The following is a 104,246-nucleotide window of genomic DNA, read 5'->3' as shown; positions in this document are numbered from 1 at the left end:
GCCCTGGCGGGTCGCGATCGTCGGCGGCCTGGACACGATCGTCGAGTCCACGCTCGTGGACGACCTCGCGACACCGAACCAGCTCGCCGGCGAGAATGCCTCGTGGATCAAGCCGGGCATCTCCAGCTGGAGCTGGCTCACGGAACCGGGCAGCCCGCGCGACGAGGCCCGTCAGCGCGACTTCATCGACCTTGCCGCGGAGCAGGGATGGGAGTACGTCCTGCTCGACGAGGGCTGGAACGCGACGTGGGTGCCGCGCACGGTCCGGTACGCGCACACCAAGGGCGTCGATGTCATCGCCTGGTTCCACAGCAACGACCTGCAGACGCAGGCGCAGCGCGACGAGTGGCTCCCGAGGCTCAAGTCCTGGGGCGTCAGCGGGATCAAGGTCGACTTCATGGACTCCGACAGTCAGGCGATCCACCGCTGGTACGACGCCGTCGCCGTCGACACGGCGGAGCACGAGCTGATGATCAACTTCCACGGCTCCTCGCTGCCCACGGGCATGCAGCGAACCTGGCCGCACATCATGTCCTACGAGTCCGTGCGCGGCGAGGAGAACTACCCCACCGCTCCGCACAACCTGATCCTCCCGTTCACGCGCAACGTGGTGGGTTCGATGGACTTCACGCCCACCGTCTTCTCACGCGGCAGTGCGAACCACTCCAGAGCACACGAGGTGGCCAAGGGGATCGCCTACGAGTCCGGATGGCAGCACTTCGCGGACAAGCCGGAGTCGTACGCGACCGAGCCGAACGCGCTCCCGTTCCTGCAGAACATCCCGGCGCACTGGGAAGAGACCAGGCTGCTGAGCGGCACGCCGGCGCAGTCCGTGGTGCTCGGGCGTCAGGCCGGTGACCGTTGGTTCGCCGCCGGCATGCGTGCTGGATCGGGAGAGTCGCTGGCACTCCCGCTCGCCGGACTCTCCGAGAGCCACGACGTCATCGTGGATCTCCTGGTCGACGGCAGCACCGGCGACGCGACGGTGACGCGGACAGTCCGCTCCACGACCGACGACACGCTGACCATCCCCACGGTGGCCAACGGCGGGTTCGCCGCGGTGGTGTGTGCCGCGGAGCCCGGGAGAGAGACGTGCCTCGAGCCGGTCGACCTCATGCCGGCCGCAAGCCTGGTGGTCGACCCGGCGGAGGTGGACGAGGTCCAGGCCGGAACGCCTCTGAAGATCAGTGCCCAGTTCTCGGTCGCTGACCACGACGTGACTCACGTGTCGGTCGTTCCGGACGTCCCGGAGGAATGGGAGGTGACGGGTTCGCTGGTGACCGCGGACGAGCTCGGTGCTGGCGATGTCGTCAACGGCACCTGGACCGTCACCATCCCGGCCGGTAGCGCCTCGGGCACCATCGACATCCCTGTCCGCGCGACGTACCAGGTCGGCGACCAGGAGTACACGGCGTGGAGCCAGTCGACGGTGTGGATGCGACCCGATTCGTTGACCGAGGCGGCCTACGTCTCCGACCTCGAGTGGCTGGAGACCACCAACGGCTACGGCGCGGTCGAACGAGACATGTCGAACGGCGAGAACGGCAATTCTGACGGTCAGCCGATCACGATCGCGGGCGTCACGTACGAGAAGGGTCTCGGTATGCATGCGACCGGCTCGGTGACTGCGTGGCTCGGCGGGACGTGCACCACGTTCGAGGCGATCGTCGGTATCGACGACGAGGTACTCGAGGGGACATCGACCGGGGTCGGCTCGGTGCGCTTCCAGGTCTACGGGGACGGCGTGCTCCTCGGCGAGACAGACGTCATCACGAACGACGACGGCGGGGTGCCGTTCTCCGTGGACGTGACCGGAGTGACGCGCTTGCAGCTGGTCGCGGACGAGGCGACGAACGGCAAGAACTTCGATCACGCGGACTGGGCGGAGGCCCGGGTCGAGTGTGGTGGGGATGCGCCGGTGGTCGACGTGACTGCGGCCGTCGATGTGCGTTGCATCGCGAACAGGGCGGTGCTCGCGGTTCAGGCCCGGAACGACGAGGACGTGCCGGTGGATGTCGTGGTCGAGTCGGCATTCGGCTCGAAGAGCGTGGCCGGGGTCGGCGCGGGCAAGCGCGTCACGCTCGCGTTCTCCACACGCGCCGGCGAGCTCTCTGCCGGGCAGGTCACGGTGACGGCTTCGCTCAGTGGCGCGGAGGAGTCGTCGGTGGTCGAGGTGCGGTACGGGCCTGAGTCATGCGCGTGAGGCCCGCGAGAGGTCTCCGGCTGGCGGTCCCCGCCGGCCGGGGTGGGATGTCGTCGGGCGGGGGCCCGGCTGAGGAACGGAGAGTCGACGTGAGCACAGGCAGGTTCAGGGCGGTCCAGGTGCTGGCCGGGGGGGTGTGTTGCGTACTGATGACGGGTGTCGTCAGCTCGACCGTCGCCCAAGGGGCCGAGCCCGATGACGCCGAGGTCGGGGTCAGCGTCGAGATCGCAGAGATCGATGAGCCGGGTGTGCTCGCATTGAGCGTCGCGAACGAGGCGGTCGAGCTGACCGAGGAGGGCTCGTCTGCGGCGGTGCGTCAGTTCACCGGAGCTCTGCCCGCGGTGACGGTGACCGACACACGTGCGCCGGACGAGATCGCGGAGGGTGCGTACTGGTACGTGCTCGGTACGGCTTCCGGGTTCATCGGTGATGCCGGTCAGCCGGAGATCTCGGCCGACCACCTGGGCTGGGCGCCGCAGCTCGTCGACGGTGGAGAGTCGGGTGGAGTGGCCGAGGGCGACATGGTCGGCACCGCGCTGGACGAAGGGCCCGGCCTGGTGGACCAGGAGCTGTTGGCGCTTGCCTGGGACTCCGGTGAGATCGCCCAGGAGGGGCAGTGGACCGCGACGGCGGACCTGTTCCTGCGTACGGCCCCGAACACCGTGCCTGGCCACTACACCTCGACGATCACGCTCTCGCTGTTCGAGTGATCCACAGGGTCGGGTCTAGGACGGGAGCGCACGCGCCTGACCTCTCCCGCGAGGGATGCTCTCCGCTGGCCGCGCACATCTGAGACTGGCACGCCGCCTCGTGCCGGCGGGGCGGCGTGTCGTACGGCCGAGGCTCTGGACCGTCGACCCGAGGAGTCGTCATGCCCCGAACCCCGCTGCCCGCCCGCGCCGTCGAGCTGCTGCGCACCGAACTCTGCCGTGATGGCGACCTTGCGGCCCGCGCGCACGCGGGCCCGCGACCTGTCGGGAGGTGAAGCGCAGCGCACAGCCCTGGCCAGGGCGTTGATCAACTCACCGACGATCCTCCTCGCCGACGAACCGACCGGTGGACTCGACACCGAGCTGCGCGACGAGGCTGCCGAACTCCTCTTCGACGTCGCCAGCCGCCGCAGCCGCTGCGCACTCGTCCTGGTCACTCACGATCCCACCCTGGCGGGCCGCGCAAATCATGTCTACAGGCTTGAGAGCGGCAGGTTGCACGAGCACGTGGAGCGCGGTTGACAGCCGCCGGTCTCGGAATGTTTCGCTGGTTTCACACCTGTCGCCAAATTCCTCTGGACGGCCGCAGTCAGCACTACCTCAAAGGCGAGCCCCCCGCGAAGCCGGTCTGGCGCCACGCCTCGTACACGGCGACCGACGCCGCGTTCGTCAGGTTGAGCGAGCGTCGTCCCGGGAGAATCGGGATGATCAGCTGGTCCGTGATGCGCGGGTGCGCAAGGACGTCGTCGGGCAGGCCGGTGGGCTCGGGGCCGGATAGCAGGACGTCGTCAGGCCGGTACGTCACGCCGGTGAACGATGTCGTCCCGTCCATCTCGAACCCCAGCGGCTCGACGAGGTGCAGGCGCTCCTCGTGAGCGCCGCCAGCCGGATCGCGTTGCCCGTGTTGCCGGGGAAGCGGGGCTCGTAGAACACGACGTGCGGGATGGTCGACGGCGCCACGGAGTGTGCCCGTGCCACGGGTGTGGGCCAGCAGGGTCGCGTGGTGGATCGAGGTCGTGCCGGAGTAGTCGAGGACCTCGACGGAGTCCAGGATCGAGTCCACCGTCGCTCGCCGCGTCGCAGCCGTGGCGGCGTCGGGTGCGAGCTCGACGCCCACGAGGAGCTCGGCCCGGGTGGCGGCGGCGATGGCGAGCTCGTCGTCGTCGGCGAGCAGGCCGAGCACGTCCGGGCGGCCGCGCTCGATCCCGATGAGGACGTTCGTGTCGACGATCAGGCGTCGGCCCACGGGTCGGCGCCCTCCTCGGTGGTCACCATCGCGAGGGCGCCGGCCACGTCGGTCTCGTACGACTCGTCCAGGGGCGGCGTCTCGGCAAGGCGGTCGCGCAGCTCGCGGACGGTGTGCCGGCGCACCGGTCGGATCTCGGCGACCGGGTGGCCGCCTCGCAACGGCGCCTCGCGTCGTCGGCACCCGGCCCGACGGGACGAAAAAACCCGGGGCCGCGACCACCGTCGTGGTCGCGACCCCGGGTCAGGGAACCCCAGGTGTCACGGGCAGGTGACGTTGACGCCTTCGTAGACGACCGTCTCGCCGGACGGCACGCCGGAGCATGCCTCGTTGACGATCTGGATGCCCTCCCAGAAGAGCCAGCCACCGATGATGGTGCCGATGAGCACCAGGACGCCGATGATGATGCCGGCGATCGCCAGGCCGTTGCTGTAGCCGGCCTTCTTGGACTTGTTGAGCGCGACGATGCTCAGGATGATGCCGACGATCGACAGGCAGCCGAGGAACGACAGGACGAAGCCGACGATGCCCATGGTCTTGCCCGGGTTCTGCGCGGGCGCGTTGTAGCCCGGCGTCGACTCGCCGTACTGCGGGGCCTGGGGTGCGCCGTACTGGGGAGACTGCGGCGCCCCGTACTGCGGCGCTCCGCTCTGCGGCGTCGACGCCCCGTACTGCGGGGAGCCGCCCTGCTGCGGTCCGCCGAAGGACGGCGGTCCGGACGGGTTCGGCTCCTGCGGCTGCTGGGGCTGGTCGGGGGTGGACATCGAAGTCGCTCCTCGGTTCGTGGGCACGGCGCGGCCAGTATGCCCTGGTACGACATGCCGCCGCCAGGTCCTGGCCGGGTGTGTCACGGTCCGCTCTTCACCACTCCGTCACGTGCCGGGTCGATCGGCTCCCGGGTGTACGCGATGATGGGGGCGTGAACCCACGGAAGGTCCGATTCGTCACGCTCGCCGCGTCTGCCACGTTGACCGTGGCGGTCGTCCCGGTGCTGTCCGGGTGCGCCGCGGAGCCTGCGGGTGCCGAGGGCGCCTCGCGCGGCCCCACGCAGGTCGCGCGTGCGGCGGAGCCGGCGGACAGCGTGCTCGTGCTGGGCTCCGCCGACCCGGCGGAGCTCGCGCTCACGTCCAGCCAGACCTTCTTCGACGCGGCACCGGTCGTGGTGCTCGCGGCGGCGGACGACGTCGCGGCCCAGGCGACCGCGGCGGCCGTCGCCGGACCGCTCACGGCGCCGGTGCTGCTCGTGGGTGGCGGGATCTCGGACGGCGGCGTCCGGACGGAGCTCGACCGCCTCGGGGCGGTCGCCGTCGTCGAGGTCGACGAGGACCCGGTGCCCCCGGGTGGCGCGGAGGCCGGCGGGGCCGCCGGTGACGGGTCCGACGCCGGTGACCGTTCCGAGGCCGTGGAGGGGCTCGACGACGTGACGAGCGTGCGCCTCGACGTCGACGCCCTGACGCCCTCGGGGGAGATCGACCCCCGCGACCTCGAGGAGCTGCGGGACGCGCTGCCTTCCCTGGGCGAGGCCGACGTGCTCACGGAGGTGCTGGTCCTCGCGCAGCCCGGCGAGGCGCAGGTCGCCGCTGTGGCCACCGCGCGCGCAGCCGGTGCGCTCCCCGTGGAGGTCGCCGGTGGTGACCCGCGCGCCGACGCGTCCGTCGTGGAGACGATCTCCGAGGCGAAGGCGCTCAGCGTCGTCGGGATCGGTGAGGAGTTCGGCACGTCCCAGGAGCTCGGCTGGCGCGTGCGGTCCGCGGAGTCCGGGACCCTGCTGCCGTCAGGGACGCAGCTCGTGCTCTCCCGGGACGCGCGGTACGTCGCGGTCGGGGCGGACGCGGTCACCTCGCGGCTCGAGGCGGTCGACGCCGAGGCTGCCGCCGAGGCGCTCGCGGACGCGCGCACGGCGGCGGACGCCTTCGCGGCGGAGGGCGGCAGCCCGGCGGTCCCGGTCGTCGAGGTCCGGACGACCCGGTCGTCGTCGAACGCCGGGGTGGACGGCGACTACTCGACCGAGGTGCCGGCAGACGAGCTGCGCCCGTTCGTCGACGCGGCCGCTGCCGCCGGCGTGCACGTCGTCCTGTCCTTCGAGCCGGGGCGCGCGACGTTCGACGAGCAGGTCGCGGAGTACGCCGGCCTGCTGGCGCTCCCGGGCGTCGGGGTCGCGCTCGACGTGTCCGCGCGCCGGGGGTCGGTCCGGTCCGGCACGGTCGACGCGGCCGAGGTCGAGGCGGTGGCGGTGCTGCTGGGCGAGACGGTGCGTGCGAACGCCCTCCCGCAGAAGCTGCTCGTGGTGCAGGCGCCGGCGGCCGACGCCGTGCGCGGCCTCACGGACCTCGACGCCGGAGCGGGGGAGGTCGCGGTCGTCGTCCAGTCGATCGCCTCGGGCGGCTACGAGCGACGGGTCGACGCGTGGGGCGGCGTGGTCGCCGGTTCGCCGACGGGTGCGGTCCCCGGGTGGACGACGGGATCGTCCGACCCGGCCCTCGACGTCGCGGGTGTGCTGGCGCTCGAGCCCGCGCCGCGGTATGTCGCGGCGGCCCCGTAGGTCTCGCACGGGGCGCCTTGGCCCGGCACCGGCTCGCGGGTTACGGTGTGTTCCTCACAAATGCCGAATCGATTCGATCGGCCGCCGTACGACCAGCCCACGACAACGAGGTTCCGATGGTCTCGCTCATCCCGCTGCCCCTGGACGTCCGCCCCGGTGACGGTCACGTCTCCCTGACCGGCGTCGCCGTCCGCACGCACGGCCTCGACGAGCACACGGCCGCCGGGCTCGAGGACCTCGTCACCCGGCTCCTGCGGGCGACCCTTCCCACGGGCGCCGGGCAGGTCCCGGTCGGCCCGGGTGTCAGCCCGCGCGTCGACCTGCGCCTCGACCTCCGTGTCGACCCCGAGGCGGGGCCGGACGCCTCCACGAGCGACGAGCGCTACTCGCTCGTCGTCGACGCCGACGGCGCGACGCTCTCCGCCCCGACCGCCGCCGGGCTGCTGCACGCCGCACAGACCCTGCGCCAGCTCGTCGAGCCCGACCCGGACGCGGCGGCCGGCGAGCCGACCGCGCGGCTGCCGCTCGTCGTCGTGCACGACGCGCCCCGCTACCCGTGGCGCGGGCTGTCCGTGGACGTGGCGCGCCACTTCTCCGGCCCGGAGGCGCTGCGCGCGGTGGTCGACGTGCTGAGCGCGTACAAGCTCAACGTGCTGCACCTGCACCTCACCGACGACCAGGGCTGGCGGATCGAGACGCCGTCGCGCCCCGAGCTCGCGAAGCTCTCCTCCGACGGCGACTGCTCGGGCGGGAAGGGCGGTCACCTGTCGCTCGCCGACTTCCGGGCGCTGCAGGACTACGCGGCGGAGCGCTTCGTGCGGGTCGTGCCGGAGATCGACGTGCCGGGGCACATCAACGCCGCGACGCACGTGTACGGGGAGCTGCGGCCCGACGGCGTGCCCACCGACGCGTACACCGGCATCGAGGTGGGCTTCTCCCGGCTCACGTTCGACCTCCCGGCGACCGTGCCCTTCCTGCGGGACGTCTTCACCGACCTGGCGCACGCGACCGACGGCGAGCACGTGCACTTCGGCGGCGACGAGGTGCTGACGATGGAGCCGGACGAGTACGCACGGTTCGTCGAGCTGTGCGAGCGCATCATCCGCGAGACCGGCAAGACGCCCGTCGCGTGGCAGGAGGCGGCGAAGGCCCCGCTGCGGCCGGGGACGATCGTCCAGTACTGGGACACGCACAAGGCCGACCTGACCTACCTGGCCGACGCCGCGCGGGCCGGCGCGCGCGTCCTGATGTCCCCGGCGAACAAGGTCTACCTCGACATGAAGTACACCGCCGACTTCCCGCTCGGCCAGCAGTGGGCCGGGCTCGTCGAGCTGCGCGACTCCTACGAGTGGGAGCCGGAGGACGTCGTCGAGGGCCTGCCGCCGTCGTCGATCGAGGGCGTCGAGGGAGCGGTCTGGACGGAGCGGATCGTCACGACCGACGACCTGTTCACGATGCTCCTGCCGCGCCTGTCCGCGGTGGCCGAGGTCGCCTGGACGACGCCCGAGCGCAAGGACTGGGAGGACTTCCGCCGCCGTGTCGCCGTCGAGGCGGGCACGTGGCGGCGCGACGGCCGCGCGTTCCACCCCACGCCGCAGGTCGACTGGTGAGCCGACTTCACGGCGTGACGGACGACACCGCCGCGATCCCTCGCTGAGGTCGCGCGGCGTCCGGCACGTTGCGACCATCGACCGGATGGTCGTTCTCCGCTCTCACCCCGTCCGGGACCCTGCCGGGTCCGCCCGCACCCGTGCCCGACGGCGCGTGCTCGGCCCCGCTGCCGTCCTCGCGGTGGCGACGGGGCTGGCGGCCTGCACGGGCGGCTCGTCCCCGGGGCCCAGCCCGAGCGGCAGCGGCAGTACGACGACGGAGGCGCCGCCGGCACCGTCGGCGCGGGCCGCGGCGGTCGAGGGCGTGGCGACGCTGCCGGAGGAGGACCCCGCCGGGCTGACCCTCTCCGCGAGCCGCACGTTCTTCGAGGACTCGCCGCTCGCGGTGCTCGTGCCGGCCGCGTCGGCCGCCGACGCGGCGACGCTCGCCGCGGCCGGTGCCGCCGCCGAGTCCGTCGCGGGCCCGGTGCTCGTCGTGCAGGAAGCGGACGGCGGGGACGGTGTGGCTGAGGAGCTGCGCCGCCTGGGCGTCGAGGGGGCCGTGGTCGTCGAGGCCGCTGCGCAAGCCGCGCCCACGCCGTCGAGCACGGCCGGCGTCCCCGGCCTGGACCACCTGGTGACGGTCGTGGTGGATCCCGCGGACGTGGCGCCCGGGGGCGAGCCGGACGCCGCGGCGCTCGACGCGGCGCTGGACGACCTGCCTGCCACGGGCGATCCCGAGACGTCGGCGGGCATCCTCGCGCTGACGGACCTGACCACCACGCCGGCGAGCGGCGTCGCCGGGGCGACCGCCCGCGCGTCGGGCGCCACGGTGCTCGACGTCCCAGGCGGCGACCCGCGCGCGACGTCCGCCACGGTCCAGGGCGTGCACGACGCCCGGGCCGACGGCGCGACGTCGGGCACCGTGGGGCTCGGCCCGTCGTTCGGCACCCCCGAGGACCTCACGTGGCGCGTCGAGACGGCCGCGACGGGCGTCGAGCTGCCGGGCGGGGGCCAGATCGCGCTGCCCGGCAAGCGGTACGTCGCGCTGTACGGGTCGCCCGGTGCACCCGTGCTCGGCGTGCTCGGCGAGCAGGACGTGCCCGCGACGATCGCCCGCGCGCAGGAGCACGCGGCGCGCTACGAGGCGCTGACGGGGGAGCCCGTGGTGCCGACGCTCGAGATCATCACGACGGTGGCGTCCGGCTCGGCGGGCGGCGACGGGAACTACTCGAACGAGCGGTCGGCCGACCTCGCGCGGCCCTACGTGGACGCGGCCCGCGACGCCGGCGTCTACGTGGTGCTGGACTTCCAGCCCGGGCGCACGGACTTCCTCACGCAGGTCCGGGCGTACGAGGACCTGGTCGTCGAGCCGCACGTCGGCGTCGCGCTCGACCCGGAGTGGCGGCTCGGCCCCGACGAGGTGCACCTCGAGCAGATCGGCTCGGTGGGCGTCGACGAGGTGAACGCCGTGGGCGACTACCTCGCCGGGCTGGTCCGCGAGCGCCGTCTGCCGCAGAAGATCTTCCTGCTGCACCAGTTCCGGACCTCGATGATCGCCGACCGCGCGCGGCTCGACACCGCGCACCCGGAGCTCGCCGTCGTGATCCACGCCGACGGCCAGGGTGGTCAGGAGGCGAAGGCCGCGACGTGGGCGAACCTGCACCGGGACGCGCCGACGGGGGTGTTCTGGGGCTGGAAGAACTTCTACGACGAGGACGCGCCGATGCTCACGCCCGAGCAGACGTGGGCGATCCGCCCGATCCCGGACTTCGTCAGCTACCAGTGACTCAGATCCAGCTCGGCAGCCACATGTGCAGGTGCCAGAACCAGTACGGCACCTGCATCCCCGTCCAGACCGGGTAGAAGAACACGGTGACGGCGGCGATCGTCGTGAGGAGCACGGTGATGCCGACCCGGACGCGGGAGCGGCCGACGCGTGAGTGCTCCGTCCGTTCGAGCGCGACGGTCAGCACGTACACGAGCGTCAGGACGACCCACGGCGTGAAGACGATCGAGTAGAAGGTGAAGATCGTCCGCTCCGGGTACGCGAACCACGGCACCCAGCCGGCGACGAGCCCGCTGAGCACGGCGAGCGCGCGCCAGTCCTTGAGCCGCAGCAGCAGGACGACGGTGACGACCACGGCGAGCGCCGCCGCCCACCACAGCACGGGGTTGCCGAGCGAGGTGATCGCCCGCGCGCAGCGCTCGACCTCGCACCCCGCCTCGCCCGCGTCCTGGGACCGCCAGTAGAACGACGTCGGACGCCACTGCACGATCCAGCCGAGCGGGTGGGACTCGTACGGGTGCTCGGACGAGAGCCCGGTGTGGAAGTCCCACATCTTCAGGTGGTACTCCCACAGGGAGCGCAGCGCGGGCGGGAGCCACGGCACGCCCTCGCCGGGGTTCTCGACGGCCCACTGCCGCATGTACGACGTGGGCGTGCGGAACCACGAGGCCCACGTCGCGAGGTAGGCGAGGGCGGCCGTCGGGAGCATGACGAGCGCCGCAGGGATCGCGTCGACGAGGAGCGCGTCCTCCCACCACCGCTTGATGCCGACCGTGCGGCGCGCCGTGGCGTCCCACAGCACCGAGAGCACGGCGAACACGGCGAGGAAGTACAGGCCCGACCACTTGACGCCGCACGCGAGACCCAGCGACACGGCGGCCGCGAAGCGCCACCAGCGCCAGCCGAGGCCGCTGATCCCACCTGGCCCGTACCGGCCGATGCTGCCCCCGGCGTCGAGGATCGCGCCGCACCGGTCCGCGAGCCGCCGCCGTGCCTGCTCGCGGTCGAGCAGCAGGCACCCGAACGCGACGAGCACCCAGAACATCAGCATGTTGTCGAGCAGGCCCGTGCGGGCGTGGACGATCGCCGCACCGTCGACGGCCATCAGCCCGCCCGCGACGATCCCCATCGCCGTCGACGCGAAGAGGCGGCGGGCGATGCGCGCCACGAGCACCACCGCGAGCACGCCCACGACCGCCGACGCGATGCGCCACGACCACGGGTTCTCCGCGCCGCCGAACGCCTTCATGCCGAGCGCGATCATCCACTTGCCGAGCGGCGGGTGGACCACGTAGTCGGCCGTCGGGAGGAAGGTGTCGACGTCGCCCGCCTCGAACGCCGGGTTCGGCTCCTCGGGCCAGTCCGCCTCGAACCCGACACGCAGCAGCGTGTACGCCTGCTTGACGTAGTACGTCTCGTCGAAGACCAGGGTGCCCGGTCGGCCCAGGTTCCACAGGCGCAGCACCGCAGCCACGGCCGCGACGATCGCCACGCCGAGCCAGCCCCACAGCCGGTCGTGCGCCGTCGCGCCGAGCGCCAGACGACGCGGGCCGAGCAGTGCGAGCAGGAGGCGCTCGCGGTGCGTCAGCTCCGGGGCGTCGTCGGCGCCGTCGGCCTCGCCGACGGCGGCCGCGACGGCCCCGGGAGATCCGTCGTCTTCGTGTCGCGGGGCGTCGTCGGGCACGGGTGCGGGGGACGTCGACCCGGGGTGCGCGTCGACGGGCGGCTGGGACACGCAGGCCATCGTAGGGGGTCGCCCGTGTGGAACCCTGGGCAGCATGAGCCCCGCGACCGACCTGCCCGACGCCGCAGCCGCACCTCGCGAGGCGGGTCACCTCGTGCTCGCGGGCACGCCGATCGGCAACGCCGAGGACGCGAGCCCGCGCCTGCGTCGTCTGCTCGCCGAGGCCGACGTCGTCGCGGCCGAGGACACGCGCCGGCTGCACGGTCTCGCGGGCCGGCTCGGCGTCCAGGTCGGCGGGCGCGTCATGAGCTTCCACGAGCACAACGAGTCGGAGCGCGCCGACGACCTGCTCGACGTGGTCGAGGGCGGGGGGACCGTGCTCGTCGTGTCCGACGCCGGGATGCCGAGCGTGTCCGACCCGGGCTTCCGCGTCGTGGCGCGCGCGGTCGAGCGCGGCGTCCCGGTGACCACCGCGCCCGGGCCGAGCGCCGTGCTCACCGCGCTCGCGCTCTCCGGGCTGCCGACCGACCGCTTCTGCTTCGAGGGGTTCCTGCCGCGCAAGGCGGGAGACCGGTCGCGCACCCTGGCCGCGCTCGTCGACGAGGCCCGCACGCTCGTGTTCTTCGAGGCGCCCCATCGCGTCGCGGAGGCGCTCGCGGCGATGGCCGACGCGTTCGGCGTGGACCGGCCCGCGGCCGTCGCGCGCGAGCTGACGAAGACCTACGAGGAGGTCCTGCGGGGGACGCTCGGCGAGCTTGCGGAACGGGCCGCGGCCGAGCAGCTGCGGGGGGAGATCTGCGTCGTCGTCGGCGGTGCGCCCGCGCGGGGCCCGGTCCCGGTCGCCGAGCTCGTCCCGGCCGTGCTCGCGCGCGTCGACGGCGGGGAGCGGCTCAAGGACGTCGTCGCGGACGTCGCGACGGGCTCCGGGGTGCCCAAGCGTGACCTCTACGCCGCGGCGCTCGAGGCCCGCAAGGGGTGAGCGCCGCGGAGTCGGTGCTGCCGGGAGCGGCGTGACCGCCCGGTGATCAGCCGGCGATGCCCTCGAGGGTGCCGGTGACCGGCTCCAGCTCTCCGTGGTAGACGAGGCAGAGCACCTCGCGGTCGCCCTGCGACCAGCTCGCCGCGGTGGGGTACATCGGCCAGAAGTCGTAGACCGAGTCCTCGTAGGCCATGCCCACGAAGCCCGCGAACGCGTCGTAGCAGTGCGCGTCGGCGGACTCGAGCACGGCGTCCTCGCCGGGGTAGTCGCCGTCGGGGAGCATCGTGGAGGCGTAGACCTCGTTGTCGTGCGGCTCGGCGCAGGGCACCACGGGCACGGTCGAGACCTCCTCGGCCTCGGCGCTCACGTCCTCGGGGTCCGTGGTGCAGTCGCCGATCGTGAGGCTGAAGACGTCCGCGTCGGTGTCGGCCTCGGTGATCGCGCCGGCGTCGTCGCGCACGGGCTCCGAACCGGGAAGGAGCCCGCACGCGCTCGTGCCGAGCAGGGCGACACCGAGGAGGAGGGCGGCGGGGGTGCGCAGGGTCAAGCGCGGCATGAGGTCGCTCCGGAGATCAGGGGCGTCGGCACGGCGCCGACGGCAGCACGCCGAAGAGTAGCGCTCGGCACCGACGTGCCGGGAGGGCATTTCGACGCCGCCCGGGCGGGTGCGCTCAGGCCGCGCCGCTCTCCTCGAGCGTGACGCCCGCCGCCGCGAGCTCCTCGCGCGCCGCCGCGCCGAGCTCGGGCGTGACCGGCACGGTGAGGTCGGTGAGGACCCGGGTGCCCAGGCCGAGCGCATGGGCGTCGAGCGCCGTCGCGCGCACGCAGTGCGACTCGGCGATGCCCACGACGTCGACCGCGCCGATCTCGGCGTCGCGCAGCACGTCCGCGAGCGCGCGACCCGCGTCGTCGACCCCCTCGAAGCCGGAGTACGCGGCCTGGTACTCACCCTTCTTCACGGACGCGTCGGGCGCGAGGTCCGCGAGCGCCGGGTGGAGCTCGGCGTTCGCGGAGCCCGCGATGCCGTGCGGCGGCCACGTGTCGACGAAGTCCGGCGCCGCGCTCCAGTGCTCGCCCGGGTCGACGTGCCAGTCCTGGGTCGTGACGACGAGGTCGTAGCGGTCGCGGTGCTCGCGCGCGTGGTCGGCGATGCGCTGCGCGACGGCGTTCCCGCCCTCGACCCCCAGCTCGCCGCCCTCGCAGAACGTGGGCTGGACGTCGACGACGATCAGGGCGCGGCGCGGCGCCCGCGTGCTCTCGCTCATACCGCCCACTCTGCCACCGTCCGCACCGCTGCGGGACGCCGGGCGCACCGTGCGCCGAGGTGCCACAGTGGGAGGACGCCCGAGCACCGCGTGGAGGACCGCATGACGACCGACCGCCCGATCGGCTACTGGCTCAAGCTCGTGGACCGGCTCATCGACGAGAGCTTCGACGAGGTGTTCCAGCACACCGGTCTCACGCGTCGGCACTGGCAGGTCCTCAACACGATCCGCGACGGCGTGAGCGAGGAGACCGCGGTCGACGGGGTGCTCTCCCCGTTCACGGGCGCTGGCGGCGGCGGGCACGCGGCGTCGGTCAGCGCCGAGGTCGAGGACCTCGTGCGCCGGGGGTGGGTCGCGCGGTCCGACGCCGGGCTGTCGGTCACGCTCGCCGGGAACCACGCGTACCACGACCTGCTCGACGCGGTGTCACGCTCGCGCGAGCGGGTCGCCGAGGGGATCCCGCCCGAGCGGTACGCGACGACGGTCGCGACGCTCCAGCAGATGGCCCGCAACCTCGGGTGGTCGTCGGGGGCGTGAGCCGCCTGACCCGAGCGCGCGCGGACTGCTGCCCCGAGCGCGCGCGGACTCGCGGGGCGCCGTCGCGTCAGCGGACCGGTGACTCGAGCGCCCACCGGTGGCCGAACGGGTCGACGAGCCAGCCGCGGCGCTCGGTGCCCTGGTCGCTCGGCGCGCGGTCGGGTGTCGCGCCGGCAGCGACGGCGGCCGCGTACGTCGTGTCGACGTCGGCCACCCCGAGGACGACGGCGACGGTCGAGTGCCCGACCGTCGCGGGAGCGTACGCGCCCACCTCGCGGTACTCGTCGGAGACGAAGAACGCGTCGCCGCCGACCTCGAGCGCGGCGAAGCCGACCCGGCCGTCGTCCTCGACGTAGCGCTCGCCGGTCTCCCGGGCGCCGAACGCGCGACTGTAGAAGTCGATCGCGGCGGCCGCGTCGTGCACGGTCAGGTAGGGCACCAGCATGGGAGCTCCTCGGTCGGGTCGTAGGCCGGGCGTCCTCGACGACGTCGCCGTCGCGACTCCTGTCCACGGTAGGGGCCCGCGCGACGCGCGCGACAGGGCATCCGGCGGTGCGGAAACGGAGGCAGGCTCGTGGCTCACGGGCGTACGCTGCCGGGACCCGAGTCCCGCGAGCCCGCGCGGGCACGCCCGAACGAGCAGGAGCACTGCGATGGAGTTCCGCCGGATCCCCGGTCTGCCGCCCTACGTCTTCACGATCATCGACGGGCTCAAGATCGAGGCACGCCGAGCAGGGCGCGACGTCGTGGACCTCGGCTTCGGCAACCCGGACCTCCCGAGCCCGCAGATCGCCGTCGACAAGCTGGCCGAGGCCGCGCACAACGCGCGCAACCACCGCTACTCCGCGTCGCGCGGCATCCCCAAGCTGCGCGAGGCCGTCGCGGGGCTCTACCAGCGCCGGTTCGGCGTGAACCTCGACCCCGAGACCGAGATCATCTCGACGATCGGCGCGAAGGAGGGCTTCAGCCACCTCATGTGGGTGCTGCTGCAGCCGGGCGACGTCGCGCTCGTCCCCACGCCGAGCTACCCCATCCACATCTGGGGCCCCTACTTCGCGGGCGCCGACGCGCGCCAGGTCCCCATCGGCGACGGGACCGACGCCGCGGGGTACATCGACCGCATCATCGAAGCCTGGGAGCTGGGCTGGCCCAAGCCGCGCGTCGTCGTGCTGTCGTTCCCGCACAACCCCACGACGACGGTCGCGACCAAGGAGGACCTCCAGCGCCTCGTGGACTGGGCACGGGACAAGGACGTCGTCCTCGTCCACGACCTGGCCTACGCCGACATGACGTTCGACGGGTTCCGGCCGCCGTCGATCATGGAGTGCGACGGCGCGCGCGAGGTCGCGGTCGAGCTCTACTCGATGACGAAGTCCTTCTCCATGGCGGGTTGGCGCGTCGCGTTCCTCGTGGGCCGCCGCGACGTCGTGGGCGCGCTCGCGAAGCTCAAGAGCTACCTCGACTACGGCACCTTCCAGCCCATCCAGATCGCGGCGACCGTGACGCTCAACGAGGCGACCGAGTTCCCGCAGGAGATCTCGTCCGTCTACGAGTCGCGCCGCGACGCCCTGTACGACGGCCTGCAGCGCATCGGCTGGGACATCCACAAGCCCGGCGGCACGATGTTCGCCTGGGCGCGCATCCCCGAGCCCTATCGCGACATGGGCTCGATCGAGTTCGCGACCCACCTGGTCGAGGAGTGCGACGTCGCCGTCTCGCCCGGTGTCGGCTTCGGCCCGGGCGGCGACGAGTTCGTCCGGTTCGCCCTCATCGAGAACGAGCACCGCATCGGCCAGGCCATCCGCGGCCTCAAGCGAGGCCTCACCCGCCTCCAGTAGCCGCACCCGCGCAGGCGACGTCCGCGCCCGACCGCCGCCCGTCGACGTGCACGACCACGCGCACAGGTGGCATCCGCCCCCACCCGGACCCTCACGCCAGGTGAGCGACGCAGGTCATTCAGGCGGGCGCTGCGGTCGGCGGCGTCTGGCCGCGGCGACCCTGCTGGTACCGCTCCACGCGGCGACCCGCGGCGGCGACGGCACGGTCGTCGACCAGGTCGTACACGACCGTCCCGACCCACACGATGAGCGTCGCCCACACCCACGTCCAGATCCCGTCGATGTCGAAGCCGCTCGACGGCGAGAGCAGGGTCGTGACGATCAGCGACCCGAGCACCGTCACGAGGCCGAGCGTCCAGGTCCAGCCGTGCACGTGCTTGCCGAGGAGCCGGACGACGAGCGGGCGGAGCAGCGTGATGGTCACGGTGAAGAGCGCGACGGCGACGATCCCCCACAACCAGCTCATGTGCATCCCGCTGAGCACGAGGTTCGCGACGAGGAGAGTCACACCGTAAGCGATCGCGGCGACGACGAAGCTGAGCACCTTCGGGTGCATGGCGGCCTCCTTCAGGCCCGGGCGTGCGGATCACACCCCTGTGGTTCCAGTGTGACGTGCATCACTGGATCCGCGCGTCGAGCGTGTGCGGCTCCGTGACGTCCGGGTCACGATGGAGCCATGCCAGCTCGACCGGGGACGACGGCGCACGGGCGCCTCGCCGCGACCGGCGCGGTCCTCGCGGCCCTCCTCGCGGCGTGCACGGGCGACGGGTCGGGAGGGGCGACGCCTGCGCCGTCGGGCACGACGACGACCCCTGCCGAGACGTCGGCGGCACCGGAGCCCTCCGAGACCCCCGCGCCGTCCGCGGAGCCCGGGCTCGTCGTCGTGCCGGAGGTCCGGGTGGAGGTTGCCGAGGTCGCGACGGGCCTCGACGCGCCGTGGGGTCTCGCGCCGCTGCCGGACGGGACGCTGCTCGTGTCGCTGCGGGACGAGCGTGCGCTCGTCGTCGTCGATCCGGCGACGGGTGGGGTCGTGCCCGTCGGTGGGCCGGGTGCGGACGAGCTGCGGGACGGCACGGTGACCGGGGGAGAGGCGGGCCTGCTCGGCGTCGCGATCGGTCCCGCGGACGGCGACGCGCCGGGCGAGGTGTTCGTCCACCGCACGGCCCAGGGCGGGAACGAGGTGCTGCGCGGCACGCTCTCCGGCGGTCAGCTGTCCGCGCTGACGCCCGTCGTCCAAGGGATCCCCGCCGCGTCGACGCACGACGGCGGCCGGCTCGCCTTCGGTCCGGACGGCTTCCTCTACGTCGCGACGGGCGACGCCCAGCAGCGTGGCGCGTCCCAGGACCCCGCCTCGCTCGCCGGCAAGATCCTGCGCGTGACCGTGGACGGCGCTCCCGCTCCCGGCAACCCCGACCCGGCGTCGCCCGTCTGGAGTCTCGGGCACCGCAACGTGCAGGGTCTGGCGTGGGACGCGACGGGACGGATGCTCGCGAGCGAGTTCGGTCAGGACACGTTCGACGAGCTGAACGTCGTCGAGGCGGGCGGTAACTACGGCTGGCCGGAGGTCGAGGGCACGGGTGGTGCCGGTGCCGGGTTCGTCGACCCGGTGACGACGTGGGCGACCAGCGACGCGTCGCCGAGCGGCCTCGCGGCCACGCGCGATGGTGCGTACCTCGCCGGCCTGCGGGGCGAGACGCTGTGGCGCGTCCCGTTCGCGTCGCCCGACGGCGGGGCCTCGCCCGACGCGTTCGGCGCGCCCCAGGCCGTGCTCACCGACCTCGGGCGGCTGCGGACGGTGGTCGTGGGCCCCGCGACCCCGCCCGGGGAGGACGGGAGCGCCGTGCTCTACGTGCTGACGAACAACACCGACGGGCGGGGCGAGCCGCGCGACGGCGACGACCGCCTGCTCCGCGTGAGCATCGCGCCGGCGAGCTGACCGCGAGATCGACCCGGGCGTCGCGAGATCGACCCTCGGAAGGTCGACCTCACGACCGACGGGTCGATCTCGCGCGTCGCAGTCCGATCTTGTGCGTCGCTGTCCGGCGACGGCTTCGCGGTCGACGCGGTGGCCTGCCGGTTTGGCCCTCGATAACGAATCGGTTACGGTCGGGTGTCCCATTGTGCGGTCGACCCCTCTTGGGTGTTTGCGGCCAGGCTGGGACATGGCGGTCGCTCGCCAGTGCGTGAGCGGCGACGCCGGAGGACCGCCGGATCGGCGGGTCGACCTCGGTGACGCCCGTGCCACGGCACGCCGGTGCTCGAGAATGCGCTGCCAGCGTGCCGTCGACCGCCCGTGCCCGGGACCCCTGACGACTGGACCAGAGTGCAGAACCTCTTCCGCCTGCGCACGAGCGCGCCCGCGAACCCGACCGACCCGACCGAGACCCCGAGCGCGTCGCCCTCGCCCGACGCCCCCCGTCCGTCCCGCACGGCCGCCCGCGCCGCCCGCACCCTGCGTGCCACGCGCCGCCGCCGCTGGACCACCATCTCCGCCGTGACCGCCGTGACCCTCGTCGGGTCCGGTGCCGTCGCCTACGGCGAAGCCCAGAAGACCGTGACGCTCGACGTCGACGGCGAGATCCGGACCGTCACGACCGTCGCCGGGTCCGTGCAGGGAGCGCTCGACGCCGCCGGCGTCGACGTCGACTCCCGCGACCTCGTCGCCCCCGAGGCCGACGCGTCCCTCGAGGACGGCGCCGAGGTGGTCGTCCGCCTCGGCAAGCAGGTGACGGTCCAGACCGACGGCGAGCAGTCCGACGTCTGGCTCACGGCGCTCGACGCCGACGAGGCGCTCCAGAGCCTCTCCGAGCGCGGCGGCGACGTGCGGCTCGTCGCGTCCCGCTCCGGCGACCGCGCCTCGCTCGACCTCGACCTCGACACCGACGGACCGGTGAACGTCGTGGCCGACGGGAAGACCACGGTCGCGCCCGACGGCGGCGCCGGCGTCGACGCCCTGCTCGCCGACCGGGGCATCGAGCTCGGCGAGCTCGACCGCGTGAGCGTGCGGCGCGTGGCCGCGGAGAGCGCGGACGCCTCGGCGGCACGCGACGCCGCCGCCGACACGCCCGCCGCCGCCGAGGCGCCCACTGTGTCGCTCGTCGTGCAGCGCGTCGTCGTCGAGCGCCAGGAGAAGACCACGCCCGTCCCGCACAAGACCGTCGAGAAGACGGACGCCGCGCGCTACAGCGACGACCCCGTCGTGGTCGAGCAGGAAGGCCGCGACGGCGTCACGACCACGGTCACCGACGTCACGCTCGTCGACGGTGCCGAGTGGCTGCGCGAGCCGGTGTCGGAGGAGGTCACCACGGCCCCCGTCGACGCCGTCGTGGTCCGCGGCACCAAGGAGCGTCCGAAGGACCCGCGCACGATCGGCCAGCTCATGGCGGCCGAGCGCGGCTGGACCGGCTCGCAGTGGCAGTGCCTCGAGCAGCTGTGGACCAAGGAGTCCAACTGGAACCCGTCGGCGGACAACCCGACGTCGAGCGCCTACGGCATCCCGCAGTCCCTCCCCGGCTCGAAGATGGCGAGCAAGGGCGCCGACTGGGCCACCAACCCGGCGACCCAGATCGCGTGGGGCCTCGACTACATCGCCGGCTCGTACGGCACCCCGTGCGGCGCCTGGTCGCACTCGCAGGCCGTCAACTGGTACTGAGCCGACGCTCGGCTCTCGACGGGCCCGTGACCTCTCCGGAGGTCGCGGGCCCGCCGTCGTCTGCGCGCCGGGTCCGCGCGGTCGTGGTCGGGCGGTCGTGGTCGCGTCCGCGGTCCTGCACCGAGGGGGCGCGGGTCTACCATCCGCCGCTCGTCCCTCGCGGCTCCCGCCAGACCCGCCACGACCCGCGCCCCCTCGGCTCCGGCCCGCTCGTCCCGCACCTCGCCGAGGCGACCCGGCCGCACGGGCCGGCATACGGCGTCGGGCACCACGGACCGCGCGGGGTGACCCGACCGCCGAGGTCGGGACAGGGGATGAGGCGGCGGGCCGTGGTGGGCCTGGCGGGAGCCCGCGAGGAACGAGCGGGCGGATGGTAGGCCCGCCGCCTCATCCCCTGGCGCGACCGGACGCGACCGGACGCGACCGGACGCGACGACGGACGCCTGACCGGCAGCGCGGGGCGGCCGACTAGGATCGGGCCCCATGACCCACATCCTCTCGGCCGTGGCGTGGCCGTATGCGAACGGCCCGCGCCACATCGGTCACGTCGCAGGCTTCGGTGTCCCGTCGGACGTCTTCAGCCGGCACATGCGGATGGCGGGTCACGACGTCCTCATGGTGTCGGGCACCGACGAGCACGGCACACCGATCCTCGTCCAGGCGGACAAGGAGGGCGTCAGCGCGCAGGAGCTCGCGGACCGGTACAACCGGGTGATCGTCGAGGACCTGCAGCAGCTCGGGCTGACCTACGACCTGTTCACGCGCACCACGACGCGCAACCACTACGCCGTCGTGCAGGAGATGTTCCGCACGGTGCACAAGAACGGCTACATGGTCGAGCAGACGACGATGGGCGCGATCTCGCCGTCGACGGGCCGCACGCTGCCGGACCGCTACATCGAGGGCACGTGCCCCATCTGCGGGTACGACGGCGCGCGCGGCGACCAGTGCGACAACTGCGGCAACCAGCTGGACGCGATCGACCTCATCAACCCGAAGAGCAAGATCAACGGCGAGACGCCGAAGTTCGTCGAGTCGAACCACTTCTTCCTGGACCTGCCGGCGTTCGTCGACGCGCTGGGCGACTGGCTGCGCACGCGCACGGCGTGGCGCCCGAACGTCCTGAAGTTCTCCCTCAACCTGCTCGACGACGTGCGGCCGCGGGCCATGACGCGCGACATCGACTGGGGCATCCCCGTCCCGCTCGAGGGCTGGGAGGACAACCCGAGCAAGCGTCTGTACGTGTGGTTCGACGCGGTCATCGGGTATCTGTCGGCGTCGATCGAGTGGGCGCGCCGCACGGGTGACCCCGACGCGTGGCGCGCCTACTGGAACGACCCCGAGGCGCGGTCGTACTACTTCATGGGCAAGGACAACATCACGTTCCACTCCCAGATCTGGCCGGCCGAGCTGCTGGCCTACGACGGGCGCGGGAACAAGGGCGGGGCGCCGGGCCCGTACGGGAACCTGCAGCTGCCGACCGAGGTGGTCTCGAGCGAGTTCCTCAACGTCGAGGGGCAGAAGTTCTCGTCGTCGCGCGGCGTCGTCATCTACGTGCGCGACATGCTCGCGCGCTACCAGCCGGACGCGTTCCGCTACTACGTGGCGTCGGCCGGCCCGGAGACGCAGGACGTCGACTTCACGTGGGCGGACTTCCAGCGCCGCACGAACGACGAGCTCGTCGCGGGCTGGGGCAACCTCGTGAACCGCACGGCGAGCATGGTGCACAAGAACTTCGGCGAGATCCCGACGCCGGGCGAGCGCCACCCGATCGACGAGGGTGTGCTCGCGACGACGACCACGGCGTTCGGCCGGGTCGGCGACCTCATCGCGTCGCACCGTCAGCGCGCGGCCGTGGCCGAGGCAATGAAGACGGTCGGCGAGGTGAACAAGTACGTGTCGGACACCGAGCCGTGGAAGCTCAAGACGGACCCGGAGCGGCTCGGGACCGTGCTGCACACGGTGACGCAGGCCGTGAGCGACCTCAACACGATCCTGTCGCCGTTCCTGCCGCACTCGGCGCAGCAGGTGCACGAGGCGTTCGGCGGCACCGGCACGTTCGCTCCGCAGCCGCGCATCGAGGAGGTCACCGACCTCGACGACGACTCGCGGCACTACCCGGTGATCACCGGGGACTACCGGAGCGGGCAGGGTGGCGAGGGCATCCCCTCGTGGCAGCCGCGCGCCGTCGTGCCCGGGACGCCGGTCGGCAAGCCGACGCCGGTCTTCACGAAGCTCGACGAGTCGATCGTCGAGGAGGAGCTCGACCGCCTGCGCGAGGACGCCTGACCCGTGGCGAAGAACCGAGAGCGCGGGTGGCCGCCGGACCCCGAGCCGCTGCCGGTCGCCGTGGTGGACAACCACACGCACCTCGACTCGATCGCACACGTGCTGCCCGACGACGTCGCGCCTCCGAGCGTGGCGGCGCACCTCGAGCGCGCGGCCGCCGTCGGCGTCGACCGCCTGGTGCAGGTCGGGTGCGACCTGCCCTCGGCACGCTGGACCGACGCGCTCCTGCGGGGGGACCATGCTGACGGCGAGGTGGTCGCGAGCCTGCTGGGTGCCGTCGCGATCCACCCGAACGAGGCGGTCCTCCACGGTGGCGTGCGAGAGGTCGGGCCGGACGGGCTCGAGCCCGACCCGCGGCCGCACCACGCGACGTCGCTCGACGGCGTGATCGAGGAGATCGCACGCATCGCCCGGGACAACGAGCGGGTGCGCGCGATCGGGGAGACCGGGATGGACCTGTTCCGCACAGGTCCGCAGGGGGAGCGCGTACAGCGGGAGTCGTTCCGCGCGCACGTCGCGCTCGCGAAGGAGCTCGGGCTCGCGCTGCAGATCCACGACCGCGACGCGCACGCCGAGGTCCTCGAGGTGCTCGCGCGCGACGGTGCCCCCGAGCGGACGGTCTTCCACTGCTACTCGGGCGACGCCGAGATGGCACGGTTCTGCGCGGCGCAGGGCTGGTACCTGTCGTTCGCCGGGCCGGTGACGTTTCGGGCCAACGACGAGCTGAGGGCGGCGCTGCGCGAGGTCCCGCTCGCCCAGGTCCTCGTCGAGACTGACGCGCCGTACCTCACGCCGCACCCCTACCGCGGTCGTCCGAACGCCCCGTACGTCCTGCCATCGACCGTCCGTACCGTCGCCGAGGTGACCGGCGTACCGCTCCCCGACGTGTGCATCCGGGTGGCCGCGACGTCGGTCGAGGTCTACGGGCCCTGGTGACCGGCCCGTGACGCGCCGATGACGGGCCGCTGACGGGCGTCCGCGGACGCCCGGCACGAACGGGAGGTTTCGCCCACGGTCACGTTTCGGCTACGGTCGGGTCCGTGCGTCGTCCGCGGTCCGCCGACGACGCCCCGAACCCCACGCCCGGCCCTCGCCGGACGCCCGGCCCGCCGAGAAGGGACCGCCCGCGTGCTCGCACCTGACGGAACGACGCGCCGCCGCGTGCAGCGGTTCGTCGCCCGGGGAGTGGTCGTCGTCGGGCTCGTCGGGGTGACCGGTGCGTTCGCGACGCTGCACAAGAGCGTGACCCTCGACGTCGACGGCACGCTCTACGACGTCTCCGCGTACGGGCGCACGGTCGGCGAGGTGCTCGACTACCAGGACGTCGGCGTCGCGTCGGAGGACCTCGTCGAGCCCGCGCTGGGTTCCTCCGCGCCGGACGGCGGCACGATCGTCGTCCGGACGAGCCACGACGTCGTGGTCGAGATCGACGGCCAGGAGCAGACGATCGCGACGACGGCACGGACGGTGGGCGAGCTGCTCGCGTTCCTCGGGCCGCGCGCCGAGGGGGCGGTGACGGACGTGTCGCGCTCGGCGTCGCTCGGGCGCCAGCCGGTGCGCGTGTCGACGCTCAAGACCGTGCACATCGCGGTCGACGGCGTGGTCATGCCCATCACGACGGCAGAGGCCACGGTCCGAGGCGTGCTGCAGACCGCGGGGATCGTGCTCGGCGAGGAGGACGACACGTCCGTCCCGCTCGACGCCGCCGCGGTGGACGGGATGCTCGTCCTCGTCAGCCGGGCGGCATCGACGTCGGACACCCTCACGGAGGTTCTGCCGTTCACGACCGAGGAGGTCGAGGACCCCAACCTGCCGAAGGGCCACCGGGTCGTCGTGCAGTCGGGACGCGTGGGCGAGGCGGTCACGACGTACGCGGTGCAGACGCTCGGCGGTGCAGAGGTCGCCCGCACCGTGCTGACGCGCACCGTGACGACCGAGCCGCGCAACGAGGTCATCAAGATCGGGACGATGGACGTCTCCGTCTCGGTGGACCCGGGCTCCGCGCGCGCGATCGGGCAGTCGCTCGCCGCGCAGCGCGGGTGGGGCGACGACCAGTTCGTGTGCCTCGACAAGCTGTGGACCAAGGAGAGCAACTGGCGCGTCGACGCCGACAACCCGAGCTCGTCGGCCTACGGGATCCCGCAGGCGCTGCCGGGCTCGAAGATGGCGACCGCCGGCGACGACTGGCGCACGAACCCCGCGACCCAGATCACCTGGGGCCTCGGCTACATCGAGGGCCGCTACGGCACGCCGTGCTCGGCCTGGTCGCACTCGGTGGCCAAGGGCTGGTACTGACCGGTCCCCGGAAGGTCACCGGCCGAGCATCTCCAGGTAGTGCGGGTTCTCCATGATCCCGAGGACGTTGCCGAACGGGTCGACGACGGACGCCGTCACGAACCCCTCGCCGGTCCCGCGCTCGACGACGCCCTCGTACTCGGTCGCGCCGAGCTCGAGGAGCCGGGCGAAGACCGCGCGGACGTCGTCGACGTGCCAGTTCACGATCGCGCCGCCCGGTGACGCGGGCTGGGGCCGCGGCGAGTACGAGCGCGCGATGATCCCCAGCTCGTCCTCGTGGTCACCGACGCGGAACTCCACGTAGCCGCCGGGGACCACGTAGTAGGGCTCGGTCCCGAGCACGGTGGTGTACCAGGCCGCGGCGGCCTCCAGGTCGTCGGCCCACAGGTTCAGCGTCGCCATCCCTCGCAGCATGATGGTCGTCCTCTCGATCAGCTGGGCGGTCGTCGGGCGGGCGCCCGTCGTCGCGTCGTGCCCGGTCCGGTCGGGACCGTCGAGGCCCTCGGCGGGCCGTCGAGGACGACGCTACGGCCCATCGAGGAACCTCCGGTTCCGCATTCGACGCCGACCGGGAAGACTGGGACGGTGCTCGACACCTCCGTCCGCCTCCTGCGGCTCCTCGCCCTCCTCCCGTCGCGCGCGACCTGGACCGGTCCAGAGCTCGCGGAGCGGCTCGGCGTGACGACGCGCACGGTGCGCAACGACGTCGAGCGGCTGCGCGTGCTCGAGTACGAGGTCCGCTCGACGCCGGGCGTCGCGGGCGGCTACCGCCTCGGTGCCGGGTCGGCCCTGCCGCCGCTCCTGCTCGACGACGAGGAGGCGACCGCCGTCGTGCTCTCGCTGCGCGCGGCGACGGGCGGGTCGGTGTCCGGGAGCGAGGAGGCCGCGCTGCGCGCGCTGGTCAAGCTCGACGCCGTCCTGCCCGCGCGCCTGCGCTCGCGTGCCGACGCGCTGCGCGCCGCGGTGGTGAGCGTCCCGGCGAGCGGGCCGACGGTCGACCCGCAGGTCCTCGCCGACGTCGCGACGGCCGTCCGCGACCGCGTCGGGCTGCGCCTGGAGTACCGCACGCACGACGGGTCGACGAGCCTGCGCGCCGTCGACCCGTACCGCCTCGTCCACGTCGGCCGGCGCTGGTACCTCCTCGCGTTCGACACCGACCGGGACGACTGGCGCACGTTCCGCGTGGACCGGCTCCGGCTCCGGACTCCCGGCGGTGCGCGCTTCGTGCCGCGCGAGGTCCCTGGTGGCGACGCCGTCGCCCACGTGCTGCGCGGCGTGGGTGCGACGGCCTGGCCCCACACCGCGCGCGTGCGCCTGCACGCCCCGGCGGCCGCGATGGCGCAGGTGCTCACGCCGGCCGCGGGGGTGCTGTCCGACGACGGCCCCGACGCGTGCGTGCTCGAGACCGGCGGCTCGTCGATGGCGCACCTCGTCGGGATGCTGCTGTCGCTCGAGGTCGACCTCACCGTGCTCGACCCGCCGGAGCTGCTCGTCGTGCTCGAGCGCGCGGGACAGCGGGCGGTGCGGGCGGCGGCGCGTGCGACTCCCGGGCGGCGTGACGCGCCGTCGAATCATGGAGTCATCGTGGAATCCACGAGTGAGGACCGCGTGGAGAGCGCCGCGACATTCACGGAGGAAAACGGACAGAACCTCCCATCCTAACTGCGGACCGCTTGGAGTTGGATAACAGATCGGTTACGGTCGAACGTCGCTCGTGCGTCAGTCGTGCCGTCGTCCGTCCCCTCGCGGGTCGTGCCGCCGGCACGGGGACACCCGGGCGGTGCGCCGCCGTCGGGCCCTGGGGAAGGGGTGTCGAGGAGGCGCAGGCAGCCGGATCGGCCGCTCGAGACCTGCGGGTCGCACCACGGTGCGTCCGCCGTGAGGTCGCACGCCTGCGTGCGCCCCGCGGTCCGTAGGTGGTGCACCCGCGCCGACGAGCCACCGTGCCCGGGACCCACGACGACTGGACCCGAGTGAACAACCCCTTCCACCGGACCGCGGACGCGGCCGGCGCGCCCGAGAGCGCCGACACCACCCAGCCCCTCGACCTCTCCGACACCACCGCCGCCGAGGGCTCCACGAGCCCCGCGGCCCCGACGGCCCGCCGCCGTCGCCGCTGGCCCCTCGTGGCCGGTGCGACCGCGACCGTCCTCCTCGCCACCGGTGCCGTCGCCTACGGCACCGCGCACAAGACCGTCGAGCTCGACGTCGACGGCAAGATCACCACGGTCAGCACCTTCGCCGGCTCCGTCGACGGCCTGCTCGAGGAGCAGGGCGTCACCGTCGGCGAGCGCGACCAGGTCGTCCCCGACGCCGACGCCTCGCTGCGCGGCGGGAGCGACGTCGTCGTCCGCTACGGGCGCGAGGTCCCCGTCCAGGTCGACGGAACCCAGTCCTCCGTCTGGCTCACCGCGCTCGACGCGGACGAGGCCCTGACGACCCTCGCCTCGCGCGGCAGCGACGTGCGCCTCGTGGCGTCCCGCTCCGGCGAGCGCGCCTCGCTGCCGATCCGCCTCGACGCGGACGGCCCCGTGGCCGTCGTGGCCGACGGCGAGACCAAGGTCGCGCCCGACGGCAGCATCGGCATCGACGCGATCCTCGACCAGCAGGGCGTCGTCCTCGGCGAGCTCGACCGCGTGCACGTCGCCCAGTCCGACGCCGTCGCAGCGACGGCCGACGAGAAGGCCGCCGACGAGAAGGCTGCCGACGAGAAGGCTGCCGACGAGAAGGCCGCCGACCAGAAGGCGACCGACGAGGCGGCGGCCGACGAGGCCGACGTCTCCCTCGTGGTCCAGCGTGTGAAGGTCGAGGAGGTGCCGACCACCAAGCCCGTGCCGTTCGAGACGACCACGGAGGAGGACCCGAACCGGTACGAGGACCTCGACCAGGTCGTCAAGCAGGAGGGCGTCGAGGGCGTGCACACGACCGTCCACCGCGTCACGACGGTCGACGGCACGGAGGAGTCCCGCGAGCTGGTCTCCGACGGCGTCACGACCCCGCCCGTGACGAAGATCCTCGTGCAGGGCACCAAGGAGCGCCCGGAGCCCGAGCCCGAGCCCGAGCCGGAGCCCGCGGCGACGCCGCGGTCCTCCGGGTCGGGGTCCTCGGGTGCGTCGGCCGCCCCGGCCCCTGCACCCGCCGCTGACCTCGGCTCCGCGCCCGCGGGCGTGTGGGCGTCGCTGGCCCAGTGCGAGTCCGGTGGCAACCCCGCGACGAACACGGGCAACGGCTACTACGGCCTCTACCAGTTCTCGCTGCCGACCTGGCAGGCGATGGGCGGCTCCGGCCTCCCGTCGGAGGCCTCGGCCGCCGAGCAGACGCAGCGCGCCCAGGCGCTCCAGGCCCAGTCGGGCTGGGGCCAGTGGCCCGCGTGCGCCCGCAAGCTCGGGCTGCTCTGACAGCAGCAGGTGAACGACGCCGGAGGGCGGGGTGCGCGAGCGCCCCGCCCTCCGGCGTGTCGGTAGGCTCTGGGCTCATGAACGACACCCGAGGCGCCCTGCTGGGTCCGGCCGAGATCCGTGACCTGGCGGGGCGTCTCGGCGTGCGTCCCACCAAGACGCTCGGCCAGAACTTCGTGCACGACGGCGGCACGGTCCGCAAGATCGTGCGGGTCGCCGACGTGCGGGCGGGGGAGCGCGTCGTCGAGATCGGGCCGGGCCTCGGGTCGTTGACGCTGGGCCTGCTCGAGGCGGGGGCGAGCGTCGTCGCCGTCGAGATCGACCCGGTGCTCGCCCGTCAGCTCCCGACCACCGTCGCCGCGCACGTGCCCGACCTCGGCGACCGGCTCGAGGTCGTGGGCGCCGACGCGCTCGACGTGACGTCGCTGCCCGGCGAGGCGCCGACGGCGCTCGTCGCGAATCTCCCGTACAACGTCGCGGTCCCCGTGCTCCTGACGTTCCTCGAGCGCTTCGACTCGCTCGAGCGCGTGCTCGTCATGGTCCAGGCCGAGGTCGCGGACCGCCTCGCCGCGCCGCCCGGGAGCCGGACCTACGGCGTGCCGTCGGTGAAGGCCGCGTGGTACGCGTCGGCGCGCCGCGCGGGCACCGTCGGGCGTGCGGTCTTCTGGCCGGTGCCCAACGTCGACTCGGCGCTCGTCGCGCTCGACCGGCGCGAGCCGCCCACGACGACGGCGACGCGCGAGCAGGTCTTCGCGGTCGTCGACGCCGCGTTCGCCCAGCGCCGCAAGATGCTGCGCTCCGCCCTGGCGGGGATCGCAGGCTCTGCGGCGGCCTCGGCGGCAGCGCTCGAGGCGGCCGGGGTCGACCCGCAGGCCCGCGGGGAGACGCTCGACGTCGTCGCGTTCGCGCGCATCGCCGAGCACCTGCCCACGGTCACCGGCGGCCGCACCTCGCCGCGCGCGGCCGGCGGGCGACCTGGCACAGTGGACGCGTGAGTCCCCCGCATCCCACGAGCATCGCGCTCGCGCCGCCACCTCGTGTCCGGGTGCGTGCGCCAGGGAAGGTGAACCTCTCGCTGCGCGTCGGCGCGCTGCAGGACGACGGCTACCACCCGCTCGTGACCATCTTCCAGGCGGTCGGGCTGAGCGAGGAGGTCGTCGCGCACGAGGCCCCGCGCGGCTCCGGGATCTCGCTGTCCGTCGAGGGCCTGCAGGCCGACGTCGTGCCCACCGACGCGACGAACCTCGCGTGGCGTGCGGCCGAGGCGCTCGCGCAGCACACCGGGGTGGACCCCGACGTCCGCCTCCAGGTCGTCAAGGGCGTGCCGGTCGCGGGCGGCATGGCGGGCGGGTCGGCGGACGCCGCCGCGACGCTGGTCGCGTGCGACGCGCTGTGGGAGACGGGCCTGTCGCGCGCGGAGCTGATGCGGCTCGCGTCGGGGCTCGGTGCCGACGTCGCGTTCGGGCTCGTGGGGCACACCGCCGTCGGGACCGGTCGGGGGGACGTGCTCACGCCGGCGATGACGCGCGGGGAGTTCCACTGGGTGTTCGCCGTACAGGCCGACGGGCTGTCGACGCCCGACGTCTACCGCGCGTTCGACGAGACGGTCGACGGGCCCGCCGAGCTCGACCACGCGGACGACACCACGCTCATGCAGGCGCTGCGGGCCGGGGACCCCGTGGGCCTCGGGCAGGCGCTGCGCAACGACCTCGAGGGTCCCGCGCTCACGCTGCGCCCCGAGCTCGAGCGCACGCTCGCCGTCGCGCGCGAGGCGGGTGCGCTCGGGGCGATCGTCTCCGGCTCGGGGCCGACCGTCGCGGCGCTCGCGCGCAGCCGTCAGCACGCGCTCGCGATCGGCGCGACGTGGACCGCGGCCGACGCGTGCGACAGCGTGTGGTGCACGACGGCGCCCGCGGGCGGCGCGCGCGTCGTCGCCCACTGACCTGTGGCGACACCGCGACGGGCAGGCCCTCGGGCGAGGGGCGCCGTCGGGCCGGCCGTCAGGCGCGGGCGTGCGTACGCAGCCAGGCGCGCTGGTGCGCGAACCGGTAGCCCTGGCCGCCCTCATGGTCGTTGTACCGGTAGACGTCGATCTGCCGCTCGACCGGACCGGCCTGCGCGTCGGCGGCCGCGGCCTTCGCGCCCCAGCCGTTGAACGCCGCGTACACGGTGGACGGCGGGCACGTCGCGTCCATGAGCGCGACGGAGAACAGCGCGGGCGCCGTCGCGCGGCGGGCCAGCAGCGCGACGTCGAGGTAGGACAGGGTGCGGAACACGGCGTCCTCCGCGTCGCGGTGCACGGCGAGGTACTGCCGGATCTCGCCGTACGGGTCGCGGTCGGTGATCTCGACGGCGCGGCGGAAGTGGGAGAGGAACGGGACGTCGGGCATCGCTGCGACAAGCCCTTCGGACAGCCCGGCGACGGCGATCGCGATGCCGCCGCCCTGGCTCGTCCCGGCCACCGAGACGCGTGCGGGATCGATGCCCGGGAGCGAGCGGAGTGCGTCGACGGCGCGGACGCCGTCGATGTAGACGCGCCGGTAGTAGTGGTCGTGCGGGTCCTCGATGCCGCGCGTCATGAACCCCGGTGTCGCGGGGCCGGAGCCGACCGGGTCCGGCGTCCCGCCGCCCGTGCCCCACCGGCTGCCCTGGCCGCGCGTGTCGACGACGAGGTGCGCGAAGCCGGCGTTGGCCCACGTGAGGTGCTCGTGCGCGAGGCCGCGACCGCCGCCGTACCCGATGAACTCCACGACGGCCGGGAGCGGCTCGTCGGCCCGGGCGGGCCGCACGAGCCACGCCTTGATCGGGTGACCGCCGAACCCGGGGAACGTGACGTCGTCGACGGTGACGAGGTCGAGCCCCGTGTCGACGCGCTCGAGGCGCACCGTCTCGGTCAGGTCGCCCCCGGCGGCGCGCGACCCGGCCAGCGTCGAGGTCCAGAAGTCGTCGAGGTCGTCGGGCTCGTCGAGGGTCGGCACGTAGGCCTCGAGCTCGGCGAGCGGCAGGTCGAAGAGCGACATGCGCGCACCCTACCGCCGTCTCGAGTCCAGGATGTCCGCTGTCTCGAAGCGCTTCGACAGTCCCTGTTTTCCCGGACCACCTGGCGGCGCCTACGCTCGGTGCGTGGCTCATCTCCTCGGGGCCGACGGCATCGCGCTGACCGTCGGCACCCGCACCCTCCTCGACGACGTCTCGCTCGGACTCGACGACGGCGACCGCGTCGGCATCGTCGGCCCCAACGGGGCCGGCAAGTCGACCCTCCTGCGGCTGCTCGCGGGCACGCAGCAGCCCGACGGCGGCCGCGTCACCCGGGTGGGCGGGCTGCGGGTCGGCCTCCTCGACCAGCGCGACGACGTCGGGACGGGCGCGACGATCCGGGACCTCGTGCACGGCGACGCCGCGACGCACGCGTGGGCGTCGGACGCGGCTGTCCGCGGCGTGCACGACGGCCTGCTCACGGACCTCGACCTCGACGAGCCCGCGGACACGCTGTCCGGCGGGCAGCGGCGGCGCGTGGCGCTCGCAGCCCTGCTCGTCGCCGACCACGACGTGCTGTTCCTCGACGAGCCCACCAACCACCTCGACGTCGAGGGCGTGGCGTGGCTCGCGGAGCACCTGCGCGAGCGGTTCGCGCGGCCGGGAGCCCGCGGCGCGCTGGTGGTCGTGACGCACGACCGGTGGTTCCTCGACGCCGTGTGCTCGCGCATGTGGGAGGTGCGCGGCGACGGCTCCGGCGAGGTCGAGGGCTACGAGGGCGGGTACGCCGCCTACGTGCTCGCGCGTGCCGAGCGGCAGCGGACCGCCGCCGTCACCGCGGAGAAGCGCGACAACCTGCTGCGCAAGGAGCTCGCGTGGCTGCGCCGCGGGGCGCCCGCGCGCACGAGCAAGCCCAAGTTCCGGCTCGACGCCGCGGCCGCGCTCATCGCCGACGTCCCGCCGCCGCGCGACTCGATGGAGCTCACGCGCACCGCGACGAAGCGGCTCGGCAAGGACGTGCTCGACCTCGAGGACGTCACGGTCAGCGTCCCGGCCCGACCGGGCACCGACGTGTCAGGGTCACAGGTCACCGGGGTGACCGCTGACCCTGACACGGGGCGGCGCGTGCTGCTCGACGACGTCACGTGGCGCCTCGGCCCGGGCGACCGGTACGGGGTCGTCGGGGTCAACGGCGCGGGCAAGACGACCCTCCTCGCCCTCCTCGCCGGGCGGCGCGAGCCCGACGCGGGTCGGGTCAAGCGCGGCAAGACGGTGGCCGTCGCGGAGCTCACCCAGGACGTGGAGGAGCTCGACGACATCGCCGGGCTGCGCGTGGTCCAGGTGATCGAGTCCGAGAAGCGGTCGGTCGTCGTCGACGGCAAGGAGCTCACGGCGTCCCAGCTCGTCGAGCGCCTCGGCTTCACGCGCGAGCGTTCGCAGACCCTCGTGCGCGACCTCTCCGGGGGCGAGCGGCGTCGGCTCCAGCTCCTGCGGCTGCTCGTCGCCGAGCCGAACGTGCTCCTGCTCGACGAGCCGACGAACGACCTCGACACCGACACGCTCGCCGCGCTGGAGGACCTGCTCGACGGCTGGCCCGGGACGCTGATCGTCGTCTCGCACGACCGCTACCTGCTCGAGCGCGTCGCCGACCGTCAGGTCGCGCTGCTCGGCGACGGCAGGATCCGAGACCTGCCGGGCGGGGTCGAGCAGTACCTCGAGCTGCGTCGGGCCGCGATCGCGAGCGGGGAGACCGGCTCGGCGCTGCGCGCGCCGGCCGTGCCCGCGGGCCCGGGTGGGGGGCCAGGAGGGGCGACGGGCGCGGCGTCGGGCACCGGGGACGACGGCGCGCCGGGCGGTCCCGCGGCCCCGAGCGCCGCAGAGCTGCGCGCGGCGAAGAAGGAGATCAACCGGATCGAGCGCCGGCTGAGCAAGATCGCGGAGCTGGAGGCGCGACTGCACGACAAGATCGCGGCCCAGGCGACGGACTACGCCGCCGTCGCCGGGCTCGACGCCGAGCTCCGCGTCCTCGCCGCCGAGAAGGACGAGCTCGAGGCGGCCTGGCTCGAGGCCGCGGAGGTCGCCGGCTGACGAGGCCGGCGGGCCGTCGGCGGGTGCCCGCGGGGCGCCCTGCGTCGGTGGGTACCTGCGGGGGCGCACTGCGCCGCCGGCCTCAGCGGCGGCGGAAGCCCATGCGGTCGTCGGGGTCGACGCGCTCGAGGATTGCGCTCGCGATGTCGTCGAGCTGGGTGACCTGCTCGTCCGAGAGTGCGTCGACGACGTGGTCGCGCACGGTCGCGACGTGCCCCGGGGCGGTCGCGACGACCTTCTTCCAGCCGTCGTCGGTGAGGTGCGCGTTGGTGGCACGACGGTCCTCGGGGCACGGGAGGCGCTCGACGAGCCCGCGCTTCTCGAGGCGCGCGACGACGTGCGAGAGGCGCGGGAGCGTCGCGTTGGTCGCGGACGCGAGGTGCGTCATGCGCAGCGTGCGGTCCGGTGCCTCCGAGAGCATCGCGAGCACGTAGTACTCGAAGTGGCTGAGGTCGGCGTCGCGCTGGAGCTGTGCGTCGAGGACCCCGGGCAGGAGCTCGACGACGGCGACGAGGCGCTTCCACGCGTCGAGCTGGGTCTCGTCGAGCCAGCGGGGCTCGCTCATCCTGTCCTCCTCCGGGATGTGACAGGGAGCACTCCGGGAACTGTTTACGCTACAAGTATACCGGGTCTAGGTTGCTACTTGTATCAACAACCAATTGACCGTCGGCCGGCGTGGGGTTCGCGCTCGCGGAGTGATCTCGTGGAAGGCCGCGTGCATGGAGTCAGCCGCGCGCCTTCTCCACGGCTGCGCGTGCGGCGTCACGCTCGCCGCGCTGAGCCTCGCGCAGCGCCTTCTCGAGCTCGCGCACCTTCTTCTGCGCCTCGCGGAGCCGTCGCTCGGCGTCGCGCCGCTTGAGCGTGGCCTTCTTGACCTTCGGGTCGCGGACGTGCACGGCCACCTCTGCCGGAACGGCGCCCGTGTCGCGGGCCAGGGCGTCCTCGACATCCCCCTCGGCGTCGGCCGTGTGCGCGGCGGTGCCGTCGGCCGCGGTGCCGTCGGGTGCGGTCCCGAAGGCGCGTCCCGCTCCCGGGGTGCCGGCGGCCCGCGCGTCGACGTAGACCTCGAGGCCGTCCAGGATGCGTTCCAGGCCCCACGCCGTGTCGTCGATCTGCCCCTCCCCGCCGTACGCCCCCGAGACGACGAGCGGGCGCAGGTACGGGAAGCGGACCTCGTCGACCAGCCCGCGCAGTGCCTCGGCGAAGGCCGAGCCGTCGACGGTGCCAGCCCCGACGCCCCCGCCGGCCTCGCCGACCGCCTGCGCGAGGTCGGACTCGAGCCGCGCCGCGTTCCGGGCGTACCCGCTGAGGAGCAGGATGACCGACATGCTCTCCTCCTCGTCGAGCGGCGTCGAGCGCAGCGCCCGGAGCCCGGCGTCGGCGCCGCGCAGGTTGTTCGGCGTGAGGGGCGCTCCCGTGATCGGGATGTCGAGGAACCACGGGTGCGAGAGGAACACCGCCGTCGTGAACTGGGCCCACTCGCGCAGCTCCGCGCGCCAGTCCGCGGGCTCGTGCGCCGGGGGGTACTCGACGTCGAGGACCGACTCCTGCATGAGGAGCAGGAGGTCGTCCTTGCTCGTCACGTACCGGTAGAGAGACATCGTCGTGAAGCCGAGGCTCTGCGCGACCTTCGCCATCGAGACGGCGGCGAGCCCTTCGGCGTCCGCGATCTCGATCGCCGCCTCGACGATGCGCTCGATGCTCAGCTCGCGCTTCGGCGCACGTTCGGGGCGCTCGGCGACACCCCACGCGAGCGCGATCCGGGCCGGGAGGTCGGGTGCGTCCGTCATGCCCTCATCCTCCCCGAGATTCCCGTCCGCCGAGCCATCGGGTCCGGCGCGCGCCGGCCACCCGCCGTCGGGCATGCCGACGTCGCCCGTCCCGATGCCGGGACGGGCGACGGCCGCACGGTCGACGCGGAGCGGATCAGCGGGCGGTCCGGCGGCGGTAGAGCACCGCGCCGGCGATGCAGCTCACCACGAGGAAGCCGACCAGCCAGGCGACCGCGGTGAGGATCGTCGTCGCGTCCGGCGCACCGCTCAGCAGGCCGCGGAACGACTCGATGATCGGCGTGAACGGCTGGTGCTCCGCGAAGCCGTGGAGCCAGGACGGCATCGTCTCGATCGGGACGAACCCCGAGCTGAGGTAGGGGACGAACAGGAAGATGAAGTTCACCGACTGCGAGGCCTCGACGCTCAGCACGAGGCCGAGGACCACGCTGAGCCACGTGAAGGTCAGCACGGAGAGCACCGCGAACGCCACGAGCCCGATCCAGTCGCCGAGGCCGGCGTCGGCCCGGAAGCCGAGGGCGTACGCGACCGCCACGACGACGACCGCGGACGCGAGGTTGCGGCCGATGCTCGCGACGACGTGCCCCCACAGGGCGGAGGGGCCGAAGATCGGCATCGTCTTGAACCGGTCGATCGTGCCCGACGTCATGTCCTGCGCGACACCGACGGCGGCCGTCGCCGACCCGAAGCCGAGGCACATGACGAGCACGCCCGGCACGACGTAGTCGATGTAGTCGTCGCCCGAGATGGCACCGCCGAAGATGACGACGAACACGAGCATGATCATCACCGGCAGGACGAACGCGGTGATGAGCCCGTCGATGCTGCGCAGCTGGCGCCGCGTCTCCCGGACGACCATCGTGCGCACGTCGCGCAGCGCGGTCGCGGGCGACTGGCCTGCGCGGGGTGCGGGAGCCCGCCGGGCCGGGTGCGCCGGCAGCGTGGTGGTGGCTGTCGTGGTCATCGTGCGGACTCCTTCGAGGTCAGGGCGAGGAAGACGTCATCGAGCGTGGGCTTGACGACGCTGACGCCGCTCACCGCGAGGCCGTTCGTGTCGGCCGCGGCCAGGACGTCGCGGATCGTGCGGACCGGGTCGTCGCTCGCTGCCGTGAGGGAGAGGTCCTTGTCGTCGGTCCCGGTGGTCGTGATCCCGAGTTGCGCCGCCAGCCCGACGGCGGTCGCGAGGCTCGCGTGGTCCTCGAACGCGACGCGGACGTGGTCGCCGGCGACGAGCGCCTTGAGCTCCGTGGCGGTCCCTCGCGCGGCGACGCGACCGTCGTTCAGGACGGCGATCGAGTCGGCGAGGCGGTCCGCCTCCTCGAGGTACTGCGTGGTAAGCAGGACCGTCGTGCCGTCGGCGGCGAGCCCGCGCACGACGTCCCAGAGCTGCGAGCGCGACGCCGGGTCGAGGCCCGTGGTCGGCTCGTCCAGCACGAGGACGGCCGGGTCCGCGACGAGGCTGATCGCGAGGTCGAGCCGACGGCGCATGCCGCCGGAGTAGGTCCCGACGCGGCGGTCGGCGGCGTCGGTGAGGTCGAAGCGCTCGAGGAGCTCGGCGGCGCGCCGCCGCACCGACCGGGGTGGCAGGTGCGCGAGGTTCCCCATCATGACGAGGTTCTCCGCGCCGGTCTGGAACTCGTCCACCGAGGCGTACTGGCCGGTCAGCGCGATGACCTCGCGCACGCGGCCGGGATCCCGCCCAACGTCGGCCCCCGCGATCGTCGCGCTGCCGGCGTCCGGCCGGACGAGCGTGGTGAGGATGTTGACGGTCGTCGTCTTGCCCGCGCCGTTGGGCCCGAGCAGCGCGAAGATCTCGCCGCGCCGCACGGTGAGGTCCACGCCGCGCAGCACGCGGTGGTCGCCGTAGGACTTCTCGAGCCCCCGGACGGCGATCATCGGTTCGTCCATCGCCTTCTCCTGTCGTCGGTGTGCGCCGCACACGAGGTGTAGACCGCACGCTGTGTGTATGAAGCAAACTATGTGTACACCATAAACACGTGCGAACGACGTCGTCAACGATTTGCCGTGAACTCGCTATCTCGGGGTGAGCGAGGGGCGGTGGCCCGTGAGCACGACGCCGATCGCGGCCATCACGAGCAGGCCACCGAGCACGACGGCGACCGGCGTCGTCCAGGTGCCGGTCGCGGTCTGCAGGGCTCCGGCCGCCGTCGGTGCGGCCGCGGCGAAGCAGTAGCCGACCGACTGCACGGTCGCCGACGCCTGGCGGCCCTGCCGGACCGTCGGGAACCGCTGCGCGACGAGCGTGAAGATCACGACGAAGTTCGCCGCCTGGGCGACGCCCGCCGCCGACGCCCACACGACCCACGCTCCGGGCGCGACCAGCAGGCCGACGGGCAGCGTGAGCCACAGGACGGCGACCACCACGAACGTCGTGCGCATCGACAGGCGGCGCGTCGCGAGCGGGACGGCGAGGCCGCCGAGGATCGCGAACCCCTGGAACAGCGAGGCGGCACCTCCGGAGGCGCTGCGCGGGATCCCCGCGAGGTCCTCGAGGATCAGGGGAAGCCACGCCGTGAGGGCGTAGAAGCTCGACGACTGCAGCGCGAACATCGCGCACAACCACCACGTGAACGGCGTGGCGAGCACGTGCCGCTCCCGGGCGGCCGTCGGGTCGGTCCCCGTGACGCCCTCGGCCGCCGCCGTCGCCAGAGCCGGGTCCTCCCTGGGCGCGCCGAGGTCCCGCGCGCCGAGGTCCTGCGCGCCGAGGTCCTGCCCGCCTGGGGGCGTCGTCGTGCCCGACGGCGGCCCGCCCCGCGAGCGGGCGGCCCGCCCCGCGGTCTCGCGGGGGACCGCACGGAGCCACCACACGAGCGCGACGACCGCGAGGACGCCCCACGACGCGAGCGCCCAGCGCCAGCCCACCGCGCCGGCGAGCGGCGCGGTGAGCGCCGTCGTGGCGACCGTCCCGACGTTGATCGCCGCGGTGTACAGGCCGGTCACCGTGCCCACGTGCCCGGGGAAGTCGCGCTGGGCGATCATCGGGACGGCGAGGTTCGCCGTCGTGATGCCGAGCCCGAGGAGCACGGTCCCTGCGAACGTCCCCGCCGCGACCGGTCCGGCGACGCCCGACAGGTCGGCCGAGCGCAGGAGCGTCCCCGCGAGGATCAGCACGAGCGCGACGGCGATCGCCGTGCGCAGCGACGAGCGGCCGAGGATCCCGGCCACGGCCGGCGTGGCGAGCGCGAAGCACAGGACCGGGATTCCGGTGAGGAGGCCCGCGGCGGCGGCCGTCAGGTGGAGGTCGGCCGCGACGTCGGACACCACGGGCGGGAGCGCGGTGAGCGGGGCCCGCAGGTTGACCGCGACGAGCAGGACGGCGACGAGCAGCACCCCGTCGATCCCGCCGCGGAACGCGCGAGCGGGCGTGGCCATGGGTCCTCCGGGTCCTGGGGCGGCTGCGCGCCAGGACGCGTCAGGGTCGCCCGGGCCCGCGGATCAGTCGTCGAACTGCCCCACGACTGTACGCAGGAGAGCGGCGAGGGCGGGTCGCTCGGCCGGCGCGAGCGTGTCGAGGATGCGTGCCTCGACGGTGAGCAGGTCGGTCATGGCGGTGTCGACCCGGTCGAGGCCGTCCGGCGTGAGCTCGACGAGGATCCCGCGACGGTCGTCGGGAGAGCGTCGGCGCTCCACGAGCCCGCGCGACTCGAGCCGGTCGATCCGGTTCGTCATCGTCCCGCTCGTCACCAGGGTCTGCGTGACGAGCGCGCCGGGGGACAGGCGGTAGGGGTCCCCGGCGCGGCGGAGCGCGGAGAGCACGTCGAACTCCCACGTCTCGAGGTGCGCGTGCGCGAACGCGGCGCGGCGGGCACGGTCGAGGTGGCGCGCGAGACGGTCCACGCGCGAGAACACCGTGAGCGGTTCGAGCTCGAGGTCCGGCCGCTCGCGCTGCCACGCCGCGACGATGCGGTCGACCTCGTCCGGTCGCCCGTCCGGCCGCCCGCCGTGCCGCTCGGGCGAGCGCGCGTCGTCGTGCTGCTGCTCCATGACGCGAGGGTACTCGACGTGTCTCGACGTCAAGACTCTTGACGGTGCGCAACCCTGCCGAACCCCGGGTTGTGCGCCGATCGCGCGGTCGATCGGACGACAACCCGGGGTTCGGCGGTGTCAGGAGGCGCGGAGGGCGTCCTTGAGCTTGACGCGGGCGCCCGTGCGCAGGACCGCGTTGGAGTAGATCTTCGCGGCGAGCCAGACGAGGATTGGGATGAGCGCGACCGACAGGCCGAGCGCGAGCAGCACCTCCCACGTCTCCGCGCTGCCGAGCGCGATGCGCACCGGCATGAGCAGCGGCGAGCACAGCGGCACGTACGACAGCCACACGACGAGCGGGTTGTCCGGGGCCCACGGGGCGACCGAGACGCCCACGATGTACGGCACGATCATGAGGAACGTGACCGGCGTGGTCACCGCGCCCACGTCCTCCTGCCGCGAGACCAGGGCGCCGAGCCCTGCCATGAGGAGCGCGTAGCTCACGAACCCGACGACGAACCACACGAGGGCCCACGCCGCGGCCGCGCCGAGGTCGATCGTCTCGGTGTCGACCAGCCCCAGGCCGAGCGCCGTCCCGACCCCGGCCACCACGACGAGCGCGACCTGGCCCAGCCCGACGAGGCCGATCCCGAGGACCTTGCCCGCCATGAGCTGCCACGGGCGCACCGTGGACAGCAGCAGCTCGACGACGCGGCTCGTCTTCTCCTCGACCACGCCCTGGGCGATGAGCTGGCCGCTGATCATGATGGCCATGAAGAGCAGGACGCCCGTGACGAGCCCGGTGACGTAGCGCGTCGGGTCGAACTCGCTCGGGTCGCCGATCGTGCGCACCGTCGGCGCGGCGGTCGCGACGTCGCCCGCGACCTGCGCGGGGTCGCCGCCCAGCGCGGTGACGGCGTCGGCGAGCGCGGACTGCTGCGCGAGGGTCGTGAAGACGGCGGTGAGACCGGTGGACAGCTCGGAGTCGACGACGACCGTGAGGTCGTCGGCGGAGCCGGTGACGAGCGCGTCGAGGTCGCCGTCGCGGACCTGCTGCTCGCCTGCCGCGTCGTCGGAGACCTCGACCGTCTCGATCTCGGTGCCGAGCGTCTGCCCCGTCGACGTGATCGCGTCCGTGAGCTCCGCGGTGGACGACGTCACGCCGACGCGCTCCGCGCTCGGTCCCGACGAGCTCGCCGCGTTGAGCACGAACCCGCCGAGCACGACCGCCCCGACGAGGATCACGGTCAGCCACACGAACGACTTCGACCGCAGGCGCGTCGTGATCTCGCGGCCCGCGACGAGGCGGATCGCACCCCACGGCGAGAGCGAGGCCCCGCCCTGGGCGGCGCGCTCGTCGACCGGCCTGTCGGTCTGTCGGGTGGGTCGGGTCGTGGTCATGCCGGCACCTCCACGGTGGTCGCCGCGGACGTCTCGTCCGCGGGGGAGCTCACGACGTCGCGGTAGAGCTCGGTGAGCGACGGGCGGACGAGGGAGAACTCGTGGACCGGGCCCGCCGCGAGCGCCGCGCGCAGCACGGCCTGCTCGCGCCCGGCGGCGCCGGCCGCGCCGTCGCTGCCGCCGGCCGTACCGGCCGAGCCGTCGGACGCGCCGGTGAGCTCCACCACGGTGCGCGAGCCCTCGAGGCTCACGGCCCGCGCGTCGGGCACCGCGCCGATCCACGTGGCGCCGGGTGGGCCGTCGACCACCCACCGCTGCGTCTCGGTCCGGCGCAGCTCGTCGATCGTGCCGACCTCGACCATCGTGCCGTCCTTGATGATCCCGACGCGGTCGCACAGCCGCTCGACGAGGTCGAGCTGGTGGGAGGAGAAGACGACGGGCACGCCCGCGGCGGCGCGGTCGCGCAGCACGCCGCTCATGACGTCGACCGCGACGGGGTCGAGGCCGGAGAACGGTTCGTCGAGCACGAGGAGGTCCGGGTCGTGGGTCAGCGCGGCGGCGAGCTGCACGCGCTGCTGGTTGCCGAGCGAGAGCTTCTGCACCTCGTCGCCGCGACGCCCCTCGACGCCGAGCGTCTCGGTCCACCGCTCCATCGCGTCGTGGGCGTCCCGGGCGGACAGCCCGTGCAGGCGCGCGAGGTAGGTGAGCTGGGCACCGACGGGCATGCGCGGGTACAGGCCGCGCTCCTCGGGCATGTACCCGATGCGGCGTCGCGCGGCCAGGTCGATCGGGCGGCCGTCCCAGCGGACCTCGCCGCCGTCCGCCGCCAGCACACCGAGCACGATCCGCATGGTCGTCGTCTTGCCGGCCCCGTTGGAGCCGACGAAGCCGAAGATCTCCCCGTCGCGCACGTCGAACGACGTACCGCGCAGGGCATGGACGGTGCCGTACGACTTGGTCAAGGAGTCGATCTCGAGAGTCGGCATGGCACCAGACAACCACCGGTACCGAGGGGCCACCCAGGACATTCGTCACGACCTGCCCGCGCGGGGCGTCACTCGTCGTGGGCGTGCAGGAAGGCCGCGACGCGGGGGAGCACCACCTCGGGGAGCTGCCACAGGACGCCGTGACCGCCGCCCGGGACGAGCTCCACGACGGCGTCGGGCAGGTTCTCGGTCACGCGCCGGCCGGCGGCGACCGGGTCGCCGAGCCGGGTCTGCGCCCCGAAGAGGGCGAGGGTGGGCGTGGTGATCGCGCGCAGCTCGGCATCGGTCAGAGGGCTCGGCCAGGGCGTCCGACGGCGGAAGCGCATCGCGGTGCGCGCGACGGCGCGGTCCTCTGCCGTCGACGCCGCACCGGGGCTCAGCCAGTCCTCGAGCCGCGCGAGGCGCCGGTCCGTCGGCACGACGGCGGTCGCCAGGATCCGTGCGAGCGCGCTCGCCGACGGTCTGGTCAGGGCGGTGATGCCCTCGCCGAGGGTGAGGCTCGCGAGCCGGTCCGGCGCTCGCGAGGCGACGAGCGCGGCAAACCACGCGCCCTCCGAGTAGCCGAGGACGTGGGCCCGTTCCAGGCCCAGGCCGTCGAGCAGCGCCTCGCCCCACGCCGCGTAGTCGGCAGGTCCGGTCAGCGGGGCGGTCTGCCTGCTCCGACCCGCCGTGCCGACGACGTCCGGCGCGACGACGACACGGTCGGCCGCGAGCTCCGCGACCACGGCGTGCCAGCTCAGGCTGTTGCCGTTGAGCCCGTGGAGCAGCACGAGCGGGGTCCGGTCCCCGGTGCCGGAGCGGCGGACTGCCGTCGGCCCGTACGGCGTCGCCACCTCGAGGACGGTCGACGGGAGCGGCCAGCGCGCCTCGAGCGCGCGGTAGGCGCGGTCGTACGCGGTCCGTGCCTCGTCGTCGGGAAAGTCGCCGGTCCTCGTCGCCATGATGCCCTCCTCGTTTTGATGGTATGACCGTACCATCAACGTGGTATGGACGTATCATCGTCCGACGGCGGACACCGCCGCGCCGTGCGGAGGAGGTGGCGCGTGCCACGACTGGTCGACCACGACGAGCGTCGGCGGCAGATCACCGGTGCGACCCGCCGCGTCGTCGCGCGCGACGGGCTCGAGGCCGCGACGTTCCAGGCCGTCGCCGCGGAGGCCGGAGTCTCGGTCCGGCTCGTCCAGTACTACTTCGGGAACAAGGAGGGTCTGCTCCTCGCGACCCATCGCGCGGTGATCGAGGACTCGGCGGCGCGCTTCGGCGATTCCGAGCACCGGCCCGGCAGCGGTTCCGAGCAGCGGCCCGACGGCGGGCCGCGCGACGTGCTCCGCGGGATCCTCCTCGCGCTCCTCCCGCTCGACGCGGCGCGCCGCGCGGACGCCGTCGTCCTGGCGGCCTTCCACGCCGCGGCGCTGACCGGCTCCACCGTGGAGGCCCGCGCGATGCTCGGGGCGCCGCGCGCGCTCGTCGAGGTCGTCGCCGCGCTCCTCCGGGGCGCTCGGACGCCGACCGGGAGCACGGCGGACCCCGCGGACGACGACCCCGCGCGGACCACGGCCGACGCCGAGCTCGTCCTCGCCACGACCGCGGGCCTGGTGCAGGGCATGCTCGCCGGTCACTACCTGCCGGACGACGCGCTCGGGCTCGTCGACCACCTGCTCGACCGGGTGCTGGGCCCGGTCAGTCGGTCTTCGTCAGCGCCGGCTTCTTGACCATGCCCGAGAGCCCGTTCCACGCGAGGTTCACGAGGTGCGCCGCGACGTCGGTCTTCTTCGGGCTGCGCGCGTCGAGCCAGTACTGGCCGGTGAGGGCCACCATCCCGACGAGCATCTGCGCGTAGAGGGGCGCCGTCCTCGGGTCCAGGCCGTTCGAGCGGAACTGGTCGGCGAGGAGGTGCTCGACCTGCGTCGCGACGTCGCCGATGAGGCTCGAGAACGTCCCGGTGGCCTGCGCGACGGGCGAGTCGCGCACGAGGATGCGGAAGCCGTCCTCGGACGCCTCGATGTAGGACAGGAGGGCGAGCGCGGTGTGCTCGAGCAGGACCTTCGGGTGCCCGCCACGGTCCAACGCGCCGGACAGCGCGGCGGTCAGCGCCTGCACCTCCCGGTCGACGACGACGGCGTAGATGCCTTCCTTGCCGCCGAAGTGCTCGTACACGACCGGCTTGGACACCTCGGCCCGGGCCGCGATCTCCTCGACGCTCGTCCCCTCGAAGCCCTTCTCCGCGAAGAGGCCGCGGCTCACGGCGAGCAGCTGCTCGCGTCGCTGGCTCGCGGTCATGCGGGAACGGGGGGTGCGTCTGGACTCGGCCACAGGGTCCATCATGCCGTGCCACGTCCTGCGGCCTGCGGCGCCGCGTCCCGGCCGGCCTGCGCCCGTGTGGCGCGGCCCACTGCCGGGGACGCGCGCGGAACGCCACGAGTCGGGCACGGGCGGCGTCGGGCACGACCGCCGACCTGGCAGACTGTTCCCGGACCGACCTGCCGCCGCGGCCCGGGCGCGATGCCCGGACCGGTACCCGACCGGCACGCGACCGGCAGGCGACCGGCACGCGACCGGCACGACGTCACGGTCCGTTCCGCCTTGGTGTAATCGGCAGCACAAGGGTTTTTGGTGCCCTTGGTCCAGGTTCGAGTCCTGGGGGCGGAGCTCGAGCCACCGATCCCGAGGGGTACATCCATGGAAGCTCAGCAGGGCACCGGCACCACCGTCGTCCCCGCTGCCGTGATCGTCCTCGCCGCCGGCGAGGGCACGCGGATGAAGTCGTCCACCCCGAAGATGCTGCACACGATCGCGGGCCGCAGCCTGCTCGGTCACGTGCTCGTCGCGGCCCGCTCGCTCGACCCGGAGCTGCTCGCCGTCGTCGTCCGGCACGAGCGCGACCGGGTCGCCGAGCACGCGCTGGGCGTCGACGCCGGGGTGCTGGTCGTCGACCAGGACGAGATCCCCGGGACCGGCCGCGCGGTGCAGTGCGCGCTCGCCGCGCTCGACGCGAAGGCGCACGCGCAGTTCCTCGTGCACGGCGTGCCCGACGGCGAGGAGGGCCGCGGGCTCGGGGACGGGCTCGAGGGCCCCGTCGTCGTCACCGCGGGCGACACCCCGCTGCTCGACGGCGGCACGCTCGCCCAGCTGCTCGCGGCGCACGTCGCGGACGGCAACGCGGTCACCATGCTCACGACCGAGCTCGCCGACGCGACCGGTTACGGCCGCGTCGTGCGCGACGCCTCGGGCGACGTCGCGCGGATCGTCGAGCACAAGGACGCGTCGGCCGACGAGCTGGGGATCCGCGAGATCAACGCGTCGATCTACGTGTTCGACGCGGCGGTGCTGCGTCGCGGCCTCGGCACGCTCGGTCGCGACAACGCGCAGGGCGAGGTCTACCTCACGGACGTCGTCGCGGCGGCACGGGGCGAGGGCGGTGTCGTGCGCGCTCTGCTCTCGGACGACCCGACGGTCGTCGAGGGCGTCAACGACCGCGTCCAGCTCTCGGTCCTGCGCGCCGAGCTGAACCGCCGGATCCTCGAGGACTGGATGCGCGAGGGCGTGACCGTCGTCGACCCGGCGACCATCTGGGTCGACGTCGACGTCGAGCTCGCGCGCGACGTGACGCTCCTGCCGGGGACGCAGCTCCACGGCGCGACCGTCGTCGCCGAGGGTGCGACGGTCGGCCCCGACACCACCCTCACGGACACCGAGGTCGGCGCGGGCGCGACGGTGACCCGCACGCACGGCACGCTCGCGGTGCTCGGCGCGGGCACGAGCGTCGGCCCGTTCGCGTACCTGCGCCCCGGCACGGTCCTCGGCGCGCAGGGCAAGATCGGCACGTTCGTCGAGACGAAGAACGCCGAGATCGGCGAGGGCTCGAAGATCCCGCACCTGTCCTACGTGGGCGACGCGACGATCGGCGACCACACGAACGTCGGCGCGGCGTCGGTCACCGTCAACTACGACGGCGTGCACAAGCACCGCACCGTCATCGGCTCGCACGCGCGCACCGGGGCGGACAACATGTTCGTCGCGCCCGTGACCGTGGGCGACGGCGCGTACACGGCTGCGGGCTCCGTGATCCGCCGCGACGTGCCCGCGGGCGCGCTCGGCGTCAGCGGGGGGCAGCAGCGCAACATCGACGGCTGGGTCGCGCGCCGCCGGCCGGGCACGGCCGCGGCGGAGGCCGCGGCGTCCGCTCGCGCGACCGACCCCGAGGCGCCGCCCGTCGGCGCCCAGGCGCAGGCGCAGCTCGCGGACCACTCCGCGGCCGCGGTCGCCGACCGCCCGACGCCGCCCGCGCCCGGACCCGACCTCGAGAGCACGCTCGACGCCCTGCGCAGCGCGCGCCCCACGGACTGACGCGGCAGACTCTGCCGCACGACGGTCCGCCCCCGCACCCCGACCGACCCACCCGGACACCGAAGGAACGCACCGTATGAGCAGCACGATCGCCGGAAACGGGGACAAGTCCCTCGTCCTCGCCTCGGGGCGCGCACACCCCGAGCTGGCCAACGACGTCGCGCGCGAGCTGGGCATCGACCTGCTGCCCACCACGGCGTACGACTTCGCCAACGGGGAGATCTACGTCCGGTTCGGGGAGTCGGTCCGCGGCGCGGACGTCTTCATCCTCCAGAGCCACACCGCGCCGATCAACCAGTGGATCATGGAGCAGCTGCTCATGGTCGACGCCGCGAAGCGCGCCTCGGCGCGCACGATCACGGTCGTGCAGCCCTTCTACGGGTACGCGCGCCAGGACAAGAAGCACCGTGGCCGCGAGCCAATCTCGGCCCGCCTCATGTCCGACCTGTTCTCCTCCGCCGGGGCCGACCGTCTCATGAGCGTCGACCTGCACGCCGCGCAGACGCAGGGCTTCTTCGACGGCCCGGTGGACCACCTGTGGGCCATGCCGATCCTCACGGACTACGTGCGCTCGCGCGTCGACACGTCGAACGTCACCGTCGTCTCGCCCGACGCCGGCCGCATCCGCGTCGCCGAGCAGTGGGCGGCGAAGCTGGGCGGCGGCCCGCTCGCGTTCGTCCACAAGACGCGCGACATCACGCGCCCGAACCAGGCCGTCGCCAACCGCGTGGTCGGCGAGGTCGAGGGTCGTGACTGCGTGCTCGTCGACGACCTCATCGACACCGGGGGCACGATCGCCGAGGCCGTGCGCGTGATCCTCGCGGCGGGCGCGAAGTCGGTCATCGTCGCCGCGACGCACGGCGTGCTGTCCGACCCGGCGGCGCAGCGCCTGTCCGAGAGCGGGGCGAGCGAGGTCGTCATCACCGACACGCTGCCCATCGTCGCGGAGAAGCGGTTCCCGCAGCTCACGGTCCTGTCCATCGCGCCGCTGATCGCGCGCGCCATCCGCGAGGTGTTCGACGACGGGTCCGTCACCTCGCTCTTCGACGGCAACAGCTGAGCGCTCTGCGGAGCGCGGGCGGGAGACGGGCATGGGCACCTCCGGCGTGACGACCACCGGTCAGGGCGCGGCGACGGCGGTGCCCGACGTCGCCGTCGTCGAGCTCGGCGCCGAGGCGTCCGCGCCAGGGGTCCAGGAGGCGCTGGACCGCGCGAACGCGGGCCTCGCGGCGGCGCGCGACGCGCTCCTCGCGGCGGGCGTCGCGGCCGCCGACCTGCGGACGTCGCAGACCTCGACGTGGACCGAGCAGCGCGAGGACGGACCGCGCACGACGGCGCGCCTCACCCTCCGCGCGACCGTGCGGGACGTCGCGGCGTCGGGTGAGGTCGTGCGCGCCGCGCTCGACGCGGCGGGCCCCGTGGCGCGGCTCGACTCGACGAGCCTCGCCGTCGGCGACCCCGGCCCGCTCGCCGCCGCCGCGCGCGAGGACGCGTTCGCCGACGCGCGCGCCCGCGCCGAGCAGTACGCGCGCCTCGCCGGACGCTCGCTCGGGCCGGTCGTCGAGATCCGCGAGGACCTGGGCGGGCCCGCACCCGTGCCGCGGCTGATGGCTGCGAAGGCGGCGGGGGACGCGCTCGTCGTCGAGCCGGGGACGCAGGAGGTCCAGGCGAGCGTCACGGTGCGCTGGGAGCTCGCGGACTGAGCTCGCGGACTGACGGAGGGGCCGGCGGGCCGCGACGGGCCCGGGCACACGTGCACGACGCACGGCCCGGCGGTGACATTCGGCACCTGTCACGCGCGCGGTGCCCCTCCTACCGTGGAGCCATGCTGATCCTCGAGGACTACCTCCTGCTGACGCTGGACGACGAGACGGGCAGGACCGTCGTCGACGCCTCCCACCGCGAGCAGGTCGCCGCAGGCGCGCTGCTCGTCGAGCTCGCGCTGCTCGGTCGCGCCGACCTCGCGGGCGACGGCGACGGCGGCCGCGTGGGGCGGATCGTCGTCCGGGACACCACGCCCACCGGGGACGACCTGCTCGACGAGGCGCTCGACGTCGTGCGGTCCAAGGAGGGGGCGAAGCCGAAGACGCTCGTCCCGCTCCTCGCGAAGCGCAGGCCCGCGGAACGGGCCGTCGCCGCGCTCGCCGGCCGGGGCGTGCTCCGGCGCGAGGCCGGCCGGATCTTCGGCATCTTCCCGACGACCCGGTGGCCCGCCGCGGACACCCGGCACGAGGACGCGGTCCGCCGCCTGCTGCGGCGCGTGCTCGTCGGCGGCGAACGGCCCGACGAGCGCACCGCGGCCCTCGTCGGCATCCTCGCCGCGAGCGGCCAGGCCGGGCAGGCGCTCGCCGCGGGTGGGGCGCTCGGTGCAGGTGCAGGTGCCGGTGAGGTCGACAGGCGGGCGAAGGAGGTCGCCGCGGGGAGCTGGGGGAGCGCGGCGCTCAAGGCGTACCTGGACGAAGTCGTCGCGGCGACGGTCGTCGGGGCCACCGTCGCCGCGACGACGGCCGCGGTGACGTCCGGCTGAGCGCGACCACGTGGCAGTCCGTGGCTCGGCGCGGGTTTCGTCGAGGCCGGAGACCCGGGTACAGTAGTCAGGTTGCCTCGGCGAGGGACGTCTGACGGCCGGCGAACGCGCACCACCCGCGAGGGGGAGCGCGAACCGGAGAGTCAGCCAGACCTGTTGGATCTCCGTAATCGACTGGGCGGTCGTCCTTCGCGCGCCCGTCACGTGTCCCGCGCCGACGCAGCCGCCCGTCCGGGAGGCCCTCTCACCGTCCGGACAGCCGACCGCTCCCCACTGGCGGCCGGCCCGCACAGTCTTCAGGAGTGATCCACGTGTCCGAGATCAAGCTCGCCGCCGAGACCCGCACCGAGTTCGGCAAGGGCGCCGCGCGCCGCGTCCGCCGTGCCGGCAAGATCCCTGCCGTCCTCTACGGGCACGGCAGCGACCCGCTCCACGTGACCCTCCCGGGCCACGAGACGATGCTCGCGCTCAAGCACTCGAACGCGCTCTTCTCGATCGAGCTCGAGGGCAAGGCCCAGCTCGCCATCACCAAGGACGTCCAGCGCGACCCGGTCCGCAACGTCATCGAGCACGTCGACCTCCTCATCGTGAAGAAGGGCGAGAAGGTCTACGTCGACATCCCCGTCCACGTCACGGGCGAGTCGGCCCCCGGCACGATCCACCTCGTGGACCTGCAGGAGCTGTCGGTCGAGGCCGAGGCCACGCACATCCCCGAGTCCGTCGAGGTCTCGATCGAGGGCCTGGTCGCCGGTGAGACCGTCTACGCCCGCGACGTGAAGCTGCCCCAGGGCACCACCCTGGCCTCCGAGGGCGACCTCGCCGTCGTCTCCATCTCCGTGCCGCAGGACAACTCCGCGGACCTCGACGCCTCCGAGGCCGAGGCCTCGGCCCAGGCGGCCGTCTCCGAGTCCGCTGCCGAGAGCACCGAGTCGGAGTGACCTGAGCCGTCGAGAGCCTCGACGGCGCGGCACCCGCCGCTCCACGCGACGGACGCCCGGTACCGTGACGGTGCCGGGCGTTCGCGTGCCCGCCCGCCGGCGCCGCGCACGGAGACCACTGGTGAAGGACGAGGTGACATGACCGACCAGCCCTGGCTCGTCGTCGGGCTCGGCAACCCCGGGGACCGCTACGCGGCCAACCGGCACAACCTGGGCCACATGGTCCTCGACGTGCTCGCGGGGCGGGCGGGCGTCCGCTTCGCGCGGCACCCGCGCGCGCAGGCCGCCGTCGCCGAGGGCCGGATCGGCATGCTCCCCGGCGGCCGACCCGGGCCGCGCGTCGTCCTCGCCAAGCCGTCGACGTACATGAACGTGTCCGGCGGGCCCGTGTCCGGCCTGGCGTCGTACTACGGCGTCGACCCGGACCACGTGCTCGTGGTGCACGACGAGGTCGACATCCCGTTCGGCGCCGTCAAGCTGAAGATCGGTGGCGGCGAGGGCGGGCACAACGGCCTGCGCGACATCACCAAGGCGCTCGGGACCAAGGACTACGTGCGCGTGCGCGGCGGCGTCGGCCGCCCGCCGGGCCGCATGGACACCGCCGACTACGTCCTGAAGAACTTCTCCGGCGTGGAGGCGAAGGAGCTCCCGTTCCTGCTCGACGACGCCGCCGACGCGGTCGAGATGATCCTCACCGACGGGCTGCTCGCCGCCCAGGGGAAGTTCCACTCGAAGGTCTGACGGGTACCGGCGCGCCTGTTTCACCCGGGTGATGTCCCGATTCGCCCCCGTTGTCCCTGGGGGTCCGACCTAGGCTGGTCGGGCCGGGCCGAGCCGAGCACGGCCAGGGCGGGGAGGTGCCATGACGGAGGGTGTCGCCCTCGCGCACGACTACGCGACCCAGCGTGGCGGCGCGGAGCGGGTCGCGCTGCTGCTCGCCGACGCGTTCCCCGGCTCACCGATGTACACCACGCTCTACGACCCGGCGGGGACCTTCCCGGAGTTCGCCGACGTCGACCTGCGCACGTCCGGGCTCGACCGCGTCGGACTGCTGCGCCGGCACCACCGGGTCGCGCTCCCGCTGCTCGCACCCGCGGTGGACCGGCAGCGCGTCGTCGACGCGGAGGTGCTGCTCGCGTCGTCCACCGGCTGGGCGCACGGCTACCGCGGCGCAGTGCGGACCGTCGTCTACTGCCACGCGCCCGCGCGGTGGCTCTACCAGCGGGACCGCTACCTCGGTCCGGACGGCGGGAGCGTCGCGGACCGGGCCCGACGCCGCGTCGCCGCCGCCGCGCTCGGCCTCGCCTCGCCGGCACTGCGCCGGTGGGACACCGCGGCAGCGGCGCGCGCCGACGTCTACCTCGCCAACTCGACCGTGACGCAGCGCGCGATCCGGGACGCCTACGGGATCGACGCCGAGATCCTGCCCCCGCCCCCCGCGATGCTTCCCGCCGGTCCGGAGAGCCCGGTGCGCGGCGTCGAGCCCGGGTTCCTGCTGTGCGTCGCGCGCCTGCTCCCGTACAAGAACGTCGACGTCGTCGTCGAGGCCGCCCAGGAGACGGGCCGCGAGCTCGTCGTCGTGGGCGACGGGCCGGACCGGGCGCGGCTCGAGGCGCTCGCCGCCCGCTCCGCGTCGTCCGGCGGGAGGGCCGCAGGACGTGTCCGCCTGCTCGGACGGGTCGACGACGCGACGCTGCGGTGGCTCTACCGGAACGCGGCCGCCCTCGTCGCGGCGTCGTACGAGGACTACGGGCTCTCGCCGCTCGAGGCCGGGGCCTTCGGCCGGCCGAGCGTCGTGCTGCGCGACGGCGGGTACCTCGACACGGTCGTGGACGGTGCGACCGGCGTGTTCTTCGACGCGCCGCGCGCCGATCTCGTCGCCTCGGCGGTCGAGGCCGCGACGGGACGTGCGTGGGATGATGACGCCGTGAGGCAGCATGTGTCGGGCTTCGGACGCGAGCGCTTCGTCGAGCGCCTCCGACGCGTCGTCGACGACCAGCGCGGCGTGGTCCGGAGCAGCTCGACCGCGAGCGGGACCGTCACGGAGAGGGGTGAGCGATGACGATCCGGGAGTTCCTGCGCACGGTGTGGGCCGGCAAGTACTACGTGCTCGCCGCCGTGCTCGTCGTGATGGCCGGGGCCGCGCTCTACGTCGAGCGCCAGGACCCCGTGTTCGAGGCGACGGCGACCGTGCAGATCGTCGCCGCCGAGTCCGTGCCCGGAGTGAACCAGCAGGCCGCGTCGGTGACGGTCGACACGGACCCGGAGGCGGTCCGCGCCCCCGACGTGGTCGAGCCGGCCGCGGCCGCGCTGGCCGACGGGACCGACCCCAGGACGCTGGCGGGTGCGGTCCAGGGCTTCTACAACGCGGAACTCCTGACCATGGACGTCATCGCGCAGGCCGGGGACGAGGCGAGCGCGGTCCGGCGCGCGAACGCCACGGCCCAGGCCTACATCGCCTACCTCCCCACGATCCTCGACACCCAGATCGCGGCGCTCGACGAACGCCGTGACGCGCTGCGCACGCAGCTCGACGCGATCCAGGGCGGCCTCGCGGCCAACCCGGACGACCCTCTCGCGCAGGCGGAGCGCGACACGATCGTGGGGCAGTACCAGGCGATCTCCGCGCTCCACAGCACGTACGAGTCCATCGTCACGCCCGGGGTCCTCATCGACCCCGCGACGTCCGCCGTCCCGCTCGGGATGCCGACCCCCCTCGTCCTGGCGATCGCCCTGCTCGCGGGTCTGGTCGCCGGGGTCGGCCTCGCGTTCGCGCGCCGGGGGCTCGACCTGCGGGTCCGCACGACCGCCGAGGCGGCGGCCCTCGCCGGCACGCCCGTGCTCGCCGAGCTGTTCGACGTGCGCGGCGCCGACAAGGAGTTCCGCCGGACCGGCAACCTTCCGGTGTCGAGCAGGCACGCGTCCCCGTTCACCGAGTCCGTCCGCGAGCTCCGGACCGCGGTGCGCGTCTCGCTCGGCGACGCCCCGCACGCGGTCGCCGTCGTCACGGCCGCGGACCCGCACGCGCCGCGCGCGTTCATCACCGCCAACCTCGCCGCCTCGTTCGCCCTCAGCGGTCGACCCACGATCGTGCTGTGCGGCGACCTGCGCAGACCGCAGCTGGCCGACCTCCTGCCGGCGCCCGACGGCTGGGACGGGTCGCCGAGGGAGCTGCGGCCGACCAGGATCCCCAACCTGCGCCTGATGCCCGTGCACGACGACGAGATGGACCCCGCCGACTTCCTCGCCACCGCGCGGGTCCGCGCGCTCGTGGAAGGGCTGCGCGAGAAGGCCGCGATCGTCGTCATCGACGCGCCCCCGGTGCTCGCCGCCGCCGACGCGACGATCCTCGGCGGGTACGCGAACGGCGTGGTGCTCATCGCCTCGGTCGAGAAGACCGACCGTGCCGTGCTCCAGGAGGCAGCGGAGCGGCTGCGGATCAACAACGTCCCGCTGTCGGGGATGGCGCTGTCGGGCGTCAAGGGCGACCGCCGGATGACGTACGCGTCGTCGTACGGGACCGACGCGCCGCTCGTCGCGGCCTCGTCGTCGGAGAGCGCGGACGAGTCCTCCGTGCAGGCCACGCCCGACGCGACGCCTGACGACCCCGCCCCCGAGAATGCCCCCGCCCCGGAGAACGCCGCCGAGCCCGTGACGGAGAACGCGGCCCCTGTGACGCGTGCGGCGGCGCGGACTCGCAAAGAAGGTGCGCGCGAGGCCGCCCGGCGCCTCGAGCCGCAGTGGGCGAAGGTCCCCGCCTCCGAGGCCGAGAGCATCGACGGCGAGGACGCCGAGGAGGCCGCACCGAACATCCGCCGCCGACCGTTCCGCTGGTGAGTCCTGGCGAGCGCCCGGTGCGCGTGCTCGTCCTCGACCACACCGCGAAGCACAGCGGCGCCGAGCTCGCGCTCCTCCGGCTCTGCGAGGCGCTCGACGCGTCCGTCGACGTGCGCTGCGTCCTCTTCGAGGACGGCCCGCTCGTCGGGGCGCTCCAGGAGCGCGGGGTCCCGACGACGGTGCTCCCGCTCGACCCGGCGGTCGGCGGCGCGTCGCGCGACGCCGTCGCCCGGCCGGTCGGCGGGCTCGTGCGGTCCGTCGTCCGCACCCTGCGCTTCGAGCGCGACCTCGCGCGCCTCGTGCGCCGGTCGGCGCCGGACGTCGTGCACACGACGTCGCTCAAGGCCGACCTCCTCGCGCTCGTGCCCGCGGCGCTCGCCCGACGACCGCTCGTCTGGCACGTGCACGACCGCGTCGCGGACGACTACCTCCCGCGACCGCTCGTGGTGCTCGTCCGGCTCGCCGCCCGGCTGCCGCGCGCCCTGATCGCGAACTCGCGCGCGACGGCGCAGACGCTTCCCGGCGCCGCGGTCGTCGCCTACCCGGGCCTCGCGCCCGGGCAGATCCTCACGACGCGCCGCGTCGCACCCTCCGGCCCGCCCGTCGTCGGGATGGTGGGCCGCATCGGCCCGACGAAGGGCCAGCGCGAGCTCGTGCGTGCCGCGCCGGAGATCCTCCGGTCGCACCCCGACGCCACGTTCGTCGTGGTCGGTGCGGCGACGTTCGGCGAGGACGCGTACGAGGCCGAGGTGCGCGCCGAGGCCGAGCGCCTCGGCGTCGGCGCGCGCGTCACGTGGACCGGCGCCGTGCCCGACCCGACGCCGCAGCTCGACCGCCTGAGCGTCGTCGTGCACGCCTCACCGGTGCCCGAGCCGTTCGGTCAGGTCGTCGCCGAGGCGATGGCACGCGGCGTGCCCGTCGTGGCGACGGACGCGGGCGGCGTCCCCGAGATCGTGGGGCGTGGTCCCGACGCGCTGGGCACGCTCGTGCCGCCGGGCGACGTGGCCGCGCTCGCCGCGGCGGTCGTCGGCGTGCTGGACGACCCTGCGGGTGCCGCCGAACGGGCCGAGCGCGCCCGCGTCGCCGTCGTGGACCGCTTCTCCGTGGCGCGGACGGCCGCGGTCGTCACCGGCGTGTGGCGACGTGCCGCGTGGTCCGGTCGACGACGGCGGCCATGAGCGCCGCCTGACCGCGCCAGGTCGGTACCGCCACCGACCCGTCCGTCGCGGGCGGGGGCTGTTCGAGGGCGTCGCGGACCGCCTGCGCGAACTCGCTTCCCTCGGCCACGACGACGCGGTCGTCTCCGACGTCCCGGAACCCGGCGACGGGCGTCGAGACCACGCGACGGCCCACCGCGCGGTACTCGTAGGCCTTGATGGGGTCGAGGCTGTCCGTGAACGCGTCGACCACGTGCGGGACGAGCAGCACGTCGGCGTGCTGGAGGTACGCCGGGACGTCCGACCACGGCCGGGCGCCGAGGACCACCACGCCGGCGTCGTCCAGGGCCTGCACGGACTCCGGCCCGACGTCGACGACCGGCCCGACCAGCACGACCGTGCCGGTCCCTGCCGCGGCGCGCGCCGTGTCGAGGAGGAGCGGCACGTCGAAGCGGTCCGGGTGGACCGTGCCGGCGTAGAGCGCGACGCGACCGTCCGGCAGGTCGACCGGTCGCGGGTGCGGCGTCCGGTAGCGCTCGAGGTCGACACCGTTCGTCACCAGCGTCACGTCCCGCCGGGCGCCCTTCGTGCGTTCGAGGCCGGCGGAGCACACCACCACCTCGGCGCAGCGGGACAGCAGCAGCTCTTCGTCGTCGACCAGGCGCCGGTGCTCGTGCGGGCCGCGGTCGGCGGACAGCCAGTCGTCCGTGACGTCGTAGAGCGACGGCCAGCCCGTCCGGTCGAGGACGCTCGCCGCCGAGGGGTCGTTGATCCACAGCACGGGCCGGGACATGCCCAGCCGCCGTGCCGTGCGCGCCGTCGCGCGCGCGAGGCGCCGGTCCGCCCACGGGTCGACCCGACGGGGGAGGGGTTTCGTCGGCTGGAACAGCCAGAGGCGCCCGTCCGGGACGCCCGGCAGCGAGAGGGCCGGACGCAGGCCACGCCCCACGCGGGGCACCGCGCGGCGGCTCAGCGTGTGCAGCGGGTCCGCGGCCGGCTCGACGAACAGCACCCGGAGCGTGTCGTCCGCGCGGAGCAGTTCGGTCACGAGGTACTGGTTGCGCCGCCAGACGGCGTCCCACGCCTCGAGCGACATCACGACGACGTCCGTCACGCTCCCTCCAGGACCCGGCGGTAGACGTCGCGGGTCGCGGCGACCTGCGCGGCAGGCGTGTAGAGCGTGCGCTGACGATCCTGCTCGCCCCGGGCGACGTCGTCCCGGCGCGCCGGGTCCGCGGCGAGCCCGGCGAGCGACCGCCCGGCCGTCGCGGCGTCGGCCGCCGGGTAGAGCTGGTCCGCGTCGAGCCCGCCGAGCAGCTCGGCGTGGCCGCCCGCGTCGGCGGCCACGACCGGCAGACCGGCGGCCATCGCCTCGAGCACGCTCAGGCCGAGCCCTTCGACGGGGCACGGCGCGAGCAGCATCGCCGCGGACGCCATGAGCTCCGGGACGTCGTCGCGGCGCCCGAGGAACCGCACCGAGCCGCCGAGGCCCAGGACCTCCACGAGCTCCGCGAGCTCGGTGCGCAGCGCGCCGTCGCCCGCGACGTCGAGACGCCACCCGGCCACCGCGAGGCCGGAGGCCTGGAACGCGCGGAGGGCGACGTCGGTGCGCTTCTCCGGTTCGAGGCGCTGCGCGACGAGGACGACCGGGTCGCGATCGGCGGCGGGCCGCGGTGCGCGGGGTCCGTCCGCGACGCCGGGAGGCACGACCACCGTCGGGCCGTCGACCGCCCCGGCGACGTACCTGCTGATCGCGATCTGTGCGGCGAGCGGGCGGCGCGCGAGAGCCGCCACGACCGGACCGAACCGGCCGGTGCCGCGACGCCGGGCGAAGTGACGGGTCGTGACCACCGGGCCGACGCCCGACCTCAGCACGGTGGCGGCGGACGCGGCGAGCTCCGCCGCCGTCATGTGCACGTGGACGACGTCGGCGCCCGGCCCGAGGCGCACGAGGGCGTCGAGCACGTCGCGGGTCGTCGCCGCGGGTACGTGGCGGACCGGTTCGGGCGTGAGGTCACGGCGCACCGGCCCGGCCGCTCCGCCGACCACGACGACGTCGTCGCCCGCCGCCGACTGCGCGCGCGCGAGGCGTGCGACGTGCCGCTCCACGCCGGCGAACCCGTCCGAGCGGACCGCGTGCAGCACCTTCATCGAGCCTCTTCTCCGTGACGTCCGCGCAGGATCTCGTCGAACAGGTCGAGGTACCGCGCCGCGACGACGTCCCAGTCGTGCGCCTCCGCGGTGGCGCGGGCGGCGGCGGACAGGCGCTCCCGCCCGGCGACCGGCTCCGCCGCGTACCTGTCGAGCGCCACGCCCACCGAGGTCGCGTCCGACCGGACGACGAACCCGTTCTCGCCGTCGACGACGATGTCGGGGACGTAGCCCACCGGGGTCGCGACGACGGGGAGCCCGCAGGCCAGGGCCTCGAGCACGACGAGGGCGTTCGCCTCGTACGCGCTCGGCAGGGCGAGAAGGTCCGCGGCGCGGAACCACGGCGTCGGGTCGTCCACCGTGCCGGCGAGGTGCAGCCGGCCGGACGCCGTCAGATCGACCGCCTCGCGTCGGAGGTCCGCCAGCATCTCCGGGCTCCCGCCGACGACGGCGACGTGCACGTCGGCACGCGAGCGCGCGGCCGTGACGAGGAACCGGAGGCCCTTGCGGTCGAACTCGTGGCCGACGAACAGCACGACGAGCGCGTCGTGGGGGATGTCCAGAGCGCCCCGTGCGTCCCGTCGCTCGGGCTCGCTCGCCGGACGGAAGCGCCGCGTGTCGACGCCGTTCGGGATGACGACCGTCCGGGGCCGCACCCGCCCGTACGCCCGGCGCAGGGTGTGCTCCTCGGCGCGGGTCAGGCTCGTCACGACCTCGTGGACGGGGCGCGAGTACCGGAACCGGTCGCGCGTCGCGGTGAAGAGATGGAGGGGGTTGCGCACCATCCGCCAGGCGTACCCGCCGCGAGCACGCATGGACTCGCTGAGGATCCCGTGGTTCACGTAGACGTCGCCGAAGAGGACGTCGTTGTGCGTCACGACGACCGTGTCCCGGGCGCCGCGCCGGTAGGCCGCCCTCGCACGCCACGTCCCGACGACCGAGAACCACACGACGCGCGCGGCGAGGACCACCTTGCCCCGGAGCCCTCCCGACGGCTGCGGCAGCCAGCCGCCGCCGGCCTCGACCATCGTGAAGCGGTCGGTCTCGACGCCGTCCGCCTGCCAGGCCTGCTCGAGCGCGTACGCGACACCCCCGACGCCGGAGCCGGGAGCGATCTCCGGCGCGATCTGGACGACCTTCATCGACGGGTCGCCTCCATCTCCCGGACCGACGGCAGACCGCCGTCGGGATCGATCGTCACCAGACCGGAGCGGAACGCCTCGCGCGAGCGCGCGTAGGCCTCCGCGCCCACGCACACCCCGACGAGCGCGAACGGGAGCGTCACGACGATCGCCGACCAGAAGAGGTCGAACTGACCCTGGACGAACCGCGCGAGCAGCACCGTGACGGCGAGGGTGCCGAAGCGGGGGTTCATCCGCCACAGCACGATGAAGCTCCCCAGGAAGAGCACGAGGAACCCGGCCAGCCCGACGGCGCCCGCGGAGGACAGCACCTCGAGCTCCGCGTTCGGCGGCTGGAAGCCGTACTGCGTGCGACCGGCGGTCCACCAGCGCAGGCCCACCCCGAACCACGGGCTCGTGCGCCAGACCTCGAGGGCCTGCTGGTACCAGGTGAGGCGCTGGTTCGCGGAGTTGAACTCGTTGCCGGACGAGAGCTGCTCCTGGACGGCGAGCCACACGAACCAGATGGCGGGGATCGCGCCGAGGAGCACGAGCTTCGACCGCTTGCGATCCGGGTCGGCGCGCAGCGTGATGATCATGACCCCGACGGCGAGCCCGACGAGGGCCTGGCGCGCCTGGGACGCGACGACGCCGATCGTGCAGAGGGCGAACGAGAGGTGCGCGAACCAGCGCGGCCAGCCGACCCACCACGGGCGCGCGTAGCCGACGAGGGCGGCGATGCCGAGCACGCACCCGACGAAGTTCTTGTGCATGCCGTAGGGCCACGTGAGGTAGACGGGGCCGTCGTACCCGGCGGCGAGGTTCTGGAGCGCCGCGACGCACGTGAGGACGGCGATGACGAGGCAGGGGACCATGAGCAGCGTCAGTCCGACGCGTGCGCGGCCCGCGCGGCCCACGGCCCAGCCCACGACGAGGGCTCCTCCCGTCGACATCCAGGCGTGGAACCACTCGACGGTGTTGGCGAGATACGGGTTCGCGATCACGGTGAAGAGCGTCGTGACCTGGTAGAAGGCGGTGAGCCACAGCAACGAGCGCAGGGCTGGCGAGAACGGCCGGGGCGCGAGGACGAGGGCCGCCCAGAACGCGGCGAACACGGCGACGTCGCTGAGGGTGAGGTCCACCCCGCCGCCGCCCACCCGCTGGACCACGATGATCGCGGGCATCGCGAGGACGGGCAGCGCGACCGGCTCGTACGCCGTGAGGCCGACGACCAGCACCGCGGCGGCGGCACCGACGGCATAGGGCGTGTACGCAGGGACCAGGAAGCCGATCAGCCCGAGGACGGCCGTGATCGCGACGGTCCCCACGAGCCATGCGGCGGAGCGCCGGATCACGGCGACCCCGTGGGGCGCAGGCGCCGCTCCGCTGCCGCAGGTCCGGCCAGGTAGAGCCGGAGGCGCGACCGGGCGGCCCGGCGCGTGTCACCGCGTGCCGCGACGGACCGCGCCGCGGCCCCCGCGACGGCGCCGGTCCGCGCGACCGCCCAGCCGAGCGTGCCGAAGTGCTTGCGCTGGAAGTGCTCCTGGGAGGCGTAGAAGTGGGTGTCGCGGCGGGTCGGGTCGGAGCTCGTCGCACCCCCGAGGTGGACGGCGACGACGTCGTGGTCGACCACGTGCCGCCAGCCCGCACGGTTCGCGCGGTAGGCCCAGTCGGTCTCCTCGGCGTAGAGGAAGAACCGCTCGTCGAACGGCCCGACGGCGTCGAGCGCGTCGGCGGACAGGAGGAGCACCGAGCCGACGACGAAGCTCTTGTCGGCGGGTGAGCGGCGCAGCCGTCCCAGACCGACCGCCTCGACCCACGCCGCGAGGGGCGACGGGTACGGCCAGACGACGCGTGCCGGGTGGCCGTCGCCGTCGACCTGGACCGGTCCGACGCTCGCCGTCCTGGGCCCGGCGTGGAGGGTGCGCTGGAGGTGGAGCACGTCCTCCGCGCTCACGACCGCGTCCGGGTTGAGGAGCAGGACGTCGCGGCCCGGCGCCTGCCGGTGCGCGAGAGCGTGGTTGACCCCGGCGGCGAAGCCGCCGTTGCGGCGCGGGTCGAGGTAGCGACCCCCGGCGAGCTCGACGATGTCGCGGATCTCGGCCAGGGAGGAGTTGTCGACGACCGTCAGCGGGAACTTGCCCACGAGCGGCTCGAGAGCCGCACGGACGAGCCCCGGGGAGCCGTACGCGACGAGGACGACCTCCGGCGCGGCCACGTCCTGCTCGGGCTCGGCGACGTGGTCGGACTCGGCGGCCGAGGCCGGCGCCGGGGTGTGCGGCCGGCCCGTGACGGCCGTGTAGATGTCCAGGTATCGACCGGCCACCTCGGACCACGAGCACTGCGCGGCGCGGCGCAGCCCTGCCTCGCGCAGGGACGCGGCCAGGCCGGCGTCCGACGTGACGCGCACGAGCGCCGCGTGCAGCGCCGCGGCGTCGTCGGGCGGGACGAGGAGACCCGCGTCCGCGACGACGTCCGGCAGCGCGCCCGTGCTGGTCGCGACGACGGGGACGCCGCACGCCATGGCCTCGACCGCGACCCGGCCGAACTGCTCGACCCATCCGGACGTCTCCCGGGAGGGCACCGCCAGGACGTCGAGCGTGCGGTAGAAGTCGGTCAGGGCGTCGCCGTCGACCGTCCCGACGAAGTGCACCCGGTCACCGAGCGGCTGGGCCCGCGCGCGCAGCTCCTCGCGCTGGGGGCCGTCACCGGCGACGTGCAGCTCCAGCCGGTCGTCGGTCGCGACCGCGTCGAGCAGGACGCTCACGCCCTTGTGCGGCGCGAGCCGCCCGACGTAGCCGACGACCGCGCGACCTGTGCGCGGCACGGCCGTCGCCGTCGGCAACGACTGGGCGGGACCGGGCGGGGAGGGCCGCCGGGCGGGCGAGAAGGCCTCGGGGTCGATCCCGAGCGGGATGGTCTCCACGAGCCCCCGTGCGCCCTTGCGGCGCACGATGCGACCCGCCTCGTCGTTGCACACGGAGACGGCCGCGGCGTGCCGCAGGGCGAGCGCCTCGAACCAGCGGAACGGCCAGGGGTAGCGCTTGTCCAGGTTCTGCGCGGAGTACAGGACGTACGGCGCGAGCGGCGCGGGCCTCCGGCCCCGGACGCGGTCGACCGCGCGGCGCAGCCGACGCAGGACGAGGATCTCCGCCGTCGCGAGCGCGAACGGTTCCTCGTGGAGGTCCAGGACGTCCCACGGCTCGCCGAGCGCGCGCCACAGGGGGCGCGGGTCGTAGAGGAACAGCGCGGGGTGGGTGCCGAGCGTCGCGACCCCGGCGACCGGCTCGCCGGGCCGGGGGTCCAGCCGGACCCGGGCGCCGCCCTCGTCCCACGCACGCGCCGAGAGGAGGCGGACGTCCACGCCGGCCCTGCGTAGGTGCCGCTCGCGCTCGCGCCACGCCGTCACGACGGCGCTGTGGGAGACACGGAGGACCTTCACGCTGCGATTCTTCCCCAGGGCACCCCCGCTGCGGTCGCCTGCGAGCGGATATCACCCGGTCGATCTGCGCCGGTCCGTGCGATTCCGGCGTGCTCGTGCGAATTCCACCCGCTCGGGGGCTTCCGTCGCGGGCGAGGCTGAGTAAGTTCGGTCCCGACCTGCCAGTGCGAGGCAGCAAGACTGCAGCGAGATGAGGGGGAGTGCCGTGCGCGTGCTCGTCGACGGTGACCGCGGGTATGTCGGGGCGGTGCTCGTGCCGTTCTTCCAGGCAGCGGGTCACGAGGTGGTGGGGCTGGACGTCGGCTGGTACGACGGCTGCGACTTTGGGGCGCCCGTCGCGGGCTACGAGCAGCGCACCGGGGACATCCGCGACGTCACGCCGCAGGACCTCGAGGGGTTCGACGCCGTGGTGCACCTCGCGGCGATCTCCAACGACCCGCTCGGCCACCTCAACCCCGACGCGACGTACGCGGTGAACGCGCACGGTGCGGTGCACATGGCGCGCACCGCCAAGGCCGCGGGCGTCGGGCGGTTCCTCTTCTCGTCGTCGTGCTCCCTGTACGGCGCGGGCGGCGACGCGCCCGTCGCCGAGGACGGCGCGTTCCACCCGGTCACGCCGTACGGCGAGAGCAAGGTCATGGCGGAGGAGGGCATCTCGGCGCTCGCCGACGACACGTTCTCGCCCAGCTACCTCCGCAACGCGACGGCGTACGGGTCGTCGCCGCGACTGCGGGCCGACATCGTCGTCAACAACCTCACCGGCACGGCGTTCACCCGCGGCGAGGTCCGGCTGCAGTCCGACGGGTCGCCGTGGCGGCCGCTCGTCCACGTCGAGGACATCGCCCGGGCGTTCCTCGCGGTGCTCGAGGCACCGGCGGACGCCGTCCACGACCAGGCGTTCAACGTGGGTCGCGACGAGGACGTCGTCCAGGTCCGGACCATCGCGGAGCAGGTCAGCGAGATCACGGGGGCGCCCGTGTCGTTCGCAGCGGGGGCCGGTCCCGACAAGCGCGACTACCGCGTCGACTTCACCAAGGTCCGCGAGACGCTCCCGGCCTTCGAGCCGCGGTGGACGGTGCCCGACGGCATCCGGGAGATCTGGGCGCACGCCGGCGAGCGTGGCCTGACGGTCGAGGACTTCGAGGGCCCGCGGTTCGTCCGGCTCCGGCGCATCGAGGAGCTGACGGCCTCAGGCCGGCTCGACCTGAGCACCTTGCGTCTGGGCGGCGAGACGGAGACGCCGGCGTGACCATCCGCCGGCGCCCTCGGTGCCGCCCTGCCGCCCGCGGAAGGTCTGTCCCATGACGCCGACCGCCCCCCGGGTGAGCGTCTGCGTCCCCGTCTACAACGGTGAGCGGTTCCTGGACCAGACCCTCGACTCGATACGCGAGCAGACGTACGGCGATCTCGAGATCGTCGTCTCCGACAACGCCTCGACCGACGCGACGTCCGAGATCTGCCGGCAGCACGCGGCCGACGACCCCAGGATCCGCTACGTCCGCCACGACGTGAACGGTGGTGGGCTGTGGAACTTCAACGAGTCGATCCGGCACGCCCGGGGCGAGATGGTCAAGCTCGCGGCCGCCGACGACCTCCTTCGACCGCGATTTCTCGAGACCTGCGTCGAGGCGCTGGACGCCGGTGGTCCCGAGGTGGTGCTCGCGTACCCGCGCACGCAGATCATCGACGAGCACGGCGAGATCACCGAGGACCTGGGCGATGCGGAGCTCCGCGGGGACCGCACGACGCCGCACGAGCGCATCACGGAGTTCCTCCGCGCCCAGGCGGCACACCTGGTGTTCGGGCTCTACCGCACCGAGGTCCTGCGGACGACGCGCGGCTTCCGCCCGACGATCGGCAACGACGTCGTCATCCTCACCGAGATGGCGTGCCGGGGCCGGTTCGCCCTCGTGCCGGAGCAGCTCTTCCTGCAGCGTCGCCACGCGACGCAGTTCTCGGCCCAGGGCGCGCGCCAGGTCCAGTTCCACGCGCCGGGCAAGGACGTGCGGTTCGACTTCCCGCACGCACGGCTCGCGGGCGAGCTGTGGTCGGCGGTGACGTCGTCGGGCCTCCCGGTCGGTGAGACGGCGCGGTCGCTCGCCGCGGTCACGACGAGCTGGGTCCTGCCGCGGTGGCGAGGTGTCGCGGGCGACGTGCGGCGCGCGGTCCTCGGCCGGTAGTCCCGCACCAGCGGCTCAGACGAGGGCCGGCACGGCCGGCCGTCGAGCCTGGGCGTCACGCAGGGTGTCGGCCAGGCGACCCGTGGGGACTGCGACGTCCGCGTACGTGATGACCCCGTCCCGGGCCACCGGTCGACGGAGCGTGCATCCCTCGGCGAGGCCGACGGGCAGCAGCGTGTCGCGCGCGGTGACGTCCGCGCGCTCGCACTCGCCGTAGTAGTGGTAGCCCCCCAGGGCGTCCAGGACCGTGCCGGCGGGCAGGTCCGTCTTGGCGACCGTGACCACCTCGACGGTCGGCGGGCCCGCGGGGTGGAGCGTCGTCTCGCCGAGCAGCGCGGCGCGCGCGATCGTGTCCGGCACCTCGAAGTGGCACAGGTGGTACGGCGCGTAGAACGAGTACAGCGGGCCCGTCCCGAGCTTGTAGAGGTCGAGATAGTGCTGCTGGCGCGGGTCGTCCATCGCCGCGAGCACGAACACGCCCGGGCCGGGTCGAGCGCCCACGACGTAGTCGACGGCGCCACCGAGGGCTCGCAGCTCGTCGACGTCGTACATCGTGGTGAGCTCGTCGACATGACCGTGGTGGTCACGTCCGAGCAAGCCGCGGCGGTGCACGGACATGCCGGTCGCGTTGGCGACGAGGGCCTGCTCGACGTTGACCTTCGTGCCGTCGGCGAAGCTCGTGACCATGTGCGGGTCCTGACCCCAGCGCTGCGCGAAGCCCAGCTGCGTCGTGGGGTTGCGGAAGCGGTCCTGGAGACCCTTGATGTTGCCGCACACGAGCGGGGTGAGTCCCTTGCGCGCGACGAACCGGTAGAGGTTCAGCTGCACACCGGGCTGGTCGCCGTCGCACCCCGTGTAGACGACGCCCGCGGACGCGGCGCGGCAGGCGAGCTCCCACCCGACGGTCGCGTCGAGCTCCGCGTTCATCAGGACGAGGTGCTTGCCGTGCTCGAACGCGCTCAGCGCCGCGTGCGCGCCGAACTCGACCGCACCGGTGACGTCGACCACGACGTCCACCTCGTCGGCCGCCGTCAGTGCGTCGACGTCCTGCGTGAGAGCGAGGCGGCCCGACCGAGCGCTCACGTCGACGGCGTGTGCCGTCCCGACCACGTCGATGTCCTCGACCCCCGCCCAGGTGAGGGCAGCACGGGCCTTGTCCACGTCGCGGCAGTGCACGGCGGTGACGGTCATGCCCGGCGTGGAGCCCATGATCTGCAGGATCAGGGCCTTGCCCATGAAGCCGGCGCCCAGGATGCCCACCCGCACCGGGCGCCCGTCCGCCACGCGCCGGGCGAGCCCGACGTCCGTCGTGATCGTCATGCTCGGGCCTCCTCGCGGTCGGACATGAGCGGCCAGGCAGCGTCCTTGGCGGAGACGACCGTCACCGCCGCGGGCCACGGGATCCCGAACGCCGGGTCGTCGAACCGGTAGCCCTCCTCGGATCCCGGCACGTACGGCCCGGACACCTGGTACGTGACCTCGGCGTCGTCGGTGAGCGTCTGGTAGCCGTGCGCGACATAGGGCGGGACGAACAGCGCCCGACGGTTCGCCGCCGACAGCTCGACGAGGACGTGCTGTCCGAACGTCGGGGACCCGGGCCGGACGTCGACCGCGACGTCGGCGACGGCACCGGCGACACAGCGGACGAGCTTGCCCTCGGCGTGCGGCGGCGTCTGCCGATGGAGCCCCCGGACCGTCCCGGCGAGGCGGTTGTACGACACGTTGGCCTGCGCGACCTGCGAGGGGAGCCCGGCCGCCGCGAAGGCCTCGGCGTCGAAGGTACGGGCGAAGAACCCGCGCTCGTCGGACAGCAGGTCGAGCTCGACGATCGTCACACCCTGGATCGCGGTCGGTTCGAGTCTCACGTCAGCTCCAGATCTTCCACGGTGCGTCGTTGGTGTCCCAACGACGGTTGAGCTCGGTCCAGTCACGGAAGGTGTCCATCCCCATCCAGAACCCGTTGTGCTCGAACACGCCGAGCTGCCCGTCCCGCGCGAGCTTCTGCAGCGGCCGGTGCTCGAGCATCTCGTCCGGGTCGTCGACGAGGTAGTCGTCGAGGAAGGAGCGCTCGAAGAGGAAGAACCCGCCGTTGACCCAGCCGGTGGCCAGGGTCGGCTTCTCGTTGAACTCCGTCACGGTGTCCCCGGCGACGTGCATCTCGCCGTAGCGGCTGCTCGGGTGGACGCCGGTCACGGTGCCGATCGCCCCGGACCGCTCGTGCTGGGCGAGGAGCTGGTCGATGCGGACGTCACCGATGCCGTCGCCGTACGTCACGGCGAACCGGGGCGCGTCGAGGTACTGCGCGGCGCGGTGGATGCGCGCGGCCGTGGCGGTCGTGAGGCCCGTCTCGGCGAACGTGACGCACCAGTCCTCGACCTCGTTCGTGTGGAAGACCGCCGGCTCACCGGCACCGAGGTCGAGCGTGAAGTCGGCGGTGAGCGTGCGGTAGTTGAGGAAGTACTGCTTGATGAGCTCGGACTTGTAGCCGAGCAGCAGCACGAACTTCCGGAAGCCGTAGTGCGAGTACGTCTTCATGACGTGCCACAGGATGGGTCGGCCGCCGATGTCGACGAGCGGCTTGGGCAGCCGCTCGCTCGCCTCGCGCAGCCGCGTGCCCATGCCGCCGCACAGGATGACGACGGGGATGTCTGCCGGGTCGGTCATGGGCGCGTCACACCTTCTGTCGATGGTCGGGGGTCGTGAGCCCGGGCGCGAGCGTCCAGGCGCGCACGCAGAGAGCGTGCAGGCCGCTCGACCAGCCACCAGCTGGCCGTCGCGGCAGCGATCGTGCAGACGATCGGCGGGATGTTCGCCGGGAACGACGTCGGATCGCCGAACCACGTCACCATCGGGAGGTTCCACAGGTAGACGGCGTAGGAGATGGTGCCGAGCGCGGCGAACGTCCGGATGACGACACTGCTCCGTCGCCCCCACCGGCGCATCCGCGCCACCAGGAGCCCGCTGCTCAGGGCGATGGCGGGAACCCCGACGACGTAGGTCGCGGCGTAGCTGCCGAGAGACTCGACGAACGACAGAGCCGCGAGCACCAGGACCGCGATCACGGTCGCCGCCCGCGACACGACGGCGTGCCGGTCCAGGAAGGCGTCGATGTGATGGCGTCCGTAGTACACCGCCGCACCCGTCAACAGCGCGAGGGTCCACGACGTCGGGAGGGTGTACACCTTGTAGGCGTCGGGGTAGGTGACGACGAGGGTGGCGACCACCGCAGCCAGGACGAGCGAGCCGATCCAGGTGAGGGTCCTGCGCGGCCCCCAGCGGTGCACGACCCAGGCCACGACGAACGGCCACACCACGTAGAACTGCTCCTCGACGGCCAGCGTCCAGAGGTGGAACAGGCCGTCGAACCGGATGTCGAACACTGGGAGGTTGGACGTGTACGTCAGTGCCACGAGGAGTCCGGCCGGCAGGTCTTCGGGCTGGCCGCTCGGCGCGAGCGTCGCCTCGACCACCGCGAACACGGCGAGCATGAGCAGCAGCGGCGGGAAGAGACGCAGCGCACGGTGCAGGTAGAACCGGCCGAGGTAGCGGGTGCCGGACCGGTCGAGACCGCGTTCGAGGACGTCGGTGATGAGGTAGCCGCTCAGGGTGAAGAAGATCGTGACGCCGACCATGCCGGCACCGTCGAGCTCGGACGACGCGTGGTTGAGGAGGACCAGCGAGACCGCCACACCGCGAAGGACGTCGAGCCCGACGGCTCGACCGCGACGGACTGCCTCGGGGGGACGCCCGGCCGTCGGTGCGACAGGCACCACGGCGGGCTCCCAGGTCGCAGCCATCGGTCCCTCCGCGTCGGCGTGCCAGGACCGGATGACGGTCCGTCGACCTCAATCCTCGTGACGTCGTCGGTCCGCGTCCAGGGAATGCACGGGTGAAGTCGCACGGTCCTCGGTCGCGTCAGGTCGCCGCGACGTGGCTCGCGCAGTCGTCTCCAGGAGGTGGTCGGCGAGCCGGATGGCGAGGGCGACGATGGTGAGGGTCGGTCCCGCCGTGCCGCTCGTCGGGAAGGTCGACGACCCTGCGACGAACAGGTTGTCGACGCCGTGGACCTTGCCGTCCCGGTCCACGACGCCCTCGGCCGGGTCGTCTGCCATCCGGGTGGTGCCGATGTGGTGCCAGAAGTAGCCGAAATCGCCGGCGCGGTACTTCTCCTCCATCTGCCGGGCGAGGGCACGCCCGTCGAGCCGCAGATCGCGCGCGGCGAGAAGCAGCGCGCGAGCGTGCCGGCGACGCTCCTCCGGGGCGAGGCGGACACGGATCTCTGCCGTCGGCGTGCCGAACGCGTCCGTCGCGCCCGAGAGCACGACGCGGTTCTGACGGTCCGGGACCTGCTCCACCTGCGCGATGAGGGTCAGGCGCCGAGAGGGGCGATCCGCCGCGACGAGCTTGCGCAGGACGTACTCGGCGTTCAGCACCGGGTGCCGCAAGAGACGGGCCAGCGCCCGCGCCAGCGAACCCGCGCGCGGCCCGTTCTTCAGGGCAGCCTTGAACGCGCTGACCCCCGCCGGCGGTGTGGCGCTCGAGGACAGCCACACCGCCAGCCCGGGGAGCTGGAACCGCTGCACCACGTCGTCCGCGACGCTGAGCTGCGCCCAGACGTGCGCGCCGTCGATGTGCTGCCGCGCCTCTCGCACCGCGGTGACCCGGTCGCCGGCACCGCCGTCGTACAGACGGAGCGGCCGACCGCGCCTGCGCGCGCCACGGTGCGTCAACGAGGTCGCGATCGAGTAGTACCAGTGCTCTTGGAAATACCTGCCGACATTGTCCGCCGACGCCGGTGGCATCTGCGTCAGCACGTCGTCCGACGCGAGCAGCAGCCGGGCGTTCTCGATCCCGCCCGTCGCGAGGACGAACCGGTCGGCCGTGATCGACCGCCGCGTCCCGTCGACGCGCGTGACATCGATCTGCCCGACGCCGTCGTCACCGGCGCCGACGACGGCCGTGGCGTGGCAACCGAGCAGGACGGTGACGTTCGGGGCCGAGCCCAGCGCGCTCGCGTGCAGGGCGGCGAAGCTGAACTCGGGCGTCGTCTGGACGACGCGAGTGCGCAGCGCCGTCGTGTCGAGCGTCCGAGCGCCCGGCGGCAAGCACCGACGGGTGACCTCGACGTCGTAGAGGTCGACGTCGCCGAGCCCGGCCATGCGCTGCGCGCGCGCGTAGAAGCCGTCGAGCTCGTCGCCGGCGATCGGCCACCCGCTGTGGGGTATCCACTCCCGCCGTCGGAAGTCGATGTCCTCCAGCGGTCGGCAGTTGCCGAACCAGTGGTTGCTGTTGCCGCCGAGATAGAAGGACTTGCCGGAGGCGCGGCCGAGGGTCACCACCGGGCCGGGCACGAGCTCGTAGACGGAGCGGTCGCTCGCCGCGGGCTCCAGCCCGCCCTCGTCGACGAGGAGGACCGTGAGCCCGGAGCCGACGAGCTCCCGCGCGATCGTGATCCCTGCGACCCCGCCTCCCACGACGCAGACGTCGGCGTGCAGGTGCTCGGGAAGCGGCTGGTCCGGCGCGACGATCACGGCCGAGCCCCTTCTCGCGCGGATGCCCTGGGTGCATGAGCCCTCATGGCGACTCCTCGGTGTCGCGACGCCGGAGCGGCGGAACGGTCGTGTCGGTCACTGAGCATTAAACAGGTGTCGTCCCGCGTGACCGGGGCCCGGACGGGTGAATTCGCCGTCCGGCGCAAGTTCGCCCGCTCGCTCCCTCCGCCGAGCCCACCGACTCCCATACCCTGACGTCACCTCGCCCCACCGTCCGTACAGCACCAGGAGGGCACATGCCTGCTGACGTGGTCGACGACGACTCCCTGCCCACGACCTTCGGCGGTCTGCTACGACTCGTCCGCGAGGACCACGTCGTCAACAGCGACGGGTTCCTCACGCCGGGGTTCTACGCCGTCGCGACGCACCGCCTGGGTGCGTGGGCAGCGGTCGCGCCGTTGCCCGGTGCCGTCCGGAGGGTGGTGCTCGCGCTGCACAACCTGGCGTTCGTCCTGGTGCGCAACGCTTTCGGCATCGAGCTGCCGAGCACCGTACGACTCGGCCGGCGGGTGCGCTTCGCCCACCAGCACGGGGTCGTCGTGCACCCGTGGGCGACGATCGGCGACGACACGCTCGTCCGGCACGGCGTGACGCTCGGAGCACGCTCGACCGACCCCGCGAAGTACCGCGACCAGGGCCCCACCATCGGTCGGCGGGTCATGCTCGGCGTCGGCTGCGTCGTGGCTGGTCCGGTGGTGGTGGGCGACGACGCGAAGATCGGGCCGAACGCCGTCGTCTTCACCGACGTGCCGTCCGCGGCGGTCGTCGTCGCACCTGCACCGGAGATCAGAGAGCGCCGGGCCCAGTCCGAGCAACGGGAGCGCGCATCCTGACGGTGGGAGCCGCCGGATCGGGCGACCGACTCTGGGGCTAGCTGGCCAGGCCTCCCTCGGGCGGGTCTCCCGCCTGGAAGTACGCGGCGCTCTCCGGGTCGGCCGGGTAGTACATCTCGACCGCGATCTCGTCGAGGGTGACGTCTCGTGGCGAACCGAAGGTCGTGATGGTCGAGAACAGCCGCAGGTCCTGGCCGTCCACGCGCAGGTGCATGGGGATCGCGACGTCGGACTCGATCGACGGCTCCGTCCCCTCCTCGGCGCCCGGGCCGAGCAGCTCCTCGTAGAGCGCCGTGAGGGCGGGGTCGGGCGCGGCGGCGAGCTGGCGCCCGATCCGGGCGCGGAACATGGCCCGCACGTCCGCCAGGTTGACGACCAGCGGTGCCAGCCCGCGTGGGTCGAGGCCGAGGCGCACCAGGTTGACGGGCGGTCGCAGCAGGTCGGGGGAGACGTGGGCGAAGAACGGCTCGACGGCCCGGTTGGTCATGATCACGTCCCAGCGGCCGTCGACGACGACCGCCGGGAACGGCTCGTGCGCGCGGATCACCCGCGCCACGGCGCGGTGCGCCGCGGCCAGCTCGTCGTCGTCGAGCGGGCGCTCCGGGAAGCGCGGGGCGAAGCCCGCGGCGAGCAGGAGGCGGTTGCGGTCGCGCAACGGGACGTCGAGGTGGTCCGCGAGGCGCAGGATCATCGGTGCGCTCGGGTGGGACCTGCCGGTCTCGACCAGGCTGACGTGCCGGGGCGAGACGTCGGCGGCGATGGCCAGGTCCAGCTGGCTCAGGCGCCGTCGGCGCCGCCAGGATCTCAACAGCTCTCCGACCGTGTGCACGGTCGTCGACGCTAGACGGTGCCGGCGCGGTGCGCCATGACATGCCATGTCATCGACAGGGGGCGGGGGCCGGGGAACAGTGGGCGTCATGACCACACAGGGCACGACCACCGGCAGCGCCGGGGAGACGAACGTGGACACCGTGCGGCGGGTGCTCGGGGAGGTGTTCGAGTCGGGCGACGTCGGCGCGCTCGGGCCCGTGCTCGACGAGAGCTTCGTGCACCATCGGCCCGACGGGACGTCGCGGGGCCGGCAGGAATGGGTCGCCGCCGTCCGCGAGACGGTGGTCGAGGCCCGCGGCGTGCAGGTGGACGTCCAGCACCTGCTGGCCGACGGCGACCACGTCGTCATGCACTCCGTGCGCCGCCTTCCCGGTGGGCCCGCGGTCGCCGGGGTGGACATCTGGCGGTTCGACGACGGCCGGATCGTCGAGGCGTGGGAGGTGCTCGAGCCGGCGGCGGAGGCGGCGGGGCACCTGCGGTGGTGGGAATCTGCGGGAGACTGACGTACGAGACGGGGCGCCGACCGTACTGACGAGAGGCGACGTCCGGCCCGGGTGATCTGGCTGTCCGACCTAGTCGACCGCCGCGAGCACGGCGTCGAGATCCGCCCGGGCCCGACGCCAGGAGCTGCCTTCCGCGTGTCGTCGAGCGACTGACCGTCGGCGTGCGAGCTCCGCGCCGTCCGTCGCGAGAAGCTCGACCGCCTCGGCCAACGACGTCGCGTCGCCTGGTGGGACGAGCGTCGCCGCGTCGCCGACGAGCTCGGGGATGCCACCGACGGCGCTCGCGACGACCGCCGCACCGGACGCCATGCCCTCGAGCACCGTGAGCCCGCTGGGCTCGTCCCACACGGAGGGGACCACGACGACGTCGGTGTCCCGCAGGAGCTCGGCCACCCGTGGGCGCTCCTGGAACGGCAGGAACGTCACGCGGTCCCCGAGGGTGGCCGCACGGGTGCGGAGACGCTGCTCGTACGCGGACGGGGACGCCGCGGCGTCGAACCCCTGCGACCCGACGACGGTCGCGTGGACGTCGGGCCGGTCGAGCAGGGCGAGCGCTTCCACGAGGACGTGGGCGCCTTTCTCCGGCACGACCCTCCCGATGAACAGCACGCGGAGCACGCCGTCGTCGCGCTCGGTCCCGCGCGGGCGGAACTGCTCGACGTCGACCCCGTTGCGCACGACCACGACCCGGTCCGCGAGTCCCGGACCGACCTGGGCGCGGACGCGCTCCGCGAGGAACGTGCTCACGCACACGATCGCCGCGGCACGGTCCAGCGTCCGCCGGGTCTCCGCCGTCGAGTAGCTGCGCAGCAGGTCGTTGTGCGCGTACAGGACCGGCGCGTGCCGGCGGTCGACGAGGGGCACGAGCTGCGGTGCGTTGTGCGCCACGACGACGGACGGTACCCAGCCGGCCTGACCGGCGAGCGCCGCGCGCAGCGGGCGTCGCGTGCCGAGCCTCGGCAGGCCCAGGGCCCCGAGGCCGGCGTCCGCGTAGCGCCACGCGCGGCCGGTGGGTGCGGCGGGCGCGTACTCCGCGATGTCCGCGCTCGGGTACCGGTCGGGGTAGGTCCCCCGCGCGACGAGCACCGTGGGCCGCCGCTCGGCCGCGGACGCCAGTCCGTGCACCACGGTGGGGACGGCCGAACCGGTGCGCGGCGAGTAGTGGTCCCCGGGCGTGAGGACGTGGACCTCCCGCCGCGCGGGCGGTGTGCCGTGGACGTTCACGGAGCAAGTCAACCGCCCGCAGGAGGGCGCGGGGACCACCTCAGCGGGTGAACATTCTCCGCGGCCGTAGGTGCGGCCTGCGGAAACCCGAATAATGGGCGCATGCCTGATGCACCCGGGAATACCGCGCCCGCCGCGGCCCTCGACGACCCGACGGCCGCCGACCTTCGGGCAGATCAGCTTCCCGGGGACGCCAGGTCCAAGAAGGTCCACGTGCTGTGCGCACCCCCGGGTGCGGGCAACGCCGGGATGACGACGGTCGACCTGGGGTTCGAGGCGATGTCGAGGTCTCTCGGGCTCGACGACGTCGTGTACTGGCGGCTCTGGGACCAGAGCGAGTGGAGGACGCCCGCCGGGGGGACGTCCCTCACGGACGACGGTTCGTTCGCGGACCACAGCACGGGCCTCGTGTATCGCAACCTGCGGGGGCGCCTGGACGAGTTCCTGGCCGCCGACGCGGTGGTGTACTGGGGCGACTTCATGCACATGGCCTTCTACCTCCAGGCCAACGTCGACACGCTCGTCTCGACGATGGGCGTCTGCTCGGAGGCGGAGGCTCGCGACCTCGTCTATCGGACGCTGCTCCTGGAGGGGCAGCCGGACGACGTGATGTCTCGCGTGATGTCGTTCGGGACCACCCTGAACTTCAACACGTCCGACGACTACCGCAGCCCCTACGGGGACGCCCTGCGCTCGTTCGTCGGGCGCGTGCACCGTGCGTGGTTCCGCGACACCTACTCGGCGTGGATCGCGCAGCTGGCGGGCGCCAACGGCGGCCGGTCCGCCAAGGGGGTCGACGCCGCGTTCCTGCTGCCGGCGGGAGCACGACCTCCGTCCTCCGGCCGTCTCGGCGTCTTCTTCGGCCGCTCGGCCATGGCGCCCGAGATGGTCGCGGGGCTCGGGAAGCGGCTGTCCGCATCGCTCGACCTGCGGCCCCAGTGGATCCCCTGGGGCGACGAACCCTCGTTCTGGCCCATGGCCGACCGCCGTCGCTTCCGGCTGGCCTGGCCAGCGCTGGAGCGCGAGGGGAGCGCGACCGCGGTGCCCACCCGGCTGCGTCAGGCGAGGGACGTGCTCGCCGGCAACGACACGGGCATGACCACTCCCGTCCCGTTCGACGAGCTGATCGCGCGCGTCTCGGCCTGCGAGGTCATCCTGACCGACACCTACCACCTCGCCGTCAACGCCTGGCGGCTCGGCGTCCCCGCGGTCTGCGTCGTCGACCGGCCACGCAAGATCTGGAGCGTGAACTCGGGGTCGGAGGGTGCGCGCCGCGACAAGCGCGAAGAGCTCTACTCCCAGCTCGACGCATCACCCCTCCTCGTCTCGGCGGACGATCTCGCGTCTCGTCGCCACGGGGTCGTCGCCCGCGTCGTGGAGCAGCTGTCGGACGCGGACGCCATGGACTTCATCTTCGGCAGGGTGGACGAGGTCGTCGCGCTGGGCCGTGACCTCGTCGGCGGGGGGATCCGTTCCCTCCTGTCGCCGACGCGGGTCTGAGCACCCTCCGTCACCCGTAGCCCGGCGAGCGGGTCAGCGGGTCAGCGGGTCACCGTGCACAGCCGCAGCGCGGGTCCGGCGATCCTGCGGACCGCCCGCGGCACCGACGCCGTGATGGCTGTGGTGTCCTCGCGGGTCAGTCCGGTACGGGTGAGCTGGAGCAGCAGCACCAGGGCGCACAGCCCCACGGCGGCGGCGATCGCGGCGGACGGGACGCTCGCGAGCCCGAGCAAAGACGTCGCGTACCAGCTTCCGCCTCCGGCGAGGCACCCGAGGACGAACGGGAGGACCGAGCGCAGCACCTCGGGCGCCGGGACGTCGAACGAGCGGCTCTCGCTCACGAGGAGCGTGACGGCCTGGGTCAGCGCGGCGGCGATGTTTCCGAGCACGGCCGCCCACACCCCGAGGACCGGGATCAGCGTGACCATCAGCGCGACGTTGACCACGAGGGCGCACAGGTTGACGACCAGCAGCCGCATCCCGGAGAGACGCGCCATGACGAACGCCTTGACGGGGCTGACGATCACCATGAGGCCCCCGGAGACACCCAGGACCAGGAGGACCTCCGGGACGCCGGCGTACTCCTCGCCGTACAGGACCGGCACGAGGAAGGCGAGCAGAGGCATCGCCGCGGCCAGGATGAGGGCCATCACCGTCGAGGAGGCCCGCAACGTGCGGGACAGCGCGCGGCCGACCGACGAGCGGTCCACCTCGTGCAGGCCCGACACCGCCGGGACGAGCGGCCCGACGAGGGCCTGCGCCGGGCTGAACAGGTGGACGGCGAGACCGAACGCCAGGGCGTAGACGCCCGCCGCCTCCGGCTCCGACATCCACGTCAGGACCACGACCTCGATCCGTGAGGAGAGCATGGTCGCCGTCGCGGTGGCGAGCCCCGCGGGGATCGCGAACCTCCAGAACCCCGCGGGCAGGCGGCGCAGCCGCGGTCTGAGCGCAGCACGGCGATAGGCGGGCGCGACGTAGAACAGCGCGAGGAGGACGCCGACGCCGCCCACGGCGAGACGCGCGACCCACACGGCGTCCGCGGTCCGGACCGTGAAGAGCGCGACCAGCACGAGGGCCTGCGTCAGCGCGTTGACCAGCATCGCGTTCTTCGCGCCCTGCGCCGTCTTGTTCTCGATCCCGAAGCAGTAGAGGGCGCTGCCGAAGACGGAGGGCAGGAGGATGCCGAACACGACAGCGATCGCCATCATCGCCGGCCCGACGTCGACCAGGCTGACGACCACGAGGGTCAGCACCGGGGCTGCGACGAGCAGCCGGATCGCCTGCGACGTCGACAGCAGGTCCTCGACCTCGTCCTGCCGACCGGCCGCGTGCGCCTTGGACCCGAACTGCACGACTCCGGTGCCGACGCCCATCGAGAGGAGGCTGCTGACGATGGCCAGGATCGAGGTGAGGTAGGCCAGCCGCCCGTAGTCCTCGACCCCGAGGACCCGCGCCAGGATGATGTTCACCACGAACGCGAGGGGCATCGAGACGGCGGTGTGCACGAGCGTCCAGTACGCGCCGCGGATGGCCAACCGCTGCAGCTGACCGCGGGAGAGCGTCGTTCCTGCCGGCTCCTCCTCGGAACCGGGCCGCTGCGTCGTCACCTTCATGAGCGCCCGGTCAGGACGTCGCGCCACAGCGCGGCGTGCGCGGCGGCGCTGGCCTCCCACGTGAAGCCTCCCGCGCGCTCGCGGCCCCTCACCACCCCGGCCGTGACGTCCGAGCCGCCCTCGAGCGCGTGCACGACTCCCTCGGCGAGCGCCGCACCGTCGGGCTCCACGAGGATGCCCGCGTCGCCGCACACCTCGGGCAGCGACGAACGGGCCGCGGCCACCACCGGCACGCCCGCGGCCATGGCTTCCAGCACCGGCAGACCGAACCCCTCGTAGAGCGACGGGACCACGACGGCGCGCGCCCCGGCGACGAGCCCCGGAACGAGGGCGTCCGGCACGAGCCCGACGCGCACCGCCCCGTCGAGCGCGCCGAAGAGCCGGTCCCTCTTCGCGGTCGGCGGCCCGCTGAGCACGAGCGAGATCTCCGGACGTGCCGACCTCACGAGCGGCCACGCGGCCGCGAGACCTTCGAGGTTCTTGCGGATCGACGACCCGCCGGCGTGCAGGACGTACGGCCCGTCGACGCCGAGGTCACGGAGCGCCTCGCCCGAGAGCGGGGCGGCGTCGAAGAACCGCTGCTCGACGCCGTGGTGGACGACGTGCACATGGTCGAGACCCAGCCGCTCGGCCACGTCGTCGGCGGCGAAGCGGGATCCGGAGATCACCGCCCGTGCCCTCTGCGTCTCCTGCGCGGCGAACGGCTCGGGCGGCGACTCGTCGGGGAAGCGCCAGGCGACGGTGTCGTGCACGGTGACGATCTCGGGGACGCGCGCCGGAGGGAGCGACAGCCCCATCCGGTGCACGGCGTCCGCGCCGGGGTACATGAGCGCACCGACCGCGCGTCGGACGCCCGCAGGTGCCTCGCGCAGCACCCAGTGGGGGACCCGCGCGGTGCCGGGCAGCGGCGAGCGCAGCGAGCGCGTCACCGAGCGCGACACGTCCACGTCCGGCCCGAGGGCGGACCCAGCGCGGCGCGACACCTCACGCTCGTAGACCTGCTGTCCCATCGGGACCCCCACCGCGATGGTCGCCAGCGTCAGTCGCGGCACCCGTGTCTCCGATCGATCGTCGTTCGTCGCCCTGCCGTCGTCCCGGACCGTGGGACCTGTGCGTGGTTCTCCTCATTGTCGGGGCAGTGCCCGTCCCCTCCCACGCTTCCGGCCCCGCTTCACCCGCTCGCAGACCGCACCCGCGCGGATTTCACCCTGTGCGGGTCGGGCGGTGCGCCTACTCTTCCTGGAGCCGACAACCGCCGAGGAGGCTTCGTGACTGCTGTCGCGCTCGTCGCGAGCTCGTTCCTGCCGCGCACCGGCGGGGTCGAGGAGCACGTCCTGCACGTGGCGCGACAGCTGCGCGCCTCGGGGCACCGGGTGGCGGTGTGGGCGGTCGACCAGCAGGACGCCGGCACTCCGACCGTGCTCGACGGCGGTGTCCCCGTCCGCTACCTGCCCACGCCGCTCCCTGCGCGCAACGTCTCCTCGCTCGTCTCGTTCGCGCGGTCGTCGCCCCGTGCGTGGCGCGCGTGGCGGACGGCCTTCCGGGCGGACGCGCCCGACGTCCTGCACGTGCACTGCTACGGACCGCAGGGACCGTGGACGCACGCACTGGCGCGTCGGACGGGCACACCGCTCGTCGTGACCGGGCACGGGGAGACGTTCGGGGACGCGCACGACGTCTTCGGCACGTCCGCGCTGCTGCGTTCCGCCCTGAGGCGGTCGCTCGACGAGGCGCGGGCCGTCACCGCGTGCTCGCGCTACGTGCTCGCCGACCTCGAGTCACGGTTCGGTCTCACGCCCGGTGCGGGGACGGTCGTCCCCAACGGGATCGACCTCGACGAGCCGGGCGGACCCCGCCCGACGTGGTTGCCGCAGCGCTACGTGCTGGCGGTCGGTCGTGCGGTCCGCACCAAGGGGTTCGACCTGCTGATCGAGGCGTTCGCCCGCGCAGACCTGCCCGACGACGTCGGGCTCGTCGTCGGCGGCGACGGCCCCGAGCTCGACGCGCTGCGCGCCCAGGCCGAGCGTGCCGGGATCGCGGACCGGACGGTCCTGCCCGGTCGCCTGTCGCGCCCCGAGGTGGTCACCGCCGTCTCCGGCGCTCTCGCGCTCGTGGCGCCGAGCCGGGTCGAGGGTTTCGGGATCGTGGTGCTGGAGGGCTGGCGCGCGGGCGTCCCCGTGGTGGTCACCTCGCGCGGTGGCCCGCCGGAGTTCGTCGACGACGGCCGCACCGGGCTGCTCGTCGACCCGGAGGACGTGGAGGCGCTCGCCCGGGCCGTGGAGCGCGTCGTCGACGACCGCGCGCTGGCGCACGGTCTCGGCACGGCCGGGCGTGCGGAGGCCGAGGCGTACTCCTGGGAGAGCGTCGCGGAGCGCTACGCGGCGCTCTACCCGTGACGGGCCCGACCGGACGCCCGGGTGAACTTCGACCGGGCAGGGCCGGGCGGGCGGGTCGTGCGGCTAGCCTGACGCCGTGGTGCTGAGAGCCGGGGCGGGCGACGCCGAGCGTGAGCACGTCCGGCTGTACGGGCTGCACGTGGCGTCCGAGCTGCCGCTGCACCAGGACCGGCTGGCCGACCCCGCCGAGCCCGTGGACGTCACGGTGCTGTGGGGAGAGGGCGTGCGCGACGCGTCGGAGCCGTCCGAGGCGCGCGTCCTGCTCGACTACGCGGACGGCGACCGAGCGTTCTACACCTTCTACGAGCTGGCAGCCGGCGGCTACCTGCTGCGGTTCCACCGCACGTGCGACGTCCGGGTCTCGGCCGACCTCGCCACGGTGCACGTCCACCTGCGCGACGGGGCCGACCCCGGCGTCGCCGCGATCCTCGTGACCGGCGCGGTGCTGTCCTTCCAGCTCTACCTGCGCGGGGTCGCGGTGCTGCACGGCAGCGCGGTCGACGTCGGGGGGCGCGCGGTCGCGTTCGTCGGCGCGTCGGGCATGGGGAAGTCGACCATGGCGACGTTGCTGTGCGCGGCCGGCGGCTCGGTGATCACGGACGACGTGCTGCGCGTGGACCTCGACGGCGTCCCGTCCGTCCGCCTCGGCGCGAGCGAGCTGCGCCTGCGCAAGGGCGCGGACGAGCTCGTCAGCCGGTTCGGGGGACAGGACCCCGCGGTGCGCGTGAGCGCGGACGAGCGGCAGGTCCTGCGCCTCGGCGCAGGAGCCGACGACGCGCTGCCGCTCGCGGCGATCGTCGTGCCCTGGCCGGACCGCGAGCACACCGAGCTCGACGTCGAGCGGATCGAGCCGACCGTGGCCGTGTTCGCGCTCATCACCTACGCGCGGCTCCTCGGCTGGCGGGACAAGACCGTCGTCGACCGCCACTTCGCGCAGGTGGCGCAGATCGCGCGGAGCGTGCCGGTCTACCGCGCCCGCGTGCCCTGGGGGCCGCCGTTCGCCCCGGACCTCGCCGAGCGGCTGCTCGCGGAGATCGACGTCCGGGCCTGACGTGCCGCCGTCACGTCCCGGTCGAGGTCAGGGGGTCGACCGGCCCGGGTCGAGGTAGGCGTCCGCCTGCAGCGTGAAGAGGTCGGCGTACAGGCCGCCGCGCGCCATGAGCTCGTCGTGCGTGCCGTGCTCGGCGACGCGGCCCTCGTCGAGCACGTAGATGCGGTCCGCGGACCGGACGGACGAGAAGCGGTGCGAGATGAAGACGGCCGTGCGCCCGGAGAGCACGTCCCGCAGCGACTCGAAGAGGTCGTGCTCGCCGCGGGGGTCGAGGGACGCCGTCGGCTCGTCGAGGATGATGAGGGGCGCGTCGCGGTAGAACGCGCGGGCGATCGCGACCCGCTGCCACTGCCCGCCGGACAGGTCCCGCCCGTCCCGGAAGAGCCGCGACAGCATGGTGTCGTACCCGTGGGGGAGCGCGGACAGGAAGCCGTCGGCGCCCGCGCGGCTCGCGGCGGCACGGACGCGGTCGTCGTCGCCGGGAGCCTCCACGTCCCCGACCTCGACGTTGTCGCGCGCCGAGAACGCGTACCGGACGAAGTCCTGGAAGATCGGCGCCACGCGCTCGCGCACCGTCGCGCGGTCCAGGGTCCGGGTGTCGCGGCCGTCCCAGCGCACGGCGCCGTCGTCCGCGTCGTAGAGACCCGCGAGGATCTTGGCGAGCGTCGTCTTTCCTGACCCGTTCTCGCCGACGAGCGCGACGACCTCGCCGCGCCGGATCGTCACGTCGACGCCGCGCAGCGCGGGAACGTCGCTGCCCGGGTAGGTAAAGGCCACGCCCTGAGCGCTGATCTCTCCGAAGGTCGCGGGAGCCGGGTCGCCCGCCTCCAGGGCGTCCGCCGACGGCCCGAGCTCCATGAAGGCGTCGACGTCGTCGAGGAACAGCCCTGCCTCGAAGATGGCCTGCACCGAACCGAGCAGCGTCGCGACCTGTCCTTGCAGCATGCGGATCGCGACGATGGCCGCGCCCGCCTGCGCCACCGTCATCTCGCCCTGCGCGATGAGCCACACGACGAAGAACAACGTCGCGGCCAGGACGACGGCCGAGGCGAGGTTCCCGACGACGCTCAGGAGCGTGCGCCGTCGCAGGTGCGCCGCGAGGTCGCCCTGGTACCGCCCGTACAGCCCGTCGAACCGCCGTCGCAGCGTGCGACCGAGCCCGAAGGCGCGGATCTCCTTCGCCTCGTTGCGGCCGGTCAGGATGATCGACAGGTAGCCGCGCTCGCGCGCCGGGTAGGTCTGGCGGACGGAGAAGTCGAACTCGAGCCGGCTCTCGCGCCGGTTCGTCAGCAGCAGGGGGAGGCCGCCGAGCACGAGGAGGCCCAGGAGCGCGGGATGGATCGCGGCGAGCGTCGCGCCGACGGTCACGGTGACCGCCGCGCTGCCGAACGCGCCGAGCAGCGCCTGGGTGACCTGCAGCGGTCGGCTCGCGGCGTTGGCGCTCACGCGCTGCAGCGAGTCGTAGAACGCGGGGGACTCGAACTGCCGCAGGCTCACCCGCGTCGCGACCGCGAGGACCTGCTGCCAGGTCCGCCGGGCGACCGAGTCGGAGAGGAACCGGCGGATCGAGCCCTGGACGGTGCCGACCAGCGCCGCCGCCCCCATGAGCGCGGCCAGCGCGGTGACCGGACCGACGAGGTCCTGCATCTCCCCGCCCCCGGACAGGCCGACGACCGCGTTGAGAAAGCTCTCGACCACGAGCACCTGGCCCGCGAGCAGGACGGCGCCCACGAGCTGGAGCGCGGCGAGCGTGAGGAACAGCCACCGGCCCGACTGCCAGACGAGGGAGGTGCAGCGCGCGACGAGCGTGGCGCCCCGCCGGAACGAACGCCGCTGGTTGCGCTCACGCACCCGCAGGTCGAGCGGGTCGACGAACGTCTCGCCGTCGCCGGCCATGGCACCTCCTCGTCGCGTCGCCACGGTCGGGCCGACCGCCCCGCCAGTGTCTCAGCGTCCCGCCACCCGCAGGAGCGCGGGATCGGGTGAATCTCGCCGCTCGAGCCCCGCATCGCGGACGGTGCGCGGTACTGTCGCTCGCGCCGGTGCGGCAGCGTGACGGGTGGACCGAGAAGGGCTGGACGGCGGTGACGATGCAGGACGACTCGACACTGAGGCCGCTCGCCCGGCTCCTGCTCGACGCCGTGCGCGGAGACGCGGGGACGGCGTGCCCGCCCGGCCTGGGGGACACCCCGGCGGACGACGTGGTCGCCGCCGGCCGGCTGCACCGGGTGACGCCCGCCGTCGAGCGCGTGACCCGCGCGTGGTCGGACGAACCGGCGGGATGGCGCGAGGCGCTCGAGCGGGCCAAGCACGACCAGCTCATGCGGCACCTGCGGGCGCTCGCGGACGTGCGCGGCGCCGGTGCCGTCCTGGACGAGGCGTCGGTCCCGTGGGTCGTGGTCAAGGGGCCGGTGCTCGCCGGGGCGATCTGGCCGGTCGTCAACATGCGGGAGTACTACGACGTCGACCTCGTCGTCGCGCCGCACCGGTTCGAGGACGCGGTGGAGGCGCTCCAGGAGCGCGGGGTCGTGCTCCTCGACCGCAACTGGCCGGAGATCCGGCGCACCGGCCGCGCCGAGCTGGCGATGCTGACGCCCGCCGGCACCCCCCTCGACCTGCACTGGCACGTGGCGGTCCCCGCGGAGCTGCGGCGCGCGTTCCCGCTCGACATGGACGCGATGCTCGAGCGTCGCCGTCGTGTCGACGTCGGGGGACAGGCGCTGACGACGCTCGACCCGGTCGACACGGTGCTGCACCTCGCGTTCCACGCCGCGCAGTCGGGCGCGAACCGGCTCATGTGGCTCGCGGACGTGCGGTTCGCCCTCGAGCACGGGGAGGTCGACGTCGCGGAGCTCGAGCGTCGCTCGCGCGCGGCGGGCGCCTGGCTCGGCGTCCGGTCGGTGCTCGAGCGCGCGGACCGGGTCCTGGGTCTGGCGCCGGACCAGGCGCCGCGCGGTCACGCGCCGACGTGGGTCCGGCTCACGCGCCTGCGCGACGCCCGGCACACCTTCCCGGGCCTGCCCGGGGACCCGGCGCTCGGCGGCAACGAGTACTCGGCGGCGCGCCGGGGGGTGCTCGACAGCGTCGGCGTCCTCGTCCACCACCACCTCGCCGCGCGGCGGGCCGGTCGACGGCACGCCGCCGGGCTCGACGAGCGGCGGCCGCTCCAGGTGGACGTCCCCGACGAACAGGCCCGGCGGGAGTATTTCCGGGGCGTCGCGGTCGCCTCTCGAGCAGCACGACCTGGACGGGCGTCCAGTCCCTTCGGGTGAAGTTTTCCGTGCACCGGGTGAGAAGTTCCGCGAAAGGCCGCTTCGCGGGGTCGAGGTCGGTATCTTCAACGGGTCGGGCGTGTCCGCGTCCGACGGTCCCTCGCCTCCGGGCGACCCGAAAGAAAGGTCGGTGGCTCATGTCGTACGCACCGCCTTCGATCACCTCCGTGGGAACCGTCCGGGGTCTGACCCTCGGCTACCCGCAGAACTGCAAGTACGGGCACGGCAGCGACAACGCGATGCCCAACCAGGATCCCGGCCTCGGCCAGGACCTCAGCGGCAAGTGGAAGGACGGCTGCGGTCCTGGCGACCCGCTGTCCTGACATGGTCCTGCCGGGTGCTTCCGCCGGCAGGACTCCGCGACCGGCACCGTCGCCGGGTCCCGCGGACCTCCTCCGCGTCGACGACCTCGAGGCCGCCGCCGGGTGGGTCTTCGGACGTCGCCCCTCCCCTCCGGTTCGCCGGACCGGAGGGGCGCGCGGCGTCCTGGAGCAGGTCGTCCGTGAGTCGCTCGCGTCCGCACCGACGTTCGTCGGCTTCTCGGGCGGACGGGACTCGTCGCTCGTCCTCGCGGTCGCGACCCACGTCGCCCGGCGCGACGGCCTGCCGCTCCCCGTGCCGCTGACCCTCGCGTTCCCGGGCGTCGAGGGGGCCGACGAGACCGCGTGGCAAGAGCTCGTGCTCGCCCACCTGGGCCTCCAGGAGCGCGTCGTCGTGCGCGTGACCGACGAGATGCACCTGCTCGGCGACGCCGCACGCGCGGGGCTCGAGCGTCGCGGTCTCGTGTTCCCCGCCGTCGCCCAGGCCGACGGCATTCGGCTCGCCCAGGCCGCCGGCGGGCACCTGCTGACCGGCGAGGGCGGCGACGACGTCCTCAACCGGCGCCGCGGCACGCCCCTCTACCTCGTGCGACGCCGCCTCACGACCCCCGCCCTGCCGTCCCGGCGTCTGCTCCGCGAGGCCGCGGGCGCGCTGCGGCCGGGCTGGACGCTCCCACCCGGCCGGTACCGCGACGTCGTCCCCGGGTGGATGCGGGAGGACGCCGCCCAGGAGGCCGCCTCGCGGCTCGCCGCCGACGACACGTCGCCGCTGCGCTGGGACCGCGCCGTGCGCCGGCTGCTCGGGTCACGGGCGACCCACGTCGTCCTGAACAACCTGGCCGTCGTCGCGCGCGAGCACGACGTCACGTACGTCCACCCGCTGCTCGACCCGCGGTTCGTCGGCGCGCTCGCAGCCGACGGCGGCGCGTGGGGCTTCGCGGGCCGCACCGACGTGCTGCGGCGGCTCGCGGCCGACCTGCTCCCGGAGCCGGTGCTCGCCCGGTCGTCCAAGGCGTGGTTCAACGCGACGCGGTGGGGGCCGGACGAACGGGCGTTCGCGCGGACGTGGGACGGGGCCGGCATCGACGACGACCTCGTCGACCACGACCTGCTGCGCGCCGCCTGGGCGGCTCCTGTGCCGCCGGCTGCCGCCGAGCTCCTCCTGCACGCCGCCTGGCTCGGCGCCCGAGGGCTCCGTTGATCACCCGGGTGAAAACGCCGCGGAATCAGATCGTCGGTGCATTCCGCGGCCTACTCTCACGACTGCTGGAAACGATCGCCGCTGGCGAGGTGAATAGCCGTCCGGGATGGCACCGGGACGACGAGAGCGACACCGCGAGAGGAGGAAACACGATGGCATACGAGGCACCCAAGATCTCCCGGGTCGGCTCCGTGCGTGGACTCACGCTCGGGCTCGACACCTGGAAGGAGTGGGAGGACGAGGTCTACTTCTGGGGGCACAAGCTCCCGGCTCCCGGCTCCGGCGACGACCTGAGCTGACACCGGTGCTGCGCGGCGCCGTCCCGTACGGCGTCGCGCAGCACCCGCTCCGACGAAGAGGTGGACCCGTGGACGACCGTCCCGACCCGTTCCTGCGGCTCACGCCGCTCGAGGTCGCGCTCTCGGCGCCCGTCGGCGTGACGCCGCACGTGCCGCAGCCGCCGCGTGACCGCTCCGCGCGCGCGGAGCTCGAGCGGGCGGTGCTGCCCGCCCTCCGCAGCGGTCGCTGCCACGTCCTGTTCTCCGGCGGGCGGGACTCGTCGCTCGTGCTCGCGGTGGCGACGGCGGTCGCGCGCCGCGAGGGCCTTCCGCTGCCCGTGCCCGTCACGGCCGTGTACCCGGGGATCCCTGAGTCCGACGAGAGCGAGTGGCAGGACCTCGTCCTCGATCGTCTCGGCCTGACCGAGCGCGTCGTGATCGAGGTGCGCGACGAACGCAGCCACCTGGGCGAGGTCTCTGTCGCCTCCCTCTCGCGCCGGGGGCTCGTGTGGCCTGCCGCGGTCCAGAGCCAGCCGAGGCTGCTCGACGACCTGGGCGCGGGTGCGCACGTCCTCACCGGCGAGGGAGGCGACGGGGTCATCGCACCGGTCCGTGGGACGCCCCTGCACCTCCTCGCCTCGTCGCGCCGTCGTCCGTCCCGCGCGCTCGTGCGTGCCTCCGTCGAGGCGCTCGAGCCGTCGGCGCTCGCGCGGCGGCGCCTCCTGCGGGGGACGGACCTGGGCACGGCCGCTCCCTGGCTCAACTCGCGGGCTCTGGACGTGCTCGCGCGCGAGACCGTCGACGCGCGTGGGCCGCTGCGCTGGGACGCCGCCAAGCGGGCGCTCCTGGAGCGCAGGAGCACGGTGCTCGCGCTGCACAACACCGTCGCGGGCGCCGCCGAGCTGGGCGTGACGCTCAGCCATCCCCTCGCCGACCGGGCGTTCGTCGAGGCCCTCGCGTCCGACGGCGGTGCCCGCGGCTACCGGGGCCGGACGGACACGTTCCGCCGCCTCGGTGCGGACCTCCTCCCCGAGGCCGTTCTGGCGCGGACGACCAAGGCGCGCTTCAACTCCTCGCGCTGGAGCGACCGCGAGCGGGACTTCGCCGTCTCGTGGGACGGTAGCGGTGTGGACCCGGAGCTCGTCGACGTCGAACGCCTCCGGCGCGAGTGGCTGGGATCGCCCCTGCCCGCGTCGCGGTTCCTGGTGCACGTCGCGTGGCTCGCGGCGTCGCCCCGCACCACGCGGGCCGTGGCGTGAGCGCTCGGTCCACGGTCGGCGGGCTGGTCCGGCGGGCGCGCCGCGTGCCGCTGTCCCGGTGGCCCGGCCTCGTGCGGACGGCGGTCCTCGTGGTCGCGATCGAGCTCGGGCTGCGCACGGTGCGGCTCCCGCGCATGGCGCGGTGGCTCGGCGTGCCGCTCGCGGACGCGCCGGCCGGACCCCCGCCGTCGGGGCCGACGACGGCGGCCGGGGACCCCGTCGTGCTCGACCTGAGCCCTCGTGAGCGGGTCGGCGTCCAGGACGCGCGCCGGGTCCTGTCCGTCCCGGGCGTCGACGGGACGTGCCTGCGGCAGGCGCTCGTCGTCGGGCACGCCCTGCGGCGGCGCTCACCGCGGCTGGTCCTGGGCGTCGCCAAGAGGGGCGGCACCGTGGCCGCGCACGCGTGGGTCGAGGTGCAGGGCTGGACCGTCGACGACTTCCGCGTCCTGTCGCGGCCGCCCGCCGGGTTCGAGCGGCTGCCCGCCGCCGTGTCCTGACGCACGGCGCCGGCCCGCGGTCAGCGGAGCAGCTGGTGCGCGACGAGCTCGTCCACGAATGCCTGGGCGTCGCGCAGAGCGTCGTCGCGGTCGATGGCGAACTCGGCGACGAGCGCGTCGGCGAGGTCGTCGAGGGTGTGCTCGTCGACGAGGAGCTTGGTCAGCAGCGCGCCGCTCCCGTTGGTGGTGAGGTAGACCGAGCGCTCGAGGTCCAGGAGGACCAGCTCGCCGTCGATCTCCTGCCAGGTCACGCCGTCCGTGCGGATCTGCATCTCGTCCTCCGTCCGCCGGCATCCCCGGCCGGTACAGGCTAGCGGTGCTCGTGCGCGGGGGCACGGGTGAAAGTCGTGGACCGCGCCCGCACCGACGGCACGTCGAGCACGGCGACCACGACGCCCGCGACGATCCCGACGAGCAGCACCGAGGCGATCGTGTCGCCGGGCCGGTGCGCGTGCCCGACGACGGACGCGAGGCACGCGAGGACGATCACGACGAGCGCGACCCGGGCCGCATGCTTCCGGGTTCGCTCCGGCCAGAGGACGACCGCGGCGGCGGCGAGGCCGACCGCCGCGCTCACGTGGCCGGAGGGCATCGTGTTGTAGGCGTACCCGAAGTCGCCGAGGTCGGGGCGGGACAGCACGCCGTCGCGCAGCCAGGTCGAGACGGCGAACGGCACCACCGCGACGGCGAGCGCCCCGGCGACGTCGCGGAACCGGCGCTTCCAGAGCGCGCGAGCACCGAGCGCCAGGCACAGCAGGACGAGGACGGCGGGCAGCGCGGCGCGCGTCCACGTCGCGGCGAGCGCGACGGGGTAGCCACCACCCTGCAGCTGGGCGAGGCCCTGGACGTCCACCGACTGCCCGGCCGCCGTGCGGACGGCCAGGACGTAGAGGCCCACCAGCGCCGCGGCGCACAGCGCCGCGAACACCGCTCCCCAGGAGCGCCGATCTCGCACAGGCGCCTCCTGACGTCGTCCGGCCGTGCCGCACGAAGCGGTACGGCGAGCCTAGGGCGGACCGGTCCACGAGGGGAGTGCCCCTGACGCCGACGGCAGGGTGAAACGTGGAGCCCGCGGTCGGGGCGGGCGAGACGTCGAGCCGTCGGACAGGGCCGCGTGGGCGCCCCGGCGTACCCTGGTTGCCGTCGTCCCGCCTCGGCTCCTGTGGGCTCCTGATGACCTCGACTGACCTCGACGCCGTCCTCGGAAGGACCCGCACCGCATGAACCTCACCGGCATCCTGCCCACGCTGCTCACCGACCCGGCCGCTGCCGCCGCGGTCGAGCACGTGCGCGCCCGCGGCGAGGCGGACGTCGTCGGTCCGGCGGGTGTGCGTCCGCCGCTGCTCGCCGCGATGGCCGGCGCGCGGGCGACCGGGTCGGACGGCGACGGCGTCGCGAGCCGGACCGCGGACGACGTGCTGTCCCGGGCGGCGTCGGGGTCGCGCCCGCTCGTCGTGGTGACGGCGACGGGCCGCGACGCGGACGAGCTCGCGGCGAGCGTGCGTGCGTACCTCCCGGACGAGCTCGCGGACCTCGTCGCCGTCCTGCCGAGCTGGGAGACGCTGCCGCACGAGCGGCTCAGCCCGCGCGCGGACACGGTCGCGAAGCGGATCGCGGTGTTCCGGCGCCTCGCGCACCCGGACGCCGAGGTCGGCCCGTCGGGGCCGGTGCGGGTGCTCGTCATGCCCGTGCGCGCGCTCCTGCAGCCCGTCGTGGACGGGCTCGGGGACCTCGTGCCGGTCGCCCTCCACCCCGGTGGCTCGGCGGACCTGACCGACGTCGCCGAGCGCCTCGTCGCGGCGGCCTACACGCGCGTCGACATGGTCGAGCGACGCGGCGAGTTCGCGGTGCGCGGCGGCATCCTCGACGTCTTCCCGCCGACGGAGGACCACCCGCTGCGCGTCGAGTTCTGGGGTGACGAGGTCTCCGAGATCCGCTGGTTCGCGGTCGCGGACCAGCGCAGCCTCGAGATCGCCGAGCACGGGCTGTGGGCCCCGCCGTGCCGCGAGATCCTGCTCACCGACGCGGTGCGCGCCCGCGCCGCGGCGCTGGTCGAGGAGCTGCCGGGCGCGACGGAGATGCTCGACAAGCTGGCCGCCGGCATCGCCGTCGAGGGCATGGAGTCGCTCGCGCCCGTGCTCGTGGACCGCATGGTCCCGGTGCTCGAGCTGGTCCCGGACGACGCGCTGCTGGTCCTCGACGACGCCGAGCGCGTGCGCCGCCGCGCGCACGACCTCGTGGCGACGACCGAGGAGTTCCTCGCCGCGGCGTGGACGGGAGCGGTCGCCGGCGGCAAGGTTCCGCTCGACCTCTCCTCGGCGTCGTTCGCGACGTTCGCCGACGTCCGGGCCGTCGCGCAGCGCCGCGGCCTCGGCTGGTGGACGCTGTCGTCGTTCGCGCTCGACAACCCGGACCTGGACACGCCGCTGCCCGACGAGGCGGGGTCGCCGGGCGCGGTGGGCGACCGGGCGGCGTCGGGCACGACGGGCCCGCACGTGGGGGAGAGCGCCCACGGCGTGCCGACGTTCACGATCGGCGCGCGCGACGTCGAGTCGTACCGCGGCGACGTGGCGCGCGCGCTCGACGACATCCGCGGGCTGCAGCACGCGGGCTGGCGCCTCGTCCTCACGACGGAGGGCCACGGCCCGGCCAAGCGCATGGTCGAGCAGCTCGGCGCGGCCGAGACCCCGGCCCGGCTCGTGTCCCGCCTCGACGACGAGCCCGAGGGCGGCATCGTCCTCGTCACGCCGGCGATGGTCGGCAAGGGCTTCGTCGTCCCGGAGCTGCGGCTCGCCGTCTTCTCCGAGTCCGATCTCACGGGCCGTGCCGGGTCGAGCACCCGCGACATGCGCAAGATGCCGAGCCGGCGGCGCAACGTCGTGGACCCGCTGCAGCTCAAGGCGGGCGACTTCGTGGTCCACGAGCAGCACGGCGTGGGGCGGTTCGCCGAGCTCGTGCAGCGCACGCTCGGCACCGGTGGCAACGCCGCGACGCGCGAGTACCTCGTGATCGAGTACGCGTCGTCGAAGCGGGGTCAGCCGGGGGACCGGCTGTTCGTGCCGATGGACCAGCTCGACCAGGTCACGAAGTACACGGGCGGCGAGTCGCCGAGCCTGAACAAGATGGGCGGGTCCGACTGGTCGAAGACGAAGTCGCGCGCGCGCAAGCACGTCCGCGAGATCGCGAGCGAGCTCATCCGGCTCTACTCCGCGCGCATGGCGACGCAGGGGCACGCGTTCGGCGCGGACACGCCGTGGCAGCGCGAGCTCGAGGACGCGTTCGCGTACGTCGAGACGCCGGACCAGCTCGCGACGATCGACGAGGTCAAGGCCGACATGGAGAAGACGGTCCCCATGGACCGCCTCGTGTGCGGCGACGTCGGCTACGGCAAGACGGAGATCGCGATCCGGGCCGCGTTCAAGGCGGTCCAGGACGGCAAGCAGGTCGCGGTGCTCGTGCCGACGACGCTGCTCGTGCAGCAGCACTTCGAGACGTTCTCGGAGCGGTACGCGGGCTTCCCGGTCACCGTCAAGGCGCTGTCGCGCTTCCAGACGGCCAAGGAGTCCCAGGAGACGATCGAGGGCCTGCGGCTCGGCACGGTCGACGTCGTCATCGGCACGCACCGCCTCATCACGGGCAACATCCGGTTCAAGGACCTCGGCCTCGTGATCATCGACGAGGAGCAGCGGTTCGGCGTCGAGCACAAGGAGACGCTCAAGCAGCTGCGGACCAACGTCGACGTGCTCGCGATGTCCGCGACCCCGATCCCGCGCACGCTCGAGATGGCGGTCACGGGCATCCGCGAGATGTCGACGCTCGCCACCCCGCCGGAGGAGCGCCACCCCGTGCTCACGTACGTCGGCGCGTACGAGGAGAAGCAGATCGCCGCCGCGCTGCGCCGCGAGCTGCTGCGCGAGGGCCAGGTCTTCTACGTGCACAACAAGGTGGAGACCATCGAGCGGCAGGCCGCACGCCTGCGGGAGCTGGTCCCCGAGGCCCGCGTGGGGGTCGCGCACGGGAAGATGAACGAGCACCAGCTCGACCAGGTGATCCGGGCGTTCTGGGAGAAGGAGCTCGACGTCCTCGTCTGCACGACGATCATCGAGACCGGCCTCGACATCTCCAACGCGAACACCCTCATCCTCGAGCGGGCCGACATGCTCGGCCTGTCGCAGCTGCACCAGCTCCGCGGGCGCGTCGGCCGCGGTCGCGAGCGCGCGTACGCGTACTTCCTCTACCCGCCCGAGAAGCCCATGACCGAGACCGCGCACGACCGGCTCACGACCATGGCCGCGCACACCGACCTCGGTGCGGGCATGCAGATCGCGATGAAGGACCTCGAGATCCGCGGCGCGGGCAACCTCCTCGGCGGCGAGCAGTCCGGCCACATCGCGGGCGTCGGGTTCGACCTGTACGTGCGCATGGTCGGCGAGGCCGTCTCGAACTTCCGCGGGGACGGGCCCGAGGAGCAGCCCGAGATCAGCATCGAGCTGCCCGTGGACGCCCACCTGCCCGAGTCCTACATCGCGACCGAGCGGCTGCGGCTCGAGGCGTACAGGAAGATCGCCGCGGCGACCGACGCGCCGCAGCTCGCCGAGGTGCGGGCCGAGCTCGTCGACCGGTACGGCGCGCTGCCCGAGGTGGCGTCCGCGCTCTTCGACGTCGCGGACTTCCGCAATCACGCGCGGCGCGCGGGCCTCACGGACGTCACCGCGCAGGGCAAGTTCATCCGCTTCGCGCCAGTCGACCTCGCGGAGTCGGCGCAGCTGCGCCTCAAGCGGCTCTACCCGGGCACGATGCTCAAGCCCGCGATCCGTGCGTTCCTCGTCCCGTACCCGACGACGGCGCGCATCGGCGGTCGTCCGTTGCGCGGCACCGAGGTCCTCGCCTGGGCGCGCCAGCTCATCGACGCGATCGTCCTGGGCGAGGTCGGCGCGGCGGCGACGGTGGGGACGGCAACGCGGTAGGGAGTCGCCTGGGTATGCCTGCAGGTCGACGAAGGGGAGCCCTGTCGGCTTGCGGACCGCGCGAGGGCGGATCCAGAGCGTGCTCTGGCTGGGTCAGTCCTTGCGGCCGTCGAGGAAGTACGCGATCGGGCCGACCCAGTTGACGAGCAGGGCGATGCCCCACGCGAGCTTCGTCCCGTTGACCTGGTCCGCGGGTCGCCGCGCGAGGTCGCGGTAGGCCGCGGCCGTCAGCGTGACCTGGACGGCCCCGACGACGCCGACGGCGACCTTCTGACCCCGGCTGAGGTCGGCCCAGCGACGGTGCGTTCCCATGGTGGTGTCCTCTCGTCGTGCGGCACCAGAGCTCAGGGGCCGCGGCTCCTCCTCGACGCTAGTCGCGACCCTTCCGCCGAGCACGCGGTCGTGGCCCGTCCTGACCTCGGGAGGGGCCACGACCGCATGCTCGGCCGGCAGGATCGCATGGTCGGCGCCGCTGCGACGTCGACTGGTGCGGATTTGTTCAACCATTGTGCCGCCGCCGTACGCACCCCTAGGGTGTGGGCAGGCGCGCAGGTGCGCCCATGGGCGTCTCGCCCGGAAGCTGATCGCAAGGGAGCGATGATGAGACGGACCTGGAGGACCGCCGTCGCGGGGGTGCTCGCCACCCTCGTCGCCGGTGGAGGAGCGAGCGCCGCGATGGGTGTCGACGGAGCGGCAGGGCAGGCGTCCGGGCAAGTCGATAACGTTATCGACATCGTTGTGGAGAACGATTTTGAATCGGACGACCTGAGTCCCTGGGGTCCGCGCGGGCCGGTGACGCTCGCGCGCACGGCCACGGAGGCGCACGGGGGCGCGAGCAGCCTGCAGGTCACCGGGCGCACAGGGGAGTGGAACGGACCCGCCACGTCGGTCGCGACGCTCTTCGCGCCGGGTGCCACCTACGACGTCGAGGCGTGGGTCAAGCTGCCCGCCGGGACGACGGGGTCGTCCGGGATGCACTTCACCGTGCAGGAGACGAGCGAGTCCGGCGACGCCTACACCTGGGTGGGCGGCGCCGTCACCGCGACCGCCGACGGGTGGGTGCGCATCGGCGGTACGTACACGATGCCCGACGGCCTGACCGCCGCGACGCTCTACGTCGAGGCGGCCCCGATCGACGGCGCGCACCCGTCGTTCCTCGTCGACGACGTCCTGGTGACCGCGCCCGACGCCGTCGACCCGGGTGACGTCGTGCCCGGCGGGGCGGTGAACCCGGTGCCGACGCCCGTGCGTCTCGCCGAGGGCAGCGGCGACGTCGCCGCCCTGACGTTCGACGACGGACCGAACCCCGGCACGACGCCGGCGCTCCTGGACTTCCTCGCCGAGCACGACCTGCACGCGGTGTTCTGCGTCATCGGCCAGAACGTCGAGGCGCCCGGCGGCGCGGAGATCCTGCGCCGCATCGTCGACGAGGGCCACGTCCTGTGCAACCACTCGACGGGCTACGCCGACATGGGCTCGTGGACCGCCGACGAGGTCCGCGCCGACCTCGTCGAGAACCTCGACGTCATCCGCACAGCGCTCGGCGACCCCACGCACCCCGTGCCGTTCTTCCGGGCGCCGAACGGCTCGTGGGGCGCGACGCCGGCGGTCGCCGTCGCGCTGGGGATGCAGCCGGTCGCCGTGACGAACACCATCGCGGACTGGGAGACGCAGGACGTCGCGACGCTCACCGCGAACCTGCGCGCCGCGATGAGGCCCGGGGAGGTCGTCCTCGCGCACGACGGCGGCGGTGACCGGTCCGGCACGCTCGCGGCGGTCGAGACCGTGGTGACCGAGCGGCTCGCGGACGGCTGGACGTTCACGTTCCCGCAAGGCACGCCGTCTCGCGCCGGCGAGGTCCTCCTGGAGACCGGCTTCGAGGACGGGCTCGGCGGCTGGGTGCCGCGCGCGGGCGACGCCACGACCCCGACGCTCGGCCTCACGACCGAGGCGCACGACGGCACGCAGGCCGCGATCGTCACCGACCGCGACGGTCAGGGCGACGGCATCGGCCACGACGTGACCGGACTGCTCGCTGCGGGCACGACGTACGAGCTCTCGGCCTGGGTGCGCTTCGCGGACGGGCAGCCCGCGGACGACGTGTGGCTGAGCATCGCCCGGACTCTGGACGGCACGACGTCGTACTCCACGCTCGCGCAGCTCTCCGGGATCACGAACGCCGGCTGGACGCAGGTCACCGCGACGTTCCAGGGGGCCGACGCCGACGAGGCGCTGCTCTACCTCGAGACGGCCTACGACGGCGACAACACGAGCGACCTGCTCGTCGACGACGTCGTGCTGCGCGTCCCGCCGCCCCCCGCGGTCGAGGACCTCACGGGCATCAAGGAGACCGTGGACGTCCCGGTGGGCGTCGCGATCGACTCCCGCGAGACCGCGGGCGCGGCGTCGGAGCTCCTCCTGCGGCACTTCGACCAGATCACGGCCGAGAACCACATGAAGCCGGAGGCCTGGTACGACGCCGAGGGCGGCTTCCGACCCCACCCCGAGGCCGTCGCGCTCATGGACTTCGCCGCGGAGCGCGACCTGCGCGTCTACGGGCACGTGCTCGTGTGGCACAGCCAGACGCCCGCGTGGTTCTTCGCGGGCGCGGACGGCGAGCCGCTGACGAGCTCGGAGGCGGACAAGCAGATCCTGCGCGAGCGCCTGCGCACGCACGTGCTCGACGTCGCGGGCTCGCTCGCCCAGGAGTACGGCGCGTTCGGCGGCGGCAACCCCGTGACGGCGTTCGACGTCGTCAACGAGGTCGTCTCCGACGGCGGGGAGAACCCCGACGGCCTGCGGCGCTCGGAGTGGTTCCGGATCCTCGGCGAGGAGTTCATCGACCTCGCGTTCGAGTACGCGGACGAGGCGTTCAACGACGTCTACGCGGACCCCGCCGCGAAGGAGCGTGGCGAGCGGCCGGTCGCCCTGTTCATCAACGACTACAACACCGAGCAGGGCGGCAAGCAGGACCGCTACCGCGCGCTCGTCGACCGTCTCCTGGCGCGCGGCGTGCCCGTCGACGGCGTGGGGCACCAGTTCCACGTGAGCCTCGCCATGCCGGTCTCGGCGCTCGAGGGCGCGATCGACCGGTTCGCCGACCTGCCGGTCACGCAGGCCGTCACCGAGCTCGACGTGACGACGGGCACGCCCGTCACGCAGGCCGGGCTCGTCGAGCAGGGCTACTACTACCGCGACGCGTTCCGGGTCTTCCGCGAGCACGCCGACGACCTGTACTCGGTCACGGTGTGGGGCCTCACGGACGGGCGGAGCTGGCGCGCCGGCAGCGGCGCCCCGCTCGTGTTCGACGACGCGCTCAAGGCCAAGCCCGCGTACCACGGCGTGGTCGACGGGGACCTGCCCGCGCGGCTGCGCACGGCCGACGTGTTCGCGGGCGACGTCCCGCTCGACGGCGACGCGGCCGCTGCGCTCGCGTGGCGGCAGCTGCCGCTGCACCGGTTCGCTGCGCCGGACGGCGAGGCGGGGTTCCAGCTCCGCTGGGCGCCGGACCACCTCACGGCGTACGCGAGCATCGACGACACAGCGGACGCGGCGGACCCAGGCGACGCGGCCGACCCGACGGACGCCGTGACGTTCGAGCTCGAGGGCGTGGATCACGTCGTCCGGCGCGACGGCACGACGACGGCCGGTGCGACCGCGGTCGTGACCGAGCGCGAGGGCGGGTACGACGTCGTCGCGCACCTCCCGCTCGACGCCGCCGGGGAGGGTGGCACGCTCGCGCTCGACGTGCGGGTGACCGACGGCGAGGCGACCGCCGGGTGGAACACCGCGGGCGCGACCGGCACGCTGCGCCTGCTCGAGCCGCTGTCGTACCTCGAGGTCGCGCCGGCGTCGTCGGCACCCGAGATCGACGGTGCGGTCGACACGGCGTGGGACGCGGCGGGCGAGCCCGTGACCACGGCCAAGGAGGTGCAGGGCAGCGGCGGCGCCGTCGCGACGGTCCGCACGCTGTGGCAGGGGCAGACGCTCTACGTGCTGGCCGAGGTCGCGGACCCGGTGGTCGACGTCTCCGGCTCGGACCCCTGGGTCCAGGACTCCGTGGAGATCTACGTCGACGCGGGCAACGCGAAGAACGGGTCGTACCGGTACGACGACACGCAGATCCGCATCAGCGCGGAGAACGCCGTGTCGTTCGGCACGGGTGACGAGGCGTTCCAGCGCGGTCGCGTGTCGAGCGCCGTCGCGCGGACGGCCGACGGGTACGTCGTCGAGGCGGCCATCAGCCTCCTCGAGCACGGTGGCGAGGGCACGTTCCACGGCCTGGACCTGCAGGTCAACGACGCCGCCGACGGTGCGCGCACGGCGATCCGCAACTGGGCGGACCCGTCGGGCGCGGGCTACCAGTCGACGGCCCGGTGGGGCGTCGCGCGGCTCGTGGGTGCGGCCGCTCCCGAGCTGCCGGTGACCGTCGAGGCGCAGGCCCGCTGCCTGGCGGGCAGGGCCTACGTGGCGGTCCGCGCGACGAACGGGGCGGACGTCCCGCTCGACGTGTCGCTCGCGACGCCGTACGGGACGCGGGCGTTCACCGCCGTCGCGCCGGGGAAGGCCGCGTACCAGTCGTTCGCGGTCCGGGCGACGTCGGTCGCGGCGGGCACCGCGACGGTCACGGTCACGGGCGCCGTCGGCGGTGACGGTACGGAGCAGGTGACCCACACGCTCGACGTGCCGTACGACCCGCACACCTGCGGCTGACCCGAGGCGGCCTCTCGGGGAAGGGCCCTGGTCGCGGAACCGTCCGCGGCCAGGGCTCTCGGCACGAGCATGCGCGTGTCGTCGAGGGGATGAACTCTGCTCCCTGGCGGGGCCGACCCTCGACACCGGGTGCGTCGCTCAGTAGCGTTCGGCTCGCGACCACGAGACGGAGCGTGCCGATGACTCGTCGAGATCCGGCCCGGAGAGACCCGCACGTCGGGCTCGACGGCGCGCGCGTCGGGCGGGGGAGCGCCTCGTGATCGGGCAGATCGGGACCGCGCTCCTGATGCTCGTCGCCGTCGTCGGCGCCGGCACCGCGCTCGCCGTCCGGCTCCACCGGGTGGTCGACCGCCCGTTGGCGACGAGGCTCGCGCTCGTCCTGCTCGGCGGGGTGGCGATCGTCGGGGTGCTGACGCTCGTCCTCGGGCACCTGCAGGTCCTCGGGCCGTGGGTGCCCTACGGTCTCGCGGCCGGGGGAGTGCTGGCCGTCGTCCCGGTGTGGAGAGCGGCCCTGGAGCTTCTCCGGCGAGGCTGGCAGGGGGTCGTGACCGAGGTCCGGCGCTCGCCCGTCGCCCTGGTCGCCGTCGGGCTCGGGCTGGTCTTCGCGGCCGTGTGCCTGCTCGCCGCGCCGTGGGCGACGGACGAGGTCCAGTACCACTGGCCCGCAGCACAGGCCTGGGCCGACGCGGGCGGCTGGAACGAGAGTCCGTACCGGCACGTGAACGCGTACCCGTTCATGGAGGTGGTCTACACCGCGGCCGCGACACAGCACTCCTTCGTGGCGGCGCACCTCATGCACTTCCTGACGCTCGTCGGGCTGGGGTTCGCGGCCGCAGGGCTCGCCCGCAGCGCGGGCGTGCAGGCGATCGGGGTGACCGCGGCGGCGTCGGTCGCGATGCCGGTGATCTGGAGCCAGGCGCAGTGGGCCTACAACGACACCGCGGTGGGCGCGTTCAGCGTGCTCGCCGTCGCGGTCGCCGTCGCACCCGGCCGGCTCCGCCCGGCGTCCGCGTGGCTCGCCGGGGTGATCGTCGCCGTCGCGGTGAGCATCAAGCCGAACGCGATCGCCGTCGTCGGCGTGATCGCTGCGGCATATCTCCTGCTCGTGCTGCTCCCGTCGTTCTCGGCGTGGCGCGCGGGCCGGGCCAAGGGCGCGGCGGTGGCCTCTGCGCTGCTCCACACGGTGTTCGTGGCCGCACCTGCCGTGGTCGCCGTCCTGGCCTGGGCGGTCCGCCAGCACCACTACACGGGCTACTTCATCGATCCGTCGACGACCGAACCGCCCAGCGCCGACGCGCTGACGAGGCTCCCGACCGCGGCGCAGCAGGCCTACGCACCGCTGATGCCGTTCGTGACCGGGGTCGTCGGCCAGCTCGAGCCGTGGGGTGGGCGCACCTCGGTGGTCATCCAGATCTTCCTGATCCCGGCGCTGGTCTACGTGGTGTGGCGCCGCGGGGCGGTCCTGCAGCGGTTCGCCGTGCTCGCCGTGCCGGCGTGGCTGCACTGGATCGTCCTCGGCTTCGTGGTGGTCCGGACGCGCTTCCACGACGTCTCGTGGGTGCTTCTCGTCGTCGCTCTCCGAGTCGTCGTCGAGGACGTCACGGAGCGACATCCCCGGCTCGGCCGATGGGTCGAGGCGGCCTGGACGGCGTGCGTCGTCATCGGTGTGGCCGACGTGACGCTCGACATGGTCCGGGTCGCGCGCGACCATCTCCTCGGGTGAGTCGGCAGTCGCCCGCGCCTACCATCAGCGACATGGCAGACGAGGAGAAGCCCACCGGTCCGGACCCGCTGCGGGACGCCGTCGCCGTCATGGACCGCCTGTACTCGCCCGGCGGCTGCCCGTGGGACCGCGAGCAGACGCACGCCTCGCTCGTGCACTACCTGCTCGAGGAGGCGCACGAGCTCGCCGAGGCGATCGAGACGGGCGACCATGCGGGCATGCGCGAGGAGCTCGGCGACCTCCTCCTGCAGGTCCTGTTCCACGCGCGCATCGCGAGCGAGGAGCCGGACCCGTTCACCGTCGACGACGTCGCCGCCGACCTCGTCGCCAAGCTCGTCCGTCGGCACCCGCACGTGTTCGCGGCCGACGACGGCGCCGGCTCGACGACCGACCTGCACGCCCAGTGGGACGCGATCAAGAAGGCCGAGAAGCAGCGCTCCTCGGTGCTCGAGGGCATCTCCCACACGCAGGGCGCGCTCGCCCGGGCGCAGAAGGTCCTGTCGCGCTCCAGGCGTGGCGGTCTCGGCGAGACGGTCGGGTCGGCGCTCGCGGCACCGGTCCCCGGCCCGACGGCGACCGAGCGGCTCGGGCGCGAGCTGCTCGCCCTCGTGGTGCAGGCCGAGGGGGAGGGCATCGACGCCGAGGCGGCGCTGCGCGCGGAGCTGCGCCGCGTCGAGGGTGTCATCCGCGCCGCGGAGCCGACCACGGAGACGACCGCGAGGACCCCGTCCGGCTGACCCCGCCTCCCCGACGGAGCGCTCGCGGGACGTCGGTCCTCCCTCGGACCGCCCGAGGTCCTGACCGCACGCCCGAGGGGCGGACGGAGCGGCGCCGGTCACATCCGGGCACTAAGGTGGGGTCGTCAACCCCACCACCGTCGCGGGCGCACGCGGTGCCCCGGGTTCTTCATGCCCGGGCCGGCCGCCGTCGGAGCGCCTGCGCGCCCCCTGCTTGAAGGAGCACCTGTGGCCAGCATCGAAGCCGTTGGAGCGCGCGAGATCCTCGACTCCCGCGGGAACCCGACCGTCGAGGTCGAGGTCGTCCTGGACGACGGGACGTTCGCCCGCGCCGGCGTGCCGTCGGGCGCGTCGACCGGTGCGTTCGAGGCCGTCGAGCGTCGTGACGGCGACACGTCCCGCTACCTGGGCAAGGGCGTCGAGGGCGCCGTGAACGCCGTCATCGACGACATCGCCCCCGAGCTCATCGGCTTCGAGGCCGAGGACCAGCGCCTCATCGACGCCGCGCTCATCGACCTCGACGGCACGCCCAACAAGGGCAAGCTCGGCGCGAACGCGATCCTCGGCGTCTCGCTCGCCGTCGCGAAGGCCGCCGCGAAGAGCGCCGGCCTGGACCTGTACCGCTACGTCGGCGGCCCGAACGCGCACGTCCTGCCCGTGCCGATGATGAACATCCTCAACGGCGGGTCGCACGCCGACTCGAACGTCGACATCCAGGAGTTCATGGTCGCCCCGATCGGCGCGTCCTCGTTCCGCGAGGCGCTGCGCACCGGCGCCGAGGTCTACCACTCCCTCAAGTCCGTGCTCAAGGGCAAGGGCCTCGCGACCGGCCTCGGCGACGAGGGCGGCTTCGCCCCCAACCTCCCGAGCAACCGCGACGCGCTGGACCTGATCCTCGTCGCGATCGAGCAGGCCGGCTTCGTCCCGGGCAAGGACCTGGGCCTGGCGCTCGACGTGGCGGCGACCGAGTTCTTCAAGGACGGTGCGTACCAGTTCGAGGGCAAGGCGACGAGCTCGGACGACATCATCGCGTACTACGAGCAGCTCGTGCGCGACTACCCGCTGGTCTCGATCGAGGACCCGCTGTCCGAGGACGAGTGGGGTGCCTGGTCGCAGCTCGTGTCCGAGGTCGGCGACAAGGTCCAGATCGTCGGCGACGACCTGTTCGTCACCAACCCGGAGCGCCTCGCCAAGGGCATCGAGCTCAAGTCCGCGAACTCGCTGCTCGTCAAGCTCAACCAGATCGGGACGCTCACGGAGACGCTCGACGCCGTCGAGCTCGCGCAGCGCAACGGCTTCACCGCCATGGTGTCGCACCGCTCGGGCGAGACCGAGGACACGACGATCGCCGACCTGTCCGTCGCGACGAACGCCGGCCAGATCAAGACCGGTGCCCCCGCCCGCGGCGAGCGCATCAACAAGTACAACCAGCTCCTGCGCATCGAGGAGGCCCTGGACGACGCCGCGCGCTACGCCGGGCGCACCGCGTTCCCGCGCTGGTCGGCCTGACGCTCTGGCGCCGGTCGGGCTGATCGGACCCGACGCAGCCCGACCACGGCGGGCACAGCGTCCGCACCGCACGCCGAGGCCCGGCGGACCGTCACGGTCCGCCGGGCCTCGGCCGTCGCCCCGGCCGCTGAGGTAGCACCCCGGTCGGCGAGGTAGTACCCGGGCCGCCGAGGTAGTGCCCCGGTCGGCGAAGTAGTACCCCGGTGCGCACCGCCCGCGATGGCGGGGAGGGTGGCGGTCGCCGGAGCCCGGGTGAAGTTGTCGTGAGGATCCGCTCACGGTGCGCCCGGTTCCGTGTGTGCTGCCCCGACCCGGACGCGCGCGGCGGCACAATCGGGGCATGCCGTCCTCGCGCCGCCCCTCGCGCCCCGGTGCGTCCGCACGCCCGGGCGGTGGCTCGCGCGCCGGGTCGTCACCCGCCACGTCGTCCGGCGCGAAGCGGACGGCGAAGGGGTCGGGCACGTCGGCGACCTCCGCGAAGCCGGCACCGCCCCGGAAGCCGGCGGCGACCACGAAGTCCTCGAAGCCCGGGGCTACGGCCTCGGGGGCCGGTGCGAGCGGTGGCGCACGGCGGCCGGCGACGCGTCGCGCCGCGCCGCGCCGCCCGGCGGGCCCGGGGCCGGAGGAGCGGCGACGCAGCCGGTACGGCTTCCTTCTTCCGGAGGTCGTGACCGTCCGGGCCCTCGTGCTGTCGGTCGTCGGGCTGCTCGCCGTCGTGCTCCTGCTGCCCACCGTGCGCGCGTACGTGACGCAGACGAACGAGCTGCGTGCGCTGCGCAGCGACCTCGTCGACGCACAGGCCGAGCACGACGAGCTCGAGGCCGAGCTCGAGCGCTGGGACGACCGCGCGTACGTCGAGCGGGAGGCGCGCGACCGGCTCAACTACGTCATGCCGGGGGAGCGGCCCTGGCGCGTGCTCGACCCGGAATCCGTCCCGGACGACATCGACCCGCAGACCGGCCAGGTGTTCACGGACGGCCCCGTGGACAGCAGCGACGACGGCACGCCGTGGTACCAGGCGGTGTGGGAGTCGGTGCAGGTCGCGGGACAGCAGCCGACGGCCGGGGTGGACGACGCCGAGACCGGCGGTGGCGCGGCCGAACCCGACGAGGCGCCGGTCGGCGAGACGGATCCGCCGGCGACGGACGAGCCGGGTGCGGCGACCGGGGAGAATGGGTGAGGCGTCGCCACGGTGACGCCGCGGCCGGAGCGGCCGCGCGCCGTCGGGCACGTGCCCACGACGCCCTGACCTGATGCCCTGACCCCGCTGCCATCCCCGAGGACCTGCCGTGACCGACGCCCGACTGGCCATCCCCGCCGACCACCCCGACGCCGTCGTGACGCCGCACGACCTCGAGGTGCTGGCCGAGCAGCTCGGCCGCCCGCCGCGCGGCGTCGTGGCCATCGCGGCACGGTGCGCGTGCGGTCGCCCGCTCGTCGTGCGGACCGCGCCGCGGCTCGAGAACGGCACCCCGTTCCCCACGACGTTCTACCTCACGCACCCGGGCGCGGTCGCCGCGGCGTCGACCCTCGAGGCGAACGGCGTGATGAAGGAGATGTCGGACCGCCTCACGGAGGACGACGAGCTGGCCGCGGCCTACCGGGGAGCACATGAGCACTACCTCGCGCAGCGCGAGGCGCTCGGTCACGTCGACGAGATCGACGGGATCTCCGCGGGCGGCATGCCGACGCGCGTGAAGTGCCTGCACGTGCTCGTCGGGCACGCGCTGGCGGCGGGCCCCGGCGTCAACCCGCTCGGTGACGAGGCGCTCGAGCGCGTGCGCGACGTCTGGCGCCCCGACCGCTGCACCTGCTGACCGGCACCCCGGCAGCGCGAGCGTTCCCCGCGGCCTCAGAGCCCCGGCGGCCTCAGGTTCCCGGGTGGAGCGGGTCCACGAGGTCCTCGGGCAGCACCTCGGGCCCGGCTTCTGCCGGTCGCGGCGCCCGCTCCGTGAACGCGCGCACCGCGAGCAGCGCGATGTCGTCCTCGCGCGTGGGCGCGAGGTCCGCGATGAGGCCGTCGCACAGCTCGTCGAGGGTCAGGCCCTCGAACTTCTCGGCGCAGCTGCGCAGGCGTTCGAGGCCGACCCGCAGCGACTCCCCGCGGCGTTCGACGAGACCGTCGGTGTAGAGGAGGACGGTCGACCCGGGACGGATGAGCCGGGTGTGGTCCTGGCGCTGGCCGTGCGGGCGCACACCGAGCGGCAGGTCCGCCTGGCGGTGCAGCAGCTCGGCCGTGCCGTCGGGGTGGATGAGCAGGGGCGGCAGGTGGCCGGCGCTCGACCACCGCAGCCTCCGGAGGTCCTGCCCCTCGAGCTCGTCCGGCTGCTCGATCCGGGCGAGGATGCCGGTGCTGATGGTCCCGACGGCCAGGTCGTGCATGGCCCAGTCGAGGGACGCGAGGATCGCGGCCGGTGGCTCGATGACCGCGTGCGCGCCGCCGCGCAGCAGGTTGCGCACCTGGGCCATCGAGACCGCGGCACGCAGGTCGTGGCCGGTCACGTCGCCGATGACGAGGCACGTGCTGCCGTCGCGCACGAGGAAGGCGTCGTACCAGTCGCCGCCGAGCTGTGCCCCCGAGGTCGCGGGCGCGTACCGGGCGACGAGGTGCAGGTGATCGGGCTCGGGCAGCGGTGTCAGCAGGCTGCGCTGGAGCTCCTCGGCCAGGTCGCGCTGGACCGCGTGGAGGTGGGCGTTGTCGAGTGCGAGGCCGATCTGCGCCATGACGTCGCGCAGCGCGGTCAGGTCCGACTCGGTGAAGTCGCCCCGCTCGGCCCCGCGCACGAGCGTGATCAGCCCGCGCACGTGTCCGCGCCCGCGCAGCGGCATGACGACGAACGCGTGCGGCGCGAGGCTCACGAGCAGGTCGTGCGCGGGACCCTCCTCGACGAGGTCACCCGGGCGCGGTGTACCGGACCGGAGCGCGTGCGGCGCGCCGGCGAGCGTCTCCGCGATGAGCGACGTCGAACTGAGCGCAGGCACGCGGAGCGCCCGGTACCGGTCGAGGACCGGCTGCCGCGCGGGGTCGGCATGCAGCGCCGCGACGTCGTGCAGCCGCTGCTTCCACGGTGCCGGGCCCTCGTCGAGAGTGCTCGCGATGGCGAAGTCGGCGACGCCTGGCACGAGGTGGGGCAGCACCGCCTCGAGAGCCTTGACGGGGTCGAGGATCTCGGCGAGGTCGGCCGCGACGGCGACGAGGAGCGCCGAGCGCGCCTGCGCCTCCTCGGCGAGCTCGAGCGCACGACGACGCTCCGTGATCTCCGTGAAGTACGCCGCGACCCCGCCGCGCTCCGGGACGGCACGGACCTCGTACCAGCCGTCGAGGGGCGCGGGGTAGTAGGCGTCGAAGACGACCGGCACCCCGGTCTGCGCGACCTCGCGATAGCCGTCCCCGAACGTCGAGCCCGACGCCGCGGGGAAGAGGTCCCAGACCACCCCTCCGAGCAGGTGCTCGCGCGGGCTGCCGAGGATCCGCTCCGCCTCGGCGTTGACGTAGCCGAAGCGCCACTCGTGGTCGAGCCAGTAGTAGCCGACCGTCATGTCCTCGAGGATCTGCTGTACCCGCTCCTCGCCCGCGCGCAGCGCCGTCGTGTCGGTCGTGACCCCGACGACCTGCTCGGCGGTCCCCGAGGGACCGGCGAGCGCCCGGCCGCGAGCGGTCAGCCAGCGCGTCGTGCCGTCGGGCCGCAGCACCCGGAACTCCGCCTCGTACACGCCGCACGTGGCGATCGCGCGGTCGAGCGCGGCGGTCACCGGACCGACGTCGTCCGGGTGCACGCGCGCGTTGAAGGCGTCGATCGTGCCGCCGAAGGTCTGCTCGTCGTAGCCGAACACGTCGAGCAGGGTGGCGTCCCAGCGCAGCGCGCCCGTGACGAGGTCCCACTGGAACGTGCCGAGACCCGCCGCCCGCGCGGCCGCCTCGAGCAGCGCTGGTCTGTCGACGTCGGCGCGGTCGACGCCGTCCGTCGTCGGTCCCGACCGCCTCGCCCGGTGTGCGGGCGTCGCGCCCCCGGGATCGTGCATGGTTCCTCCGTGCCTCGTGGGCGCCGAGTGGCGTCGCAGCGCAACATCATGCCCTGAGAGGGTGACGTTCGCCCTTGCACGGGATCTCCGACGGGGCATCTCGGGACGCGTGCAGGGCACGGGGGGTGGCAGGCTGGTCGCATGACATCCGGCTCCACCCCTGCTCCCGCCGCACAGCGCCTCTCCCCGGTCTCCGCCGCTCCCGCCCACGGCGCGTCGCGCGTCGCCGCGATCGACTGCGGCACCAACTCGATCCGCCTCCTCGTCGCGGACGTCGACCCGGTCGTCGGCACGCTGACCGACCTCGACCGGCGCATGGAGGTCGTCCGCCTCGGGCAGGGCGTGGACCGCACGGGGCGGCTCGCGCCCGAGGCGCTCGAGCGGACGCTCGACGCCGCGCGCCGCTACGCCGCGGTGATCGCCGAGCTGGGTGCGACGCGCACGCGGTTCGTCGCGACGTCGGCCACGCGCGACGCCGAGAATCGCGACGAGTTCGTCCAGGGCGTCCTCGACGCGCTCGGGGTCCGGCCGGAGGTCGTGTCCGGTCAGGAGGAGGCGGCGCTGTCGTTCCGGGGCGCGACGTCGACCGTCGCGGGGCTGCGCCCGGGACCGTACGTGGTCGTGGACCTCGGCGGCGGGTCGACGGAGCTCGTGCTGGGCACGGCGACGCCCGACGCCGCGTACTCGACGGACGTCGGCTGCGTGCGTCTCACGGAGCGCCACCTGCGCAGCGACCCGCCGACCGCCGCGGAGGAGGCTGCGTCGCGCGCCGACGTGCGCGCCGCGCTGGACGAGGCCGCGCGCGTCGTGCCGCTCGGCCGGGCCGCGACGCTCGTCGGGCTCGCGGGGTCCGTCACCACCGTCACGGCCCATGCGCTCGGGCTCGCGGCGTACGACCGCGACCGGATCGACGGCGCCGTCCTGTCCGTCGAGCAGGTCCTCGCCGCGTGCGACGACCTGCTGCACCGCACGCGCGCCGACCGTGCCGCGCTCGGGTTCATGCACCCGGGTCGCGTGGACGTCATCGGCGCAGGGGCGCTCGTCTGGTCGGAGGTCGTGGCCCGGGTGCGCGACGACGTGGCCGCCGCGGGCGGCGAGCTCGCCGACGTCGTGACGAGCGAGCACGACATCCTCGACGGGATCGCCTGGTCGATCGCCTGACCCGGCTCGCATCCCGCGACCTGTCACCGCCCCGCTCCGCGACCTCTCCCGGGATCTGTCCGCCCGGCTGCGGCGACGCCGACCGCCGAGAAGTGAGTTCCCGCCCCGGATCCGGGCCGATCCGGGGCGGCAGGTC

89 protein-coding genes, 1 tRNA gene and 3 pseudogenes (1 of these 93 cut by a window edge) are annotated in these 104,246 nt (G+C 73.8%); 52 read left to right on the top strand and 41 right to left on the bottom strand.

Features of this window, described 5'->3' with window-relative positions:
* The 3 genes from AC4H2G_RS17675 to AC4H2G_RS17665 all read left to right on the top strand — a co-directional run.
* Positions 1–2,203, top strand: a 2,203-nt coding sequence (locus AC4H2G_RS17675) for an NPCBM/NEW2 domain-containing protein (RefSeq protein WP_494367034.1), incomplete at its 5' end; no start/stop codon positions are given.
* A 47-nt stretch (positions 2,204–2,250) separates the two neighbouring features.
* Positions 2,251–2,913, top strand: a complete 663-nt coding sequence (locus tag AC4H2G_RS17670) for a hypothetical protein (protein ID WP_494367033.1) — start codon at positions 2,251–2,253, stop codon at positions 2,911–2,913.
* 222 nt (positions 2,914–3,135) lie between these two features.
* The gene (locus tag AC4H2G_RS17665; protein WP_494367032.1) at positions 3,136–3,435 is read left to right on the top strand and encodes an ATP-binding cassette domain-containing protein; all 300 of its coding nucleotides are present in this window, start codon (positions 3,136–3,138) and stop codon (positions 3,433–3,435) included.
* 73 nt (positions 3,436–3,508) lie between these two features.
* Here AC4H2G_RS17665 and AC4H2G_RS17660 read toward each other — a convergent pair.
* The 4 genes and pseudogenes from AC4H2G_RS17660 to AC4H2G_RS17645 all read right to left on the bottom strand — a co-directional run bounded on the left by AC4H2G_RS17660 (position 3,509) and on the right by AC4H2G_RS17645 (position 4,923).
* A pseudogene (locus AC4H2G_RS17660) lies at positions 3,509–3,858 on the bottom strand (tRNA (cytidine(34)-2'-O)-methyltransferase).
* Positions 3,859–3,952: 94 nt separating this feature from the next.
* Positions 3,953–4,096, bottom strand: a pseudogene (locus tag AC4H2G_RS17655) (hypothetical protein); the annotation flags it as partial.
* Between the two features lie 47 nt (positions 4,097–4,143).
* Entirely contained in the window at positions 4,144–4,284 is a 141-nt protein-coding gene (locus AC4H2G_RS17650) for a hypothetical protein (RefSeq protein WP_494367031.1), read from the bottom strand.
* 135 nt (positions 4,285–4,419) lie between these two features.
* Entirely contained in the window at positions 4,420–4,923 is a 504-nt protein-coding gene (locus AC4H2G_RS17645) for a DUF4190 domain-containing protein (protein WP_494367030.1), read from the bottom strand.
* Positions 4,924–5,078: 155 nt separating this feature from the next.
* Here AC4H2G_RS17645 and AC4H2G_RS17640 point away from each other — a divergent pair, with 155 nt between their 5' ends.
* The 3 genes from AC4H2G_RS17640 to AC4H2G_RS17630 all read left to right on the top strand — a co-directional run bounded on the left by AC4H2G_RS17640 (position 5,079) and on the right by AC4H2G_RS17630 (position 10,079).
* Positions 5,079–6,701, top strand: a complete 1,623-nt coding sequence (locus AC4H2G_RS17640) for a hypothetical protein (protein ID WP_494367029.1) — start codon at positions 5,079–5,081, stop codon at positions 6,699–6,701.
* Between the two features lie 116 nt (positions 6,702–6,817).
* On the top strand, positions 6,818–8,311 hold the full coding sequence (locus AC4H2G_RS17635; RefSeq protein WP_494367028.1) for a beta-N-acetylhexosaminidase: 1,494 nt from the start codon (positions 6,818–6,820) through the stop codon (positions 8,309–8,311).
* An 85-nt stretch (positions 8,312–8,396) separates the two neighbouring features.
* The gene (locus AC4H2G_RS17630; RefSeq protein WP_494367027.1) at positions 8,397–10,079 is read left to right on the top strand and encodes a hypothetical protein; all 1,683 of its coding nucleotides are present in this window, start codon (positions 8,397–8,399) and stop codon (positions 10,077–10,079) included.
* Position 10,080: 1 nt separating this feature from the next.
* Here the strand turns inward: AC4H2G_RS17630 and AC4H2G_RS17625 are convergent, their stop codons facing one another.
* Positions 10,081–11,823, bottom strand: coding sequence for a dolichyl-phosphate-mannose--protein mannosyltransferase (locus AC4H2G_RS17625; RefSeq protein ID WP_494367026.1), 1,743 nt, complete (start codon positions 11,821–11,823; stop codon positions 10,081–10,083).
* Positions 11,824–11,857: 34 nt separating this feature from the next.
* On the opposite strand from AC4H2G_RS17625, the gene rsmI reads away from it, so the two are divergent.
* The gene (rsmI, locus tag AC4H2G_RS17620; RefSeq protein WP_494367025.1) at positions 11,858–12,742 is read left to right on the top strand and encodes a 16S rRNA (cytidine(1402)-2'-O)-methyltransferase; all 885 of its coding nucleotides are present in this window, start codon (positions 11,858–11,860) and stop codon (positions 12,740–12,742) included.
* Positions 12,743–12,788: 46 nt separating this feature from the next.
* Here the strand turns inward: rsmI and AC4H2G_RS17615 are convergent, their stop codons facing one another.
* Together AC4H2G_RS17615 and AC4H2G_RS17610 are read right to left on the bottom strand one after the other, a co-directional pair.
* Entirely contained in the window at positions 12,789–13,298 is a 510-nt protein-coding gene (locus AC4H2G_RS17615) for a septum formation family protein (RefSeq protein ID WP_494367024.1), read from the bottom strand.
* A gap of 115 nt (positions 13,299–13,413) precedes the next feature.
* Positions 13,414–14,007, bottom strand: a complete 594-nt coding sequence (locus AC4H2G_RS17610; protein WP_494367023.1) for an isochorismatase family protein — start codon at positions 14,005–14,007, stop codon at positions 13,414–13,416.
* Positions 14,008–14,109: 102 nt separating this feature from the next.
* Between AC4H2G_RS17610 and AC4H2G_RS17605 the strand changes: the two genes are divergently transcribed.
* Complete coding sequence (locus tag AC4H2G_RS17605; RefSeq protein WP_494367022.1) at positions 14,110–14,544, top strand: MarR family winged helix-turn-helix transcriptional regulator; 435 nt, start codon at positions 14,110–14,112, stop codon at positions 14,542–14,544.
* Between the two features lie 67 nt (positions 14,545–14,611).
* On the opposite strand, the gene AC4H2G_RS17600 is transcribed toward AC4H2G_RS17605, so the two are convergent.
* Positions 14,612–14,989 (bottom strand): VOC family protein, encoded by a 378-nt coding sequence (locus tag AC4H2G_RS17600; RefSeq protein ID WP_494367021.1) that lies wholly within the window; start codon positions 14,987–14,989, stop codon positions 14,612–14,614.
* Between the two features lie 208 nt (positions 14,990–15,197).
* On the opposite strand from AC4H2G_RS17600, the gene AC4H2G_RS17595 reads away from it, so the two are divergent.
* Positions 15,198–16,382, top strand: coding sequence for an aminotransferase class I/II-fold pyridoxal phosphate-dependent enzyme (locus AC4H2G_RS17595; protein ID WP_494367020.1), 1,185 nt, complete (start codon positions 15,198–15,200; stop codon positions 16,380–16,382).
* A 118-nt stretch (positions 16,383–16,500) separates the two neighbouring features.
* On the opposite strand, the gene AC4H2G_RS17590 is transcribed toward AC4H2G_RS17595, so the two are convergent.
* Positions 16,501–16,938 (bottom strand): hypothetical protein, encoded by a 438-nt coding sequence (locus AC4H2G_RS17590; protein ID WP_494367019.1) that lies wholly within the window; start codon positions 16,936–16,938, stop codon positions 16,501–16,503.
* A 120-nt stretch (positions 16,939–17,058) separates the two neighbouring features.
* Between AC4H2G_RS17590 and AC4H2G_RS17585 the strand changes: the two genes are divergently transcribed.
* From AC4H2G_RS17585 to AC4H2G_RS17565, 5 genes are all read left to right on the top strand, one after another.
* A complete protein-coding gene (locus AC4H2G_RS17585) occupies positions 17,059–18,318 on the top strand; it encodes a PQQ-dependent sugar dehydrogenase (protein ID WP_494367018.1) in 1,260 nt (419 codons plus the stop codon).
* A gap of 357 nt (positions 18,319–18,675) precedes the next feature.
* Complete coding sequence (locus AC4H2G_RS17580; RefSeq protein ID WP_494367017.1) at positions 18,676–20,034, top strand: resuscitation-promoting factor; 1,359 nt, start codon at positions 18,676–18,678, stop codon at positions 20,032–20,034.
* Positions 20,035–20,517: 483 nt separating this feature from the next.
* Positions 20,518–22,323 (top strand): methionine--tRNA ligase, encoded by a 1,806-nt coding sequence (gene metG / locus AC4H2G_RS17575; RefSeq protein WP_494367016.1) that lies wholly within the window; start codon positions 20,518–20,520, stop codon positions 22,321–22,323.
* A gap of 3 nt (positions 22,324–22,326) precedes the next feature.
* A complete protein-coding gene (locus tag AC4H2G_RS17570; RefSeq protein ID WP_494367015.1) occupies positions 22,327–23,259 on the top strand; it encodes a TatD family hydrolase in 933 nt (310 codons plus the stop codon).
* 192 nt (positions 23,260–23,451) lie between these two features.
* Positions 23,452–24,618: a resuscitation-promoting factor gene (locus AC4H2G_RS17565; protein ID WP_494367014.1), complete on the top strand. Its 1,167-nt coding sequence runs from the start codon at positions 23,452–23,454 to the stop codon at positions 24,616–24,618.
* Positions 24,619–24,633: 15 nt separating this feature from the next.
* Here AC4H2G_RS17565 and AC4H2G_RS17560 read toward each other — a convergent pair whose 3' ends face one another.
* Positions 24,634–25,020 carry a VOC family protein gene (locus AC4H2G_RS17560; protein WP_494367013.1) on the bottom strand — a complete coding sequence of 129 codons (387 nt, stop codon included), beginning with the start codon at positions 25,018–25,020 and terminating at the stop codon, positions 24,634–24,636.
* 183 nt (positions 25,021–25,203) lie between these two features.
* On the opposite strand from AC4H2G_RS17560, the gene AC4H2G_RS17555 reads away from it, so the two are divergent.
* From AC4H2G_RS17555 to AC4H2G_RS17540, 4 genes are all read left to right on the top strand, one after another.
* Positions 25,204–26,280, top strand: coding sequence for a helix-turn-helix transcriptional regulator (locus AC4H2G_RS17555; RefSeq protein WP_494367012.1), 1,077 nt, complete (start codon positions 25,204–25,206; stop codon positions 26,278–26,280).
* A 281-nt stretch (positions 26,281–26,561) separates the two neighbouring features.
* Entirely contained in the window at positions 26,562–28,016 is a 1,455-nt protein-coding gene (locus AC4H2G_RS17550; RefSeq protein ID WP_494367011.1) for a resuscitation-promoting factor, read from the top strand.
* A 77-nt stretch (positions 28,017–28,093) separates the two neighbouring features.
* Positions 28,094–29,011, top strand: coding sequence for a 16S rRNA (adenine(1518)-N(6)/adenine(1519)-N(6))-dimethyltransferase RsmA (gene rsmA, locus AC4H2G_RS17545; protein WP_494367010.1), 918 nt, complete (start codon positions 28,094–28,096; stop codon positions 29,009–29,011).
* Entirely contained in the window at positions 29,008–29,958 is a 951-nt protein-coding gene (locus tag AC4H2G_RS17540) for a 4-(cytidine 5'-diphospho)-2-C-methyl-D-erythritol kinase (RefSeq protein WP_494367009.1), read from the top strand. Before rsmA ends, AC4H2G_RS17540 begins: the two co-directional genes overlap by 4 nt.
* 58 nt (positions 29,959–30,016) lie before the next feature.
* Here AC4H2G_RS17540 and AC4H2G_RS17535 read toward each other — a convergent pair whose 3' ends face one another.
* A complete protein-coding gene (locus AC4H2G_RS17535) occupies positions 30,017–31,036 on the bottom strand; it encodes an acetylxylan esterase (RefSeq protein WP_494367008.1) in 1,020 nt (339 codons plus the stop codon).
* On the opposite strand from AC4H2G_RS17535, the pseudogene AC4H2G_RS17530 reads away from it, so the two are divergent.
* Together AC4H2G_RS17530 and AC4H2G_RS17525 are read left to right on the top strand one after the other, a co-directional pair.
* Positions 31,035–31,631 (top strand): annotated as a pseudogene (locus AC4H2G_RS17530) (ATP-binding cassette domain-containing protein); the annotation flags it as partial. The gene AC4H2G_RS17535 and the pseudogene AC4H2G_RS17530 sit on opposite strands and share 2 nt — an antisense overlap.
* A gap of 90 nt (positions 31,632–31,721) precedes the next feature.
* Positions 31,722–33,080, top strand: a complete 1,359-nt coding sequence (locus AC4H2G_RS17525; protein ID WP_494367046.1) for an ATP-binding cassette domain-containing protein — start codon at positions 31,722–31,724, stop codon at positions 33,078–33,080.
* A gap of 82 nt (positions 33,081–33,162) precedes the next feature.
* Here the strand turns inward: AC4H2G_RS17525 and AC4H2G_RS17520 are convergent, their stop codons facing one another.
* From AC4H2G_RS17520 to AC4H2G_RS17480, 9 genes are all read right to left on the bottom strand, one after another.
* Entirely contained in the window at positions 33,163–33,645 is a 483-nt protein-coding gene (locus AC4H2G_RS17520) for a MarR family winged helix-turn-helix transcriptional regulator (RefSeq protein ID WP_494367007.1), read from the bottom strand.
* Positions 33,646–33,805: 160 nt separating this feature from the next.
* Complete coding sequence (locus AC4H2G_RS17515) at positions 33,806–34,870, bottom strand: TetR/AcrR family transcriptional regulator (RefSeq protein WP_494367006.1); 1,065 nt, start codon at positions 34,868–34,870, stop codon at positions 33,806–33,808.
* Between the two features lie 136 nt (positions 34,871–35,006).
* Positions 35,007–35,834: an ABC transporter permease gene (locus AC4H2G_RS17510; RefSeq protein ID WP_494367005.1), complete on the bottom strand. Its 828-nt coding sequence runs from the start codon at positions 35,832–35,834 to the stop codon at positions 35,007–35,009.
* Positions 35,831–36,778, bottom strand: a complete 948-nt coding sequence (locus tag AC4H2G_RS17505) for an ATP-binding cassette domain-containing protein (protein WP_494367004.1) — start codon at positions 36,776–36,778, stop codon at positions 35,831–35,833. The genes AC4H2G_RS17510 and AC4H2G_RS17505 overlap by 4 nt, the downstream gene beginning before the upstream one ends.
* Before the next feature lie 126 nt (positions 36,779–36,904).
* A complete protein-coding gene (locus tag AC4H2G_RS17500) occupies positions 36,905–38,263 on the bottom strand; it encodes an MFS transporter (RefSeq protein ID WP_494367003.1) in 1,359 nt (452 codons plus the stop codon).
* A 63-nt stretch (positions 38,264–38,326) separates the two neighbouring features.
* Positions 38,327–38,875, bottom strand: a complete 549-nt coding sequence (locus AC4H2G_RS17495) for a MarR family winged helix-turn-helix transcriptional regulator (RefSeq protein ID WP_494367002.1) — start codon at positions 38,873–38,875, stop codon at positions 38,327–38,329.
* Between the two features lie 120 nt (positions 38,876–38,995).
* The gene (locus AC4H2G_RS17490; protein WP_494367001.1) at positions 38,996–40,258 is read right to left on the bottom strand and encodes an ABC transporter permease; all 1,263 of its coding nucleotides are present in this window, start codon (positions 40,256–40,258) and stop codon (positions 38,996–38,998) included.
* Positions 40,255–41,244: an ABC transporter ATP-binding protein gene (locus AC4H2G_RS17485; protein ID WP_494367000.1), complete on the bottom strand. Its 990-nt coding sequence runs from the start codon at positions 41,242–41,244 to the stop codon at positions 40,255–40,257. The genes AC4H2G_RS17490 and AC4H2G_RS17485 overlap by 4 nt, the downstream gene beginning before the upstream one ends.
* A 68-nt stretch (positions 41,245–41,312) precedes the next feature.
* Entirely contained in the window at positions 41,313–42,185 is an 873-nt protein-coding gene (locus tag AC4H2G_RS17480; protein WP_494366999.1) for an alpha/beta fold hydrolase, read from the bottom strand.
* 102 nt (positions 42,186–42,287) lie between these two features.
* Here AC4H2G_RS17480 and AC4H2G_RS17475 point away from each other — a divergent pair, with 102 nt between their 5' ends.
* Positions 42,288–42,956 carry a TetR/AcrR family transcriptional regulator gene (locus AC4H2G_RS17475; RefSeq protein WP_494366998.1) on the top strand — a complete coding sequence of 223 codons (669 nt, stop codon included), beginning with the start codon at positions 42,288–42,290 and terminating at the stop codon, positions 42,954–42,956.
* Here AC4H2G_RS17475 and AC4H2G_RS17470 read toward each other — a convergent pair.
* Entirely contained in the window at positions 42,925–43,524 is a 600-nt protein-coding gene (locus AC4H2G_RS17470) for a TetR/AcrR family transcriptional regulator (RefSeq protein ID WP_494366997.1), read from the bottom strand. The two genes, AC4H2G_RS17475 and AC4H2G_RS17470, sit on opposite strands and share 32 nt — an antisense overlap.
* A gap of 297 nt (positions 43,525–43,821) precedes the next feature.
* On the opposite strand from AC4H2G_RS17470, the gene AC4H2G_RS17465 reads away from it, so the two are divergent.
* The 10 genes from AC4H2G_RS17465 (at position 43,822) to AC4H2G_RS17420 (ending at position 54,071) form a co-directional block, all read left to right on the top strand.
* Positions 43,822–43,893, top strand: a tRNA-Gln gene (locus AC4H2G_RS17465).
* A 30-nt stretch (positions 43,894–43,923) separates the two neighbouring features.
* Positions 43,924–45,591: a bifunctional UDP-N-acetylglucosamine diphosphorylase/glucosamine-1-phosphate N-acetyltransferase GlmU gene (gene glmU / locus AC4H2G_RS17460; RefSeq protein ID WP_494366996.1), complete on the top strand. Its 1,668-nt coding sequence runs from the start codon at positions 43,924–43,926 to the stop codon at positions 45,589–45,591.
* Positions 45,592–45,667: 76 nt separating this feature from the next.
* Complete coding sequence (locus AC4H2G_RS17455; protein ID WP_494366995.1) at positions 45,668–46,651, top strand: ribose-phosphate diphosphokinase; 984 nt, start codon at positions 45,668–45,670, stop codon at positions 46,649–46,651.
* Between the two features lie 31 nt (positions 46,652–46,682).
* The gene (locus AC4H2G_RS17450; RefSeq protein ID WP_494366994.1) at positions 46,683–47,294 is read left to right on the top strand and encodes an SIMPL domain-containing protein; all 612 of its coding nucleotides are present in this window, start codon (positions 46,683–46,685) and stop codon (positions 47,292–47,294) included.
* A 122-nt stretch (positions 47,295–47,416) separates the two neighbouring features.
* Positions 47,417–48,118 carry a GOLPH3/VPS74 family protein gene (locus tag AC4H2G_RS17445; protein ID WP_494366993.1) on the top strand — a complete coding sequence of 234 codons (702 nt, stop codon included), beginning with the start codon at positions 47,417–47,419 and terminating at the stop codon, positions 48,116–48,118.
* Between the two features lie 311 nt (positions 48,119–48,429).
* Positions 48,430–49,056, top strand: coding sequence for a 50S ribosomal protein L25/general stress protein Ctc (locus AC4H2G_RS17440; RefSeq protein WP_494367045.1), 627 nt, complete (start codon positions 48,430–48,432; stop codon positions 49,054–49,056).
* A gap of 138 nt (positions 49,057–49,194) precedes the next feature.
* The gene (pth, locus tag AC4H2G_RS17435; RefSeq protein WP_494366992.1) at positions 49,195–49,797 is read left to right on the top strand and encodes an aminoacyl-tRNA hydrolase; all 603 of its coding nucleotides are present in this window, start codon (positions 49,195–49,197) and stop codon (positions 49,795–49,797) included.
* Positions 49,798–49,918: 121 nt separating this feature from the next.
* A complete protein-coding gene (locus AC4H2G_RS17430) occupies positions 49,919–51,118 on the top strand; it encodes a glycosyltransferase (RefSeq protein WP_494366991.1) in 1,200 nt (399 codons plus the stop codon).
* Positions 51,115–52,893, top strand: a complete 1,779-nt coding sequence (locus AC4H2G_RS17425) for a tyrosine-protein kinase domain-containing protein (RefSeq protein WP_494366990.1) — start codon at positions 51,115–51,117, stop codon at positions 52,891–52,893. Before AC4H2G_RS17430 ends, AC4H2G_RS17425 begins: the two co-directional genes overlap by 4 nt.
* Positions 52,890–54,071, top strand: a complete 1,182-nt coding sequence (locus AC4H2G_RS17420) for a glycosyltransferase (protein ID WP_494366989.1) — start codon at positions 52,890–52,892, stop codon at positions 54,069–54,071. The genes AC4H2G_RS17425 and AC4H2G_RS17420 overlap by 4 nt, the downstream gene beginning before the upstream one ends.
* Here the strand turns inward: AC4H2G_RS17420 and AC4H2G_RS17415 are convergent.
* Genes AC4H2G_RS17415 through AC4H2G_RS17395 form a run of 5 tightly spaced genes read right to left on the bottom strand, consistent with a single transcriptional unit; the run spans position 54,019 to position 60,764 of the window.
* A complete protein-coding gene (locus AC4H2G_RS17415) occupies positions 54,019–55,164 on the bottom strand; it encodes a glycosyltransferase (protein ID WP_494366988.1) in 1,146 nt (381 codons plus the stop codon). The genes AC4H2G_RS17420 and AC4H2G_RS17415 overlap by 53 nt on opposite strands.
* Positions 55,161–56,201 carry a glycosyltransferase family 4 protein gene (locus AC4H2G_RS17410; RefSeq protein ID WP_494366987.1) on the bottom strand — a complete coding sequence of 347 codons (1,041 nt, stop codon included), beginning with the start codon at positions 56,199–56,201 and terminating at the stop codon, positions 55,161–55,163. The genes AC4H2G_RS17415 and AC4H2G_RS17410 overlap by 4 nt, the downstream gene beginning before the upstream one ends.
* The gene (locus AC4H2G_RS17405) at positions 56,198–57,343 is read right to left on the bottom strand and encodes a glycosyltransferase family 4 protein (RefSeq protein WP_494366986.1); all 1,146 of its coding nucleotides are present in this window, start codon (positions 57,341–57,343) and stop codon (positions 56,198–56,200) included. The genes AC4H2G_RS17410 and AC4H2G_RS17405 overlap by 4 nt, the downstream gene beginning before the upstream one ends.
* Complete coding sequence (locus AC4H2G_RS17400) at positions 57,340–58,677, bottom strand: O-antigen ligase family protein (RefSeq protein ID WP_494366985.1); 1,338 nt, start codon at positions 58,675–58,677, stop codon at positions 57,340–57,342. Before AC4H2G_RS17400 ends, AC4H2G_RS17405 begins: the two co-directional genes overlap by 4 nt.
* Positions 58,674–60,764, bottom strand: coding sequence for a glycosyltransferase (locus AC4H2G_RS17395; protein WP_494366984.1), 2,091 nt, complete (start codon positions 60,762–60,764; stop codon positions 58,674–58,676). Before AC4H2G_RS17395 ends, AC4H2G_RS17400 begins: the two co-directional genes overlap by 4 nt.
* Positions 60,765–60,954: 190 nt before the next feature.
* Here AC4H2G_RS17395 and AC4H2G_RS17390 point away from each other — a divergent pair, with 190 nt between their 5' ends.
* Complete coding sequence (locus AC4H2G_RS17390; RefSeq protein ID WP_494366983.1) at positions 60,955–62,013, top strand: NAD-dependent epimerase/dehydratase family protein; 1,059 nt, start codon at positions 60,955–60,957, stop codon at positions 62,011–62,013.
* 52 nt (positions 62,014–62,065) lie between these two features.
* Positions 62,066–62,944, top strand: a complete 879-nt coding sequence (locus tag AC4H2G_RS17385) for a glycosyltransferase family 2 protein (protein ID WP_494366982.1) — start codon at positions 62,066–62,068, stop codon at positions 62,942–62,944.
* A 15-nt stretch (positions 62,945–62,959) separates the two neighbouring features.
* Here the strand turns inward: AC4H2G_RS17385 and AC4H2G_RS17380 are convergent, their stop codons facing one another.
* The 5 genes from AC4H2G_RS17380 to AC4H2G_RS17360 are packed head-to-tail and all read right to left on the bottom strand — an operon-like array spanning position 62,960 to position 68,475.
* Positions 62,960–64,264 (bottom strand): NAD(P)H-dependent oxidoreductase, encoded by a 1,305-nt coding sequence (locus AC4H2G_RS17380; protein ID WP_494366981.1) that lies wholly within the window; start codon positions 64,262–64,264, stop codon positions 62,960–62,962.
* Positions 64,261–64,809, bottom strand: a complete 549-nt coding sequence (gene rfbC / locus AC4H2G_RS17375) for a dTDP-4-dehydrorhamnose 3,5-epimerase (protein WP_494366980.1) — start codon at positions 64,807–64,809, stop codon at positions 64,261–64,263. The genes AC4H2G_RS17380 and rfbC overlap by 4 nt, the downstream gene beginning before the upstream one ends.
* A gap of 1 nt (position 64,810) precedes the next feature.
* Positions 64,811–65,608, bottom strand: a complete 798-nt coding sequence (locus AC4H2G_RS17370; RefSeq protein WP_494366979.1) for a glucose-1-phosphate cytidylyltransferase — start codon at positions 65,606–65,608, stop codon at positions 64,811–64,813.
* Complete coding sequence (locus AC4H2G_RS17365) at positions 65,605–66,741, bottom strand: acyltransferase family protein (protein ID WP_494366978.1); 1,137 nt, start codon at positions 66,739–66,741, stop codon at positions 65,605–65,607. The genes AC4H2G_RS17370 and AC4H2G_RS17365 overlap by 4 nt, the downstream gene beginning before the upstream one ends.
* 48 nt (positions 66,742–66,789) lie before the next feature.
* A complete protein-coding gene (locus AC4H2G_RS17360; RefSeq protein WP_494366977.1) occupies positions 66,790–68,475 on the bottom strand; it encodes an FAD-dependent oxidoreductase in 1,686 nt (561 codons plus the stop codon).
* 257 nt (positions 68,476–68,732) lie between these two features.
* Here AC4H2G_RS17360 and AC4H2G_RS17355 point away from each other — a divergent pair, with 257 nt between their 5' ends.
* Complete coding sequence (locus tag AC4H2G_RS17355) at positions 68,733–69,329, top strand: serine O-acetyltransferase (protein ID WP_494366976.1); 597 nt, start codon at positions 68,733–68,735, stop codon at positions 69,327–69,329.
* Positions 69,330–69,366: 37 nt separating this feature from the next.
* Here AC4H2G_RS17355 and AC4H2G_RS17350 read toward each other — a convergent pair whose 3' ends face one another.
* On the bottom strand, positions 69,367–70,158 hold the full coding sequence (locus AC4H2G_RS17350) for an MmyB family transcriptional regulator (protein ID WP_494366975.1): 792 nt from the start codon (positions 70,156–70,158) through the stop codon (positions 69,367–69,369).
* Between the two features lie 88 nt (positions 70,159–70,246).
* On the opposite strand from AC4H2G_RS17350, the gene AC4H2G_RS17345 reads away from it, so the two are divergent.
* Entirely contained in the window at positions 70,247–70,663 is a 417-nt protein-coding gene (locus AC4H2G_RS17345; RefSeq protein ID WP_494366974.1) for a nuclear transport factor 2 family protein, read from the top strand.
* Between the two features lie 69 nt (positions 70,664–70,732).
* Here AC4H2G_RS17345 and AC4H2G_RS17340 read toward each other — a convergent pair whose 3' ends face one another.
* Positions 70,733–71,887, bottom strand: a complete 1,155-nt coding sequence (locus tag AC4H2G_RS17340; RefSeq protein ID WP_494366973.1) for a glycosyltransferase family 4 protein — start codon at positions 71,885–71,887, stop codon at positions 70,733–70,735.
* 102 nt (positions 71,888–71,989) lie between these two features.
* Between AC4H2G_RS17340 and AC4H2G_RS17335 the strand changes: the two genes are divergently transcribed.
* Positions 71,990–73,387: a hypothetical protein gene (locus AC4H2G_RS17335; protein WP_494366972.1), complete on the top strand. Its 1,398-nt coding sequence runs from the start codon at positions 71,990–71,992 to the stop codon at positions 73,385–73,387.
* A 41-nt stretch (positions 73,388–73,428) separates the two neighbouring features.
* Here the strand turns inward: AC4H2G_RS17335 and AC4H2G_RS17330 are convergent, their stop codons facing one another.
* Together AC4H2G_RS17330 and AC4H2G_RS17325 are read right to left on the bottom strand one after the other, a co-directional pair.
* On the bottom strand, positions 73,429–75,003 hold the full coding sequence (locus AC4H2G_RS17330) for an oligosaccharide flippase family protein (protein WP_494366971.1): 1,575 nt from the start codon (positions 75,001–75,003) through the stop codon (positions 73,429–73,431).
* Positions 75,000–76,013: a glycosyltransferase gene (locus tag AC4H2G_RS17325; protein WP_494366970.1), complete on the bottom strand. Its 1,014-nt coding sequence runs from the start codon at positions 76,011–76,013 to the stop codon at positions 75,000–75,002. The genes AC4H2G_RS17330 and AC4H2G_RS17325 overlap by 4 nt, the downstream gene beginning before the upstream one ends.
* Positions 76,014–76,271: 258 nt before the next feature.
* Between AC4H2G_RS17325 and AC4H2G_RS17320 the strand changes: the two genes are divergently transcribed.
* Positions 76,272–77,399, top strand: coding sequence for a glycosyltransferase family 4 protein (locus AC4H2G_RS17320; protein ID WP_494366969.1), 1,128 nt, complete (start codon positions 76,272–76,274; stop codon positions 77,397–77,399).
* A gap of 76 nt (positions 77,400–77,475) precedes the next feature.
* Positions 77,476–78,450, top strand: a complete 975-nt coding sequence (locus AC4H2G_RS17315; protein ID WP_494366968.1) for a hypothetical protein — start codon at positions 77,476–77,478, stop codon at positions 78,448–78,450.
* 27 nt (positions 78,451–78,477) lie between these two features.
* On the opposite strand, the gene AC4H2G_RS17310 is transcribed toward AC4H2G_RS17315, so the two are convergent.
* Positions 78,478–80,346, bottom strand: coding sequence for an ABC transporter ATP-binding protein (locus AC4H2G_RS17310; protein WP_494366967.1), 1,869 nt, complete (start codon positions 80,344–80,346; stop codon positions 78,478–78,480).
* A 146-nt stretch (positions 80,347–80,492) separates the two neighbouring features.
* On the opposite strand from AC4H2G_RS17310, the gene AC4H2G_RS17305 reads away from it, so the two are divergent.
* From AC4H2G_RS17305 to AC4H2G_RS17280, 6 genes are all read left to right on the top strand, one after another.
* Positions 80,493–81,722 carry a nucleotidyltransferase family protein gene (locus tag AC4H2G_RS17305; protein WP_494366966.1) on the top strand — a complete coding sequence of 410 codons (1,230 nt, stop codon included), beginning with the start codon at positions 80,493–80,495 and terminating at the stop codon, positions 81,720–81,722.
* A gap of 167 nt (positions 81,723–81,889) precedes the next feature.
* The gene (locus AC4H2G_RS17300; protein WP_494366965.1) at positions 81,890–82,045 is read left to right on the top strand and encodes a hypothetical protein; all 156 of its coding nucleotides are present in this window, start codon (positions 81,890–81,892) and stop codon (positions 82,043–82,045) included.
* Position 82,046: 1 nt separating this feature from the next.
* Entirely contained in the window at positions 82,047–83,243 is a 1,197-nt protein-coding gene (locus tag AC4H2G_RS17295) for an asparagine synthase-related protein (protein ID WP_494366964.1), read from the top strand.
* Between the two features lie 152 nt (positions 83,244–83,395).
* Entirely contained in the window at positions 83,396–83,542 is a 147-nt protein-coding gene (locus AC4H2G_RS17290; protein WP_494366963.1) for a lasso RiPP family leader peptide-containing protein, read from the top strand.
* A gap of 68 nt (positions 83,543–83,610) precedes the next feature.
* Positions 83,611–84,780 (top strand): asparagine synthase-related protein, encoded by a 1,170-nt coding sequence (locus AC4H2G_RS17285; protein ID WP_494366962.1) that lies wholly within the window; start codon positions 83,611–83,613, stop codon positions 84,778–84,780.
* Positions 84,777–85,277 carry a lasso peptide biosynthesis B2 protein gene (locus AC4H2G_RS17280; protein WP_494366961.1) on the top strand — a complete coding sequence of 167 codons (501 nt, stop codon included), beginning with the start codon at positions 84,777–84,779 and terminating at the stop codon, positions 85,275–85,277. The genes AC4H2G_RS17285 and AC4H2G_RS17280 overlap by 4 nt, the downstream gene beginning before the upstream one ends.
* Before the next feature lie 20 nt (positions 85,278–85,297).
* Here AC4H2G_RS17280 and AC4H2G_RS17275 read toward each other — a convergent pair whose 3' ends face one another.
* Positions 85,298–85,549: a PqqD family protein gene (locus AC4H2G_RS17275; RefSeq protein ID WP_494366960.1), complete on the bottom strand. Its 252-nt coding sequence runs from the start codon at positions 85,547–85,549 to the stop codon at positions 85,298–85,300.
* Positions 85,550–85,587: 38 nt separating this feature from the next.
* Positions 85,588–86,232, bottom strand: coding sequence for a phosphatase PAP2 family protein (locus AC4H2G_RS17270; RefSeq protein ID WP_494366959.1), 645 nt, complete (start codon positions 86,230–86,232; stop codon positions 85,588–85,590).
* 265 nt (positions 86,233–86,497) lie between these two features.
* Here AC4H2G_RS17270 and mfd point away from each other — a divergent pair, with 265 nt between their 5' ends.
* Entirely contained in the window at positions 86,498–90,244 is a 3,747-nt protein-coding gene (gene mfd / locus AC4H2G_RS17265; RefSeq protein ID WP_494366958.1) for a transcription-repair coupling factor, read from the top strand.
* Positions 90,245–90,337: 93 nt separating this feature from the next.
* On the opposite strand, the gene AC4H2G_RS17260 is transcribed toward mfd, so the two are convergent.
* Positions 90,338–90,556 (bottom strand): PLD nuclease N-terminal domain-containing protein, encoded by a 219-nt coding sequence (locus AC4H2G_RS17260; RefSeq protein ID WP_494366957.1) that lies wholly within the window; start codon positions 90,554–90,556, stop codon positions 90,338–90,340.
* A 126-nt stretch (positions 90,557–90,682) separates the two neighbouring features.
* Here AC4H2G_RS17260 and AC4H2G_RS17255 point away from each other — a divergent pair, with 126 nt between their 5' ends.
* The 6 genes from AC4H2G_RS17255 (at position 90,683) to AC4H2G_RS17230 (ending at position 100,743) form a co-directional block, all read left to right on the top strand.
* On the top strand, positions 90,683–94,957 hold the full coding sequence (locus tag AC4H2G_RS17255; protein WP_494367044.1) for an endo-1,4-beta-xylanase: 4,275 nt from the start codon (positions 90,683–90,685) through the stop codon (positions 94,955–94,957).
* Between the two features lie 256 nt (positions 94,958–95,213).
* On the top strand, positions 95,214–96,680 hold the full coding sequence (locus AC4H2G_RS17250) for a hypothetical protein (RefSeq protein WP_494366956.1): 1,467 nt from the start codon (positions 95,214–95,216) through the stop codon (positions 96,678–96,680).
* Between the two features lie 32 nt (positions 96,681–96,712).
* Positions 96,713–97,417: a nucleoside triphosphate pyrophosphohydrolase gene (locus AC4H2G_RS17245; RefSeq protein ID WP_494366955.1), complete on the top strand. Its 705-nt coding sequence runs from the start codon at positions 96,713–96,715 to the stop codon at positions 97,415–97,417.
* Between the two features lie 228 nt (positions 97,418–97,645).
* Positions 97,646–98,926 carry a phosphopyruvate hydratase gene (gene eno / locus AC4H2G_RS17240; RefSeq protein WP_494366954.1) on the top strand — a complete coding sequence of 427 codons (1,281 nt, stop codon included), beginning with the start codon at positions 97,646–97,648 and terminating at the stop codon, positions 98,924–98,926.
* Positions 98,927–99,593: 667 nt separating this feature from the next.
* Positions 99,594–100,106, top strand: coding sequence for an FtsB family cell division protein (locus AC4H2G_RS17235; RefSeq protein ID WP_494366953.1), 513 nt, complete (start codon positions 99,594–99,596; stop codon positions 100,104–100,106).
* A gap of 109 nt (positions 100,107–100,215) precedes the next feature.
* Positions 100,216–100,743, top strand: a complete 528-nt coding sequence (locus AC4H2G_RS17230; protein ID WP_494366952.1) for a DUF501 domain-containing protein — start codon at positions 100,216–100,218, stop codon at positions 100,741–100,743.
* A gap of 52 nt (positions 100,744–100,795) precedes the next feature.
* Here the strand turns inward: AC4H2G_RS17230 and AC4H2G_RS17225 are convergent, their stop codons facing one another.
* Complete coding sequence (locus tag AC4H2G_RS17225; RefSeq protein WP_494366951.1) at positions 100,796–102,949, bottom strand: SpoIIE family protein phosphatase; 2,154 nt, start codon at positions 102,947–102,949, stop codon at positions 100,796–100,798.
* A 141-nt stretch (positions 102,950–103,090) separates the two neighbouring features.
* Here AC4H2G_RS17225 and AC4H2G_RS17220 point away from each other — a divergent pair, with 141 nt between their 5' ends.
* A complete protein-coding gene (locus AC4H2G_RS17220) occupies positions 103,091–104,110 on the top strand; it encodes a Ppx/GppA phosphatase family protein (RefSeq protein WP_494366950.1) in 1,020 nt (339 codons plus the stop codon).
* A 134-nt stretch (positions 104,111–104,244) separates the two neighbouring features.
* Here AC4H2G_RS17220 and AC4H2G_RS17215 read toward each other — a convergent pair whose 3' ends face one another.
* Positions 104,245–104,246 carry a 2-nt sliver of an endonuclease domain-containing protein gene (locus AC4H2G_RS17215; RefSeq protein ID WP_494366949.1) on the bottom strand. It continues 895 nt past the right edge of the window, so only 2 of the gene's 897 nt are visible here; its start codon lies beyond the right edge, outside the window; only part of the stop codon is in view: it crosses the right edge, with 2 bases visible at positions 104,245–104,246.

The sequence above is a fragment of the Cellulosimicrobium sp. BMG9.23 genome, assembly GCF_059159985.1.
The sequence above is the reverse complement of the archived record's forward strand: the minus strand, read 5'-3'. Positions and strand labels throughout refer to the sequence as shown.

Coding starts and splice junctions, on each gene's coding strand:
- AC4H2G_RS17260 (WP_494366957.1), bottom strand. CDS start 90,556: ATGGGAACGCACCGTCGCTGGGCCGACCTCAGCCGGGGTCAGAAGGTC.
- AC4H2G_RS17370 (WP_494366979.1), bottom strand. CDS start 65,608: ATGACCGACCCGGCAGACATCCCCGTCGTCATCCTGTGCGGCGGCATG.
- AC4H2G_RS17595 (WP_494367020.1), top strand. CDS start 15,198: ATGGAGTTCCGCCGGATCCCCGGTCTGCCGCCCTACGTCTTCACGATC.
- AC4H2G_RS17220 (WP_494366950.1), top strand. CDS start 103,091: ATGACATCCGGCTCCACCCCTGCTCCCGCCGCACAGCGCCTCTCCCCG.
- metG (WP_494367016.1), top strand. CDS start 20,518: ATGACCCACATCCTCTCGGCCGTGGCGTGGCCGTATGCGAACGGCCCG.
- AC4H2G_RS17330 (WP_494366971.1), bottom strand. CDS start 75,003: ATGAAGGTGACGACGCAGCGGCCCGGTTCCGAGGAGGAGCCGGCAGGA.
- AC4H2G_RS17630 (WP_494367027.1), top strand. CDS start 8,397: ATGGTCGTTCTCCGCTCTCACCCCGTCCGGGACCCTGCCGGGTCCGCC.
- AC4H2G_RS17480 (WP_494366999.1), bottom strand. CDS start 42,185: ATGGCGACGAGGACCGGCGACTTTCCCGACGACGAGGCACGGACCGCG.
- AC4H2G_RS17290 (WP_494366963.1), top strand. CDS start 83,396: ATGGCATACGAGGCACCCAAGATCTCCCGGGTCGGCTCCGTGCGTGGA.
- AC4H2G_RS17425 (WP_494366990.1), top strand. CDS start 51,115: ATGACGATCCGGGAGTTCCTGCGCACGGTGTGGGCCGGCAAGTACTAC.
- AC4H2G_RS17520 (WP_494367007.1), bottom strand. CDS start 33,645: ATGAGCGAGCCCCGCTGGCTCGACGAGACCCAGCTCGACGCGTGGAAG.
- AC4H2G_RS17605 (WP_494367022.1), top strand. CDS start 14,110: ATGACGACCGACCGCCCGATCGGCTACTGGCTCAAGCTCGTGGACCGG.
- AC4H2G_RS17410 (WP_494366987.1), bottom strand. CDS start 56,201: ATGAAGGTGCTGCACGCGGTCCGCTCGGACGGGTTCGCCGGCGTGGAG.
- AC4H2G_RS17490 (WP_494367001.1), bottom strand. CDS start 40,258: ATGACCACGACCCGACCCACCCGACAGACCGACAGGCCGGTCGACGAG.
- AC4H2G_RS17670 (WP_494367033.1), top strand. CDS start 2,251: ATGTCGTCGGGCGGGGGCCCGGCTGAGGAACGGAGAGTCGACGTGAGC.
- AC4H2G_RS17380 (WP_494366981.1), bottom strand. CDS start 64,264: ATGACGATCACGACGGACGTCGGGCTCGCCCGGCGCGTGGCGGACGGG.
- AC4H2G_RS17455 (WP_494366995.1), top strand. CDS start 45,668: ATGAGCAGCACGATCGCCGGAAACGGGGACAAGTCCCTCGTCCTCGCC.
- AC4H2G_RS17275 (WP_494366960.1), bottom strand. CDS start 85,549: ATGCAGATCCGCACGGACGGCGTGACCTGGCAGGAGATCGACGGCGAG.
- AC4H2G_RS17560 (WP_494367013.1), bottom strand. CDS start 25,020: ATGGCGACGCTGAACCTGTGGGCCGACGACCTGGAGGCCGCCGCGGCC.
- pth (WP_494366992.1), top strand. CDS start 49,195: ATGACCGACCAGCCCTGGCTCGTCGTCGGGCTCGGCAACCCCGGGGAC.
- rsmA (WP_494367010.1), top strand. CDS start 28,094: ATGAACGACACCCGAGGCGCCCTGCTGGGTCCGGCCGAGATCCGTGAC.
- AC4H2G_RS17600 (WP_494367021.1), bottom strand. CDS start 14,989: ATGCTGGTGCCCTACCTGACCGTGCACGACGCGGCCGCCGCGATCGAC.
- AC4H2G_RS17635 (WP_494367028.1), top strand. CDS start 6,818: ATGGTCTCGCTCATCCCGCTGCCCCTGGACGTCCGCCCCGGTGACGGT.
- AC4H2G_RS17355 (WP_494366976.1), top strand. CDS start 68,733: ATGCCTGCTGACGTGGTCGACGACGACTCCCTGCCCACGACCTTCGGC.
- glmU (WP_494366996.1), top strand. CDS start 43,924: ATGGAAGCTCAGCAGGGCACCGGCACCACCGTCGTCCCCGCTGCCGTG.
- AC4H2G_RS17485 (WP_494367000.1), bottom strand. CDS start 41,244: ATGCCGACTCTCGAGATCGACTCCTTGACCAAGTCGTACGGCACCGTC.
- AC4H2G_RS17515 (WP_494367006.1), bottom strand. CDS start 34,870: ATGACGGACGCACCCGACCTCCCGGCCCGGATCGCGCTCGCGTGGGGT.
- AC4H2G_RS17255 (WP_494367044.1), top strand. CDS start 90,683: ATGCTCGGCCGGCAGGATCGCATGGTCGGCGCCGCTGCGACGTCGACT.
- AC4H2G_RS17500 (WP_494367003.1), bottom strand. CDS start 38,263: ATGGCCACGCCCGCTCGCGCGTTCCGCGGCGGGATCGACGGGGTGCTG.
- AC4H2G_RS17585 (WP_494367018.1), top strand. CDS start 17,059: ATGCCAGCTCGACCGGGGACGACGGCGCACGGGCGCCTCGCCGCGACC.
- AC4H2G_RS17325 (WP_494366970.1), bottom strand. CDS start 76,013: ATGGGACAGCAGGTCTACGAGCGTGAGGTGTCGCGCCGCGCTGGGTCC.
- AC4H2G_RS17470 (WP_494366997.1), bottom strand. CDS start 43,524: ATGACCGCGAGCCAGCGACGCGAGCAGCTGCTCGCCGTGAGCCGCGGC.
- AC4H2G_RS17310 (WP_494366967.1), bottom strand. CDS start 80,346: ATGGCCGGCGACGGCGAGACGTTCGTCGACCCGCTCGACCTGCGGGTG.
- AC4H2G_RS17245 (WP_494366955.1), top strand. CDS start 96,713: ATGGCAGACGAGGAGAAGCCCACCGGTCCGGACCCGCTGCGGGACGCC.
- AC4H2G_RS17590 (WP_494367019.1), bottom strand. CDS start 16,938: ATGCACCCGAAGGTGCTCAGCTTCGTCGTCGCCGCGATCGCTTACGGT.
- AC4H2G_RS17345 (WP_494366974.1), top strand. CDS start 70,247: ATGACCACACAGGGCACGACCACCGGCAGCGCCGGGGAGACGAACGTG.
- AC4H2G_RS17645 (WP_494367030.1), bottom strand. CDS start 4,923: ATGTCCACCCCCGACCAGCCCCAGCAGCCGCAGGAGCCGAACCCGTCC.
- AC4H2G_RS17535 (WP_494367008.1), bottom strand. CDS start 31,036: ATGTCGCTCTTCGACCTGCCGCTCGCCGAGCTCGAGGCCTACGTGCCG.
- AC4H2G_RS17495 (WP_494367002.1), bottom strand. CDS start 38,875: ATGGAGCAGCAGCACGACGACGCGCGCTCGCCCGAGCGGCACGGCGGG.
- AC4H2G_RS17615 (WP_494367024.1), bottom strand. CDS start 13,298: ATGCCGCGCTTGACCCTGCGCACCCCCGCCGCCCTCCTCCTCGGTGTC.
- rsmI (WP_494367025.1), top strand. CDS start 11,858: ATGAGCCCCGCGACCGACCTGCCCGACGCCGCAGCCGCACCTCGCGAG.
- AC4H2G_RS17335 (WP_494366972.1), top strand. CDS start 71,990: ATGCCTGATGCACCCGGGAATACCGCGCCCGCCGCGGCCCTCGACGAC.
- AC4H2G_RS17610 (WP_494367023.1), bottom strand. CDS start 14,007: ATGAGCGAGAGCACGCGGGCGCCGCGCCGCGCCCTGATCGTCGTCGAC.
- AC4H2G_RS17510 (WP_494367005.1), bottom strand. CDS start 35,834: ATGACCACGACAGCCACCACCACGCTGCCGGCGCACCCGGCCCGGCGG.
- AC4H2G_RS17505 (WP_494367004.1), bottom strand. CDS start 36,778: ATGGACGAACCGATGATCGCCGTCCGGGGGCTCGAGAAGTCCTACGGC.
- AC4H2G_RS17390 (WP_494366983.1), top strand. CDS start 60,955: ATGAGGGGGAGTGCCGTGCGCGTGCTCGTCGACGGTGACCGCGGGTAT.
- AC4H2G_RS17295 (WP_494366964.1), top strand. CDS start 82,047: ATGGTCCTGCCGGGTGCTTCCGCCGGCAGGACTCCGCGACCGGCACCG.
- AC4H2G_RS17665 (WP_494367032.1), top strand. CDS start 3,136: ATGGCGACCTTGCGGCCCGCGCGCACGCGGGCCCGCGACCTGTCGGGA.
- AC4H2G_RS17385 (WP_494366982.1), top strand. CDS start 62,066: ATGACGCCGACCGCCCCCCGGGTGAGCGTCTGCGTCCCCGTCTACAAC.
- AC4H2G_RS17365 (WP_494366978.1), bottom strand. CDS start 66,741: ATGGCTGCGACCTGGGAGCCCGCCGTGGTGCCTGTCGCACCGACGGCC.
- AC4H2G_RS17625 (WP_494367026.1), bottom strand. CDS start 11,823: ATGGCCTGCGTGTCCCAGCCGCCCGTCGACGCGCACCCCGGGTCGACG.
- AC4H2G_RS17405 (WP_494366986.1), bottom strand. CDS start 57,343: ATGAAGGTCGTCCAGATCGCGCCGGAGATCGCTCCCGGCTCCGGCGTC.
- AC4H2G_RS17225 (WP_494366951.1), bottom strand. CDS start 102,949: ATGCACGATCCCGGGGGCGCGACGCCCGCACACCGGGCGAGGCGGTCG.
- AC4H2G_RS17525 (WP_494367046.1), top strand. CDS start 31,722: ATGTGGGAGGTGCGCGGCGACGGCTCCGGCGAGGTCGAGGGCTACGAG.
- AC4H2G_RS17430 (WP_494366991.1), top strand. CDS start 49,919: ATGACGGAGGGTGTCGCCCTCGCGCACGACTACGCGACCCAGCGTGGC.
- mfd (WP_494366958.1), top strand. CDS start 86,498: ATGAACCTCACCGGCATCCTGCCCACGCTGCTCACCGACCCGGCCGCT.
- AC4H2G_RS17445 (WP_494366993.1), top strand. CDS start 47,417: ATGCTGATCCTCGAGGACTACCTCCTGCTGACGCTGGACGACGAGACG.
- AC4H2G_RS17450 (WP_494366994.1), top strand. CDS start 46,683: ATGGGCACCTCCGGCGTGACGACCACCGGTCAGGGCGCGGCGACGGCG.